Origin of the sequence: Burkholderia sp. IT-111MI5 (assembly GCF_949752865.1) — a bacterium.
Taxonomy (GTDB): Bacteria; Pseudomonadota; Gammaproteobacteria; order Burkholderiales; family Burkholderiaceae; genus Burkholderia; species Burkholderia pyrrocinia_C.
Window position 1 is genome coordinate 54,215 of the sequence record NZ_CATKIF010000007.1, and the last position, 101,808, is coordinate 156,022.

Sequence of the window (101,808 nt, forward strand, 5' to 3'; positions counted from 1 at the left end):
GCGGCCACCCCGGCCGTTCCCGATTTCCCCCGCAAGGGCATTCGTCTCGCGCAGCCGCGCGCCCCGCCTGAAAACGCCCCGATCTGATTGATGTCGTTCGCGCGCCCCGGTGGCGCGCGTGCTGCCCGCGGCCGGGCCCGCGCGCCGCGCCGTTCGTGCGCGGCGTGTCCGCTCGTGTCCGGCGGCGTCCGATCACGTTTTCAGGAATTCACTCATGTCGTCTACCTTCGCCGCGCGGTCGTCGCTCGGCCGGCTCGCGCTCGCGTGCGCGGCCGCTTTCGCGTGGCCAGCCGCCCACGCGGCCTCGCCCGATGATGCACGCAACGATCCGGCCCGCAGCGGTATCGATCGTTCAGCCGGTGCCGCGCCGGCCTCTGCAGTCGCAGCCGCGTCGGCTGCACCGGCCGGCGATACGCTGACCGCCGTTAGCGTGACCGCGCAGCGGCAACCCGTCGATCCGGATACGCCGGCCGTCGTCGAGTCGATCACGCGCGAGCAGATCGATACGCATACCAACGTCACCACCGAGGACGCGCTGAAGTACGCGCCGAGCCTGATGGTTCGCAAGCGCTATATCGGCGACCGCAACAGCGTGTTCGCGGGCCGCGACTTCAACGAACTGCAGAGCGCACGCGGGCTTGTCTATGCCGATGGCGTGCTGCTGTCGAACCTGCTCGGCTCGAGCTACGCGTACCCGCCGCGCTGGTCGCTGATTTCGCCTGACGACATCGCGCGCGTCGACGTGCTTTATGGCCCCTTTTCCGCGCTGTATCCCGGCAACTCGATCGGCTCGACCGTGCTGCTCACGACGCGCCGCCCGGAAAAACTCGAGGCGTCGCTGTCGACGCAGTTCTTTACGCAGCGCTACCACGACGGCTACGGGTTCGCGGACAGCTTCGGCGGCAATCACCAGACCGCGCGGGTCGCGAACCGCATCGGCCGGTTCTGGTTCGCGCTGTCGCTCGACCGGCTGGAGAACAACGGGCAGCCGATGCAGTACGCGAGCCCCAATCCGGCCTACAACCCGAAGCTGGGCGGTGCCGTGCCCGTGGCCGGCGCCGCGACCGACATCGGGCCCAACGGCAAGCCGCGGACGATCGTCGGCGCGCAGACGATCGAGCGGACCGAGCAGCTCAACGAGACGGTCCGGATGGGCTATGCGTTCACCGACCACGTCGACGCGACGCTCACGCTCGGCCATTGGGAGAACCATTACCGGCAGCACGGCGAGACCTTCCTGCGCGATGCGGCCGGAAATCCGGTCTACGGCGGCAACGTGTCGATCGGCGGCCGGAACATGACCATCGCGCCGAATGCGTTCGCGCCGCAGCGCGGCGACCAGGAGAACTGGCTGTATGCGCTCGGCCTGAACGGCCGGCTCGATTCCGGCTGGCGGCTGTCGGGCGTCGTGTCCGCGTACGACGTGTCGCGCGACGTGCTGCGCGCGGCGTCGACCGTGCAGGGCGGCGCGGGCACGCTGTTCCAGGGCGACGGCACGGGCTGGCGCACGCTCGACCTGAAGGCCGAGGCGCCGGAAGTGAAGGGTCACACGTTCACGTTCGGCTACCACTACGACAATTACTTCCTGCGCAACGTCACGTACAACACGGCCGACTGGCTGGCCGGGCCGACCACGTCGTTGTCGAGCGTCTATCGCGGCGATACGCGTACGCAGGCGCTGTTCGGGCAGGATGCGTGGCGCTTCGCGCCGGGCTGGCTCGCGACGCTTGGGCTGCGCTACGAGCGCTGGGATGCGTACGGCGGCGCGCTCGGCAACGCGACCGGCACGCTCGGCTATGCGGACCGCGGCGCGAACGCGCTGTCACCGAAAGTCGCGCTGCAGTGGGACGCGACGGACGTCTGGCGTTTCCGGCTGTCGTTCGCGACCGGCACGCGATTCCCGACGGTCGGCGAGCTGTTCCAGGGCACGATCTCGAACAACGCGATCGTCAACAACAACCCGAACCTGCGGCCGGAAAGGGCGATCGACTGGGACTTTACGGCCGAACACGACGTGGGCGTCGGCGTCGTGCGCGCCAGCGTGTTCCAGAGCGACCTGCGCGATTCGATCTACAGCCAGACCACCGTGTCGGGCGCGTCGACCGTCACCAACATCTCGAACGTCGACCGCGTGCGCGTGCGCGGCGTCGAGCTCGCGTTCAGCGGCGAGAACGTCGGGCTGATGGGGCTCGCGATCGATGCGAACGTGTCGGCGAGCAACGCGCAGATCCTCGCCGATGCCGCGAATCCCGCGTATGTCGGCTCGCGCTTTCCACGTATTCCGCGCATGCGCGCGAACCTGCTCGCGTCGTATCGCTTCGACGAGCACTGGCTTGCGAGCGTCGGCGTGCGCTATTCGGGCCGCCAGTTCAACACGCTCGACAACAGCGACGTGAATCCGGACGTCTACGGCGGCACGAGCTCGTTCACGGTCGTCGACCTGAAGGCGCGCTACCGCTTCGACCGTCACTGGACCGCGTCGGTCGGCATCGACAACCTGACGGACCGCCGCTACTACGTGTTCCATCCGTATCCGGGCCGAACGTTCTATGGAGAACTGAAGTGGTCGCTGTGAAATCGTTCGCTGCCGGCGTTGCGCAGTGGTTCGCGGCGTTCGATGCGGGATGGAGAGGGGAAATGCCGCGCACCGTGTGGGTCGGGCGCGATGGCGCACGCGCAGCGCGCAGCGGATTGCTGGCGGCCGACGTGCCCGGCGGCTGGTCGCGGCGCGTGAAGCGCTGAACGAGCCGGTGGCGCGCGGCGAACGGACCGCGCGCCGGCCTGATGCGAAAACGCGCCCGAAGGCGCGTGGAGAGAAGCGTCAGGCCGCTCGCTTGAATAGCCGGATCACGAACAGCAGGATCACCGCGCCGATGACCGCGACGATCACCGAGCCGATGAAGCCGCTGCCGATGCTGATGCCGAGGAGCCCGGCGAGCCAGCCGCCGATCACCGCGCCGACGATCCCGACGATGATGTCGACGATCAGCCCGAAGCCGCCGCCCTTGACGAGCACGCCGGCAAGCCAGCCGGCGATCGCGCCGATGATGAGCCACATAATCAAGCCATGAGTCATGGTGGTCCTCTCCTTGTGTTGAGTCGAAATGACCGGACTTCGGCTGTCGCGCCGCAAGCTGGGTGAAGGCGGCATTGCGACCCGCCGCGCCGCCCACGCAATGTAACGCGATAGACGGGTCAGAATCGTTAAGTAATGTTATGCACCCTTATGCGGATTTTCCAGGGAATTCGTCTGCGTACGGTGCGGCTCGTGCGCGGACGATGCGTGGCGCAATGAATCCGTAAGAAATGGTCGTCGATAAAGTCCGTCAGTCAGGAACCATGCCCTTCGCGCGTCGACGCTTGCATGCCCGCATCGGGCAGTCCGTTGCCTGCGTCGACGATCAGCCGCGCGACGGTCGCGGTATCGCTGATCGCCTCGATCGACAGCAGTGCGAAACGGGCGAGAAAGAGCGATGCGTCGGCTTCGCCGAGATGGGGCATCGTGCGGAACAGGTCGGTATAGGGCGTGTCGCGTTCGGCGTCGGGCATCATGCGGTCTCCTAAGGATCGGTCGATGCGTGCGGACCCAGCGCGCGTTCGAGCGTGGCGGCCGTGTCGTCGGTGCGAGCGTCTTGCCAGCGGCCGAGTACATGTTCGTCAGTGCGCCCCAGGTTGACGGTGCCATCGCGCGCGTACATGTCGAACAGCCGGCTGTCGTCGTCATGGCCGACACAGGCCGGTTGCCGCAGCGCCGCGTGCCGTGCGAGCGTGACGAGTGCGAACGGTATCCGCGCATCGTGCAGGCGTCGTTCGAGATCGGCCAGCGCCCGGATCGGACACGCCATCGAGCGTGAAGCAGAACGCGGTGAAGCGCGGTGCGACGAGATCGGTCAGGTTGGTGCGCGGAGTGTGGTTGCCGTGTTGCGGGAGAGGGCAGAGTGGTCCGGCGATTTCAATCGCCGGAGCGCGACGCGGGAGATGCCGCGCAAGCGGACGTGGCGCGGGAGAGGGCGGGCGTACGATTTCGGCGCCGGAAAAGAGAAAAGGTCTGACAAGCGATGCTTGTCAGACCTTTATGTCTTGGTGCCGGAGATAGGAGTCGAACCTACGACCTTCGCATTACGAATGCGCTGCTCTACCAACTGAGCTACACCGGCAGCAGAGAAATGAAATTATATGGTCAAATCCGAGATCTTGGCAATAGGTTTTGCGAACTTTTTTTCAGCTTGCTACTGCTGTTGCTTCGCGAAACCGTCGATCCGGCGGACTTCCCGCTTTCACTTCACTGCGATGCGGCCGGTCAGGGCCACATCGCGAGGCGCGATTGTACTTGCGTCGCGCATCTCCGTCCAGTGCTGCAGTGCAAATTATTCGGCTTCGTCGTGATAGCCGGTGACGCGCTCGACTTCGTTCTTCGAACCGAGGAACACGGGCACGCGCTGGTGCAGGCCCGTCGGCTGCACTTCCATGATGCGCTGCGTGCCGGTCGTCGCGGCGCCGCCCGCCTGTTCGACGATGAACGACATCGGATTCGCTTCGTACATCAGGCGCAGCTTGCCCGGGCGATCGGGCGTGCGCTTGTCGGCCGGGTACATGAAGATGCCGCCGCGGTTCAGGATCCGGTGCACGTCGGCGACCATCGATGCGATCCAGCGCATGTTGAAGTTGTCGCCGCGCGGGCCGTCCTTGCCGGCGTTCAGCTCGTCGACATAGCGCTTGACCGGGTCGTACCAGTGGCGCGCGTTCGATGCGTTGATCGCGTATTCGCGCGTGTCGGCCGGGATCTGCATGTTGCTCTGCGTGAGCACCCACGAGCCGACTTCGCGGTCGAGCGTGAAGCAGTTCACGCCGTTGCCGGTCGTCAGCACGAATACCGTTTGCGGGCCGTAGACGGCGTAGCCGGCCGCGACCTGCTCGGTGCCGGGCTGCAGGAACGATTCCTCGGTGGCCTGCTTGCCGTCCGGGCAGCGCAGCACCGAGAAGATCGTGCCGATCGACACGTTCACGTCGATGTTCGACGAGCCGTCGAGCGGATCGAACACGAGCAGGTATTCGCCGCGCGGGTAGTTCGCGGGGATCGGGAAGAACGTTTCCATTTCTTCCGACGCCATCGCGGCGAGGTTGCCGCCCCATTCGTTCGCGTCGAGCAGGATCTCGTTCGACAGGATGTCGAGCTTCTTCTGCACTTCGCCCTGGACGTTCTCGCTGCCGGCGGTACCGAGCGCTTCGCCGAGCGCGCCCTTCGACACGTTGTAGCTGATCGCCTTGCACGCGCGGGCGACGACTTCGATCAGCAGGCGCAGGTCGGCGGGGAGGTTGTTGGTCTCACGTTGCTGTTCGATCAGGAACTTCGACAGCGTGGTGCGGCGGGCAATGGACATGACAGACTCCGAAAGGCCAAAGAATCCTTGAATTGCCGCAATTTTACCCGTCGCGCCTCGCGTGCCGCCGGCTTTTTTCGTCCGGTTACAAGGCCGGGCGGCCGGATCGGCCCGGTTTCCGGCGTTGGCGACGGGCGAGGTGCGCATCGCAGCGGCGGCAAATTGCGCGATCGGACCCCGCGATTCCGCCCGGTTCCAATCGCACTCGCGCAAAATAAAAAAGCCGGCGCCGCGTCACGCGGCACCGGCTTTATCGCGCAGGCGCGATGCGGTCGCTTTCGTCAGGCGAGTGCCTTCTCGACGATCTCGCGCACGTCGCGCGATTTCGCGCCGGCGGCAACCTGCTCGAGCGCTGCGCGCATCCGGTCGCGCAGTGCGGGCGTGAAGCGACGCCACAGTTCGAGCGAGCGTGCGAGGCGCGCCGCGACCTGCGGGTTGATCGCGTCGAGCGCGAGCACCTGTTCGGCCCAGAACGCGTAACCCGAGCCGTCCGCCGCATGGAACTGCGCGGGGTTGGCCGCGCAGAAGCTGAAGATCAGCGAGCGCGCGCGGTTCGGGTTCTTCAGGTTGAACGCGGGGTGCGCGAGCAGCTTGCGAACCTTCGCGAGCGTCGGCTGCGCGGGCGTGCCGCGCTGCGCCGCCTGCATCGCGAACCATTTGTCGATCACGAGCGCTTCCTTCTCGAAGCGACGGTAGAAATCGTCGAGCGCATGCTCGGCCGGTTCGTCCGCACCCGCGGCCGCGGCGGACAGCAGCGCGCCGAGCGCGGCCGCGCGATCGGTCATGTTGTTCGCCGCGTCGTACTGTGCGGTCGCAAGGCGCACGGCGTCGGCCGGGTCGTCGAGTTCGGCCAGATACGCGAGCGCGAGGTTCTTCAGCGCGCGGCGGCCGGAGGCCTCCGGCGTCGGTTCGTATGCGCCGGGCGTCTGGTGCTGCTGGTACGCGGCGAGCCAGTCGGCGCGCAACGCGGTCGCGAGCTGGCGGCGCACGAACAGCCGCGCGCGATGCACGGCGGCCGGATCGGCCTCGGCCATCTGGTCGGCGAGATAGGTTTCCGACGGCAGCGTCAGCGCGAGTTCGCGGAACGCCGGCGACAGCGTCGCATCGGTCAGCACGCGGCGGAACGCGGCGACGAAGTTCTCGCCCAGCGTGAGCGGCTCGTTCGCGGCGGCACGTGCTGCAAGCGTCAGCAGCGCGCGCGTCGCGAGGCGCTGGCCGGCTTCCCAGCGGTTGAACGGATCGCTGTCGTGCGCGAGCAGGAAGGCGAGATCGTCGTCGCTGTAGTCGTACTCGACGATCACCGGCGACGAGAAATTGCGCAGCAGCGACGGCAGCGGTGCTTCGGGCACGTCGACGAACGTGAAGGTCTGCTCGGTGCCGGTGAAGTCGAGCACGCGCGTCGTGCCCGATGCGGCGGCTTCGCCGTCGAGGCGCAGCGGCAGGTCGCGCCCGTCGCGGCCGATCAGGCCGATCGCGAACGGAATCAGCAGCGGCCCCTGCTGCGTTTCGCGCGCGGCCGGCGACGCGTCGCCGTAGCCCTGCGCGAGCGTGACCGTATAGCGGCGCGCGGCTGCATCGTACGCGGTGCGCACCGACACGCGCGGCGTGCCGGCCTGGCTGTACCAGCGCTCGAACTGCGCGAGGTCGCGCCCGTTCGCGTCGGCCATCGCGTGACGGAAGTCGTCGCAGGTCACCGCATGGCCGTCGTGGCGCTTGAAGTACAGGTCCATCCCCTTGCGGAAGCCGTCGCGGCCGAACAGCGTCTGATACATCCGCACGACTTCCGAGCCTTTCTCGTAGACGGTCATCGTGTAGAAGTTGTTGATCTCGACGTAGCTCTCCGGGCGCACCGGGTGCGCCATCGGGCCCGCATCCTCGGCGAACTGCAGCTGGCGCAGCACGCGCACGTCCTCGATGCGCTTGACCGCGCGCGCCGCCGATTCGACTTCGTCGCCCGCGGCCATGTCGGCCGAGAATTCCTGGTCACGGAACACCGTCAGGCCTTCCTTCAGGCTCAGCTGGAACCAGTCGCGGCAGGTCACGCGGTTGCCCGTCCAGTTGTGGAAGTACTCGTGGCCGACCACCGATTCGATGTTCGCGAAGTCGGTGTCGGTCGCGGTCTCGGGGTTCGCCAGCACGTACTTCGTGTTGAAGATGTTGAGCCCCTTGTTTTCCATCGCGCCCATGTTGAAGTCGCCGACCGCGACGATCATGAAGCGGTCGAGATCGAGCTCGAGGCCGAAGCGCTTTTCGTCCCAGCGGATCGAGTGGATCAGCGAATCCATCGCGTGACGCGTCTTGTCGAGATCGGCCGGCTCGACCCACACCTGCAGCAGTTTCTCCTTGCCCGAGCCGGTCGTGATCTTTTCCTCGATCGCGACGAGCTTGCCCGCGACGAGCGCGAACAGGTAGCTGGGCTTGCGGAACGGGTCTTCCCATTTCGCGAAGTGGCGGCCGTCGGGCAGATCGCCCGAATCGACGAGGTTGCCGTTCGACAGCAGCACCGGGTACGCGGCCTTGTCGGCGCGCAGCGTGACCGTGTACGAGGCCATCACATCGGGGCGGTCGAGGAAGTAGGTGATGCGGCGGAAGCCTTCGGCTTCGCATTGCGTGAAGAAGTTGCCGCTCGACACGTACAGGCCCGACAACGTCGTATTCTGGTCGGGCGCGCATGCGCTTTCGAGCGTCAGCTCGAATGCGTCGGGGACGTTCTCGACGGTCAGCCCGTGCTCGTGCGCACGCACGGCGCCAAACGGCGCACCATCCAGCCGTGCGTCGAGGAATTCGAGCGCTTCGCCCATCAACTCCAGGTGCGGCGCGGGCGCGGCGTCCGGATTGCGGCGCACGCGCATCGTATTCCTGACGATCGTGCGGGCCGGCGCGAGATCGAATTCGAGCGCGACGGAATCGATGAGGAAGGCCGGCGGCGTGTAGTCGGCGCGGCGGATCACGGTGGAGGAGGCGTTGTCGGACATGGTCGTCGAGATCGGTGGAGTGGGGGACGGGCCCGCGGCACGGGCCGGGCGAACCGGGCCATTGTACAAAGGCTTGCGGCTGCGTGCCGCGCGAACTTTTTACCGCTTTCGGCGGTCCGCGTATTATCGGCATCCCGTCCGGTTCGCGCGGTGCGACGAACGGGTGACGGATCGACGAGGATCAACATGAAACCCGAATGGATTTTTCGCGGTGCGGGCCGGGCGGCGGCGCTGTGCGTGGCGCTGCTGACAGGCTGTACCAGCTATGTGACGACCCAGGTCACGGCCTTCTCCGACTGGAGCGGCAGCGACGCGACACGCACCTATGCGTTTACGCGCACCGAGGCGCAGAAGAACAGCATCGAGCAGTCGACCTACGAGCCGATCGTCGCGAGCGAGCTGTCCGCGTATGCGTTCCGGCAGGTGCCGCAGGGGCAGGCGCGGTATCTCGTCGGGCTGACCTATGCGGTCGGCAGCGATCTCGTGACGGTGCCGCAACCCGTCTACTACGACCCCTGGTTCGTCGGGCCGGGGCCGTACTGGCGGCACGGGCCGTGGGGCCCGTGGGGGCCCTGGGGGCCGATGCCGGCCGGCTACGTCGCGCAGACGTACCAGGTGTTCGACTACGCGCTCGGCATCCGCATTACCGAGCGCGCGACGGGCAAGGAGGTCTACAACGTGTCCGCGCGCACGACCGGCGACAACGGCACGCTGCTGTACGCGATGCCGTTCCTTGCGCGCAGCGCGCTCGCCGATTTCCCGCTGTCGAACGGCGCGGTCCGCTCGGTCCGGTTGCCGGTCGACAAGCGCGGCGGGCCGGCGGCGCCGGCCGCCAACGAGCGTGCGGTGCCGGCTGCGCCGGCTTCGGGCGCGGCGCTCGCGAAGTAACGCTGCGTCAGCAACGGCGCGGCCGCCCGGCCGCGCCGGCCACCTTCTGCCGTCAGGCCCCGATGCCCAGCAGCGCCAGCGCGCCGAGCACGACGAACAGCACGGCCGCGATGCCGTGCACGAGCTTCGTCGGCAGACGGTGCGCGAAGCGGTCGCCTAGCAGGATCGCCGGCACGTTCGCGAGCATCATCCCGAACGTCGTGCCGGCCACGACACCGATGTAGTCCTGGAAGCGCGCGGCCAGCGCGACGGTCGCGATCTGCGTCTTGTCGCCCATTTCCGCGAGGAAGAACGCGACGAGGGTCGCGCCGAACACGCCGAGCCGCGAACGGTTGGCATTGGCTTCGTCGGCATCGAGCTTGTCCGGCACGAGGATCCACAACCCCATCGCGATGAACGAGAACGCAAGCGCCCAGCGCATGATCGACGGTGTGACGAGCGCGCCGAGCCATTCGCCGAGCGCGCCGGCGAAACCGTGGTTCACGAGCGTCGCGACGAGCACGCCGAGGATGATCGGCACCGGCTTGCGATAGCGCGCGGCCAGTACGAGGGAAAGCAGCTGGGTTTTGTCGCCGATTTCAGCGAGGGCGACGGCGCCGGTGGAAATCAGGAAGGCTTGAGACACGTATGGGGTTCCGCGGGCCGATGTTGTGCGTGCGAGCGACGATCCACAGCGCGCCGGGCCCTGATGCGGCGCACTGTGAACCATCGGTCTCGCCAGGCCTAGGTGGCTGCGCCCGCCATGGCCGAACGGCCAAGTCTGTTGACGGACGCCTCCGTCACGATGCGCGCCGGGGGCGCGGGACATCGAGCGGAGCGGCTACTCCCCAATGAGCGGCGAATTCTAGCACGGTGTGTCGCGCGGGGGAATGCGGCCGGGTAGGGTTGCGAGGCGCACGGGACACGATCGGCGCGTGGCGCCTTCGGCTACCCGGCATGCGCGGTGGTGGATGCGTCGCCGCGCATGCCGGGACGGAAGCCCGGTAAGCCGTTACGCTGCGGCCGCGCGGCGGGCCGCGCCGCGTTCGTGGACGAGCTTGCCGGCCGCATAGGTGCGGTACACCGCGCGGTCGTCGCCGAGCAGCGCGAACGCGAACAGCAGCTCCTCGAGCGAATCCGCGCGCTTCGTGCGGCGCGCGAGCAGCGGCGTGGCCTGCGGATCGAGCACGACGAAATCGGCCTCGGTGCGCGGCGCGAGCGTGCCGACCGTGTCGGCGAGGTCGAGCGCCTGCGCGGCGCCGGCCGTCGCGAGCCAGAACATCCGCGTCGCGGTCAGGTGGTGGCCCGACAGCCGCGCGACCTTGTGCGCCTCGTTCATCGTCTGCAGCATCGAGAACGACGTGCCGCCGCCGACGTCGGTGGCGAGCGTGACGGGCACGTCGTATTCGCCGGCCTTGTCGAAATCGAACAGCCCGCTGCCGAGGAAGAAGTTCGACGTCGGGCAGTGCGCGACGACGGTGCGTGTCTCGGCCATCCGGCGGCGGTCCTCGTCGTCGAGGTGGATGCAGTGGCCGTACACCGCGCGCGGTCGCAGCAGCCCGTAGCGGTCGTAGATGTCGAGATAGCTGCGATGGCCGGGGAACAGCTCGGCCACCCATTTCACTTCATCGACGTTTTCCGCGACGTGGCTCTGCACGAACACGTCCGGATGGCGGCGCGCGAGTTCGCCGCACGCTTCGAGCTGCGCCTCGGTCGACGTCGGCGCGAAGCGCGGCGTGAGCGCATACATCTGGCGGCCCTTGCCGTGCCAGCGGCCGATCAGCTCGGCGCTGTCGTCATAACCCGATTGCGCGGTGTCGCGCAGGAATTCGGGGCAGTTGCGGTCCATCAGCACCTTGCCCGCGATCATCCGCAGGTCGCGCGCATCGCTCGCCGCAAACAGCGCGTCGGCCGACTGCTTGTGCACCGTGCAGTAGACGAGCGCGCTCGTCGTGCCGCAGGCGAGCAGTTCGTCGACGAAGAAGTCGGCGACTTCGCGCGCATGCTCGGGATCGCCGAACTGGCGCTCGGTCGGGAACGTGTACTTGTCGAGCCACGGCAGCAGGCCCGGCGCCGGCGACGCGATCATGTCCGTCTGCGGATAGTGGATGTGCGTGTCGATGAAGCCGGGCACGATCAGCTTGTCGCGCAGGTCATGGACGATCGCGTCGCGCGCGAGCGTCGCGGCGAGCTGCGCATACGGACCGGCCGCGACGACCTTGCCGTCGTCGACGATCAGGAGGCCGTCGGTCTCGTAGTTCGCGGCCTGGCTCGATTTGGCCGGGTCGCCGTTGAAGGTCAGCAGTTGGGAACGAAAAGCGGTTTGCGTCATGACGAATGGTCCTGCATCAAGGTAAGGCGAACAGAAGAAAGCGATCGACGCCGCGCGGGCGACGGCATGGACGGCACCGCCCGCGCGACTGCTGGGCGGCGCTTCGCGAGTCGCCGCGACACACTGCGTGCGGCGTGTCCGGATGCGATTGCGCAGGCGTTCGTGGCGGCCGCGGCCGCCAGCGCGTGATTGCCCGCGAATCTCGCAGCGTTGGCGATCGCGACCGATGCGGCGGCGAACGGGACGGCAAGCCGCGACCGCACGCGCCGGCGGGCGGCGACGGACTGCGTCGCCGCCACGCGGGCAGCGAACGCGTTGAACGCGTTCGCGCCGGGCGCATGCATGCGTTCGGCTCGACGCAGGGCCGGACCGGGAGTCGCGAAGCGGATGCCGTTACCGTGTTTCATCTGTCTGGCGCACCTCGATGCGGGCCGTCACGCGGCCTGCCAGTACGCGTCGAGGCGCGCGATCAGTGCGTCGCGCTGCGCCGGGTCGATGAACGACGCCTCGAAGCCGTTGCGGATCACCGCATGGACTTCGGCATCGGTGAGGCGCAGCCCTTCGGCCGTCGCGAAGTAGTTTTCATTGACGTAGCCGCCGAAATAGGCCGGATCGTCGGAGTTGATCGTCACCGCGACGCCGCGGTCGAGCAGCGCCTTCAGCGTGTGCTTCGCCATGTCGTCGAACACGCACAGCTTCAGGTTCGACAGCGGGCAGACGGTGAGCGCCGTGCGCGTGCGCGCGAGGCGTTCGACGAGCGCCGCGTCCTCGATGCTGCGCACGCCGTGGTCGATCCGGTCGACCTTCAGCACGTCGAGCGCTTCGTAGATATAGGCCGGCGGGCCTTCCTCGCCCGCGTGCGCGACGAGCTTCAGCCCCAGCGCGCGTGCCTTGTCGAACACGCGTGCAAACTTCGTCGGCGGATGGCCGAGCTCGGACGAGTCGAGGCCCACGCCGATCAGGCGATGGCGATAGCGCTCGAACAGCGGCAATGCGGATTCGAACGTCGCGAGCGCGTCCTCTTCGGACAGGTGGCGCAGGAAGCACAGAATCAGCTTGCTCGACAGCCCGCGCTGTTCGGCATCGGCGAGTGCGCGCTCGATGCCCGCGACGACCGTCTCGATCGGCACGCCGCGTTCGGTGTGCGTCTGCGGGTCGAAGAACAGTTCGGTATGGACGACGTTGTCGGCGAGCGCGCGTTCGCAATACGCGGCCGTCATGTCGTAGAAATCCTGCTCGGTCAGCAGCACGCTCGCGCCTGCGTAATAGATATCGAGGAACGACTGCAGGTCGGTGAACGCGTACGCGGCGCGCAGCGCGTCGATCGAGTCGTACGCGAGCTTCACGCCGTTGCGCTGCGCGAGCGCGAAAATCAGTTCGGGCTCGAGCGAGCCTTCGATATGGATGTGCAGCTCCGCTTTCGGCGCACGGGCAATCTTGTCCTTGAATGTCGGGGTCATGGCGTCGTTCTTGGTCGGTCAGTAGGTAGGGGAAGCCTGCGCGTTCGCGTTCGCCTCGACGGCCTGCAGCAACTGCGCGGCCACCGAGATCGCGATCACTTCGGGGGCCTTGTCGATGATGCCTTCGACACCGATCGGGCAGCGCATCCGTGCGACCTGGGACGGGTCGATGCCGATGGCCGCAAGGCGATGATCGAACTGCACGCGTTTCGCGTGCGAGCCGGTCATCCCGAAGTACGCATAGTCGCCGCGTCGCAGGATGCGCTCGGCCAGCACGAAATCGAGTGCGTGGTCGTGCGTCATCACGACGAAGTAGGACTGCGGCGGTGCCGTGTCGACGGCGTCCGCCGGCGCGGCGGCCGCCTCGATCGCGAGATTGCCGATGCCGGCGAGCACGTCGGCCGGCGGGAACATCGCATCGGGCCCGTCGATCCAGCGCACCTGGCACGGCAGCGTCGCCAGCACCTTCACGAGCGCGGTGCCGATGTGCCCGGCGCCGAACAGCATGACGGGGAACGCATACGGCGCGATCGTTTCGGTCATCAGCGACACGCCGCCGGTTTCCCACAGCAGGCAGTCGGCACGCGCGGCCTCCGATTCGGGCTCGCTCAACAGCGGCGCGCCCGGCGAGGGGCCGAATGATACGCTACGCACGGTCGCGGCGCCGGCCGCGACGCGCTTCGATAGCGACATGATCCAGCCGAGATCGCCGACGTCGAGCCGCTCGAACGCGAGCACGACCGCACCGCCGCAGCACTGGCCGAGGCTCGGGCCGAGCGCGAGCCGTTCGAGCCTGCGCGCGTGGGGCACGTGCGCGCCATCCTTCAGCAGATGCCGCGCGATCTCGATTGCCTTCCATTCCAGATGACCGCCGCCGATCGTATGGCGGGCCGTGTCGCGCGTGACGAGCATCTTGGTGCCGGCTTCGCGCGGCGCGGAGCCGTCGGTGTGCGCGACCGTCACGAGCACGGCCGCTTCGCCGTGCGCGAGCAGTTGCTGCAGATCGCCGAGCCAGGCTTCCATCAGCACGCTCCGTTCGGGACGACGCGGCACGACACGCGGCGCGGGCTGGCGGACGCGGCGGCAGCGAGGACGGACGGGAGCGGAGCAGGCCGGCCGCACCGCCGATGCAGTGCGGCGGCAGCGCGCTGAACGCGCGTGCGAACGGCGGCGCCGCCGGACACGCGGACGCCATGAGGGTGACGGATGCGGATGGTTTGCGTTGTCATGATGAATCCAGTCGACATTGCGGATCGGGCGCGCGTTACGCAGGGGGCGGTGAGACCGCCTGGCCTCGCGCACGTAGATCGCCATCCAGTCAGGAAGATAGCACCGCAAGGCGACGGGAACATTGCCGGGCGGTGATCCGGGCTATCAGGCGGCGATCATGTCGATCATAGGCCCGCCGCGCGGTATCGGGGCACCGGTGCGTGCACATCGGGCCGAAACGCAGGCGTGACGGGGCGCGGATGCGGCAGTCGCGCGACGCGCGTTCGCCCGGAAATCCGGGCAGCGGCGGGATAGGGGTTTACGTGTGGCTGGCCGGATGCGGCTTGCGAAGGCGTCCGGCACGGCCGGGCGACGACGGACCGGCGGCGGCGCGGCCCGACTGAGCGGCCCGACTGAGCGGCCCGACTGAGCGGGCCGCGCGCGCAGGGAGTCGCTAAAGCGGCCGGCCGGTCAGGCCGCGAGCTTGCGGCGATGGCGCCAGAGGCTCGCGACGACCGCAATCAGGATCGCGGCGAAGCCGATCAGCGCCCAGCCGGGCAGCAGGATGCCGAGGATCGGCGGGTAGACGGTCTCGCACAGCCCGGCGACCTTGAACATGCCGGGGAACCACTGCGCGGGCGGCAGGCTGTCGACGATCGGCTGCAGCGTGTCGAAGCCGCAGCTGAAGCCCGGATTCATCTGGATCGACAGGTGCCGCGCGGCGGTGCCGACGCCGCCGGCCGCGGCGATCGCGATCAGCAGCTCGAGCACCCAGACGCCGCGCCAGTTGCGGATCCCGGCGGCCAGGAACGCGAAGATCCCGATCGCGGCGAAGAAGTAGCGCTGGATGATGCACAGCGGGCACGGATCTTCGTTCTTCACGTACTGCAGGTACAGCGCACCGGCCAGCAGGGCGATGCACACCCATCCGAGCAGCATCAGCAGGCGGCGTTCGCGGCGTAGCGCAAGCGTGTAGTCGTTCATGTCGGCGGGGTTCCTCGTGGGTCGGTCCGGAAAAACAATCGCGCGATTTTAGCGCGAACGGTCTGGCACGAAACTGACAGCGCGCGTGCGGCACCCTGCCGCACCGCGCGCATCGCCGCCGTCGATCGGCTGGCGCGGTCAGCGGATCGTGTTCAGCACGGCTTCGACCGACTGGCCGATCGCGAGCAGCGCGTCGTCGCGATGCGGTGCCGCCGCGAGCATCAGGCCGACCGGCGCCGCGTCGCGCGGATGGCACGGCAGCGACAACGCGCACGCGTCGAGGAAGTTGAACGCGCTCGGGTTGCGCAGGATCAGCGCATTGGTGCGCGTGAACGCGGCGTCGTCCGCTTCGAGTTCGGCGATGCGAGGCGGCACGACCGGCACCGTCGGCGCGACGAGCGCGTCGAAGCGCGACCAGACCGTGTGCGCGGCTTCGTCGAGCATCGCGGCGCGCGCGGCGAGCAGGTCGAGATAGTCGGCCGCGCTCGCGGGTTCGCCCTTCAGGATCCGCGTCAGCACGCGCGGGTCGTACCGGTCGCGGTGCTGAGCGAGCAGGGGGCGATGCCACGCGTACGCCTCGATCGGAGAGAAGCCGAAGCGGTTGATGTCCGGCAGCCGGTCGAGTGCGGAGAAGCGCACTTCCGTGACGATCGCGCCGGCGGCTTCGAGATGCTTGAGCGCGGCGTCGAGCGCGGCCGCGACGTCGGCATCGACGCCGTCCGTTACATAGTTCGTCAGCACGCCGAGCCGCACGCCTTCGAGCGGCCGCGCGGCCGGCACGTGCGGTTCGAGGCCCGCGAGCATCCGGTCGACGAGCGCGCAGCAGGCGACCGTCAGGCCGATCGGGCCGAACGAGTCGAGCGTCGTCGACAGCGGCACGCCGCCTTGCGTCGGGATCCGGCTCGCGGTCGGCTTGAAGCCCGTCAGCCCGCACAGGGCGGCCGGAATGCGGATCGAGCCGCCCGTGTCGGTGCCGAGCGCGACGGCGGCCATCCCGTCGGCGACGGACGCGGCCGCGCCCGACGACGAGCCGCCGGAAATCCGCGCATCGCCCGGCACGTCGCGATGGTACGGCGAGCGCGGATTGCCGAAGTGCGGATTCAGCCCGAGCCCGGAGAACGCGAATTCGCTCATGTTGGTGCGGCCGACCAGCACGGCGCCCGCGCGCTTGAGCCGCGCGACGGCGACCGCATCGGTGCGCGCAGCCGGAGCGCCATCGAGCACGCGCGAGCCCGCGCGCGTCACCTGGCCCGCAACGTCGAACAGGTCCTTCACCGACACGGGAATGCCCGCGAGCGGCGACAGCACGGTGCCCGCGGCGCGCAGCCGGTCGTGCGCGTCGGCAGCCGCGCGCGCGTTGTCGGCATCGACTTCGGTGAAGACGACGACGCCCTGGCCCGACGGATCGGCGATCCGGTCGAGCGCGGCGTCGACGAGCGCGCGGCTCGTGGTCCGGCCGGCGGCGAGGTCGGCGGCGAGCTGGGCGAGCGGGGGGAAGGGCGTGAACGTGGTCATGGGCGGCTCAGGGGCGAAGATGTTGAAGAAGCGTGGAGCGGAACGAATCGATATGGCGTTCGACGGCCGCGCGCGCTCCGGCGGCGTCGCGCGCGGACAGCCGTTCGAACAGTTCGCGATGCTCGTGCTGGACGTCGGCGAGATGGTGAGGTTCGGACAGCGTGACGAACCAGAAGCGCAGCGAGCGCTCGTGCAGCGCGCGCAGGATCTCGGCGAGGACCGCATTGCGCGCGGCCGCCGCGATCGCCTGATGAAACGCGCGGTCGAGTTCCATCATGCCCTCGACGTCGTGCGTGCCGACGCAGGCCTGCCCGTCGTCGAGCAGCGCGGCCATGCGCGCGAGATCGTCGGGCGTCGCATGGCGCGCGGCGAGTTCGGCGCAGTGCGCTTCGTTGATGCGCCGCACGTCGATTACCGCGACGATGTCGTCGAGCGACAGCGGCTGCACCATCAGCCCCTTGCGCGGCATCACGGACAGCAGCCCTTCGAGCACGAGCCGGTGCACGGCCTGGTGCACGGGCGTGCGGCCGATCCCCGTGCGCGCGACGAGGTCGGCCTCGTTGAGCGCGGCGCCCGGCTTAAGGCGCATCGTGATGATGTCGCGCTGGATCAGCGCGTAGGCGCGGTCGGCGAGACTGATCGCCGACGCGGCGGGTCGGTCGCGGATGACGTCGGTCAGGGCATTCATGCGGGTTGCGGCGCGGCGGCCGGACGGGGCGCGATCATGGCGCGGGCGATCGGGAAGCATGGATAATCCGTGGATATTATTGTGATATATCACTGGTGTCCAGTGCACGCGGCGACGGGGTGGCGTCGCCGGCACGCGAACGCGGGCGCTCCCCGGCGCGGCGTGCCACCGACTTGCAACAATGTCGACAGGATGTTGCAGGTTTACCGCGCGATCGTGCACTGAAGCATAATGAATCCTCGTTTATCCATACGCGTGAGCGACGTACCAGACCATCGTCATGAGCGAAAACACGCTTTCCCCGGCCGGTCTGCCCGGCACCTCTTCCGCTTCTTCCGATTCTCCCCGTCCCGATCCGGCGAAAACGCCCGATGCGCCGGCAGCGCAGGCTGCCGCGCAAAACGTCGCCGTGGACGGCGCGTCGCCCGTCACGGCCGCATCCGAGCCGGGTGCGGCGGGCACCGCGGGCGATGGCGCCGCCGCGCCGCCGAAACCCGGCTCGCCGCCGCCCGGGTTCGGCGCGCCGCCCGATTTCGATACGCCGCGGCCGCCGCCCGCGAGCGCGCAGAATGCGCCGCCGGCCTACCTGAAGCAGAGCGACACGCCGTGGTCGGTGTTCGGCCGGATCATCGCGGCGCGCGCGCGCCGGCTGTTCGACCGCGCCGGCCAGCGCATCACGCAGCGCACGCTGCGTATCGGCGTGTCGGCGCGGATCTTCCATCCGGAACCGGGCGCGAAGGGGCTGCGGGGCAAGACGCTGCAGTATCTCGAGGAATCGATCGCACACTGGGTGATGTCGCGCGACGTGCTCGTGTTCATGATTCCGACCGTCGGCCACCAGGGCATGATTCACCCGAGCAATATCCGCCTGCGCGACTACGCGAAGCATCTCGACGGCCTGCTGCTGCAAGGCGGCGCCGACGTGTCGCCGCAAACCTATGCGGCGTCGGACGCCCGCCCCGAATGGCCGGGCGACCGCGTGCGCGACATGTACGAACTCGAGCTGCTGCACGAGTTCGTCGAATCCGGCAAACCCGTGCTCGGCGTCTGTCGCGGCTGCCAGTTGATCAACGTCGCGTTCGGAGGCTCGCTGTACCAGGACATCGCCACCGATGTACCGACCGCGAATGCGCACGTGAGCGAGCATTACGACCAGCATCGCCACGCCATCCGCTTTCCCGACTCGTCGACGCTCGCGAGCATGTTCCCCGGGCGCAGCGAAGCGATCGTCAACTCGATCCACCACCAGGCGATCCGTGATCTCGGCCGCGATCTGAACATCGAGGCGGTGTCGGCCGGCGACGGGATCATCGAGGGCATTCGCCATCGCCGTTCGCCGTTCGTCGTCGGCGTGCAATGGCATCCCGAGTTCCATCGCGCGGGCGGCTCGGAGCTGCTCGACTGCACGCCGCTGCTCGATGCGTTCCTGCGCGCGGCGCGCGAAACCCGTCTGTAGCAAGCCGCATTCTTCGTGTCGCACGCAGGCCGGCCGCATCCCGATAAATTCGAGATGCGGTCGTTTCGTTTTGAACGATAATCGCGAGTTCCGATTCGTTCGCCGGAGTCTGACGTTGGCTTTCCGAAACTTTTCCCCTGCACGATGCGCAACGTGGATCGTTGCACTGGCCGCCTGCGCGCAAGCGGGCGCGGCCTGGTCCGCCGACGCGACCGCGCCGGTCGCCGGTACGCGTCCGGCGGTCACGAGCCTGAGCGGCGATGCGGTGCCGGCGGCATCCGCGTCGGACGCAAGCGCGCAAGGCAACGTCGCCGAATTGACGCAGATGCTGCACGACGGCCGGATCGTCGAGATGCGCACGACGTACAACGGCAGCTACGGCGCGAGCCTGATGTTCGATCCGCGCGAGATGACGTACTACGTCGCGCTTTTCCAGGACAAGCATCTGTGGCGCGTGATCCGGTCGCAGGAGAAAAGTCGCGCGGAGATGGTGTATGCGAACTTCGTCCAGCAGACCGTGCAGCTCGCGGATATCGAGATCCGCCGTACCGAGCTGCAGGCGCAGAAGACGTTTCTCGAACGCGTGATCGCGCTGCAGGCGAATCGTGCGCAGCAGTTGCAGGCCGATCTGAGCGTCGCGCGCAGCCAGCAGGCCGAAGTCGCGCAGCGGCAGAAGTCGGCCCAGGAGCAGACGCACGCACTGCAGGTCGAGAAGCGGGCCGCGCAGATGCAGTTGCGTGATCTGCAGGAGCAGGTGCGGCAACTCGAGAAGCAGACCGAGACGGGGCTGCCCTCGCACAAGTAACGAGTCGTCCGACGGACGGAGAGAGACAAGCAAAACCCGGCGAAGCGATCTTCGCCGGGTTTTTTATTGCAGGGTGTCAGTGTGCGAACGCGTCCGGTGCGTCGGTCACTCGGCGGTGGGACAGTTGCGACGTCCAGTCGAAGCCGGCGGCCGGTGCAGGCGCCGAACGGGCAGGCTGCGCGCCGCGCAGCGCGTTTGCCATTGCGATCAGCGTGAGCGGATCGTCGAGCGTGTCGCGCGCATCGCGTGTGTCCGGTGCGTGCGGCGGCGAGGCGAGCCGATCGCGTGTGCGGGCGTCGGCTGTATCGCTCAGGACTGGCGGCCGTGCAGCCAGATGCGGCACGGTCGGTGACCGGGTCGGTGCTGCCGTCGTGCGCGTGATGCTTGTTCGACGTGGCGATGCAGTGGCGGTGCGCTGCACGTCGGACGTTGCCTTCGGGCGAAGCGACGCCGGACGAGGCGCGGCGTGGTACGTGGCCGGTGGAGATTCTGCAGTTTTCGCGACAGGTGTCGCCACCGTGCGCTGCGATGCAGGGTATGTCGGCGTATCGGGCTGAACCGCGGCAACCCGTATGGTAGCGGTCGATGACGTGGCGTGATCCGGCGCAATGCCGCCCATCTGGATCGTGTGCGCAGGCTCGAAGCCCGTGAACGGTTCGTGCGCGGCGATCAGCCAGCCGATGATGCCGAACGCGCCGACGCTCCAGCAGATTGCGTACATCGCGCGTCGGTCGCGAGCGCCTCGGACGGTACGTCGGGAGCGCGTGTCGGCAACGGCAGCCGGCGTGACCGGCAGCCCTGCCGATTGCGGCGCTGACGCCGCCGTGGGCCACGGCTGCCAGCGGCACGCGCGGTGCGGCCGGTCGACGTCGATGCAGGATGTCGTCAGTGTGGCGAGGCAATGCTTGCCGGGCCGTGCACCGGGCGCGCCGCGAAAGGTCCATTCGCGGCCGAACGGCGGTACGTGATCGAGCGGAGCGATGCGAGGGCGGGCGAGCGCGCCTTCGACGGGGACGAGGGGCGATGGAGTCATGAGGGCGGTGCGCCGTGCGACACAGGCAACCGTGCCGGCAGCGGCGCGGAAATCTCGTCGCAAATCGTGACATTGTGGTCGGCCGGCGAGAGCCGGTCGATCAGATCAATCTGATTTTCGCGCCCGTTTCGGGGCGACTCGTACGAGTCGAATGCCGCGACGGCGGCAGCAGGGGCGACAAAAGGCAAATGTCGGCTTGGCGTGGCATCATTCGCGGACCATGCCGGTGCGCGCGTCGTCGTGCGGCGCGCCGCCGGCGGGCAGCGATGCCCGTGCGCGCCGGACGGCGCCGCGGGCGTCGTCTGATCCATGCGGCGCGGATTCGCGCCATCCGAGCTGAGCGAGAAAAACATGTCCACAGCGTCACACGCCATCGTGCAGGAATCGAAATTCCGCACCGTATTCCGGGTCGTCAGCGGCAACTTCCTGGAAATGTACGACTTCATGGTCTACGGGTATTACGCATCGGCCATCGCGAAAACCTACTTCCCGAGCGGCAACGCATTCGCGTCGCTGATGCTGTCGCTGTCGGTATTCGGCGCGGGCTTCCTGATGCGGCCGGTCGGTGCGATCGTGCTCGGCGCGTACATCGACCATCACGGCCGCCGCAAGGGGCTGATCCTGACGCTCGGGCTGATGGCGCTCGGCACGCTCACGGTGGCCTCGATACCCGGCTACGCGACGATCGGCGTGCTCGCGCCGGTGCTCGTGCTGCTCGGCCGGCTGCTGCAGGGTTTCTCGGCGGGCGTCGAACTCGGCGGCGTGTCGGTCTACCTGTCGGAGATCGCGACGAAGGGCCACAAGGGGTTCTATACGTCGTGGCAGTCGGGCAGCCAGCAGGTGGCCGTCGTGTTCGCCGCGTTCGTCGGCGTGCTGCTGAACCGCGCGCTGCCGGTCGAGGAAATGACCGCATGGGGCTGGCGCATTCCGTTCCTGATCGGCTGCCTGATCGTGCCGTTCCTGTTCCTGATCCGTCGTTCGCTGAAGGAAACGGACGAGTTTCTCGCGAAGCGCCACCGCCCGTCGATGGGCGAGATCATGCGCTCGATGCTCGACAACTGGGGCATCGTGGTTGCCGGCATGGGGATGGTGATCATGACGACGGTGTCGTTCTACATGATCACCGCGTACACGCCGACCTTCGGCAAGGAAGTGCTGCACCTGTCGTCGCTCGACGCGCTCGTCGTAACCGTCTGCGTCGGCATTTCCAACCTCGTATGGCTGCCGCTGTCCGGCGCGCTGTCCGATCGCATCGGCCGCCGCCCGGTGCTGATCGCGTTCACGGTGCTGACGCTGCTGTCGGCTTACCCGGCCGTGCTGTGGCTCGTCGGCGATCCGTCGTTCCTGCGGCTGCTCGCGGTCGAGTTGTGGCTGTCGTTCCTGTACGCGTCGTACAACGGCGCGATGGTCGTCGCGCTGACCGAAGTGATGCCGGCCGACGTGCGCACGGCCGGCTTCTCGCTTGCGTACAGCCTGGCGACGACGATCGGCGGCTTCACGCCGGCGATCTCGACGCTGCTGATCCACCAGACGGGCAACAAGGCGGCGCCGGGGCTGTGGCTGAGCGTGGCGGCAATTTGCGGGCTGATTGCGACGCTCGTGCTGTACCGCACGCCCGACGCGCGCAATCAGTACAAGGCGGCCTGACAGGCGCCCGCACATCGTGCGGCGCCGGCCGCATGCATCGCATTGAAAAAGGGAGCGCGCTGCGCTCCCTTTTTCGTCTGCGTTCAGGCTTCACGCAGCTTGTCGGCGACCATGGCCGCCACGTCGAGCCACGCGCCCGGCGCGGGCTGGCGAGCGATCCTGGCCTGCGGATACCACGGGCAGTCGTCGCCGGTGAACCAGCGCCAGTCGGGTGCGAACGGCAGCATGACCCACAGCGGCTTGCCGAGCGCGCCCGCGAGGTGCGCGACAGCCGTATCGATCGTGACGACGCCGTCGAGCCGCTCGATCAGCGCGGCCGTATCGGCGAAGTCGTTCAGCCGGCCGTCGAGGCGATGCACGCGCGGATGGGCGTCAACGCGCGCGCGTTCGTCGTCGTCGAGTGCGGGCTGCAGCACGATCCAGTCGATGTCCGGCAGCGCGAGCAGCGGCGCGAGCGCGTCGAACGGCATCGAACGGTTTTCCTGTGCCTGGCGGCGCCCCGACCACGCGAGGCCGAACTTGCGTTTCGACTGCCCGCCGAGCGAGCCGCGAAAGCGCCGGCGAGCGCCTTCGGGCGCGTCGAGGTAGCGCGAGCCGCCGCCGATGTCCGCCGGCTGAAGCCCGAGCAGGAACGGCAGGCTCATCAGCGTGCAGGCGACGTCCGCCGCAGGCGGTTTTGCGGCGCCTTGCGCGACGAGCGTCACGCGCCAGCGCGATGCGGCGGGCGCCAGCAGCGGCACGAGCTCCGGTTGGACTTCGAGCACGACGCGCGCGCAGCGTGCGCGGGCAAGCGGCACGAAGCGGACGAACTGCAGCGTGTCGCCGAACCCCTGTTCCGCGCGGATCAGCAGCGTGCGCGACGCAATCGGCTCGCCTTGCCAGCGCGGCAGCGTGCCGAGCGGTATCGCGCCCGGCGTCTCGTGGCGCGCTTCGTACGCAGGCAGGCCGCGCGTGAAGTCGCCGAGCGTCAGCAGCGTGACCGCGCGGTGCAGCCGCGCGAGCGTGAGATCGGGTTCGACGCGCAATGCCTGGTCGAATGCGCGCAGCGCCATCTCGTGCGCGCAGAGCGCGTGATGTGCGTTGCCGAGGTTCAGCCACGCCAGGCTGAACGACGGATCGAGACCGACGGCGCGCTCGTAGTAGGGCAGCGCGTCGCGGTGACGCGCCTGCGCGCACAGTGCGTTCGCGAGCCCGAACAGCGCAAGCGGGAACGGCGGATGCAGCGCGAGCGCGGCTTCGAACGAGGCGGCCGCCTCGGCATGCCGGCCGACCGCATCGAACGTATTGCCGAGATTGAAATGCGCGGCGACGAAGCGCGGCTGCGCGGCGATCGCGGCCTGGAAGTGTGCGATCGCGTCGTCGGCGCGGCCCATCGCGTTCAGCGCCATCGCGAGGTTGTTGTGCGCGCCCGCATGCCCGGGCCGCAGTTCGAGCGCGCGTCGGAACGCTGCGAGCGCGTCGTCGTGGCGGCCGAGCGCGTTCAGCGCGTTGCCGAGATTGTTGTGGATCGATGCGTCGTCGGGCGTGAGCCGGAGCGCGCGGCCGAACGCGTCGATCGCATCCTCATGGCGCTGCAGCGCCGCATACGCGTTGCCGAGGTTGTAGTGCGCGAGCGGAAATTCGGGCGCGAGCGTCAGCGCGTTGCGAAAGCGGTCGATCGCGTCGTCGAGCCGGCCGAGCGCTTTCAGCGCGTTGCCGAGATTGAGCTGCAGCGCGGCATCGTCCGGACGCAGCGCGACGGCGCGGCCGACGAGATCGGCCGCCTCGGCATGCTGGCCCTGCTGGTGCCGCAGCACGCCGAACAGATGCAGCGCATCTGCGTCGGCGGGGTTGGTGGCGAGCGCGGCGCGATAGCCGTGCTCAGCCTCGGCGAGGCGGCCCGCGCGGTGTGCTGCATACGCTCGGTCGAATGCGGAATCCATGACGCGAAAACTGGCGGAAAGCGCGTATTTTCCCACACCGCGCATGGGTGCCGCGCATCGGCCGGTCGGCATATGGCCCCGTCACGCGGAGCGGCGTAGACTTGCAGGGTCGCGTGTCATCGAGGTTCTCATGGCTGACACACTGCCCGATATCCCGCCCGTGCTGATCGTCGGCGCGGGGCCGACCGGCCTTGCCGCGGCGATGAGCCTCGCGCGGGCCCGCGTGCCGGTGCGCATCATCGACCGCCTCGCCGCGCCCGCGCCGTATTCGCGCGCGATCGGCATCCAGGCGCGCACGCTCGAACTGCTGGAGCAGCATCGCGCCGTCGAGCCGTTTCTCGCGCTCGGCCATCGCGCGCATGCGGCCGCGCTGCATGCCGACGGCCGCGTGATCGCGCGGCTCGATTTCGATCCGCTGCAAACGCGCTACCCGTATCTGCTGTTTCTCGACCAGAGCATTACCGAGCGGCTGCTCGCCGAGCACCTGGCCGGGTTCGGCGTGACGGTCGAGCGCGGCGCGACGCTGACCGCGTGCGATGCAGGCGGCACGTCGCTCGACGTGACGATCCGCTGCGCCGACGGCCGCGACGAATCGTTCGCGCCGTCGTACCTGATCGCTGCCGACGGTGCGCACAGCACGGTCAGGCATCTGCTCGGCCTGGGTTTCGCCGGGCAGGCGTTCGAACAGACTTTCCTGCTCGCCGATTTCGCGGCGATACCCGACTGGCCGGACGAAGAGATCCACCTGTTCACGACGCCCGAAGGCATGGCGGGCCTGTTTCCGATGGGCGGCGGCCGTTACCGGCTCGTTGCCGACCGGCCGCCCGGCAGCGATGCGTCGCCCGATGCGCCGCCCCCGTCGCTCGCGGAATGCGAGGCGATTCTGCGCGCACGCGTTGGCGCGTCGATCTCGCCGAGCGATCTCGCGTGGTCGTCCTATTTCCACCTGCATAGCCGGATGATCGACCGACTGCGTCACGGCCGCGTATTCTTCGCGGGCGACGCCGCGCACGTCCACAGCCCGGCCGGTGCGCAGGGCATGAACACCGGCATCCAGGAAGCGTTCAATCTCGGCTGGAAGCTTGCGCGCGTGCTCGGCGCGGGCACGCCCGAACGACTGCTCGACACGTATCACGCCGAGCGTCATCCGATCGAGCGCGACGTGTTGCGGCAGACCGGTTTCATTACGCAGATCGTCGAGGCGGATCGCGGTGCGATGAAGCTGCTGCGCGATCATGTCGTGCCGCTGCTGGTGTCGTTCGGGCCGATGCGCGACGCGGTGCGGCGCACGGTCAGCGAGCTCGGCGTGCAGTACCGGAAGAGTCCGCTCACGCTGGAGCGTGTGCTCGACGGCGGTCCGCGTGCGGGCGAGCGGGCGCCCGACGCATTCGTGCACGTGCTCGACGGCCCGCTCGGTCAGGCGCCCGGAACGGCGCGGCTATACGATCTGCACGATCCGGCGAGCTTCACGCTGCTGCTGCTCGAAGAGCCGGTGAATGCAGACACCGGCGCTGCGCCGCCGATGGCGGCCGATGCGCAGGCGCTCGTGCAGGGGCTCGAACGGATCATGCCGGGCGCCGTGCGCGTGTGGCGGGTCACCGATATCGAAGGCGACGGTGCCGCCGGGCTGGCACAGGAGTACGGCCGCTCGCGGCCGTCGTTCTACCTGCTGCGGCCCGACGGGTATGTCGCCGCGCGCGGGCGCACGGCGACCGATGCGAACGGGTTGCTGCGCCATTGCGAAAACTGGTTCGCGGGCATGTCGGTGCCCGGGTAGCGGTGCGTTCAGGCGGTCGCGGGAGCAGGAACGAGCGACGCGCGGTGCGCGGCGATCGCATCGCGCACGATCGGTGCCGCGCGTTGCGCGCCTTCGCCCGACGGATCGTCGAGCGCGGCGAGCAATGCGCGGCGCATCCGCGGCTCCCAGAAGCGCCGGATATGCTCGGCGATACCGGTCAGCGCTTCGTCGCGATCGGGCATCGATTCGAAGAATGCGCCGATCTGGTTGGCCATGTCGATCAGGTGGTCGTTGTCCATCGCAGCCTCACTTGCCTGTCGTCACGGTGTCGGGCGTGCTCGCGCGGCGCTCGAGCAGGTCGATCTGCTCCGCGTTGAAGCGCGCGTATGCGCGCTGCCATTCGGACGGCTGCGCAACCGGCAGCACCTGCACGGCCGTCACCTTGTATTCAGGGCAGTTCGTCGCCCAGTCGGAGCTTTCCGTCGTGATCACGTTCGCGCCCGATTCGGGGAAGTGGAAGGTCGTGTACACGACGCCCGGCTGCATGCGCTCCGTCACGAGCGCGCGCAGCACCGTCTGCCCGGCACGCGATTCGATGCCGACCCAGTCGCCGGTCCGGATGCCGCGATCCTGCGCGTCGTGCGGATGGATCTCGAGGCGATCCTCTTCATGCCACCGGACGTTTTCGGTCCGGCGCGTTTGCGCGCCGACGTTGTATTGCGACAGGATGCGGCCCGTCGTCAGGATCAGCGGATAGCGCTGCGTGACCTTTTCCGGTGTCGGAATGAACTTGGTGATCACGAACCGGCCCTTGCCGCGCACGAACTCGTCGATGTGCATCGTCGGCGTGCCTTCCGGCGCGTGCTCGTTGCACGGCCACTGGATGCTGCCGAGCGCGTCGAGCTTCGCGTACGACACGCCCGAGAAGGTCGGCGTGAGCCGCGCGATCTCGTCCATGATCTCCGACGGATGCGTGTAGTGCATGTCGTAGCCGAGCGCCTGCGACAGCAGCAGCGTCACCTCCCAGTCAGCGTAGCCCGCGAGCGGCGGCATCACCTTGCGCACGCGCGAGATGCGGCGCTCCGCGTTCGTGAACGTGCCGTCCTTCTCGAGGAACGTCGAGCCCGGCAGCAGCACGTGCGCATATTTCGCGGTCTCGTTCAGGAAGATGTCCTGTACGACGATGCACTCCATCGCCGACAGCGCGGCCGACACGTGCTGCGTGTTCGGGTCCGACTGGACGATGTCCTCGCCCTGGCAGTAGAGCCCCTTGAAACTGCCGTCGAGCGCCGCGTCGAACATGTTCGGGATGCGCAGCCCCGGTTCCGGCTGCAGCTTGGCCGACCACGCCTGTTCGAACTGCGCACGCACGATCTCGTCGCTGATGTGCCGGTAGCCGGGCAGTTCGTGCGGGAACGAGCCCATGTCGCACGAACCCTGCACGTTGTTCTGGCCGCGCAGCGGATTGACGCCGACGCCTTCGCGGCCGATGTTGCCGGTTGCCATCGCGAGGTTCGCGATGCCCATCACCGTCGTCGAGCCCTGCGCGTGTTCGGTCACGCCCAGCCCGTAATAGATCGCGGCATTGCCGCCCGTTGCGTACAGGCGCGCGGCGGCGCGTACCAGCTCGGCCGGCACGCCCGTCACGTCGGCGGTGGCCTCGGGCGAATTGTCGGCGCGCGACACGAAGTCGCGCCATTGCTCGAACGCGCGCGTCTCGCAGCGCTCGGCGACGAACGTGTCGGCAACGAGCCCTTCGGTGACGATCACGTGCGCGAGCGCGTTGACGATCGCGACGTTGGTGCCGGGGCGCAGTTGCAGATGATGCGTGGCCTTCACGTGCGGGCCGTCGACGACATCGATGCGGCGCGGGTCGATCACGATCAGCTTCGCGCCTTCGCGAACGCGCCGCTTCAGCCGTGAGCCGAACACCGGGTGCCCGTCGGTCGGGTTCGCACCCATCACGACGATCACGTCGGCCTGGTCGACCGATGCGAACGTCTGCGTGCCGGCCGATTCGCCGAGCGTCGTCTTGAGGCCATAGCCGGTCGGCGAATGGCACACGCGCGCGCAGGTGTCGACGTTGTTGTTGCCGAACGCGGCACGCACGAGCTTCTGCACGAGGTAGGTTTCCTCGTTCGTGCAGCGCGACGACGTGATGCCGCCGATCGAATCGCGGCCGTACTTCTGCTGCAGCTTGCGGAATTGCGTCGCCGCGTAGGTGAGCGCTTCGTCCCAGCTCACTTCGCGCCACGGGTCGGTGATCTTCTCGCGGATCATCGGCTTCGCGATGCGGTCCTTGTGCGTCGCGTAGCCCCACGCGAAGCGTCCCTTCACGCACGCGTGGCCCTCGTTCGCGAGGCCGTTCTTGTTCGGCGTCATGCGCACGACCTGCGTGCCCTTCATCTCGGCCTTGAACGAGCAGCCGACGCCGCAGTACGCGCAGGTCGTGACGACCGAGTGTTCGGCCTGCCCGAGCTGCACGACGGATTTTTCCTGCAGCGTGGCCGTCGGGCATGCGGCGACGCAGGCGCCGCACGACACGCATTCCGACGCCATGAACGATTCGCTTTCGCCTGCGGCGACGCGCGATTCGAAGCCGCGCGCGGCGATCGTCAGCGCGAACGTGCCCTGGGTTTCCTCGCACGCGCGCACGCAGCGGTTGCAGACGATGCACTTCGACGGGTCGTACGTGAAGTACGGGTTCGATTCGTCCTTGCGGTCGTTGAGGTGATTCGCGCCATCGAAGCCGTAGCGCACTTCGCGCAGCCCGACGACACCTGCCATGTCCTGCAGCTCGCAGTCGCCGTTGGCGGGGCAGGTGAGGCAGTCGAGCGGATGGTCGGAGATGTACAGCTCCATCACGTTGCGGCGCAGCGACTGCAGCCGGTCCGACTGCGTGCGCACCTTCATGCCCGCTTCGGCCGGCGTCGTGCACGACGCCGGATAACCGCGCCGGCCTTCGATCTCGACGAGGCACAGCCGGCACGAGCCGAACGGCTCGAGCGAATCGGTCGCGCAGAGCTTCGGGACGTTGACGCCGGCTTCGATCGCCGCGCGCATCACCGACGTGCCGGCAGGTACCGTCACCGGCTGGCCGTCGATTTCGAGCGTGACGTCGGTATCGGCATGCCGTTGCGGCGTGCCGTAGTCGGTATCGTCGAACGGGTCGCGGGCGCGTGCCTGTGCGGCGCTCTTGCACGCGCATTGGCCCGAGCCGCAGCCGCCTTGGCGGACGTTGTTCGTGTCGAGGGACATGCAGGGCTCCTTCTGGGTCAGGCCGCAGCCTTGACCGGGCCCGACGCGGCATCCTTGCCGCCAGCGAGCCCGAAATCTTCGGGGAAATGGTCGAGCGCGGACAGCACCGGGTAGGGCGTCATCCCGCCCATCGCGCACAGCGAACCGGCCAGCATCGTGTCGCACAGGTCGCGCAGCAGCGTGACCTGCCGCTCCGACGTGTCGCCGTGTCGGATGCGCGCGATTGTCTCGACGCCGCGCGTCGAACCGATCCGGCACGGCGTGCACTTGCCGCACGATTCGATCGCACAGAACTTCATCGCATATTCGGCAAGCTCGGCGAGGTTCGACGTGTCGTCGTGCAGCACGATGCCGCCGTGGCCGACCACCGCACCGATCGCCGTGTACGCCTCGTAGTCGAGCGGCACATCCCACTGATGGTCGGGCAGGTAGGTGCCGAGCGGGCCGCCGACCTGTGCGGCGCGTGCGGGCCGGCCGCTTGCCGTGCCATCGCCGAAGTCGAACAGCAGCTCGCGCAGCGTGACCCCGAACGCGAGTTCGACGAGGCCGCCGTGACGGATGTTGCCGGCCAGCTGGAACGGCAGCGTGCCGCGCGAGCGGCCCATCCCGTAGTCGCGATAGAACGCGGCGCCGCGCGCGAAGATCACGGGTGCCGTCGCGAGCGTGATCACGTTGTTGATCACGGTCGGCTGGCCGAACAGGCCGGCGAGCGCGGGCAGCGGCGGCTTCGCGCGCACGACGCCGCGCTTGCCCTCGAGCGATTCGAGCAGCGCCGTTTCCTCGCCGCACACGTACGAGCCCGCGCCTTTCGCGACGTGCAGCTCGAATGCATGCGCGGAGCCGAGCACGTGTTCGCCGAGCCAGCCGGCCTCGCGCGCGCGGACGATCGCGGCTTCGAGCGTCGCGATCGCGTGCGGGTATTCGCTGCGCACGTAGATGTAGCCGACCGTCGCGCCCGTTGCGATGCCCGCGATGATCATCCCTTCGATCAGGCAGTACGGATCGCATTCCATCATCAGGCGGTCGGAGAACGTGCCCGAATCGCCTTCGTCCGCATTGCAGACGATGTACTTCTGCGTGGCGCTCGCGTGCCGGACCGTGCGCCACTTGATGCCGGCCGGGAACGCCGCGCCGCCGCGGCCGCGCAGCCCCGATTCGATCAGCATTTCGCACGCGGCATCGCCGTCGAGCGCGAGTGCGTTCTTCAGGCCGGCGAGGCCTTCATGCTGCAGGTAGTCGTCGATCGACAGCGGATCGGTCAGGCCGATGCGCGCGAACGTGAGGCGCTGCTGGCGCGCGAGATAGGGGTGCGCGTCGACGACGCCGACGCCGCTCGGATGCGCACCGCCTTCGAGCCAGTTGGCATCGAACAGGGCCGGCACGTCGGCGGCCGACAGGTTCGCATAGCCGACGCGTCCGGCGGCCGTGCCGACCTCGACGAGCGGCTCGAGCCACAGCAGCCCGCGCGAGCCGTTGCGGACCAGTTCGATCGCGACGCCGCGCCGTTCGGCTTCCGCGACGATCGCGGCGGCGAGCGCGTCGGCGCCGAGGGCCAGCGCGGACGAATCGCGGGGGACGTAGATGCGGGTCGTCATGCGGCCTCCGGCGTGTGGGCGAGAGCATCGGCCAGCAGCGCGTCGAATTTCTCCGGCGTGACCTTCGCATGCAGCACGCCGTTGACCGTCAGCGACGGCGACTGCGCGCACAGTCCGAGGCAGTAGACCGATTCGAGCGCGACGGCGTCCGGCGCGTGCGCATCCGCGGCATCGCCGTGCGCTGCGTCGAACCGGCAGCCCGTGCAGGCTTCAGCGTGCGCGGCGAGCGTTTCGCAGCCCATGCTACGGCACGCTTCGGCGCGGCACATCTGGATCGTCACGCGCGCGGGCGGCGCGGTGCGGAAGTGGTGATAGTAGGTCAGTACGCCGTGCACTTCCGCGCGCGACAGGTTCAGCGCCCTGGCGAGCGGCGCGACACAGCCCGGCGGCACGTAGCCCGCGTCGTCCTGGATCGCATGAAGGATCGCGACCAGCGACCGGCCGGCGCGCGCATGGCGCTCGACGAGCGCGTCGGGCGCATGGGAATTCGGGGACATCGGTTATGCTCCTCCAAAGTCTCATATGCGCTCACTATTCATATAGTGTGCATCGCGACTTCGTTCAGATTGATTTTCATCAACGATAAGCGGAAGATTTCGCAGTCGCAATAGGAAATCGGAGTGCATAATTGGTTCGAATCGAATGCGACGCATATCTGACCGTACGCGACACGGAAGGTCGCACGGCCAGCCTGTCGGACGTCGCGCCGTTGCTGGAACTCGTGGCCGACACGGGTAGCATCGCGCAGGCTGCCCAGGCAAAAGGGCTGTCGTACCGGCACGCGTGGGGCATGCTGCGCGCGCTGGAAGCGTGCATCGGCGCAGAGTTGGTCGAAACCGCGCGGGGCAAGGGATCGACGTTGTCGGAGCTCGGGCAGGCGGTCGTCGACGCGCAGCGCCTCGCGCGCAGCCGGCTCGACGGGAACCTGCGCACGCTGGCGGCCGAGGTGGCCAGCGACCTGAACCGGCGGCTTGCGCAGCGCGACGGCGCCGTGCGTATCCACGCGTCGCACGGTTACGCGGTCGCGACGCTCGTGTCCGCGCTCGTCGATGCGCAGGCAGCCGTCGACATCAAGTATCGCGAGAGCGTCGAGGCCGTACAGGCGCTCGCGCGCGGCGAATGCGACCTGGCCGGCTTCCATCTGCCGCGCGGCGCGTTTCGCGCGCAGTGCGCGCAGATCTACCGGCCGTGGCTCGACGACGCGCGCCACGTGCTGATTCACCTGACGCGCCGCCAGCAGGGGCTGTTCGTGCCGCGCGGCAACCCGAAGCAGGTCCGCGGGCTCTCGGACCTCGCGCGCAACGACATCCGCTTCGTCAACCGGCAGCCGGGGTCGGGTACGCGCATGCTGCTGGATCTCGCGCTGCGCGCGATCGGCATCGATCCCGAGCGCATCGACGGTTATGCGTCGGCCGAACTCACGCATTCGGCGATCGCCGCGTTCGTCGCGAGCGGGATGGCCGATCTCGGCTTCGGCGTCGAGCCGGCCGCCCGTCATTTCGGGCTCGATTTCATCCCGGTCGTCGACGAGGACTATTACTTCGCGTGCGAACGCGCGCGGCTCGGCGCGCGGCCGCTCGACGGCGTGCTGGCGCTGCTGCGCGACGCGCGCTTCGTCGAGCGCGTCGCCCATCTCGACGGCTACGATCCGGCCGCATGCGGGACGCTGACGAGCATTGCGACGGGGCTGGCCGGCAGTGACGGCACGAGCGCGCCGGACGGCCATTCCCGGTGACGGGCACGCGGTCGGACTGCGCTGCAGGAGCGGGAGATTTGCGCTACGCTTGGCGCTTGATCAACGTTCCAACAAGCACGCCGTTCAGGCGTCATCCCGCCATGAAATTTTCCGTTTCCCTCGCCGCGGCAGCGTTGACCGCGGGGCTTCTGGTCGCTGCTTCGCCGTTCGCGCTTGCGCAGAATTCTCCGGGCGTGCCCGGCGGCATCCTGAGCGAACAGTTTCGCTTGAACGAGCATCCGCAGATGCCGTTCGCGGCGTCGGCGCCGTCGCAGAAATACCAGGGCAGCAAGAAATCGGCCTTGCGTCGCAAGGGCGACCTGGGCGACCCGAACGGCTGCAATCTGAAGTGCCCGATGGATACTCAGTAACACCTGGACAGGCGTGTTTGCGCCGTCGTCGTGCGGTGTCGATTCGGCAGGCGGGTGATGGGCACACGCATATCGGCTTGACCGTCTGACCGGCGCGACTGCACGAATCCCGTGCAATACCATTCGAGCCCCGCGAAGCGTTGTCGCTTCGCGGGGCTCGTGCTTTCAGGCGAGTCGTCATGCGACGCGATGTCGGGCGAAGCAGCGTTCGCGAATCGCCGGCCCGGCGAGTGATCTAGGGTTAACCCGGAAACCAGGAAGGATGTCTTCCTGAAACCTGCCTTATTCTTAAGCATCCGCCTACATAAACTTCAGTTTGTCGGCGCTGAACAAGGTGTTCACCGCGAAAACAGACAAATCTGGAGGTAGGTCATCATGAAGTCGCTCGTTCAAGCTGTTGTCGTTGCTGCCGCTCTCGTTGCCCCGGTCGTGTCGTTTGCCCAGTCGGGTTCGACGATCACCCGCGCGCAGGTCCGGGCCGAGCTGGTCCAGCTCCAGCAAGCCGGTTACAACTCCGCCCGCGGCGAAGATCCGCACTATCCGGAAGCGGTCCAGGCCGCAACGGCCCGTGTTGCGGAACAGCAGCGCAGCGCACTGGCGCAAGCGCAAGGCGCCGACGCCAGCGGGTACGGCGCGCAGGCACAGGGCGCATCGGCATCGGGTTCGCATGCCATGGGCGTGCGCCCGGCCAGCGCTGAAGAAATGAAGTCGCTGTATCGCGGCAGCTGAGTCTTGTATTGCCCGGTGTGCTCGAGCGCAGGGTGCGGCGGACACGTCGCACCCTGCGCAGCGGCAACCGGGCTGGCCGCAGCCCGTTGCGACCGACGCTTGCGCGGGCGCGGCGGAATATCCGTCACCTCCTGTCGCCGGAATACCGGCGGCATTCCGCCCGGCCCGTCCGTGGCTGGGCGCTTTTTCGAAGGAGAGGGGACGCATGCGTTTCGCCGGCAACAAAAAACCCCGCAGACTTGCGTCATGCGGGGTTCGTGCGGCGAGCGCGGAATTTGGTGGAGGCGGCGGGAATCGAACCCGCGTCCAGAAGCGCTCCACGACTAGTTCTACATGTTTAGTTCAGTCATTTGATTTAACCGCAGCGACGCGGACGAACACGCTGCACTACGGCGATTCGCTAGGTTTTCGACCCTGGCGTCGCGACGCCGACAGGGCTTAACTGACGTAAATGACCTCTGGCGGTATTGCTACCGGTCTTGCGACACTAGCCCGTCAGTGAACTAGGCAGAGGACGGCGGCCGTTAGGCTGCCAGTGCGAACGTATCGTCGTTTGCAGTTACGATTTTCCCATTGATTAACGAGGTGACGGGTCCTCGACATGCCCTAGCCGCTTCACAACCCCTGTCGAAACCAGGTCGCCCCCGCGGATCAGATCAATCATTATAGCCCAACATCGCGCAGCAGTTCGCGCAGTTCCTGCGTCGTGTCGACGAGATGCTGGGCCTGCCAGTCGGCCGGCGCGGCGCCGTCGCCGCAGTAACCGTATGCGGCCGCGACCGTCGCCATGCCGGCAGCGCTGCCGGCCTGAATGTCGCGCAGATCGTCGCCGACATAGACGATGCGCGCCGGCGCGAGCGTCAGCTGGTCGGCCGCGTGCAGCAGCGGAGCAGGGTGCGGCTTCGAGTGCGGCGTTGTGTCGCCCCCGACGACGCAGGCCGCGCGCGGTGCAAGACCGAGCAGGTCGACGAGCGGCGCCGTGAGCCGCATCGCCTTGTTCGTGACGATGCCCCAGCGCACGCTGCGCGCATCGAGTTCGTCGAGCACGTCGCCGATGCCGGGGAACAGCGTCGTTTGCACGCAGATATCCGTCGCGTAGTTGGCCAGGAACTCGTCGCGCATCGCTTCGTAGCCGGGCGTGTGCGGATCGATGCCGAACGCGCCGCCGAGCAGGCCGCGCGCGCCGGCCGAGGCCAGCGGCCGCAGCACGTCGAGCGGCGTTTCGGCCAGGCCGCGCGCGCGCTGCATCTTGTTGACGGCGGCGGCGAGATCGGGCGCCGTGTCGGCAAGCGTGCCGTCGAGGTCGAACAGCACGGCAGCGCAGTGCAGCAGGCGCGGTTCGTCGAGTGCGGCCCGCGCGGTCGAAAGGGGAGTCGTCATGCCGGTCGGAGGGTCACGCGCCGCGGCGGCACGCGACGAGGTAGTTGATGTCGGTGTCGTTCGACAGCGCGAAGCGCTTGCCGATCGGGTGATACGTGATGCCCTTGATCTCCACGATGTGCAGATCCGTCGCGCGCACGAAGCCGGCCAGTTCCGACGGGCGGATGAAGCGCGCGTAGTCGTGCGTGCCCTTCGGCAGCATTTGCGCGATGTACTCTGCGCCGATCACCGCGAACAGGTAGGACTTCAGATTCCGGTTCAGCGTCGAGAAGAACACCCAGCCGCCCGGCTTCACGAGCGTCGCGCACGCGGCGACGATGTCGCCGGGCGACGGCACGTGCTCGAGCATCTCCATGCACGTGACGACGTCGTAGCTGCCCGGCTCGCGCGCGGCGATCGCTTCGGCGGCGATCGCCTCGTAGTCGACCGCGATGCCGCTTTCGAGGCTGTGCAGGTCGGCGACGCCAAGCGCTTCGGTCGACAGGTCGATGCCTTTCACCTGGGCGCCGAGCCCGGCCATCGATTCGGACAGGATGCCGCCGCCGCAGCCGATGTCGAGTGCGCGCTTGCCGGCCAGGTGCGCATGTGCGTCGATCCAGCCGAGCCGGACCGGGTTCAGGTCGTGCAGCGGCTTGAATTCGGCATTCGGATCCCACCACCGATGGGCGAGGTCGCTGAATTTCTGGAGTTCGTGCGGATCGGCGTTGGTCATGGCGGCAAACGGGCTACGGAAGGAGGGCGGTGCTGCGGTTCGTCAGCCCCGAGTATATAAGCGGGCGGACGACGAGGCCAGCGAGCGCCCGGACGGGCGTCAATGAAAAAGCCCCGCCGGAGCGGGGCTTTGAAGCAGTCGAAAACCGCGGCTTACTGCGCCGGAACGGTCGTCTTCTGGACTTCTTGCGTACCAACCACTTCGACTTCCACGCGGCGGTCCGGTGCGAGGCAGGCGATCAGCTGCTTGCGGTTCTTCTGGTTGCAGCCAGTCGTAACCGGGTTGCGCTTGCCCTTGCCTTCCGTGTAGATCTTGTTGGCCGGCACACCCTTGCTGACCAGGTACGACTTCACGGCCTGCGCACGGCGCAGCGACAGACGGTCGTTGTACTTGTCCGAACCGATGCGGTCCGTGTAGCCCGTTGCGACGACCACTTCCGTGTTCATGCCCTGGATCTTCGAAGCCAGTTCGTCCAGCTTCTGCTTGCCCAGCGGCTTGAGCGTTGCCTTGTCGAAGTCGAACAGGGCGTCAGCTTGATACGTGATCTTCTGGCTCGTGATGGCCGGAGCGACCGGAGCGACCGGCGGCTGCGGTGCCTGGGCGACCAGTGCGCCATCGCACTTCGCGTTGGCGGTGGCCGGCGTCCAGAACGCATCGCGCCAGCAGAGCTCGTTCGTGCCGTTCATCCACACCCATTCGCCCGTGCCGTTCACCCAGTTGTCATTGACGGCTTGACGCGACGCCGGCACCGACTGTGCCGAAGCGGATGCAGCCATAACTGCGGTAGCTGCAATGAACGCGAGCTTTGAAAGTTTATTCATATTTCTCCTCTCGAAATTGAGATTACCGCAGGTTTACTGCGAGCCTGTTGACGGTGACAAGTCATACATTGCTCGAAGTATAACATTGGTGCGGCACAAAAAACGCGGCACCGCTCTGTGTAGACTTCGAGCAGCGTCTAACTTTCAGTGCGTTGGCATTTTGCCATATCGTTCCCTTCCTACGAAAAAAAATCCTCCCCACCCTAAGATCCCCTCAACTTTGTGGTGCATGCGCAACACCGGCCTGCCGCAACTTTTAGAGATTGTCAAGAGTGCGCCGGCGAAATTGCGCGGGTGCGGGCAACTGTTTACTCGTGCGCGTGAAACAAACCGGGTGGGATCGCCGGTAAACCGGGCGCGATCAACGGTGGCGTCGAGTCGCGTGCGGTTCCGGCCGGTCCGCCGCCGCCGCGATTTTCGCTATTTATATATAGAGGGGGGAGGCGAATTTGCGGCTGATGGGCGCATGTTAGAATCTCGCGTTGCGTTGCGCATGCAGCGCCCACGCGAAAGGCGTTCGCCGTCTTCGCTCCGAAACGATACGGATACATGGATCAATTCGCCAAAGAGACCCTGCCCACCTCCCTAGAGGAGGAAATGCGCCGTTCGTATCTCGATTACGCGATGAGCGTGATCGTCGGACGTGCCCTCCCGGATGTCCGCGATGGCCTGAAGCCCGTGCACCGGCGCGTGTTGTTCGCGATGCACGAACTGAACAACGACTGGAACCGCGCGTACAAGAAGTCGGCGCGTATCGTCGGTGACGTGATCGGTAAGTACCACCCTCACGGCGACACCGCGGTCTACGACACGATCGTGCGGATGGCGCAGGACTTCTCGCTGCGCTACATGCTGATCGACGGGCAGGGCAACTTCGGCTCGATCGACGGCGACAATGCCGCGGCGATGCGTTACACCGAAATTCGCATGGCGAAGATCGGTCACGAGCTGCTCGCCGACATCGACAAGGAAACGGTCGATTTCGAGCCGAACTACGACGGCAACGAAATGCAGCCGTCGGTCCTGCCGTCGCGCATCCCGAACCTGCTGATCAATGGCTCGTCGGGCATCGCGGTCGGCATGGCGACCAACATCCCGCCGCACAACCTGAACGAAGTCGTCGACGCGTGCCAGCACCTGCTGAACACCCCGGAAGCGACGATCGACGAGCTGATCGAGATCATCCCGGCGCCGGACTTCCCGACCGCCGGCATCATCTACGGCGTCGCCGGCGTGCGCGACGGCTACCGCACGGGGCGCGGCCGCGTCGTGATGCGCGCGGCCACGCACTTCGAGGAGATCGACCGCGGCCAGCGGATGGCGATCATCGTCGACGAGCTGCCGTACCAGGTGAACAAGCGCTCGCTGCTCGAGCGGATCGCCGAGCTCGTCAACGAGAAGAAGCTCGAAGGCATCTCCGACATCCGCGACGAGTCCGACAAGAGCGGCATGCGTGTCGTGATCGAGCTCAAGCGCGGCGAAGTGCCCGAAGTGGTGCTGAACAACCTGTATAAGGCGACGCAGCTCCAGGACACGTTCGGCATGAACATGGTCGCGCTCGTCGACGGCCAGCCGAAGCTGCTGAACCTGAAGGAAATCCTGCAGTGCTTCCTGTCGCATCGACGCGAAGTGCTGACGCGCCGCACGATCTATGAACTGCGCAAGGCCCGTGAACGCGGCCACGTGCTCGAAGGTCTCGCGGTCGCGCTCGCGAACATCGACGAGTTCATCGCGATCATCAAGGCCGCGCCGACGCCGCCGATCGCGAAGCAGGAACTGATGGCGAAGCCGTGGGATTCGTCGCTCGTGCGCGAGATGCTGACGCGCGCCGAGAGCGAGAACGCGGCGGCCGGCGGCCGCTCCGCGTACCGCCCGGAAGGCCTGAACCCGGCGTTCGGCATGCAGGTCGACGGGCTGTACCGTCTGTCCGACACGCAGGCCCAGGAAATCCTGCAGATGCGCCTGCAGCGCCTGACCGGCCTCGAGCAGGACAAGATCATCGGCGAGTACCGCGAAGTGATGGCGCAGATCGCCGACCTGCTGGACATCCTCGCGCGCCCCGAGCGGATCACGACGATGATCGGCGAGGAACTCACGTCGGTGAAGGCCGAATTCGGCGATGCGCGCCGCTCGAAGATCGAGCTGAACGCGACCGAGCTGAACACCGAGGATCTGATCACGCCGCAGGACATGGTCGTCACGATGTCGCACGCGGGCTACGTGAAGTCGCAGCCGCTGTCCGAGTACCGCGCGCAGAAGCGCGGCGGTCGCGGCAAGCAGGCGACGCAGATGAAGGAAGACGACTGGATCGAGACGCTGTTCATCGCGAACACGCACGATTACATCCTGTGCTTCTCGAACCGCGGCCGCGTGTACTGGGTCAAGGTCTATGAGGTGCCGCAGGGCTCGCGCAACTCGCGCGGCCGCCCGATCGTCAACATGTTCCCGCTGCAGGAAGGCGAGAAGATCAACGTCGTGCTGCCGGTCAAGGAATTCTCGGCCGACAAGTTCATCTTCATGGCGACGTCGCTCGGCACCGTGAAGAAGACGCCGCTCGAAGCGTTCAGCCGCCCGATGAAGAAGGGCATCATCGCGGTCGGCCTCGACGACGGCGACTTCCTGATCGGTGCGTCGATCACCGACGGCGCGCACGACGTGATGCTGTTCTCCGACGCCGGCAAGGCCGTGCGCTTCGACGAGAACGACGTGCGTCCGATGGGGCGCGAGGCGCGTGGCGTGCGCGGCATGCAGCTCGAGGACGGGCAGCAGGTCATCGCGATGCTGGTTGCGGGCAGCGAGGAGCAGACCGTGCTCACCGCGACCGAGAACGGCTACGGCAAGCGCACGCCGATCACCGAGTACACGCGTCACGGTCGCGGTACGAAGGGTATGATCGCGATCCAGACGTCCGAGCGCAACGGCAAGGTCGTGGCCGCGACGCTCGTCGACGCCGAGGATCAGATCATGCTGATCACGACGGCCGGCGTGTTGATTCGCACCCGTGTTTCCGAGATTCGCGAGATGGGGCGCGCCACGCAAGGTGTTACACTCATCAGTCTCGATGAGGGTACCAAGCTCTCCGGCCTGCAGCAGATTGCGGAGGCCGAGGAGGGCGATGGCGAGGCCGACGAGGCGTCGGACGGCGAAGCCTGAAGAACGGATGAGACTCTGGCCGCCGCGGGCGTGAAGCGCCGCGGCCGGCGAGCAACCATTCATATTTCCAAAAGGGAGTGATGATGCAAAAGCAATTCAAGCAACTGGTCCTGCTGGCTGCACTGGTGCCGACGTTCGCGATGGCGCAAGCGCTGTCGAATTCCGCACCGGCGCCCGCCGCGGCAGCTGCGCCGATCGACGCCGACAAGAAGGCAGCGATCAAGGATCTGCTCGACGCGATCGACGCGCCGAAGCTCGTGTCGGCAATCGGCAACAGCGCCGAAATGCAGGCCAAGCAGCTCGTGCCGGCGATCCTGTCGGACGCGCTGTCGGAAAACAAGACGCTGAACGACAAGCAGAAGCAGGCTGCCGTTCCGACGCTGCAGAAGAACGCGGTGCCGAAGCTGGTCGACGGCGCGGGCAAGGTGTTCGGCACGCAGCAGTTCCAGAACGACGCAATGTCGGCTCAGTACGACGCATACGCGAAGTACTACAGCACGTCGGAGATCAAGGATCTGACGACGTTCTACAAGAGCCCGACGGGCCGCAAGTTCATCCAGGTTCAGGATCAGGTCGGTCGCGACGTGGTCAACGGCCTGATGCAGAAGTACATGCCGCAAGCGATCCAGGCAACGCGCACGCAGGCTGACAAGGAAGTCGCAGCAGTCAAGCCGGGCAAGTAAGCCGTCCAGGCACGCCCCCCCGGCCGTTCGGCCGGGTTTGGCGGGAGCCTTCCGACAGTGCGATAATGGCCGTTTGCGCGCGAGCGCAAGCGGCCATTCTTTTTCTGGCGCGGCTCATTTGCAACTGACATGCGGCGGCAAGCCGCCGGTCGCGTCCCTCCCGAGGTTTTCACGATGCGCGTCTTTAATTTCTCCGCCGGTCCTGCGGCGATGCCCGAGGAAGTGCTGCGGCAGGCCGCCGACGAAATGCTCGACTGGCACGGCAGCGGCATGAGCGTGATGGAGATGAGCCATCGCGGCAAGGAATTCATGTCGATTCACGAGGCCGCGCTGACCGACCTGCGCGACCTGCTCGGCGTGCCGGCAAGCCACCGGATCCTGTTCCTGCAGGGCGGCGGCATCGCGGAAAACGCGATCGTGCCGATGAACCTGCTCGGGTCGCGCAACACCGCCGACTTCGTCGTGACGGGCTCGTGGTCGCAGAAATCGTTCGGCGAGGCGAAGAAGTTCTGCACGCCGCATCTCGCCGCAACCGGCAAGACGGAAGACGGCTTCACGCGCGCGCCGGCGCGCGCCGAATGGCAACTGTCGGACGATCCGGCCTACGTGCATCTGTGCACCAACGAGACGATCGACGGCGTCGAGACGTTCGAGATTCCCGATCTCGGCGACGTGCCGCTGGTCGCGGATGTCTCGTCGCACATCCTGTCGCGCCCGATGGACGTCGCGAAATACGGCGTGCTGTTCGGCGGCGCGCAGAAGAATATCGGCATGGCCGGCGTGACGGTCGTGATCGTGCGCGAGGACCTGCTCGATCGCGCGCTGTCGATCTGCCCGTCCGCGTTCGAGTGGAAGACTGTCGCCGAGAACAACTCGCTGTACAACACGCCGCCCACCTATGCGATCTACATCGCGGGTCTCGTGTTCCAGTGGCTGAAGCGGCAGGGTGGCCTCGAAGCGATCGAGGCCCGCAATATCGAAAAATCGAAGCTGCTCTACGACACGATCGATGCGAGCGGCTTCTATCTGAACAAGGTCGAGCCGGCAGCGCGTTCGCGGATGAACGTGCCGTTTTTCCTGGCCGACGAAACGCGCAACGAAGACTTCCTTGCCGGCGCAAAGGCGCGCGGGCTGCTGCAGCTGAAGGGCCACAAGTCCGTCGGCGGCATGCGGGCGTCGATCTACAACGCGGTGCCGCTCGAGGGCGTGAAGGCGCTCGTCGAGTACATGAAGGACTTCGAGCAGCGCGGCGCCTGACGGCGGCGCTGCTCAAACAGCACGGCAAAACGCATGGACGACGAACTGAATTCCCGCCTGAAACCGCTGCGTGATCGCATCGACGCGATCGACGCGCAGCTGATTGCGCTCCTGAACCAGCGCGCCGCGGTGGCGCTGGAGGTGGGCGAGGTCAAGAAGCATTTCAACGCGCCGGTGTTCCGGCCGGAGCGCGAGCTGCAGGTGATCGCGCGGCTGCAGGACATGAGCGCGGGGCCGCTCGAGAGCGAGCACATCAGCGCAATCTGGCGCGAGATCATGGCGGCGAGCCGCGCGCTCGAGCAGACGATCCACGTCGCGTTCCTCGGGCCGGTCGGCACGTATAGCGAACAGGCGATGTTCGAGTATTTCGGCCAGTCGATCGAAGGGCTGCCGTGCCCGTCGATCGACGAGGTGTTCCGTTCGGTCGAGGCCGGTGCGTCCGCGTTCGGCGTCGCGCCGGTCGAGAATTCGACCGAAGGGGCCGTGTCGCGCACGCTCGACCTGCTGCTGCAGACGCAACTGCTGATCAGCGGCGAGCTCGCGCTGCCCATCCACCACAACCTGCTCACGCAGAGCGGCACGCTCGACGGCGTGAAGCGCGTCTGCGCGCATGCGCAGGCGCTCGCGCAATGCCAGCAGTGGCTCGCCGCGAATGCGCCGCAGCTCGAGCGGCAGGCCGTGGCGAGCAACGCGGAGGCCGCGCGCCTCGCGGCGGCCGATCCGACCGTCGCGGCGATCGCGGGCGACCGCGCGGCCGCGCATTACGGCTTGCAGATCGCGTTCTCGCAGATCCAGGACGATCCGCACAACCGTACGCGCTTCGTGATCGTCGGCAAGCAGCCGGCCGGGCAAAGCGGTCATGACCAGACGTCGCTGATCGTGTCGGTGAAGAACGAGCCGGGCGCCGTGTTCAAGCTGCTCGAACCGCTCGCGCGGCACGGTGTGTCGATGACGCGCTTTGAGTCGCGTCCGGCACGCGTCGGCACGTGGGAGTACTACTTCTACATCGACATCGAAGGGCACCGCGACGATGCGTCGGTCGCGGCCGCGCTTGCGGAACTTGGCCAGAAGGCTGCGTTCCTGAAGATACTCGGTTCGTATCCGCGCGCACGCTGACGCGCGGCGGTCCGGCGCCTGCTCGCGCAGGCGCGGCGGCCAGGCGGGCGGGGCAGGCCGATCGGCGCTGCCGAAGGCGGGTTCGGGCGGCATCCGGTGCAGGTCGCGCCGGGTGCGGGCCCGTTGCCCGGAATCTGGAATTCCGTGTGCGGGGCGTCGTTCCGCACGCGTAACTTGGCTCTTGTCGTGTCAGGCTTTGCATTCAACAAACTGGTCATTTTCGGTGTCGGCCTGATCGGCGGATCGCTGGCCCGCGCGCTGCGCGAGCGCGCGCCGGGCGGCGCGGGCGAGATCGTCGGCGTGGGCCGTTCGCGCGTATCGGTCGAGCGTGCGCTGTCGCTCGGCGTGATCGACCGCGCGGCGGCGCTCGACGACGACGCGCAGTTGCGCGACGCGCTGGCGGGCGCCGATCTCGTGCTGCTGGCCGCACCCGTCGCGCAGACGGGCCCGTTGCTCGCGCGCATCGCGCCGTGGCTCGCCGATGCGACGATCGTCACCGATGCGGGCAGCACCAAATCCGACGTCGTCGCCGCCGCGCGCGAAGCGCTCGGCGCGCGGATCGCGCAGTTCGTGCCGGGGCATCCGATTGCCGGCCGCGAGTCGAGCGGCGTCGAGGCCGCGTTGCCGGACCTGTACGTCGGCCGCAACGTCGTGCTGTGCCCGCTGCCGGAGAACGCGCCCGAATCGGTCGCGCGGATCGACGCGATGTGGCGCGCGACCGGCGCCGACGTGCGCACGATGAGCACCGGGCAGCACGACCGCGTGTTTGCGTCGATCAGCCATCTGCCGCACGTGCTGTCGTTTGCGCTCGTCGAACAGATCCTCGGCGAGACGGACGCGGAACTCAAATTCTCGTACGCGGCGGGCGGCTTCCGCGATTTCACGCGCATCGCGGCGTCGAGCCCGGAGATGTGGCGCGACGTGTGCGTCGCGAACCGCGCGGCGCTGCTCGACGAACTCGACGGCTACACGCGCGTGCTCGCGCGGCTGCGCGAGGCAATCGACGCCGGCGACGGCGCGGCGCTCGAAGCCGTGTTCACGCGCTCGCGCGCCGCACGCAAGGCATGGCAGGAGCGTGGCGGCACGCCCGCTGCCGAACCGGTCAAGAAATAACAGGACGATTCCCATGGACTATCTCGATCTCGGCCCGTACTCCAGCGCATCGGGCACCGTGCGCCTGCCCGGCTCGAAGAGCATCTCGAACCGCGTGCTGCTGCTCGCGGCGCTTGCCGAAGGCGAAACGACGATCACCAACCTGCTCGACTCCGACGACACGCGCGTGATGCTCGATGCACTCGGCAAGCTCGGCGTGAAGCTCGTGCGCGACGGCGACACCTGCGTCGTCACGGGCACGCGCGGCGCGTTCACCGCGAAGACGGCCGACCTGTTCCTCGGCAACGCGGGCACGGCCGTGCGGCCGCTGACCGCGGCGCTCGCGGTGAACGGCGGCGACTATCGCGTGCACGGCGTGCCGCGCATGCACGAGCGGCCGATCGGCGATCTCGTCGACGGCCTGCGGCAGATCGGCGCGCGGATCGATTACGAACTGAACGAAGGCTACCCGCCGCTGCGGATCAGGCCCGCGACGATCTCGGTCGATGCGCCGATCCGCGTGCGCGGCGACGTGTCGAGCCAGTTCCTCACGGCGCTGCTGATGACGCTGCCGCTCGTGAAGGCGAAGGACGGCAAGATCGTCGTCGAGGTCGACGGCGAACTGATCTCGAAGCCGTACATCGACATCACGATCCGGCTGATGGAGCGTTTCGGCGTGGTCGTCGAGCGTGACGGCTGGCAGCGCTTCGTCGTGCCGGCCGGCGTCCGCTACCGCTCGCCGGGGCGGATCATGGTCGAGGGCGATGCGTCGTCCGCATCGTACTTCCTCGCGGCCGGCGCGCTTGGCGGCGGCCCGCTGCGCGTCGAGGGCGTGGGGCGGGCGAGTATCCAGGGCGACGTCGGCTTCGCGAACGCGCTGATGCAGATGGGCGCGAACGTGACGATGGGCGACGACTGGATCGATGTGCGAGGCATCGGCCACGACCACGGCAAGCTCGAGCCGATCGACATGGATTTCAACCTGATCCCCGATGCGGCGATGACCATCGCGGTTGCGGCGCTGTTCGCGAGCGGCACGAGCACGCTGCGCAACATCGCGAGCTGGCGCGTGAAGGAGACCGACCGCATCGCCGCGATGGCGACCGAACTGCGCAAGGTCGGCGCGATCGTCGAGGAAGGGCCCGACTATCTCGTTGTCACGCCGCCGGAAAAGCTCACGCCGAACGCGGCGATCGACACGTACGACGATCACCGGATGGCGATGTGCTTCTCGCTCGTCAGCCTGGGCGGCGTGCCCGTGCGGATCAACGATCCGAAGTGCGTCGGCAAGACGTTCCCCGACTATTTCGACCGCTTCGCCGCGCTCGCCAAAGCCTGACCCGACTGTTCCGATGAAATCGACCCGACCCTTTCACCCGACTCCCGTCATCACGATCGACGGCCCGACCGCTTCCGGCAAGGGCACCGTCGCGGCGCTCGTCGCCGCGCACCTTGGCTTCCACCTGCTCGACAGCGGTGCGCTGTACCGTCTCGCGGCGCTCGCAAGCGTACGCTACGGCATTGAGGCGGAGGACATCGACGCGCTGGTGAAACTGATCGACGATCTCCACATCACGTTCCGCGAAGGCTGCGCGCAGCTCGACGGCGTCGACGTGTCGAACGACATCCGCGCCGAAGCGGTCGGCAACCGCGCGTCGGCCATTGCCGTGCACGGGCCCGTGCGCACCGCGCTGGTCGCGCGCCAGCGCGCGTTCCGCAAGACGCCGGGCCTGGTTGCCGACGGCCGCGACATGGGTACGGTGATCTTCCCGGACGCCGTGCTGAAGGTGTTCCTGACGGCCAGCGCCGAGGCGCGCGCGGCCAGGCGGCATAAGCAATTGATGCAAAAAGGTTTTTCTGCTAATATAGATGACTTGCTCCGGGATCTTCGTGAACGTGACGCGCGCGACAGCAATCGCGCGGCCGCACCGCTGAAGCCCGCGGCAGATGCCGAGCTGCTGGATACGTCGGCACTTTCGGTCGATGAAGCAGTCGACCAGGTGCTGCAGTGGTACCGGGCGCTCGGCCAGCCCGCCTGAGAAGGCGGGCAGCGGTAGGTGCTCCGCGTCGCAAGCGCGGAGCGTGTTTCGAACCCTTAACCCCGTGTGGTCTTCGATCTGGCCCTTTCAGCCTGCCATTCCGGCCGGCGTGGCACAGCGAGCCATGCACAATCAGATTTTTATGTCCGACCTGCAAACCTCCACCCCGAATACCGAATCCTTTGCGGCTCTGTTCGAAGAGTCGCTGACCCGCCAAGACATGCGCGCCGGCGAAGTGATTTCCGCCGAAGTCGTGCGCGTCGACCACAACTTCGTGGTCGTCAATGCAGGCCTGAAGTCCGAGGCTTACATTCCGATCGAGGAATTCCTGAACGATCAGGGCGAGGTTGAGGTGCAGTCGGGCGATTTCGTGTCCGTCGCGATCGACGCACTCGAAAACGGCTACGGCGACACGATCCTGTCGCGCGACAAGGCGAAGCGCCTTGCATCGTGGCTGTCGCTGGAAAAGGCCCTCGACAACAACGAACTCGTCACCGGCACGATCACCGGCAAGGTGAAGGGCGGCATGACCGTGATGGTCAACGGCATCCGCGCGTTCCTGCCGGGTTCGCTGGTCGACACGCGTCCGGTCAAGGACACGACCCCGTACGAAGGCAAGACGCTCGAGTTCCGCGTGATCAAGCTCGATCGCAAGCGTAACAACGTCGTGCTGTCGCGTCGTGCAGTGATCGAAGCGACGCAAGGCGAAGAGCGCGCGAAGCTGCTCGAGACGCTGAAGGAAGGCGCGATCGTCAACGGCGTGGTCAAGAACATCACCGACTACGGTGCGTTCGTCGACCTCGGCGGCATCGACGGCCTGCTGCACATCACCGACATCGCATGGCGTCGTGTGCGTCACCCGAGCGAAGTCCTGTCGGTTGGCCAGGAAGTCACCGCGAAGATCCTCAAGTTCGACCAGGAGAAGAACCGCGTCTCGCTGGGCATCAAGCAACTGGGCGACGATCCGTGGGAAGGCATCTCGCGCCGTTACCCGTCGGGCACGCGCCTGTTCGGCAAGGTCACGAACATCACCGACTACGGCGCATTCGTCGAAGTGGAATCGGGCATCGAAGGCCTCGTCCACGTGTCGGAAATGGACTGGACCAACAAGAACGTTGCTCCGTCGAAGGTTGTCCAGCTCGGCGACGAAGTCGAAGTCATGGTTCTCGAGATCGACGAAGACCGTCGTCGTATCAGCCTCGGCATGAAGCAGTGCAAGCCGAATCCGTGGGATGACTTCAGCCGCAACTTCAAGAAGGGCGACAAGATCACGGGCGCAATCAAGTCGATCACCGACTTCGGCGTGTTCATCGGTCTGCCGGGCGGCATCGACGGCCTGGTCCACCTGTCGGACCTGTCGTGGAGCGAAGCTGGCGAAGAAGCCGTTCGCAAGTACAAGAAGGGCGACGAAGTCGAAGCAATCGTGCTCGGTATCGACGTCGAGAAGGAGCGTATTTCGCTCGGCATCAAGCAACTCGAAGGCGACCCGTTCAGCAACTACGTTGCAATGAACGACAAGGGCTCGATCGTCGACGGCGTCGTGAAGACGGTCGATGCGAAGGGTGCGGTCATCACGCTGACGGGCGACATCGAAGGCTACCTGCGCGCATCGGAAATCTCGCAGGATCGCGTCGAAGATGCACGCAACGTGCTGAAGGAAGGCGACAAGGTCAACGCGATGGTGATCAACATCGATCGCAAGTCGCGTGGCATCAACCTGTCGATCAAGGCGAAGGATTCGGCCGAGCAACAGGAAGCGATCCGCGGCCTGCAATCGGACTCGAGCGCTGCTGCGACCGGTACGACCAACCTCGGCGCGCTGCTGAAGGCGAAGCTCGACGGCCAGAACCAGTAAGCCTCACGAGGTCTGCTGAAGTATGACCAAATCCGAGTTGGTCGCGCAGCTGGCATCGCGATTTCCGCAACTTGTCCTCAAGGATGCGGATTTCGCGGTGAAAACGATGCTCGATGCGATGTCCGATGCCCTGGCGAAAGGGCATCGCATCGAAATTCGGGGTTTCGGCAGCTTCGGCCTCAACCGTCGCCCGGCGCGCGTCGGACGCAACCCGAAGTCGGGGGAGAAAGTGCAGGTGCCCGAGAAGTTCGTGCCGCACTTCAAGCCTGGCAAGGAATTGCGTGAACGCGTCGACGGCCGCGCCGGTGAGCCGCTGAAGGCTGATGATCCGGACGACGAGCGTTGAGCGTCGTTCGGTTTGCCCGGAACCTGTCCGGCGAAGGCTGAAGAAAAAAGCGCCCCTTGCGGGCGCTTTTTTCGTTTCCGGCAACCGCAGCGCAATGGGGCGAGCAGGATCTGCGCAGCCGCGGAAACGCTTCCTTTACAATACGGGTCGATTCGGTGCGACGAAGGGGAGTCGCGCGCCGCGGCAAACCTCAACAAAGAGAGGGCTTCATGAAGTTTATCGTCTGGCTGATCCGGGTATTGGTGTTCGTGCTGCTGCTGGTGCTCGCGCTGGCCAATACGCAAACCGCGACGCTGAATTTTGTTGCCGGCTATGCATGGCAAGCGCCGCTGATCCTGATCGGCCTCGCGTTCTTCGTCGTGGGGCTGCTGGCCGGCCTGCTGTCCGCGCTGCCTTCGATCTTCCGTCTGCGTCTCGAGAACGGGCGCCTGAAGCGCGATCTGCGCGCGGCGCGCGAAACGCCTGCCGTCATCGACCAGCCGCCGATGCCGCCCGTCATTTAACACGGACGCCGCGCGATAATCGCGCGGTTTTCGTCTCTGCTTCGATATTTCGCATGGATCTGGATTTCTGGTGGTTGCTCGCGATTCCGGTTGCGTTCGCGCTCGGTTGGGCGGCGTCACGCTATGACCTGAAGAATCTCCTGTCGGAGAGTGCCAACCTGCCGCGATCGTATTTTCGCGGCCTGAATTTTCTGTTGAACGAACAACCGGACCAGGCGATCGACGCGTTCATCGAGGTCGCCAAGCTCGACCCCGAGACGGTCGAGCTGCACTTCGCGCTCGGCAACCTGTTCCGCCGTCGCGGTGAAACCGACCGTGCAATCCGCGTGCACCAGAACCTGCTGAGCCGTACGGACCTGCCGGTCAACGAGCGCGACCATGCGCTGTACGAGCTCGGCCAGGATTTCCTCAAGGCCGGCCTGCTCGATCGCGCCGAGGAGGCGTTCCACAAGCTCGCCGACGGCGACTACGCGCTTGGCGCACAGCGGGCGCTGCTGACGATCTACGAGATCGAGAAGGACTGGAACAAGTCGATCGATACCGCGAAGCGCATCGAGTCGATGAGCGACAAACCGCTCGGCACCGAAATCGCGCAGTTTCACTGCGAACTCGCGCAGGACGCGTTGCAGCGCAAGAACGCGGCTGCGGCCGCAGAGCAACTGCGGCTCGCGCTGACCGTGAACCCGCAGAACGTTCGCGCGACGATCCTGTCCGGCGATGCCGCGGAGGCGGAGGGCAATCACGCGGCTGCGATCGAGCACTGGAAGCGTGTCGAAGCGCAGAACCCGGCGTATCTGCCGCTCGTCGCCGACAAGCTGATGAAGGCCTATGTCGCGCTCGGCAAGAACGTCGACGGCGCGGAGCTGCTGATGGGGTATGTCGACCGCTATCCGTCGAACGACCTGCTCGACATCGCCTATCAGCATATCGCGGGGTTGCGCGGCCAGGATGCAGCGCACACGCTCGCGCGCGCGCAGATGGAGAAGTCGCCGAACCTGTCGGGGATGCTGCACCTGCTCGATGCGCAGATCGCGGCGGCCGACGAACCGCGTCGTAAGGAACTTGAAATGATGCGTGCGCTGATCAAGCAGCGCACGAAAAATCTGCCACGGTATACGTGCCAGAATTGCGGTTTCCGGGCGCGGCTCTTCTACTGGCAGTGCCCCGGATGCAGCGGCTGGGAAACCTATGCGCCGCGCCGCGTCGAACCTGCGATGTCGAGCTGATCCCGGCACGCGGAACCAACGCGCAGCGGTTGTCGCCGGGCTCGGCCCGGCGGCCAAGTTAGTCAATTACCGGGAAGTACCGGAACATCTATGAAAATCACCATCATCGGCACCGGCTATGTCGGCCTCGTCACGGGCTCATGTCTCGCGGAGATCGGTCACGACGTCTTCTGTCTCGACGTCGATCCGCGCAAGATCGACATCCTGAATAACGGCGGGATGCCGATTCACGAACCGGGGCTGCTGGACATCATCGCGCGCAACCGCGCGGCGGGGCGCCTGCGCTTTTCGACCGACCTCGAGGCGAGCGTCGCGCACGGCGAGATCCAGTTCATTGCGGTCGGCACGCCGCCCGACGAGGACGGCTCGGCCGACCTGCAATACGTGCTCGAGGCCGCGCGCAACATCGGCCGCCACATGACGGGCTTCAAGGTGATCGTCGACAAGTCGACGGTGCCGGTCGGTACCGCGCAGCGCGTGCGCGGCGTGGTCGACGAGGCGCTTGCCGCACGCGGGCTCGGCGGCAGCGTCGCGCATCGCTTCTCGGTCGTGTCGAACCCGGAATTCCTGAAGGAAGGCGCCGCGGTCGAGGACTTCATGCGCCCTGACCGGATCATCATCGGCGTCGACGGCGACGAGACGGGCACGATCGCGCGCGAGAAGATGAAGAAGCTTTACGCGCCGTTCAACCGCAACCACGAGCGGACGATCTACATGGACGTGCGTTCGGCCGAATTCGCGAAATATGCGGCGAATGCGATGCTCGCGACGCGTATCTCGTTCATGAACGAGATGTCGAATCTCGCCGACAAGGTCGGTGCCGACATCGAGGCCGTGCGCCGCGGGATCGGCTCCGATCCGCGTATCGGCTATCACTTCCTGTACGCGGGCGTCGGCTACGGCGGCTCGTGCTTCCCGAAGGACGTCCAGGCGCTGATTCGCACCGCGGGCGAGAACGGCCAGCCGCTGCGCATCCTGGAAGCCGTCGAGGCGGCCAACCATGCGCAGAAGGACGTGCTGATCGGCAAGATCGAGCAGCGCTTCGGCGCCGACCTGACCGGCCGCGAGTTCGCGGTCTGGGGCCTGGCGTTCAAGCCGAACACCGACGACATGCGCGAGGCGCCGAGCCGCCGCCTGATCGCCGCGCTACTCGAGCGCGGCGCGATCGTGCGCGCGTACGATCCGGTCGCGGTCGACGAGGCGCGGCGCGTGTTCGCGCTGGATTTCGGCGACGATGCGGATGCGCTTGCACGGCTGCAGCTCGTCGATACGCAGGACGTCGCCGTGACGGGGGCGGACGCGCTCGTGATCGTGACCGAATGGAAGGAATTCCGGAGCCCCGATTTCACGCGCCTGAAGGCCGAACTGAAGGCGCCGGTGATTTTCGACGGGCGCAACCTGTACGAGCCGGACGCGATGGCCGAACTGGGCATCGACTACTATGCGATCGGCCGGCCGTATGTCGATCCCCAGTCGTTCTCCCGTGGCTGATCACACGATGAATACTCTCCGCGAAGTCGTTCCGGTGCCGCGCGCGCAGCTCGCGCGCTCGCGTGTGCTTGTCGTCGGCGACGTGATGCTCGACCGTTACTGGTTCGGCAACGTCGATCGAATTTCGCCGGAAGCGCCGGTGCCGGTCGTGCACGTGCAGCGTCAGGAAGAGCGGCTCGGCGGTGCGGCCAACGTCGCGCGCAATGCCGTGACGCTCGGCGGCCAGGCCGGATTGCTGTGCGTCGTCGGTTGCGACGAACCCGGCGAGCGGATCGTCGAGCTGCTCGGGAGCAGCGGCGTGACGCCGTATCTCGAGCGCGACCCGACGCTGCCGACCACGATCAAGCTGCGCGTGCTCGCACGCCAGCAGCAACTGCTGCGCGTCGACTTCGAGGCGATGCCTACGCACGAGGTGCTGCTCGCGGGGCTCGCGCGCTTCGACGCGCTGCTGCCGCAGCACGACGTCGTGCTGATGTCGGATTACGCGAAGGGCGGCCTGACGCACGTCACGACGATGATCGAGAAAGCGCGGGCGGCCGGCAAGGCCGTCCTCGTCGACCCGAAGGGCGACGACTGGGCGCGCTACCGCGGCGCCTCGCTGATCACGCCGAATCGCGCGGAGTTGCGCGAAGTGATCGGGCAGTGGAAATCGGAAGACGATCTGCGCGCGCGTGTCGCGAATCTGCGTGCGGAACTCGGCATCGACGCGCTGCTGCTCACGCGTTCCGAAGAGGGCATGACGCTCTTTTCCGCCACCGGCGAACTGCACGCACCGGCGCTTGCGCGCGAGGTGTACGACGTGTCGGGCGCGGGCGATACCGTGATCGCGACGGTCGCGACGATGCTCGGCGCAGGCGTGCCGCTCGTCGACGCGGTCGTGCTCGCGAATCGCGCGGCAGGCATCGTGGTCGGCAAGCTCGGCACGGCCACGGTGGACTACGACGAACTGTTTCACTGAGCGCATTCGGCGGCGCGACGAGCGCGTCGCACGAGTGGCTCGCACTTTTCAGGCAGGACGATCATGACCCTCATCGTCACCGGCGCAGCCGGTTTTATCGGCGCGAACATCGTCAAGGCGCTCAACGAGCGCGGCGAGACGCGCATCATCGCGGTCGACAACCTGACGCGCGCGGACAAGTTCCGCAATCTCGTCGATTGCGAGATCGACGACTATCTCGACAAGACGGAATTTGTCGAACGCTTCGCGCGCGGCGACTTCGGCAAGGTGCGCGCGGTGTTCCACGAAGGCGCCTGTTCGGACACGATGGAAACCGACGGCCGCTACATGATGGACAACAACTTCCGCTACAGCCGCGCGGTGCTCGACGCGTGCCTCGCACAAGGCGCGCAGTTCCTGTACGCGTCGTCGGCCGCGATCTACGGAGGCTCGACGCGTTTCGTCGAGGAGCGCGACGTCGAGGCGCCGCTGAACGTGTACGGCTATTCGAAGTTCCTGTTCGACCAGGTGATCCGTCGCGTGCTGCCGACCGCGAAGAGCCAGATCGCCGGCTTCCGCTATTTCAACGTGTACGGCGCGCGCGAAACGCACAAGGGCCGCATGGCGTCGGTTGCGTTCCACAACTTCAACCAGTTCCGCGCGGAAGGCAAGGTGAAGCTGTTCGGCGAGTACAACGGCTATGCACCGGGCGAGCAGACGCGCGATTTCGTGTCGGTCGAGGACGTCGCGAAGGTGAACCTGTTCTTCTTCGATCATCCGGAGAAGTCGGGCATCTTCAACCTCGGCACGGGCCGTGCGCAGCCGTTCAACGATATCGCGTCGACGGTCGTGAACACGCTGCGCGCGCTCGACAACCTGCCGCCGCTGACACTCGCGCAGCAGGTCGAGCAGGGGCTGATCGAATACGTGCCGTTCCCCGATGCATTGCGCGGCAAGTACCAGTGCTTCACGCAGGCCGACCAGACGAAACTGCGCGCGGCCGGCTACGACGCACCGTTCCTGACCGTGCAGGAAGGCGTCGACCGCTACGTTCGTTGGCTGTCCGGCCAGGTTTAAACGGAAGCGTTGCATCGATAGACTGGGTCTCACGGTCGGCAGCCGCCGGCCGTTTTCAACGGAGATCCAGCACATGATCAGAAAATGGTTTGCCGCAGCGGTCATGCTCGGCGCAGTCGCGTCGGCCTGGGCGGCCGTCGACGTCAACACCGCGAACGAGGATGCGCTCGTCGGCATCAAGGGCATCGGCCCGGCGCGGGCGAAGGCGATTCTGGACGAACGCGGCGCGCGCGGTCCGTTCAGGAGTGCGGAAGATCTCGCGTCACGCGTGAAAGGCATGGGCGGCCATACCGTCGAGCGACTTCAGCAGGAAGGGCTGACGGTAGGCGCGGCCGGCGCGGGCGCGACCGGCTCGGGCACTGCAGCCGCGCCGGTCGCGGGCAAGGCGGCAGCAGCAAAGCCCGCCGCGGCACCTGCCCGCACCGCGCAGAAGTAACGCGTCGCGCGCGACCGACAAAGAGCTCCTTCAGTCGCCGTCATTGCGACGGCTTCCCGCGGCATGCCGCGGGTTTTTTGCGTGCGCACTGCGTGCGCGGCGATCGCGAATCGCGCGGCATGCGTATTCCATCGTCGCAAAGGGGTTGCCGGCGCGAGCGGCGGCGCTGGTTTACAATCGACCGATTGATCGGCCTCGTACTCACGGCATACCCATGGCTTACAAAACTATCGAAGACACGATCGGCAATACGCCGCTCGTGCAACTGGTCCGCTTGCCGGACGACGAGATTCGCGCGCGCAACAACGTGGTGCTCGCGAAGCTCGAAGGCAACAATCCGGCCGGTTCCGTGAAGGATCGCCCGGCGCTGTCGATGATCAGCAAGGCCGAGGCGCGCGGGCGCATCAAGCCGGGCGATACGCTGATCGAGGCGACGAGCGGCAACACGGGCATCGCGCTCGCGATGGCAGCGGCGATCCGCGGCTACAAGATGGTGCTGATCATGCCGGAGGACCTGTCGGTCGAGCGCCGCCAGAGCATGGCGGCCTATGGCGCCGAGATCATCCTGACGCCGGTGAAGGGCGGGATGGAGCTGGCGCGTGACCTGGCGGACCAGATGCAGCGCGAAGGCAAGGGCGTGATCCTCGATCAGTTCGCCAACCCCGACAACCCGGTCGCGCACTACGAAGCGACCGGCCCGGAGATCTGGCGCGACACCGACGGGCGCGTGACGCACTTCGTGTCGGCGATGGGCACGACCGGCACGATCATGGGCGTGTCGCAGTATCTGAAGGAACGGAATCCCGCGATCGAGATCGTCGGTGCGCAGCCGGAAGAAGGTTCGCGCATTCCCGGCATCCGCAAATGGCCGGAAGCCTATCTGCCGACGATCTTCGATCGCAGCCGCGTCGACCGCGTCGAGAACGTGAGCCAGGCCGCCTCCGAAACGATGGCGCGCCGGCTGGCGGCTGTCGAAGGCATCTTCGCGGGCATTTCGTCGGGCGGCGCGTGCGAAGTCGCGATGCGCATCGCGCGTCAGGTCGAGAACGCGACGATCGTGTTCATCGTTTGCGATCGCGGCGACCGCTATTTGTCCACGGGCGTGTTCCCGGCCTGAGCCCGTCCCGCACGCGATAAAAAAACGCCGCAGTTGCGGCGTTTTTTTGTTTGGGCGGGTGCGTTGCCTACTGCGCTTGCTCGTCCGCGTTGCCCGGCGTCAGCGCGCCGCTCGCTTCCATCTGCGCCTTCACGGCCTCGCCGAGCTGATACACGGTGAGTGCGTAGAAGAAGCTGCGGTTGTAGCGCGTCAGCACGTAGAAATTCTTCAGCCCGAGCATGTATTCGGTCGCGCGCCCCGGCGACGGCAGATCGACCACGGTCACCGGCGTGGCGGCTTCGGTGGTGATGTTGACCGCCGGTTCGTTCAGCGTCATGCCCGCGCGCATCAGTTGCGACAGCGCCCAGTGCGGTTCGGGCTGGCCGTCGGCGGCGGCCTGTGCGATCCCCAGGCTGCCCGTATCGGGCGTGATCTGCCAGACCACCGGGCGGTCGGTTTCCCAGCCGTGCTGCTTCAGGTAGTTAGCGACGCTGCCGATCGCGTCGACAGGACTGCTGCGCAGATCGACATGGCCCGTGCCGTCGAAGTCGACTGCATATTCGCGGATGCTGCTCGGCAGAAACTGCGGAATCCCGATCGCACCCGTATACGAGCCGAGCACGGTGGTCGGGTCGAGCTGGTTGTCACGGGTCCAGACCAGGAAATCCTCGAGGTTCTTGCGGAACGTTGCCTGGCGGCTGTCGCGATTCGGCGTGTCCGGATAGTCGAACGTGAGCGTCGTCAGCGCGTCGAGCACGCGGAAATTGCCCATGTAGCGGCCATAGATCGTCTCGACGCCGATGATGCCGACGATCACCTCGGGCGGCACGCCGAACTCCCGGGATGCGCGCTGCAGCGTTGCCTGGTTGGCCTTCCAGAACTTCACGCCCGCGTTGATGCGGATCGGCTCGATGAAGCGCGAGCGATAGACGCGCCAGTTCTTGACCGTCGGCGACGCGGCGGGCTTCACGAGCTTGACTGCCGTCGCCGAATAGCTGATGCGCGAGAACAGCGCATGCAGGCTCGCGGAGTCGAAGCCGTTGCGGCTCACCATCTCGTCGATGAACGCGTCGACCTTCGCGTTGCTCGCGTAACGCTGCGGAACGATTTCCTCTTCGAAGGTCTGGCCTTGCGGCGCCGGCTGCTGGGGCTGGGCCTGTGCGACGCGCGTACCGGCAGGCTTCGCAGGCTGCGTCTGCGCGCCGGCAGGCGCGGCGCCGAGGGCTGCGGCGACGGCGGCAACGACGAGCGGAGCGCGAACACGGCGCAGCGCGGAGAGAAGGGCGGCAGGCTTGCTGGAATTCATGTCGAAGCGGGCGGACGGGGGCGATTGGGTTCGGCGCAGTATACCCGACGCATCCGGCGCGCCGGGGCGAAACCGGGCCCCGTTGTGGTAAGTTAGCGGCGAATTCGCGGCAGACGATGGACATCATTGATGGAGACCTGCGGCGCACCGCGCGCTGCGGATGACAGCTTATGGCAACCGCTTTCTATACGCACCCCGACTGCATGTTGCACGAGATGGGGGAATGGCATCCGGAATGCCCGGCCCGATTGTCGGCGATCCAGGATCAACTGATCGCGAGCCGCATCGACGACCTGATCGTGCACGAAACCGCGCCGTTCGCGAGCGAGGTGGCGTTGGGCCGTGTGCATACGCAGGCGCACATCGACTACATCCGGAGCATGACGCCGGTCGACGGCTACGTCGAGATCGATCCCGATACGCTGATGAACCGCGACACGTGGCGCGCGGCGCTGCGCGCAGCCGGTGCCGCGATCGCGGCGACCGACGCGGTGATCGAAGGCCGCTACGCGAATGCGTTCTGCGGCGTCCGGCCGCCCGGCCACCATGCGGAGCCCGCGCGCGCGATGGGTTTCTGCTTCTTCAACAACGTCGCGATCGCCGCGCGGCATGCGCTCGACGTGCACGGTCTCGAGCGTGTCGCGATCATCGATTTCGACGTGCACCACGGCAACGGCACCGAGGCTGCATTCGCCAACGACGAGCGCGTGCTGATGTGCAGTTTCTTCCAGCATCCGCTGTACCCGTTCTCGGGCGTCGATCACCAGGCGCCGAACATGGTCAACCTGCCGATGCCCGCGCGCAGCAACGGGATGGCGATCCGCGAAGCCGTCGACATGTTCTGGCTGCCGCGTCTCGACGCGTTCAAGCCGCAGATGCTGTTCGTGTCGGCGGGCTTCGATGCGCATCGCGAGGACGACATCGGCAACCTCGGCCTCGTCGAGACCGACTTCGAATGGCTGACCGCGCAGATCGTCGACGTCGCGCGTCGTCATGCGCAGGGCCGCATCGTGAGCTGTCTCGAAGGCGGCTACAACCTGTCCGCACTCGGGCGCAGCGTCGTCGCGCACCTGCGCGTGCTGGCCGGTATCTGACCGTCCGTCCGCCGCCAGCATGTGCGCTTGATCAGCGCGCCGGCACGCGCGCGTGAATCCACGCGATCAGCGCGTCGATCACGCGGTCGCGTTCGAGATCGTTCATCGTTTCGTGGAAACCACCTTCGTATAGCGTCAGCGTGCGATCGGGCGAGCCGACGCGCGCGCCGAACGCACGGCTGCCGTCGGGTTCGGTCAGCTTGTCCTCGGTGCCGTGATAGACGAGCACCGGGATGCGCAGCGCGCCGCGGCCGCGTTCGATGCGCGCCATCGCGTCGAGAATCTCCGCGCCGGTGCGCGCGGGCACCGCGCCGTGATGCACGAGCGGATCGGCGCGATTGGCCGCGACGATGGCCGGATCGCGCGACAGCAGCGCCGCGTCGATCCGGATCGCGGGAAAGGTCGGCCACGCGCGGCTGATGACGCGGCTTACCGCGAGCATCCAGCGCGGCACGTCGCGCCCCGGTGCGAGCGCCGGGCTCGACAGCACGAGGCCCGTGAGCGCATGGCCGCTGGCCGGCGCGCGTTCTATCGCGTACAGCGCGGCGACCGCGCCGCCCATGCTGTGTCCCATCAGGAACAGCGGCGTATTGCCGCGCGCGGCTTCGGCGACCAGCGCATCCGCATCGTTCAGGTAATCGTCGAAACGCTCGACCCAGGCTCGCTTGCCGGGCGACTGGCCGTGCCCGCGCAGATCGATCGCGAGCACGTCGATGCCGGCCGCGTTCAGCCGGCCGGCGAGCGCGGCATAACGGCCCGCGTGTTCGGCGAGGCCATGCACGAGCGCGATCGTCGCGCGCGGCGGCGCGGTGCCGCTGCCGGCCGGCCAGCGGTACGATGCCAGTTCGAGCCCGTCCGCAGCGCGCAGCCGGCCCATTTTCGGCGCGGGCGGCGACGAAGGCGCCGATCCGGCAGTGGCGGGCGCGGCGGCCGGCGTGGTGGTGGCGGTCATCTGGCGTGTCCCTGTTCGTTGGTCGGTGTTCCGGATCATAGTCGCGGCATTGTCGCGACGGGCCAGCGGCGCTCCTCTAATTTCGTGAGGTTATGAAAAGATCGAAATCGATTATTAAGGGGAATGAGGGGTTTGCGGTAAAATCGCCGACTATTCCAGATGCATCGGTGGCCGACTGGCGGGCCTGCTCGCCGGCCGGCCACCGTTTTGTTTACATGATCGAATTACGCAATCTTTCGCAGCGTTTCCCCGGGCCGAGCGGCTGGGTCGAGGCGCTGCACAACGTCAACCTGACGATTCCGCAGGGCGAAGTGTTCGGCATCATCGGCCGAAGCGGCGCCGGCAAGAGCACGCTCGTGCGCACCATCAACCTGCTCACGCGGCCGACCGAAGGCAATGTCGTCGTCGGCGGGCGCGATCTCACGCTGCTGCCGGCCGGCGCGCTGCGCGAGGCGCGCCGCGAGATCGGCATGATCTTCCAGCACTTCAACCTGCTGTCGTCGCGCACGGTGTTCGACAACGTCGCACTGCCGCTGGAGCTGGCCGGCGCAAGCCGTGTCGACATCGAGGCCGCCGTGCTGCCGCTGCTCGACCTCGTCGGGCTGTCCGCGCAGAAGGATCGTTACCCGGCGCAGATCAGCGGCGGACAGAAGCAGCGCGTCGGCATCGCACGCGCGCTCGCGAGCCAGCCGAAGGTGCTGTTGTCGGACGAAGCGACGTCCGCGCTCGATCCCGAGACCACACGTTCGATCCTCGACCTGCTGAAGCGCATCAACCGCGAACTCGGCCTGACGATCGTGCTGATCACGCACCAGATGGAAGTGATCAAGCAGGTGTGCGATCGCGTCGCGGTGCTCGATGCGGGGCGTGTGGTCGAGGAAGGCCGCGTGATCGACGTGTTCCTGCAGCCGCATCACGAAGTGACGCGCGCGCTGATCGGCGACGTGATCGCGCAGGAACTGCCGCCCGCGCTGAAGGTGCGCGTGGCCGAGCGGCTGAAGACAGGTAGCGGGCATCTGCTGCGGCTCGCGTTCACGGGCTCGGGTGTCGACCAGCCGATCCTGTCGGAGACGATCCGCCGATACGAACTCGATTTCAACATCCTGCACGGCCAGATCGACGAGATCCAGGGGCAGGCATTCGGTTCGCTCGCGGTGCTCGCGGGCGGCGAGCCGGGCAAGGTCGGGCAGGCGCTCGCGTTCCTGCGCGAGCAAGGTGTGGTGGTAGAGGAGCTTTCGTATGTTGAGTGAGATGTTCGATATGTTCGTGCAGTCGTTCTGGGAGACGCTGATCATGGTCGGCATCTCCGGGGCGGTCGGCGCGCTCGTCGGTCTGCCGCTCGGCGTGCTGCTCTACCTGACCGATCGCCAGGGCGTGCTGCAGAACCTCGCGGTGAATCGCGTGCTCGGCGGCATCGTGAACGCCGTCCGCTCGACGCCGTTCATCATCCTGCTGGTCGCGGTGATTCCGTTTACGCGGCTCGTCACGGGGTCGTCGATCGGCACGGCCGCGGCGGTCGTGCCGCTGACGCTGGCGGCCGCGCCGTTCATCGCGCGTCTCGTCGAGACGGCGCTGCGCGAAGTCGACCGCGGGCTGATCGAAGCCGCGCAATCGATGGGCGCGACCACGTCGCAGATCGTATTCAAGGTGTTGCTGCCCGAATCGCTGCCGGGCGTGGTGGCGGGCCTGACGATCACGTTCGTGTCGTTGGTCGGCTATTCGGCGATGGCCGGTGCGATCGGCGGCGGCGGGCTCGGCGATCTCGGGATTCGCTACGGCTACCAGCGCTATCTGCCGGAAGTGATGTGGACGGTCGTCGCGATCCTGATCGTGTTCGTGCAGATCGTGCAGTCGTTCGGCGACTGGCTCGTCCGCCGGCTGAGCCACAAATAAGACGAAATTGATCCGTTAGTTAGGGGGAAGAGACGATGCAACGACGCTTCATGCTGAAGTTCGCGGCGGCACTCGGCGCAGCCGCGCTGTTCGCGGGTGCGCACGCACAGGCCGAAACCATCAAGGTGGGCGTGACGGGCGGGCCGCACGCGCAGATCATGGAAGCGGTGAAGAAGGTCGCGGTGAAGAGCGGCCTCGAGATCCGCATCGTCGAATTCTCCGATTACGTGCAGCCGAACGCGGCGCTCGCGTCGGGCGACCTCGACGCGAACAGCTACCAGCACGATCCGTATCTGCAGGCGCAGGTGAAGGATCGCGGCTACAAGCTGATCAAGGTCGCGGAGACCGTCACGTTCCCGATGGGCATCTATTCGAAGCGCGTGAAGTCGCTGGCCGAACTGAAGCCCGGCGCGCGCATCGCGGTCCCGAACGACCCGACCAACGGCGGCCGTGCGCTGCTGCTGCTGCAAAAGCAGGGCCTCCTGAAATTGCGCGCGGATGCGGGGCTGAAGGCGACGCCGCTCGATATCGTCGACAATCCGCGCAAGCTGAAGATCGTCGAACTCGATGCGGCGCAGATTCCGCGCTCGCTCGGCGACGTCGACGCGGCCGCGATCAATACCAACTACGCGATGGAAGCAGGGTTGAAACCGAAACAGGACGCGATCGCGATCGAGGGTCCGAACGGCCCGTACGCGAACATCCTCGCGATTCGCGACGCGGACCGGAACAAGCCGTGGGTCGCGAAACTGATCGCGGCCTATCATTCGGCCGACGTGAAGCAGTTCATCGAAGGCAAGTTCGGCGGCGCGGTCATCGCCGCCTGGTAACGGGCAGAGCACGGGACGCCCGGCGGGATTAGAGTCGATGATCGAAAACCCGGGCTTTGCGTCCGGGTTTTTTCTCTTTTAAAATAGAACGACCGTTCGCTATCATTGGCGCGTCGCCAAGAAGCGGTATCCTCGACAGCCACGATGGATGGGTCCGCTTGGCCGCGCAGTCATGAGGCCTCGCTATAGAATGGCCTCTGGTCGTATTCGTAACTTTGGAGCGTGTGCATGAAAATCCTGGTGCCAGTGAAAAGAGTGGTCGATTACAACGTGAAGGTCCGCGTGAAGTCGGACAACACGGGTGTCGACATCGCGAACGTGAAGATGTCGATGAACCCGTTCGACGAAATCGCCGTTGAAGAAGCGGTGCGCCTGAAGGAAGCGGGCGTCGCGACCGAAGTGATCGCGGTGTCGGTGGGCGTCACGCAGGCGCAGGAAACGCTGCGCACGGCGCTGGCGATCGGTGCGGATCGCGCGATCCTGGTCGAGTCGAACGACAGCGTCGAGCCGCTGGCCGTCGCGAAGATCCTGAAGGCGCTGGTCGACAAGGAGCAGCCGCAGCTGGTGATCCTCGGCAAGCAGGCAATCGACGACGATTCGAACCAGACGGGCCAGATGCTGGCTGCGCTGGCCGGCCTGCCGCAAGCGACGTTCGCGTCGAAGGTGACGGTTGCCGACGGCAAGGCAACAGTCGCGCGCGAAGTCGACGGCGGCGCGGAAACGCTGTCGCTGACGCTGCCGGCGGTCGTGACGACCGACCTGCGCCTGAACGAGCCGCGCTACGTGACGCTGCCGAACATCATGAAGGCGAAGAAGAAGCCGCTGGAAATCGTGAAGCCGGAAGACCTGGGCGTGGATGTCGCGCCGCGTCTGAAGACGCTGAAGGTGGTCGAGCCGCCGAAGCGTGCGGCCGGCGTGAAGGTGCCGGACGTGAAGACGCTGGTCGAGAAGCTGAAGACCGAAGCCAAGGTGCTGTAAGAGGGAGCGGAAAGAAATGACGATTCTGGTGATTGCAGAACACGACAACGCGTCGATCAAGGCCGCGACGCTGAACACGGTGACAGCGGCGGCGAAGATCGGCGGTGACATTCACGTGCTGGTCGCGGGCCACAACGCGCAAGCGGCTGCAGACGCGGCAGCGAAGATCGCGGGTGTTTCGAAGGTGCTGCTGGCCGACGCGCCGCAGCTCGAAGCGGGCCTCGCGGAAAACGTCGAAGCGACCGCGCTGAACATCGCGAAGGACTACTCGCACATCCTCGCGCCGGCCACGGCGTACGGCAAGAACATCGCGCCGCGCATCGCCGCGAAGCTGGACGTCGCGCAGATTTCGGATATCACGGCGGTCGATTCGGCCGATACGTTCGAGCGCCCGATCTACGCAGGCAACGCAATCGCGACGGTGCAGTCGAGCGACCCGATCAAGGTCATCACGGTGCGTGCGACGGGTTTCGATCCGGTGGCGGCCGAAGGCGGCAGCGCTTCGGTCGAGAAGATCGAAGCGGCAGCCGACGCAGGCAAGTCGCAGTTCGTGAGCCGTGAAGTGACGAAGCTGGACCGTCCGGAACTGACGTCGGCAAGCATCATCGTGTCGGGCGGCCGCGGTCTGGGCAGCGGCGAGAACTACACGAAGGTGCTCGAGCCGCTGGCGGACAAGCTGTCGGCCGCACTCGGCGCATCGCGCGCGGCAGTCGACGCGGGCTACGTACCGAACGACTACCAGGTCGGCCAGACCGGCAAGATCGTTGCACCGCAGCTGTACATCGCGGTCGGCATCTCGGGTGCGATCCAGCATCTGGCCGGCATGAAGGATTCGAAGGTGATCGTCGCGATCAACAAGGATCCGGAGGCGCCGATCTTCAGCGTGGCCGACTACGGCCTCGTCGGCGATCTGTTCACGCTCGTGCCGGAACTCGTGGCCGAGCTCGGCTGACGCGGCGTGCCGCTTCAGCGGTAAGCACACGGAAAAAGGGGCGCTACGAGCGCCCCTTTTTTTGATGCCGGTCGACCCGCATTGCTGCGGGCCGCTGCGGCTTATGCGTATGCCGGGCGCGTCTGGCCGGTCACTTCCTTCAGGTAGCGGTGCACCGACAGATCGTCGGCCTGGATCGCCGGCTTCTTGCCCGAGATCAGGTCTGCGAGCAGTTGGCCCGAACCGCACGACATCGTCCAGCCGAGCGTGCCGTGGCCGGTGTTCAGGAACAGGTTCGACACCGGCGTGCGGCCGACGATCGGCGTGCCGTCCGGCGTCATCGGGCGCAGGCCCGTCCAGAACGTCGCCTTCGACGTGTCGCCGCCGCCCGGGAACAGGTCGTTCACGCACATCTCGAGCGTTTCGCGGCGCGCGGCGCGCAGGTTCTTGTCGAAGCCGACGATTTCCGCCATGCCGCCGACGCGGATGCGCTGGTCGAAACGCGTGATCGCGATCTTGTAGGTCTCGTCGAGCACGGTCGACACGGGCGCGGCCGCTTCGTTGACGATCGGCGCGGTGATCGAATAGCCCTTCAGCGGATAGACCGGGATCTTCATCAGGTTCGAGATGAAGCTGGTCGAGTACGAACCGAGCGCGACGACGTACGCGTCCGCGCGCACCATCTCGCTGCCGCATTGCACGCCGGCGATCTTGCCGCCGGCAATCGCGAGCGCGTCGATCGGCGTGTTGTAGCGGAACTTGACGCCGAGCGATTCGGCGAGCGCCGCGAGGCGCGTCGTGAACAGCTGGCAATCGCCCGTTTCGTCGCCCGGCAGGCGCAGGCCGCCCGTCAGCTTGTGCGATACCGCGGCGAGTGCCGGTTCGGCATTCTTCAGGTCGTCCGGCGACAGCAGTTCGAACGGCACGTTCGCTTCCTGCAGCACGGCGATGTCCTTCGCCGCGCCGTCGAGTTGCTGCTGCGTGCGGAACAGCTGCAGCGTGCCGCCCGTGCGCCCTTCGTACTGGATGCCGGTGTCGGCGCGTAGCGCCTGCAGGCAGTCGCGGCTGTATTCGGCGAGGCGGACCATGCGGCCCTTGTTGACTGCATAGCGCTCGGTCGTGCAGTTGCGCAGCATCTGCCACATCCACTGGAGCTGGAAGCGCGTGCCGTCGAGACGGATCGCGAGCGGCGCATGCTTTTCGAACATCCACTTGACGGCCTTCAGCGGCACGCCGGGCGCGGCCCACGGCGCCGCATAGCCGGGGGAGATCTGGCCTGCGTTCGCGAAGCTCGTCTCGAGCGCCGGGCCGGCTTCCCGGTCGATCACCGTGACTTCATGACCGGCGCGCGCGAGGTAATACGCGCTTGCCACGCCCACCACACCGCTGCCCAGAATGACGACTCGCATAGCTGCTCCAGATCGAAGGGACCAGATCGAGGCCGGACGCACCCGCGGCTCCGTGTAACCTCTAGCTGATCTAGTTTTTTGAGCTATGGTATTGTCGAATGTGCAGGTTTTGTTATCGTATTTTTCAGGTTTTCAGCATAAACAAATGAGAACGCAACGTCAGCCCGTACGCTCGCTCGACAAGCTCGACCGGCGCATCCTCAAACTGCTCCAGGACGACGGCCGGATGGCGATGAAGGACCTCGCGGAACAGGTCGGATTGACCGTCACGCCGTGCATCGAGCGCGTGCGGCGCATGGAGCGGGACGGCGTGATCACCGGCTATCACGCGCGGGTCGACCCGGGCCAGCTGGGTGCCGCGCTGCTGGTGTTCGTCGAGATCACGCTCGGCCACAAGGGCGGCAACATGTTCGAGCAATTCCGTCGGGAAGTGATGAAGATCGACGAGGTGCTCGAATGCCACCTCGTATCCGGCGATTTCGACTATCTGATCAAGGCGCGGATCGGCGAGATGGCCGACTACCGTAAGCTGCTCGGCGACATCCTGCTGCAGTTGCCCGGCGCCGTGCAGTCGAAGAGCTATGTCGTGATGGAGGAAATCAAGGAAACGCTGACGATCGCGGTCGGCGAGTGACGACGCGCCGGCGGCCCGTTAACGGGCCCCTTATCCCGCCCTTGGCATGCTGCGCCCAACACTGTATAAATGTACAGTATTGGGCGCAGGCGAATGGGTGGGCACATGGATGATCGGTCCGACAACGAATTTCCGGTAGCGCCGCCCGTGCCCCGCAAGGGGCGCGGTGCGGTCGACAACTTGCAGGGGCGGTACGAGCTCGCGCAGCGCGAAGCGGTCGACGACGGCTGGACGCACGAGTCGGACGACGCCGACTTCCCCGCGCCGCTGCGCACGCAGGTGTTCGAGGAGCGTGCGAAGAGCATCCTGACGCATAACCAGTCGCCAGATATTCCGTTCAGCGTATCGCTCAATCCGTATCGCGGTTGCGAGCACGGCTGCATCTACTGCTTCGCGCGGCCGACGCACAGCTATCTCGGCCTGTCGCCGGGGCTCGATTTCGAAAGCCGCATCTACGCGAAGGTCAATGCGGCCGAACTGCTCGAGCGCGAGATTTCGCGCAAGCGCTACGTGCCTGAGCCGATCGCGCTCGGCGTCAACACCGACGCCTACCAGCCGGTCGAGCGCGACCTGCGCATCACGCGCAGCGTGATCCAGGTGATGCACGATCGCGGGTTGCCGTTCGCCGCGATCACGAAATCGTCGCTGATCGAGCGCGATCTCGACCTGCTTGCACCGATGGCGGAGCGCAGGCAGGTGATGGCGGCAGTCACGATCACGACGCTCGATGCCGATCTCTCGCGCACGCTCGAGCCGCGGGCGGCGACGCCGGCGCGCCGGTTGCGCACGATCCGCGCGCTGCGCGATGCGGGCGTGCCGGTCGGCGTGAGCATTGCACCGGTGATTCCGTTCGTCACCGAGCCCGATATGGAGCGCGTGCTCGAAGCGTGCGCGGAAGCGGGCGCGACGCACGCGAGCTACATCATCCTGCGGTTGCCGTGGGAGGTCGCGCCGCTGTTCAAGAACTGGCTCGCCGCGCATTTTCCCGATCGCGCGGAACGCGTGATGAACCGCGTGCGCGACATGCGCGGCGGGAAAGACTACGACTCGGATTTCTCGAAACGGATGAAGGGCGAGGGGATCTGGGCCGACCTGTTGCGGCAGCGTTTCCGCCAGGCCGTCAAGCGGCTCGGGCTGAACGAGCGCACGAACGGCATCCTCGATCTGTCGCAGTTTCGCGGCGCGCCGGCCGCCGCAGTGCCGGCGCCGCGCGTAGCAGTGCGCACCGCCGGCGCGAAGTTGCGCGACGACATGCAGTTGAACCTGTTCTGACTGGCGCGCAATACCGGTGCTCGTCGGCGCCGGTGCGTCGCGCTCGTTGCGCTTACTGCGAAATCTGCTTCGCTGCTTCGACCTGCGATTCGAAATACGTCTGGAACGACAGCGCGAGCGCGGTCATCAGCAGGAACGCACCGATCAGCAGCGAGAAGATCACGACAAAGATCACGGTCCAGCCCGACCGGCTGTGCTTGCCCGTCTCCGCATTGAATTGCGCGTCCCACTTTTCGTCGGGGCGCAGCCCGTAGACGAGTGCGGCGAGGAACGCCGCCAGCAGCGAGATTGCGCCGGGTACCGCGAGCCACCAGCCGAGGCCGGCGCTGCGCTGGGTCGCCGCGAGCAGCAGGAAGCCAGGGATGCCGACGATCGTCGCGAGCAGGTGTGCCCAGCCGTACACGTCGCGAAAGCCGTACAGATAGAAGCGGTGCGCGCCGAGCGATCCGAACAGGAATGCGAGGGCGGCGGTGAGCGTCTTGGAACGGAAGCGGCGGGACGGTGCGGTGCTGCTGGACATGGATGGCGGCGTATTGTCGTTGGCATGGGCGGCCGGCGGGCCGGCGCGGGCGCGCGGCCCGGCACGCATTCTACGATGCCCGGTCGGGCCCGGTCACCCCCGGCCTGCGTCAAGGTGCCGCATAGGTCACGCGATAGATTGCACCTGCGTAGTCGTCGCTGACGAGCAGCGAACCGTCCGGCAGTGGCAGCACGTCGGCCGGGCGTCCCCACACTGTGCCGTCGGGCCGCAGCCAGCCCGTGACGAACGGGGTCTGGCGCGCCTGGCTGCCGTCTGCCGATACGACGACGCGCATTACGCGGTAGCCGACCTTCGTGCTGCGGTTCCACGAACCGTGTTCGGCAATGAACACGTTATTGCGATACGACGCGGGAAACATCGGCCCGGTATAGAAGCGCATGCCGAGCGCCGCGACGTGTGCGCCGAGTTTCAATACGGGCGGCACATAACGGCGGCATACGTCGGCGCTGCCGAATTCGGGGTCGGGCGTATCGCCGCCATGGCAGTACGGAAAACCGAAGTCGAGGCCGGCGCGCGGCGCGCGGTTCAGCTTGTCATCGGGCACGTCGTCGCCCATCATGTCGCGCCCGTTGTCGGTAAACCAGAGCTCGCCCGAATCGGGGTGCCATGCGAAGCCGGCCGTATTGCGCACGCCGCGGGCGACGACCTCGCTTCCGCTGCCGTCGGCCTTCATGCGTGCGATGATCGCGTAGCGGCTGCGATCGGCGAGGCAGACGTTGCACGGTGCGCCGGTCGGCACGTAAAGCTTGCCGTCGGGGCCGAACGCGATGAATTTCCAGCCGTGATGGTGGTCGGTCGGCAGCGCGTCGGTCACGACGACAGGGGGCGGTGGCTTGGCGAGCCGGTCGTCGATGCGATCGAGGCGCAGGATGCGCGACACGGCTGATATATAGAGCGCACCGTCGCGGTAGGCTACGCCGACGGGCATGTCGAGTCCGGACGCGATCACGTGGCGCGCGCTGATCCGGCCCTCGTGCATCTCGAACGCATGCACGCGGCCTTCCCGCGTGCCGACATACAGGATGCCGCGCGGCGACCACGCCATTTCGCGTGCGGTCGGTACTGCGTCGGTCAGCACTTGCACGTGGAAGCCGGGCGGCACGACCAGTTCATCGACCGGCAACGTTGCGGCGAACGCCGTAGCGGACGCGAGGCAGGCAAGGCCGGCGAGCAGCGTGATGAAACGGTGCTGAGCGCGGCGCGTCGGGGCGGCGCGAAGGAGCGGCATGACGGTCGGGAGCGTCCTGGACACGACGATTGTATGCCCGGCTGGCAGGCCGTCCGCGGATTTTTTGCGCGTAAGTGTTTGTTGTGCCTCTGGTTTCCGGCTATAATCGCGTGTTTCAGTAGTTTCGAACCCGGTTTTCCGAAGGACATCATATGGTTATCATCCGTCTGGCTCGTGGCGGCTCGAAGAAGCGCCCGTTCTACAACATCGTTGCTACCGATTCGCGTAACCGTCGTGACGGCCGCTTCATCGAGCGCGTCGGCTTCTACAACCCGGTCGCTACGAAGGGCGAATCGCTGCGTATCGCTCAGGACCGCCTGACGTACTGGCAAGGTGTTGGCGCGCAACTGTCGCCGACCGTCCAGCGTCTCGTGAAGGAAGCGCAAAAGGCGCAACCGGCTGCCTAACATGGCACGGTGTGCCGGTCGTGCCGGCTGTGAGGTGCATTGATGGCGGGTCACGATTCCGGTAATGCAAGGCGCGGGCGTGCGTCATTCGGCGCATTCGTCCGCAAGCCGGTCGAGCGCGACGTTGTCGCGAACGCCGGTCAGGCTGCCGAACAGGGTAGCCTCGAAGCGACGCAGGCCTGGCCCGACGATGCCGTCGAGGTCGGGGCGGTGGTCGACGCCTACGGCCTGAAGGGCTGGATCAAGGTGGCGACGCATGCCGATGCCGGTCGCGGCGGCGACGCGTTGCTCAACGCGCGCCGCTGGTGGCTGGAACGCGGTGCGGAGCGGCTTTCCGTCCGCATCATGCAGTCGAAGACGCACAGCGACACGGTCGTTGCGCAACCCGCGGGCGTCAGCGACCGCGATGCCGCGCTGGCCATGCGCGGCTTTCGCGTGTTCGTGCGCCGGGAAGATTTCCCGGCATTGGCCGCGGACGAATTCTATTGGGTCGACCTGATCGGTCTCGAAGTCGTCAACGAGCAATCGGTGGCGCTCGGGAAGGTGAGCGGGATGATCGACAACGGCGTGCATTCGATCATGCGTGTCGAGTATCCGGCGACCGGCAAAGACGGTCAGCCGACCACCGATGAACGGTTGATTCCGTTTGTCGGCGTATACGTCAAAACGGTGGACCAGGCGGCGCGTCGCATCGTCGTCGACTGGGAAGCCGATTACTGAAATGAACCAGGTTACCGAGAGCGCGGTGCAGTTCGACGTCGTCACGCTCTTTCCCGAGATGTTCCGCGCACTGACCGACTGGGGAATCACCAGCCGGGCCGTCAAGCAAGGGCGCTTCGGGCTGCGCACCTGGAACCCGCGTGATTTCACGACGGACAACTACCGCACGGTCGACGATCGTCCGTACGGCGGCGGTCCGGGCATGGTAATGCTGGCCAGGCCGCTCGAAGCTGCGATCGGCGCCGCGAAAGCAGCGCAGGCGGAGCAGGGCATCGCGAGCACGCGCGTCGTGATGATGTCGCCGCAGGGCGCGCCGCTCACGCACGAGCGAGCGGTGCGGATGGCACAGGAGCCGGGTGTCGTCGTGCTGTGCGGCCGCTATGAAGCGATCGACCAGCGCCTGCTCGACCGTTGCGTCGACGAGGAAATCAGCCTCGGCGATTTCGTGCTGTCCGGCGGGGAACTGCCGGCGATGGCGATGATGGATGCGGTCGTGCGGTTGCTGCCTGGTGTGCTGAACGATTCGCAGTCGGCCGTGCAGGACAGTTTCGTCGACGGCCTGCTCGATTGTCCGCACTACACGCGCCCCGAGGAATACGACGGCGTGCGCGTGCCGGACGTGCTGCTCGGCGGGCATCATGCCGAGATCGAGCGGTGGCGTCGCCAGGAAGCATTGCGGAATACGTTGCGGAAGCGGCCGGACCTGATCGTCCGGGCGCGTCGCGAAAAGTTGTTGAGCCGTGCCGACGAGGCATGGCTCGCGAACCTCGCACGCGAAGCGAAGGACGCCTCCTGAGGCGGCGTCGCGGGCGGGAATTGGCGGTGCCGTGCATGCGTGCGCGGTGCCTGATGTGAATCCATCCTCTATCGGGGCCGGCCTGGGAGCAGGCAGGTGCAAACGCCGACACGATGGCAATAGGAGTCAGTGATGAACCTCATCGCAAAACTTGAGCAGGAAGAAATCGAGCGCGCGCTCGCCGGCAAGACGATCCCCGAATTCGCCCCGGGCGACACGGTGATCGTGAACGTGAACGTGGTTGAAGGTAACCGCAAGCGCGTTCAGGCTTACGAAGGCGTCGTGATCGCAATTCGCAACCGTGGCCTGAACTCGAACTTCATCGTCCGCAAGATCTCGTCGGGCGAAGGCGTCGAGCGTACGTTCCAGACGTACTCGCCGCTGCTGGCAAGCATCGTCGTGAAGCGCCGCGGTGATGTGCGTCGCGCGAAGCTGTACTACCTGCGCGAGCGTTCGGGCAAGTCGGCTCGTATCAAGGAAAAGCTGGTGTCGAAGGATCGCACCGCAGCAGCTTCCCAAGAGTAAGAGCTGTAAGGAAAAAGCACCCGACCGGGTGCTTTTTTCATTCTGGCGCGACAATATGCTCGATACGACACGAACCAGAGAGCCCCATTGAACCGCCGCCCCATCATCGATCCCGAAGTATTGCCGGTCGAAGGCACCGGCGCCGGCCTGCCCGCCATCGATCCCCGCCTGATGACGCCGTCCGGCTTGCGCGATCGTTTCGCGCGCACGCTCGACTGGAACGTCGAGCCCGGAGAGGCGAGGTTGCAGGAAGGCGTCGATCCGCGCAGCGCGGCCGTTCTCGTGCCGCTCGTCACCCGCGAGTCGGGCCTCACCGTGCTGCTGACCCAGCGCGCCGATCACCTGAACGACCACGCCGGGCAGATCAGCTTTCCCGGCGGCCGTCGCGAACCGTTCGATCGCGACGCGACCGCCACCGCGTTGCGCGAAGCGAAGGAAGAGATCGGGCTGGCCGCCGAACGCGTCGAGATCCTCGGCGCGTTGCCCGACTACCTGACCGGCACCGGCTTCTGCGTGGCGCCGGTGGTCGGCCTCGTGCATCCGCCGTTCACCGTGCAGGCCGACACGTTCGAAGTCGCCGAGATCTTCGAGGTGCCGCTCGCGTTCCTGATGAATCCCGCGAACCATCAGGTCCGCGTGTTTCGCTGGGAAGGCGGTGAGCGTCGTTTTTTTGCGATGCCCTATCCGAACGGCGAACCGGGCGGGCATTACTTCATCTGGGGCGCAACTGCCGCCATGTTTCGCAATCTGTACCGCTTCTTGGCCGCTGCATAGACGCGCATACCGGCACATGCGCGCGGCCGGCCGCCGGGCGGCTGCGTCGGCAGCCATGCTCGGCTTACGCTGTGCTATCGTTATGCAAAAAATGACATAACTCCGAAGACGGCGCCACGCATGACTTTCTTTTCGGTTCTCCTTGCCCTCATCATCGAACAGGTCCGCGCGTTGTCGCCGAACAATCCGGTGTTCGCGCTGTTCCAGTTTCATGCGGAAACCGTCGCGCATGGCCTCGACGCCGGCAAGCAGAAGCACGGCATCCTCGCGTGGCTCGCGGTCGTGCTGCCCTGGGTGCTGGTCGTCGCACTGATCTATTTCCTGCTGTACAAGGTGAGCTTCGTGCTCGCGTTCCTGTGGAACGTGGTCGTCGTGTATTTCACGCTTGGCTTCCGACAGTTCAGCCATTACTTCACCGACATCCATCTCGCGCTCAACAACGACGACGTGCCGCGCGCGCGCGAAATCCTGCGCGAGTGGACGGGCATCGACACGGTCGACATGCCGGTCGGCGAAATCGTCCGCCATACGCTGATTCACGCGGTTGTCGCATCGCATCGCCACGTGTTCGGCGTGTTCTTCTGGTATGTGCTGCCGATCGGGCCGGCCGGCGCCGTGCTGTACCGGATTTCCGAATACCTCGCGCGCAGCTGGTCGACGCCGGGCGACGAGCGCACGGCCGCCTTTTCGACGTTCGCGCAACGCGCGTTCTTCGTGATCGACTGGATCCCCGCGCGACTGACCGCACTCGGCTTCGCGATCGTCGGCAATTTCGAGGATGCGATCTACGCGTGGCGCAACCACACGCGCCAGTGGCCCGACCCGAACGACGGCGTGCTGCTGGCAGCCGGCAGCGGGGCGCTCGGTGCGCGTCTCGCGGGGCCGCTCGCGGAACCGTCGAGCCTCGACGCGCTGGCAGTCGGCGACAGCGGTCCGCTGACGGTCGGTGACGATTGCACGCCGCGTACGCTGCAGTCGGCGGTCGGCCTCGTCTGGCGTGCGGTGATCCTGTGGATGATCCTGCTGCTGATGCTGACGCTCGCCGTCTGGGTGTCGTGACGGGGCCGCGCAGCGCCCGATGAAAGGCAAAGGCCGGCTTGATGCCGGCCTTTTTGCTGTGGGTCAGTCGTCGAGCGGATCGCGCACGGCACCGCATTGCCAGCACGCCGTGAACTGGGCCTCGAGCGCTTCGCCGCACTGTCGGCAGCGCCACGGCGCGGCGCCGGCCGACGGGCCGTGCGACGCGGCATCGAGCAGCCGGCGAGCGAGCGCGTCGTCGCGTTCGTCGTCGAGCCACAGCTCGGGCGTGCACGCGTCGGCGGGCAGGCCGCCGAGCGCGCCGGTCGCGTAGCAGTTATGCAGCTCGCAACCGACGCCGGCCACCTGGAGCACGTTGGCCCAATGCTGCGCCGTCGCAAGATCGGGTGCCTTGAAACGCATGGCGGCTCCTGTCGATGAAGGCCGGCCCGAACGGCATTGGCCGCCGCGCGCCTGTCGCGCGATCAGCGGACGATCTGGCTCGCCTCGTGCACGAGCTGCGCATACAGCGCGTGCCGCGACGGCGCGATGCGGCCGTCGTCGACCGCTTCGAGAATCGCGCAGCCGGGCTCGTGCAGATGATGACAATTATAGAAACGGCAGTCCGCGAGCAGCGGCCGGAACTCCGGAAACGCGCGCTCGAGACGGCCTTCCGTCAGATGGTAGAGGCCGAACTCCTGGAAGCCCGGCGAATCGATCAGCGCGCCGCCGCCCTCCAGCGGGTAGAGGCGCGTGAACGTCGTCGTGTGGCGGCCGCTGTTGAGCGCGGCCGAGATCTCGCGCGTCGCGGCTTCGGCGTCGGGAACCAGCAGGTTCACGAGCGTCGACTTGCCCATCCCGGACTGGCCGAGCAGGATCGTCGAATGGCCGGCGAGGTGCGGCATCAGTTGCGCGCGCGCGTCGTCGGGCGAGCCCTTTACCGACAGTTCGAGCACGTCGTAGCCGAGTGCGCAGTACGGCGCGAGGCGCTCGCGCGCGACCGGCAGCGCAGCTTCGACGTCGATCTTGTTCAGCACGACGAGCGGTTTCAGCTCGTTCGCCTCGGCGGCGATCAGCGCGCGGCCGAGCAGGTCTTCGCTGAAATAGGGTTCGGTCGCGAGCACGATCAGCAACTGGTCGAGGTTGGCCGCGAAGAGCTTCGACTTGAACTGGTCGGAACGGTACAGCAGGTTGCGCCGCTCGCCGATCTCGACGATCACGCCCTGGTCGGCCGACGCGTGTTCGTACACGACGCGGTCGCCGACCGCGATGTCGCTCTTCTTGCCGCGCGGGAAGCACTGCAGCATCGGGCCGCCGTCGTCGGGCGCGACGATGTAGTGGCGGCCGTGCGCCGCGATCACGCGGCCTTCGACACGTTGCGCGCCCGACGCGCGCGGGGCCGGCTTGCGGGAAGGCGGCCGGCTCATGCGAGCTGCAGCAGGCGGTCGATCCGCTGCGATGCGGGCGGATGCGAGTAGTAGAAGGCCGTGTAGACGGGGTCGGGCGTCAGCGTCGACGCGTTGTCCTCGTAGAGTTTCACGAGCGCGCTGACGAGATCCTGCGCGTCGGTCTGGCTGGCCGCGAACGCGTCGGCCTCGAATTCGTGCTTGCGCGACGTGAGGCTGCTGAACGGCGTCGCGAAGAACAGGAACACCGGAATGGCGAGGAAGAACAGCACGAGCGCGGCGCCTGCATTGCTCGTGTCGAGCGACGGCGTGACGCCGAGCCCCGTATAGAACCAGGTGCGCTGCGCCAGCCAGCCGAGCAGTGCGAGCAGCACGAGGCTCAGCACGAACGACACGAGCATCCGCTTCATCACGTGGCGGCGCTTGAAATGGCCGAGTTCGTGCGCGAGCACGGCTTCGATTTCCTGGCCGGACAGGCGCGCGAGCAGCGTGTCGAAGAACACGATCCGCTTCGATGCGCCAAAGCCCGTGAAGTACGCGTTGCCGTGCGCGGAGCGGCGGCTGCCGTCCATCACGAACAGCCCCTTCGCCGCGAAGCCGCAGCGCTTCATCAGCGACTCGATGCGCAAGCGCAGCGCGTCGTCCTTCAGCGGCTCGAACTTGTTGAAGAGCGGTGCGATGAAGGTCGGGTAGATCAGCAGCACGAGCATCTGGAACGCGACCCAGACGATCCAGGTCCACAGCCACCACAGGCTGCCGGCCTGGTTCATCAGCCACAGCACGGCGAACAGCAGCGGCAGGCCGAGCGCGGCGCCGAGCAGCGTGTTCTTCAGCATGTCGGTGAAGAACAGCCGCTTCGTCATCCGGTTGAAGCCGAAACGCTGCTCGATCCCGAACTGGCGGTAATACTCGAACGGGACGTCGATCACGCTCGTGATCACGAGCACCGCTGCGACGAGCGCGACCTGCTGCCCGTAACCGCGGCCGAGCCAGCCGGTCAGCAGCGTGTCGAGCGCGCCGACGCCGCCGAGCAGCGTGAGGCCGACCAGCACGGCCGCGCTGACGACGATCTCGAGCATCGTCAGCCGGGTGCGCTCGACCGTATAGTCGGCCGCGCGCTGGTGGGCGGTCAGCGGGATGGTTGCGCTGAACTGCGCCGGCACGCCGTTGCGGTGCGCGGCGACGAAGCGGATCTGCCGCGACGCGAGCCACAGCTTGGTGACGACCATCGCGAGCACGGCGAGCGCGAACAACAGGGTGAACGAAAAGGGTGACATCGAAGGCGCCAAAGGGTTCTATGCGAGAATTATATGTTCTTGCGGACCGGGCCCGCTGATGCGTTGCCGGCCGCCCGGGCGGCGCCGCGCGCCGTCCGCCATTTTCCAGGATGACTCATGACCGATACCGCCGCTTCCGCCAGCCAGCCCGCGCTCGTGCGCAACGAGTTGAACCTCGTCTGGCTCGACATGGAGATGACGGGCCTCGACCCGGATAACGACCGCATCATCGAGATCGCGGTCGTCGTGACCAATTCCACGCTCGACGTTGCCGTCGAAGGCCCCGTGTTCGCGATCCACCAGAGCGACGAAACGCTCGCGAAGATGGACGACTGGAACAAGTCGACGCACGGCCGCTCGGGCCTGATCGACCGCGTGCGCGCATCGACCGTGACCGAGGCGGAAGCCGCCGCGCAGCTGCAGGCGTTCCTCGCGCAGTACGTGTCGCCCGGCAAGTCGCCGATGTGCGGCAACTCGATCTGCCAGGACCGCCGTTTCATGGCGCGCTGGATGCCCGAATTCGAGAAATTCTTCCACTACCGCAATCTCGACGTCAGCACGCTCAAGGAGCTGTGCCGCCGCTGGCAGCCCGCGATCTACAAGGGCTTCCAGAAGCGCGCGATGCACACGGCGCTCGCGGACATCCACGAGTCGATCGACGAGCTGAAGTACTACCGCGAGCATTTCCTGATTCCGGCCGCGCCGGCGTCGGCAGGCGAGTCCGCGCCGGCCGCCTGAGCGGGCCGGCACGCGCTCAGCGCTCGGTACACGCTCAGCGCTGCGCGCTTTTCGGCCGGAACGCCGCGACCACCGCGGCGTCGGTCTCGATGTACGGGCCGCCGATCAGGTCGATGCAGTAGGGCACCGCGGCGAAGATGCCGGGCACGGTCGACTTGCCGTCGGCGTCGCGCAGCCCTTCGAGCGTTTCCCGGATCGACTTCGGCTGGCCGGGCAGGTTGATGATCAGCGCCGCATGGTCGGCCGTCTCGCGAATCACCGCGACCTGCCGCGACAGGATCGCGGTCGGCACGAAATTCAGGCTGATCTGCCGCATCTGTTCGCCGAATCCGGGCATTTCCTTCGTCGCCACGGCCAGCGTGGCCTCGGGCGTCACGTCGCGGCGCGCGGGGCCCGTGCCGCCCGTCGTCAGCACGAGGTCGCAGCCGGCGACGTCGACGAGCTCGGCGAGGGTCGCGGAGATCGTCGGCGCATCGTCCTGGATTAGCCGCGTTTCGGCACGCCACGGCGAGACCAGCGCGCCGGCGAGCCATTCCCGCAGCGCCGGAATGCCTTTATCTTCGTAGACGCCCGTGCTGGCACGGTCGCTGATCGACACGAGACCGATGACGAGCTCGTCCGGGTGCTTAGGCTTCGTCGTCGTCATGGTCGTCTCCGGCGTCGTCGGCCGCTTCGTCATCCCCGCCGGGCGTGCCGCTCGCGGTCTTGACCCACTGGAACAGCTCGCGGAAATAGCGCGGCGGCTTGCCTTGCTGCGCTTCCTTGCGCGCGTTGCGGATCAGCGTGCGGCCTTCCTGGATGTCGGCGTCGGGGTGCTGGCGCAGGAATTCGGTCAGTGCGTCGTCGCTGGCGAGCAACTGTTCGCGGGTGCGCTCGATCCAGTGCAGGCGGGCCGTCGCGGCCTTGTTCACGCCGCGCTGCGCGTCGAGCGCGGTGCGCAGCGCGGCCGTCTCGTCGTCGGCCAGCGAGCGCATCACGCGGCCGACGTACTGGAGCTGGCGGCGCTTGCCTTCGTGATCGGTGATCCGGCGCGCCTCGCGAACGGCGTCCGCGAGGGCTTCCGGCATCGGCATGCGCTTGAGCGCGTCCTTCGGCAGGTCGACGAGCGCCTGGCCGAGCTCCTGCAGCGCGTGCATCTCGCGCTTCAACTGGGATTTGCTGGGGCGATCGTAGCCGTTGTCGTCGTCTTCGACGGCATGCTCGATCGGCTGAATTCGGGTTTTGCGTGTCATGGGCGGCATTGTATCGCGGCGCGGACACCCCAAGCTTGTCTGTGTCCGTCCCCGGACCTTGCTATGATCGCGGGATACGCAACATTTTGAACATGCGGGCGCCCGCCCGCCACCGGATACCAAGACGATGGCAGCCAATCTCGACGTACAAGCGCGCTATTTCCCGCACACGCAGGACCAGCTCAAAGAAATCGCGTCGGACATCCTTCGCCATGCGAAGGCACTCGGCGCGACGGACGCCGCGACCGAAATCTCCGAGGGCGACGGCCTGTCGGTGTCGGTGCGCCGCGGCGAAGTCGAAACGATCGAGCACAACCGCGACAAGATGGTCGGCGTGACCGTGTTCATCGGCAAGAAGCGCGGCAACGCGAGCACGTCCGATTTTTCGCCGGCCGCGATCAAGGATACCGTCGCTGCCGCCTACAACATCGCACGTTTCACGGCCGAGGACGAAGCGGCCGGCCTGGCCGAGGCCGAGCTGCTCGAAACCGACCCGCGCGACCTCGATCTCTATCATCCGTGGGCGCTGACGGCCGACGAGGCCGTCGAGCTCGCCCGCCGCGCGGAAGATGCCGCATTCGCGGTCAGCGCGCAGATCCGCAATTCGGAAGGCGCAAGCGTGTCGGCGCAGCATTCGCAGTTCGTGCTCGCGACGTCGCGCGGCTTCCTGTCCGGCTATCCGTACTCGCGCCACTACATCGCATGCGCGCCGATCGCGGGCAGCGGCCGTCAAATGCAGCGCGACGACTGGTATTCGTCGAAGCGCAGCGCGGTCGATCTCGCGGCTCCCGAAGCGGTCGGCCGTTACGCGGCCGAGCGTGCGCTCGCGCGGATGGGCGCGCGCCGTCTCGACACCCGCAAGGTGCCCGTGCTGTTCGAGGCGCCGCTCGCGGCCGGCCTGCTCGGCGCATTCGTGCAGGCCGTGAGCGGCGGCGCGCTGTATCGCAAGACGTCGTTCCTCGTCGACAGCCTTGGCAAGCCGGTGTTTGCGCCGCATATCCAGGTCGTCGAGGATCCGCACGTGCCGCGCGCGATGGGCAGCGCGCCGTTCGACGAGGAAGGCGTGCGTACGCGCGCGCGCAGCGTCGTCAAGGACGGCGTCGTCGAAGGCTACTTCCTGTCGACCTATTCGGCACGCAAGCTCGGCACGCAGACCACCGGCAACGCGGGCGGCTCGCACAACCTCGCGCTGCGCAGCTCGAACACGCAGCCGGGCGACGATTTCGACGCGATGCTGAAGAAGCTCGGTACGGGCCTGCTGCTGACCGAGCTGATGGGGCAGGGCGTGAACTACGTGACGGGCGACTATTCGCGCGGCGCGGCAGGGTTCTGGGTTGAGAACGGCGTGATCCAGTACCCGGTCGAGGAAATCACCGTCGCGAGCACGCTGCAGGAGATGTTCCGCCATATCGTCGCGATCGGCGCGGATTCGATCGTGCGCGGCACGAAGGAAACGGGCTCGGTGCTGATCGAGCAGATGACGATCGCAGGGCAGTAAGCCGCGCGCGGCGCAGGCCGCCACGAAACGAAAAAGCCCGACCGGCGCGAGCCGGTCGGGCTTTGCTCATTGTGCGCGACGCGTCAGATGCGCTTGCGCTCGTAGACGACGAACGCATAACCGAACGTGTTCGGCGCGGCAGCCTGGTGTGCATCGCGCGAGACTTCCTGCCAGTGCGCGGCGTCGGGCGCAGGGAACGATGCATCGCCGTCGAAGTCGGCATCGATCTCGGTGACGATCAGTTTATCCGCGAGCACGAGGCCTTCCGCGTAGAGTTGTGCACCGCCGATCAGGAATGCTTCGGGCACGCCGTCACGTGCGGCGAGCGCCAGCGCGTCGGCGAGCGACGTGACCGTGTCGCAGCCATCGAAGCGGCGCGTTGCGTCGCGCGTGACGACGATGTTGCGGCGGCCCGGCAGCGGCCGGCCGATCGACTCGTGGGTCTTGCGGCCCATCACGATCGGCGCGCCCATCGTCGTGCGCTTGAAGAACGCGAGATCCTCGGGAAGTTTCCAGGGCAACTGGTTGTCGCGGCCAATGATGCCGTTGCGGGCACGCGCGACGATCAGGGTCAACGTCGTCATGAAGGTCGGAGAAGAGGAAAGCCGGAATGGCGCCGATTCTACCGGAACGGCGGTGCATGCCGGATTCCTCGCACGTGCATCGGCTTTCCGGTGTTGCGCGCCGCGATGCGCGATGCAGTGGCGGCGCGGCGACGGACTGAGTAAAAAGAGTGCCCGCCGGGGGACGGAGCACAAAAAAACGTTTCGTGTCGCGGGGGCGGTGAGGGTGGTCGCGATCGATGCTGTCGGCCGATTCGGATAACTACGGAATCCTCATCGAATGGATTGGTGCATGTTCACTGGTGCGTGGTGCCTTGGGTGTTTTTTTCCATCGCATGCTGCACGTCGCGTGGCTGCGGTACCGGGAGCGGTGTCGGCAACTGGGGCGGAGGCGGGATCTCGTCCCACAGCGTCACCGAAGCCTTGCCGGCCGGCAGCGGTTGCGGTGCCGACACGGTCACGATGCCGAACCCGTTGCCGGGCTGCATGCCTGGCGCGTTTTCCGCAAGCAGCATCGCGCGATCCAGCTTCACGTTTTCATCCGCGTGCGCCGGCGCGGGCGGGCCGGCGGCCGAGAGCGAAATCGCCATCGGCACGAAAGAAAGTAACAGATGTTTTCGCATGGTCGCTGTCTCCGATATATTCTTATTCAGCGAAATACATGCCATCGCGCCGGAACCCTTGCCACGACTGCGATTCACGCACACGCGTCGACACTTGCGGCGAAAAACGCCTGAAAATGTTTCAGGCCTGAAACGAGGGGGCTTGGGAATACTGCGGATTCAATCAATACGCGTCAAGGATGAAAATCGACGCGTGTGTCGATGAAAGCACACTTCGCTGCGCAAGTGTTATGTGCAGATGATTGACATACGTCGACCTCCCGAGCGATTCGACCGCATCGCTTGAGGCGCTGAAATCGATTTGTCGCATTCAGTGCCTATAACTAAGCTGTCTTGATCAAAAAACGGACGCGAGATAAGCGCCATCATGCGAGGCATTGTCGTTGCCGCGCATCGGCATGGCGAATCGAGCCACCTTGGGCTGACCCGATTCGATCCTTTCGCACGCGACCTGGCGTGCGCGGCAATCGTTAGATGGTTGATGAACGGGGTGGGCATATGGGAGCCGATCAGCGGCACGTGATCTATTACTCGCGCGAACCGAACGATGCGTTGCGCGGCCATTTCGACGAATGCGGTTGGCGCGTCGATCTCGCGGAGACCGTACGCGACGTACGACGCGTCGTGCAGCACGGTGTTGCAACGGCCGGCCTGCTCGATTTCTCGCCGGGCTTCAAGCCCTCGGACCTGCGCGAACTCGAATCCTGCCTGAGCATCCAGCACATCGGCTGGATCGCGGCGACGCGGCGCGGCCAGTTGCAGGACGCCACGCTGCGCCATCTCATTCGCGACTATTGCTTCGACTACGTGACGATGCCGTACGAGATGTCGCGGATCGTCGAGACCGTCGGTCATGCACATGGCATGGTCGCGCTGACCGAGCCCGTTGTGCCGCTCGCCGGTGCGGGTCGCAGCGAAGGCGAGATGGTCGGCACCTGCGATGCGATGCTCGGACTCTTCAGGACAATCCGTCGCGTCGCGTCGACCGATGCGCCGGTGTTCATCTCCGGCGAATCGGGCACGGGCAAGGAGCTGACGGCGGTCGCGATTCACGAGCGTTCGTCGCGTGCGCAGGCGCCGTTCATCGCGATCAATTGCGGTGCGATCCCGTCGACGCTGCTGCAGGCCGAGTTGTTCGGCTATGAGCGCGGCGCGTTCACCGGTGCGAACCAGCGCAAGATCGGCCGCGTCGAGGCCGCCAACAGCGGCACGCTGTTTCTCGACGAGATCGGCGACCTGCCGCTCGAAAGCCAGGCAAGCCTGTTGCGTTTCCTGCAGGAAGGCAAGATCGAGCGGCTCGGTGCGCACGTGTCGGTGCCGGTCGATGTGCGCGTGATCTGCGCGACGCACGTGGACATGGAAACGGCGTTGCGCGAAGGGCGGTTCCGCGAGGACCTGTTCCATCGCCTGTGCGTGCTGAAGATCGAGGAGCCGCCGCTGCGCGCGCGGGGCAAGGACATCGAGGTGCTCGCGCGCCACATGCTCGAGCGTTTCAAGGGCGACGCGCATCGGCGCCTGCGCGGCTTTTCCCCTGATGCGGTGGCCTCGCTGTACGGCTATTCGTGGCCGGGCAACGTGCGTGAGCTGATCAATCGCGTGCGCCGAGCGATCGTGATGTCGGAGGGCCGGATGATCACCGCGGCCGATCTCGAGCTGAACGACTACGCGACGCTTGCGCCCGTGTCGCTGCTGGAGGCGCGCGAGGCGGCCGAACGGCAGGCGATCGAGCAGGCGCTGCTGCGCCATCGCGGCCGTTTCGCGGACGCCGCGCGCGAACTCGGCGTGTCGCGCGTCACGCTCTACCGGCTGATGTGCGCGCACGGAATGCGCGATCGCGGCGACGCGCTGGCAGGGTTTCCGGCGTCGTTGCCGGAGCTTCCGCATCACGCTTGCTAAAATTGGCGGGTACGGCCGCCCTCGCGGCCGAAGGAACCCGCATGAAACAGTATCTCGACCTCGTTCGTACCATCCTCGATACCGGCACCTGGCAGGAGAACCGCACGGGGATCCGCACCATCAGCATGCCGGGCGCGATGCTGCGCTTCGACCTGCAGCAAGGCTTCCCGGCCGTCACGACCAAGAAGCTCGCGTTCAAGTCCGCGGTCGGCGAACTGGTCGGCTTCCTGCGTGCGTCGCGCAGCGCGGCCGATTTCCGCGCGCTCGGCTGCAAGGTGTGGGACGCGAACGCGAACGAGAACGCGCAGTGGCTCGCGAACCCGTATCGCCAGGGCGTCGACGATCTCGGCGACGTGTACGGCGTGCAATGGCGCCAGTGGCCGGGCTACAAGGTGCTCGATGCGGGCGCCGATGCGCAGATCGCCGACGCGACGCGCCGCGGCTTCCGGGTCGTCACGCGTTTCGACGAAGACGGCGCACCGAAGGTGCTGCTGTACAAGGCGATCGACCAGCTACGCCAGTGCCTGGACACGATCATGGAGAATCCGGCCGACCGTCGTATCCTGTTTCACGCGTGGAATCCGGCCGTGCTCGACCAGATCGCGCTGCCCGCATGCCATCTGCTGTACCAGTTCCTGCCGAATGCGACGAAGCGCGAGATCTCGCTGTGCCTGTACATCCGCAGCAACGACGTCGGGCTCGGCACGCCGTTCAACCTGACGGAAGGGGCCGCACTGCTGTCGCTCGTCGGCCGGCTGACGGGCTATACGCCGCGCTGGTTCACGTATTTCATCGGCGACGCGCACATCTACGAGAATCAGCTCGACATGCTTCAGCAGCAGCTCACACGCGAGCCGTACGAAAGCCCGCGGCTCGAGATCGCCGAGCGCGTGCCCGAATACGCGAAGACGGGTGTCTATGCGCCCGAGTGGCTCGAGCAGATCGAGCCGTCCGATTTCTCGCTCGTCGGCTATCGCCACCACGAGCCGCTGACCGCGCCGATGGCGGTCTGATCGCGCAGCCCCCCTCAGAATGAAGGCCTGACCGGCATCAGCCGGTCGGGCCTTTTTGCTGCACGTTTGCGGCACTTACTGGCGGTGCCGCTCTTCGTGACCGCCTTGCGGCGGCGGGTTGCTCGGGCGCGGCGCCTCGACGTGCGGCGCCGGTTGCGGCCGCGGTTCCATCCGGGGCGCGGGCATCGACGGGCGCGGCTCCGCGTGCGGCGCGGGCATCGACGGCCGTGGCTCCATGCGCGGCGCCTGCGGCTGTGGGCGCGGCATTTCATGTGCGGCGGGGGCCGGCGGACGGTACTCGTTCACGCGCGGCGGTGCGACTTCGCGGTGTGGCGCCGGTTGCGCGAATTCGGGGCGCGGTTGCGGCGCGGGGGCGGCCCGTTCCGGTTGCGGCTGCGGCTGCCCATGCTGGGCCGGCGTCGGGAATTCGGGGCGCGGACGTGGCTGCGGGATTTGCGCCGTACTGTCGAACCTCGGTTGCGGCAGCGCGCGCGGCGCTTCGTTCCGGCCGCCGGGCTGCGCGCCCTGCGGAGCCGGCGCGCCGTCCGGATGCGGCGCCGGCACCGCGCTGCGCACGGGCGGCAGCGCATTCTGTCCTGCCGCGTGCAGCGCGGCCGGCGGGGTGGGGCGTTGACGCTCCATCGGCGTGTGCGGCTGCATCCACGCAGGTGACGGCGCCTCGGCTGCGTGCGCGTTGCCGTTGCCCGACGGGAAATTGCCGGCCACCGGCGGATGCGGGACGCCGTTTCCGGGCACGAACGCCTGGCGCGGCGCCGGGTTGCCCGGTGCCTGCGGCATGCCGCCGTTGGCGAAGCGCGGCGCATTGGGGTTCTCGCCGTTCGCCGGCCGCGCGATAGTCGGCGCGCCCGGCACCGGTGCGCCCGGACGTCCGGCCTGCGCGGCTGGCGGCTGGCCTTCGCGCAGCGCGCGTGACGGCTGCACGACGGGGCCGTGCGGATTCACGAGCTGCACGTTGTGCATCGCCCATGCGCCGCCGTTCGGGTTGCCCGGAACGCGAACCGGGCGAGCCGTGTAGTCGGCCGGCACGTTCGTCTTCACGACGGGGGCGCCGGCGCCCGGTACGCGTCCGCCTTGCTGCGCAAGGTGGGCGGCGGCCTGGTCGCGATACGCGGCCGGCACGGCAGGATTGCGCGTCGCGACGTACGGGTGCTGCGCGATCGCCACCGGCGGACGGTAGCCGGCATTGCGCAGCCCGCCGGTAAAGCTCTGGCGCACGGGCGCGATACCGGGCGTACCCGGTGTCACGTGCGCATTGCGCCATTGCTGCGGATCGACATGCTGCGAGAAGTGCGCAACAGGCTGACCGTGCACGAACGCGGAGGCCGGCACGGCCGTGATCGCGTGCGGCGCGTGGAAGTTCACGTACGTCTTGTTGATGTTGGTGATATTGGTGATGTTCGTCACGTTCACCGTCTTGTTCACGTTCAAGTTGTTCACCACGATGTTGCGGTTCACGCGATCGTAGTAGTGCGGGCTCCAGCCGCCCCAGCCGGGGTGCCACGGCTCACCCGGGCCGAGCGCGAACCATGCGCAGCCGGCCGCGGCGACGCCGCCGACGGTGAGCGCGACGCTCCAGTCGGGACCGCCGCCGCCGCCGCCGCCACCGACGAACGCGACCAGCGCCGGCGCATAGACGGGCGGCTGGCTGACGACCATCGGGCCGGGCACCCATGCCCAGCTATCGTCCACGTACGCCCAGCGGCCGTAGTGATACGGCGCGAAGCCCCACGGTGCATCGTCGACCCACGTCCAGCCCCATGGTGCCTGCCAGATCCAGTGGCCGTCGTGATACGGCGCCCAGTCGGCCGGCGTGTCGTTCGGCACCCATACCGAGCCGTAATTCGGGGTTTCGCGCCACGTGCCGTTCGCGTCGAGATCCTGGTAGCCGGGAACATCGCGGGACACATAGCGGGCCGACACCGAGCGCTCCTCGGCCGCGTCGCGGCTGGCGGCCCACTGGTCGAGCGCATCGGGGCCCGGCGCGGGCGATTGCTGCGCAACCTGCAGGTCGGTGCCCGTGAACACGACCTGCTGTCCGGGCGACAGCGGATATTGTCCGTTGCTGCCATACACGGTCGCGCTGCCGCTGCGCACCGTGACCGTCGTGCTTGCGCCGTCCGGCGCGACATCGACGCGATAGTCGCCGGGGCCCGTGATGCCGAGCGCGAGGTTCGGCGTGTCGATTTCGTACGATCCGCCGGCCGGCAGCTGGCGCACGTGCGTCGATACGGTGCCGAGGCCGACCTTCAGTTGCGTCGTCGTGTCGTCGAGGTTCAGCACCGACAGGCTCGTCGAATTGCCGAGCCGCACCGCGGTCGAGCCGATGTGCAGTTCCGAGCGCGCGCCGGCATCGTTCCAGAGCTGGTCGCCGGTCGTCAGCGGCCGGTTCACGGCGGCGTACGACCACGTATCGGTGCCGGCCGGTTCGGTCGTCACGGCGCCCGACAGGTAATTGAGCCGCGCGACGCGCCCCGGCGGATCGCCGCCCGGTTGCCGGGCCGCGGCCGTATACGGCGGGGCATCGGCCGATTGTGCGAATGCGGGGGGCAGCGTCGCAAGCGCGACGAACGCGAGCAGCGTATAGCGGGCGGATCGCTTGAGCGTGAACAGGGGGGCCATGGTGAGCGTCTTCGTCGTTATCGCGGCGCGTCGATTCGTGCCGTTGAGTTCACGATATCCGCTCGGTCTGTTTCAGTGCTCGGTGTTTTGTAAGCCGGATGGCACGCGATGTAACAAAACCTGTCCATCGCGCGCCGTTGTCGTGCAGCTGCAATGCAGGCGTCAAGCGGACGTAAGCCACCCATCGAAAACCTGATGCCCGGGCACGGTGACGCGCAGCACGCGCGGTCGCGCGGAGCGCTCGATCCAGCCGTGCGCACAGAAGCTGTCGAGCAGTGCGGCGCCGAGCGCGCCGCCGAGATGCGAGCGCCGCTCGCTCCAGTCGAGACAGCCGCACGCGAAGCGGCGCCGGCGCGCGCGCTGCTGGGCGACGTCGATGCCCCATCGCGCGAGCGCCCGGGTGCCGAGTTCGGTGGTCTCGATCTCATCGCCGTTGGCGAGCAGCCAGCCGCGCGCGGTGAGCCCGTCGAAGATGCGCACTGCGAGTTCGCCGGCCATGTGGTCGTAGCAGGTGCGTGCGTAGCGCAGTTCGGCCGGCACCGTGCGCGACGGCGGCGGAACCGGGCGGTGCGGCGCGGCCGCGCGGGCAACGTTCGCGAGCGCCTCGAGCGATGCCGCGATGTCGGACGATGCGATCCGGTAATAGCGGTGCCGGCCGCGCACGTCGAGCGCGAGCAGGCCGCCTTCGGTCAGCCGCGCGAGATGCGCGCTTGCCGCGGACGGCGACAGCCCCGCGATCATCGTCAGTTCGCCGGCCGGTCGCGCGCTGCCGTCCATCAGCACCCACAGCATCGCGGCGCGCCCCGGGTCGGCGATCAGCGCGCCGATGCGGCTCAGGCCCGGAAAGTGGTGGTCGTCTTGATCGGTCATCGTCGTGTCTCGTCAGGCGGGATGACTTGCAGTGTAGTGGGTGCGGGCATTCGATGTTTCGGATCCGGCTGAAATGTCGAATGCAGCGATGCCGGCGCGGGCACCGACCCTGCGGAAGACCGGACTGCGGCCCCCGTGCGGGGCACGCGTAGAATGGCCGGACGCGGCGGCAGCGGGCCGCCGCACGTGACACGATGCAACGATGAAGACGATTTTCTGCCTGTTGGCGGCCGTGCTCGTCTGCGCGGCCTGTGCGCAGGGCGGCGCGGGCGCTGCCGGCGAGCGGGGCGGCAGCCTCGAGATGTACGGGACGATCGACCAGGGCATCACGATACGTCGCTGACGGGCGCCGATCCGCGTACGTTTCAGGCGCGTCGGCGCCGCCGCGCGACATGGGGCGCCCCGCGGCGCGTTGCCGCAGTGCAACGTATAATGGCCCGATTACAGCGCCCCTGCCGCCCGGAGCCAACAAGATGCCCCAACCGTCCCCCGTACCGGCCGCCCTCGACCGCACCGAAACCGTATTCCGCTTCCTCGCCGAGCCGTCGTCCGTGAACTTCGGCGGCAAGGTGCATGGCGGTGCGCTGATGAAGTGGATCGACGAGGTCGCGTATGCGTGCGCGGCTGTCTGGTCGAGCCGCTATTGCGTGACGGTCAGCGTCGGCAACATCCGTTTCCAGCGTCCGATCCTGGTCGGCAATCTCGTCGAGCTGAAGGCGCGCGTCGTCGCGACGGGGCGCACCAGCATGCACATCCATGTATCCGTGCACGCCGGCGATCCGAAGGGCGGCGTGTTGCGCCAGACCACCGATTGCCTGGTCGTGTTCGTCGCGGTCGACGAGAACGGCAACCCGGTGCCGGTGCCGCCGTTCGTGCCCGAGACCGACGAGCAGAAGGTGCTCGCGAAATATGCGGCCGACGTGCGGGCCGCGCTCGACAAGATCGTCGAGATGAAGCCGGAAGAGGTCGCGAAGGGCACGGTCTGACCGGCGCGGGCGCCGCGCCGTTTGCGCCGCGCCCGTCGTTCCGCCGTTACCGCGACCCGATCATCTGCTCGGGACGCACCCACGCATCGAATTCCGCCTCGGTCAGATAGCCGAGTGCGAGCGCGGCGGCCTTCAGCGTCGTGCCTTCCTTGTGCGCCTTCTTCGCGATCTGCGCGGACTTGTCGTAGCCGATATGCGGATTGAGCGCCGTCACGAGCATCAGCGATTCGTTCAGCAGCAGGTCGATGCGCGCGCGATTCGGCTCGATGCCCACCGCGCAGTGGTCGTTGAAGCTCCGCGCGCCGTCGGCGAGCAGCCGCACCGATTGCAGCACGTTGTGCGCGATCATCGGCCGGAACACGTTCAGCTCGAAATTGCCGCTCGCGCCGCCGACGTTGACCGCGACGTCGTTGCCGAACACCTGGCAGCACAGCATCGTCACGGCCTCCGACTGCGTCGGGTTCACCTTGCCCGGCATGATCGAGCTGCCCGGCTCGTTCTCCGGAATCGACAGCTCGCCGAGCCCGCAGCGCGGCCCGCTCGCGAGCCAGCGGACGTCGTTCGCGATCTTCATCAGGCCGGCCGCGACGGTCTTCAGCGCGCCGTGCGCGAACACCAGCGCGTCGGCCGCCGCCATCACCTCGAACTTGCTCGGCGCCGTCACGAACGGCAGCTTCGCCAGCCGGCCGATTTCGTCGGCGACGCGCACCGCGAACTCCGGATGCGCGTTCAGCCCGGTGCCGACCGCGGTGCCGCCGAGCGCGAGTTCGTACAGGTGCGGCAGCGCCGATTCGACGTGACGGATGCCCTGGTCGAGCTGCGCGACATAGCCGGAAAACTCCTGGCCGAGCGTGAGCGGTGTCGCGTCCTGCAGGTGCGTGCGGCCGATCTTCACGATGTCGGCAAACGCCTTCGATTTTGCGTCGAGCGTCGTGCGCAGCGTGCGCAGCGCCGGCAGCAGGTGATTGACGATCGCGTACGCGGCCGCGACGTGCATCGCGGTCGGGAACACGTCGTTCGACGACTGGCCGCGGTTCACGTCGTCGTTCGGATGAACCTTGCGCGCTTCGCCGCGCTCGCCGCCCATCAGCTCGCTCGCGCGATTCGCGATCACCTCGTTGAGGTTCATGTTGGTCTGCGTGCCGGAGCCCGTCTGCCAGACCGCGAGCGGGAATTCGCGCGGATGCTTGCCGGCGATGATCTCGTCGGCCGCGTCGATGATCGCGCGCGCCTTGTCGTCGGCCAGCACGCCGAGCGACTGGTTCACGGCCGCCGCGGCACGCTTGACGATCGCCAGCGCGTGGATCAGCTCGGGCGACTGCTTCTCGGTCGAGATCCGGAAATTCTGCAGCGAGCGCTCGGTCTGCGCGCCCCAGAGCCGGTCGGCCGGCACGGCGATCTCGCCGAACGTGTCGCGTTCCATCCGAACTGCTTCGTTCATGATGCACTCCTCTTGGAAAGGGGAAAGGCCGCGCAATGCGCGGCGTCGGGCGTATCGTGAGGCAGTCGCGCCGCTCGCGCGGCGTCTTCGGGACTTCGGGCCTTCAGCCGACAAGCATAGCGTCGGCCGCGATTTCGTGTCGTGTCGCGCTCAATGCCGCGCCGCGATGAGCGACGCGGTCTTCAGATGAAAGCGCCATGCCATCAGCGCCGCGACGCTCGCGAGGCCGGCCGCGAGCCCCCACCACAGGCCGCGCGCGCCGAGGCCCGCATGGAACGCGAACCAGTAGCCGGTCGGGAAGCCGATGCCCCAGTAGCCGAAGGTCGCGGCGAGCATCGGGATGCGCGTGTCCTTCAGGCCGCGCAGCGCGCCCGACGCGACGGTCTGCATTCCGTCGACGATCTGGAACACGGCGGCGATGCCGAGCAGCGACGCCGCGAGCGACACCGTGGCCGCATTGGCCGGGTCGTCGAGATGAAGATACAGGCCGACGATCGTGTGCGGCGCGACGATCATCACGATGCCCGACAGCGACATGAACGCGACGCCGAGCGCGAGCGCGACGAAGCCCGCATGCCGCGCGGCGACGGGCGAGCCCGCGCCGACCCAGTAGCCGACCCGGACGTTGGCGGCCTGGCCGATCGCGAGCGGCACCATGAACGACACCGACGCGACGTTCAGCGCGATCTGGTGCGCGGCCAGCGACGTCGCGCCGAGCACGCCGACCGTGAGGCCGGTGCCGAGGAACAGCGTCGATTCGACCCCGTACGTGATCGCGACGGGCCAGCCGATGCCGATCAGCTCGCCCATCACGGGCAGCTTCGGGCGTGCTGCGGTCACGAAATGGCGGAAGCGCTGCCGGCCGTGCAGCAGCCAGATCAGCGCGAGCGCGGAGAGCCAGATCGTGATCGTCGTCGCGACCGCGGAGCCGAGAAAGCCGAGGCGCGGCAGTCCGAATGCGCCGTGAATCAGCCCGTAGTTCAGCACGCCGTTGACGCCGACGCCGCCGATCGACACCCACAGCAGCCGCCGCGCGGCGCCGATCGCCGGCAGGAACGCGCGCATCAGCCCGACGCCGATCAGGCTGCCGAGCGCCGCGAAGCGCAGGATGCCCGTGTATTCGCCGACGTGATGCGCGAGCAGCGGTGGCTCGTGGAACATCAGCAGGATCGGTTCGGCCAGCGACAGCGCGACGATCGCCGGAATCGCGAGCAGCACGGACAGCGCGAACCCGGTCCAGTAGATGTGCGGCACGCGGTCCTCGGCCTGGGCGCCGCGCGCATGCGCGACGCTCACGCTGACCGACGACAGCACGCCTTGCAGAATGGTGACGATGACGAAGAAGAAGTTCGCGCCGAGACCGCCGGCCGCGAGCGAATCGGGGCCGAGCGAACCGAGCAGCACCGTGTCGGTGACGCTCATCGCCATCTGTGAAAGTTGCGCGATCGCGAGTGGTGCGGCGAGGCGCGCGGTATCGGCGGCGTGACTGGACAGGGACGGCGGCGCGGCGGCCGTCCGCGTGAGACCGGAATGCGACATGGAATGGGCGCTCGCGCGGGTGCGGGCCCGCGCTGTCTGTATTTATTTTGAGAGACGGCTAGCTTACGGCTTTATTCGTACGGTGTCGAACGCGCGCGCCGATGGCCATGTCGCGGACAGGGGGAACAGGCGCTAGGCTTCGCGCACCGCGATGCGCGTGTCGCCGAGCAGCACGACCTGGCCCGCGCGGATCTTGCAGGTCTTGCGAAGCTCGACCGCGCCGTCGACTTTCACCGCGCCGGACGCGACGATCAGCTTCGCGGTGCCGCCGCTGTCCGCGAGGCCGGTGATCTTCAGAAGGTTGTGCAGCTCGACGTATTCGCCGGTCAGCGTGAAATCCAGGTTGGGCATGACGAAGAAGGTGCGCAATGCGCGGAAGGAATCGCCTCGCATCATACGGCACCGCGGGCCGGCGTGCGAGCGCGGGTGGTCGCGGCACGCAGTTGTTAAGGACTGTGAGCGATTCGTCAGCAAATGAAACGGTGGGTAACAGTCTGAGAGATTCGAGAACCTGCCGTGCGGGCCGCGGGTCTTTTGTCGTACCTGCTGCGTGTTGCGGCGGGGGACGCGACGGACCGCATCGCTGCGGTTCGCGCCCACAACTTCTTGAGGAGGATTGTCATGTCCAAGATTCGTACGATGCTGATCGGTGCCGCGCTGACGGCGTTCGCCACTTCGGCCGCGTTTGCCCAGACGGGCACGGCGGCGCAGGGCGCGGCAGGTGCCGGCGTGCAGGCGCAGACCCCGGCGGCGGGTGTCGGCGCGGGCGTGCAGGGCAGCGCCGGCGCGAACGCGTCGGGCAATGCGGTCGGCGGCGCGACCGATGCGGTCGGCGCAGCAGCCGACGGCGCGAAGGATACGGCGTCGTCGGCCGTCCACTCGGCCAAGAAGCACACGAAGCACGCCGCGAAGTCGGCCAAGAGCCATGTCGGCTCGGCCAAGGCGAAGGCTGGCGAAGCGACCGAAGGCGGTGCATCGGTCGGCGCGGAGGGCGGTGCAGCGGCCCAGGGCGCCACGCAATAAGCGGTGCCTGGCGCCGCGCGACGCTCGCCCTGGACGGCGCGTCGCGACGGCGGCCGTCCGGCGGCCCGGTTCGCTTCGCGCGAACCGGGCCGTTTTCATGTGTTCATGCTTTCGGCAGCGCGGGCGCGCGGTTACGGCCGACGCTGTCCTTGGCCTTGTCCCTGCACGGGGCGCGCGGCAGCCGGCGTGAATACGCTGCGCAGCCACGCGGCGAGCCGCGCGAAGACGTCGTACGGCTCTTCGACGAAGATCTCCGGTTTCAGCAGCCGCAGGTATTCCATGATCTGCTGCGCTTCCTGTTTCTGGAACGAGCCATGTGCGAGCCCGAGCCGCAGCAACCCGCGCAGTTCGCCGAGCTTGTCGCGCGCGGTGCTGCCGACGCTCATCTCGCATGCGAGCTTGGCTTCGTAAACCCGTTGCCGCAGCGATTCCGCGAGCCGCCATGCGGGCGTCTGCATCAGTTCCTCGAGCGCCTGGATGTCCTGAGCCGCGCCCTTGATCTGCGACGCGAGCGGGTCGATTTGCGCCGGGTCGCCCTGCGCCTCGGCGACGATCGCCTTCGCCCAGTCGCGGCACGCCTTCGCGAGCTCGTCGGGCGTCCATTCGGAGCGTGACGCGAAGCCGAAGCCGAATTCGGCGGCCTGCCGCATCAGGATCGCGACGACGTCCGGAAATTCCTTGTCGAGCGTGCGCTTGGCCCACGCGTACTGGCCGCCCTGCAGCATCCGCTGCACCGCGTGCTCGGTCAGCGGAACCATGTTGTCGAGCAGCTTCGCGCGCAGGAAATCCTCGAACGACGGCGTCGCGAACTGCGGGTCGAGTTTCAGCGACACGCGGACGAACGCGTCGTAGTCCTTGCGCAGGGACTCGAGCGTGTCGTCCTTGAGGGAAAGGGTGATCTGGCCCATGAATCGTCTCGATGGCGGCCCGCGCAGGCCGGCGGTCGGCACGGCGCACCGGTGCGGGCGCAGCGTCGACTGACCGGTGCGCGCCGAGGCCGGTGGCGGGTTTTCACTTCCTATATCGGCGCGCCGCGCGGAAACTTGAGCGCGCGTGGTGGAGTGTCCGCTCAGGCGGGCAGCCAGTGCGGCAGCACGATCCCTTGCCAGAAAAAGAACACCGCGAGGCCCGCCGCGATCGTCACGAGCGGGCGACGGGTCGCCGCCGACACGAGCACGGCGGCGAGCGCGCCGACGAGCTGCGGATTGCGCCAGGTCAGTTCGGCCGTGCCGCCATGGGGCGAGACGGTCATCGGCACGATGATCGCGGTCAGCACGGTGACGGGCACGAAGCCGAGCGCGGTCCGCACGAGCGGCGGAAAGGTCAGCCGCTCGCCGAACAGGAACAGCGTCGTGCGGATTGCGTAGGTGATGACGGCCATCCCGAGGATCAGCAGCGCGTAGCTCACGATGCGGCCTCCGTGCGTGATCGTGCGCGCGAGCGCTCGTGCCGCAGTGTCAGCGCGACGCCGATCGCGACGCCGGCGGCAACCGCGCCGAGCAGCCCGAGCTTGTACGGCCAGCCCTGCCAGAAGTACGCGAGCGTGCCGGCCGTCGCGGCCGCCGCGAAATAGCGCAGCGTGCCGAGCTGCGGGACGACGATCGCGATGAAGGTCGCCGCCATCGCGAAATCGAGGCCGAGCGACTGCAGGCCCGGGAATGCCGCGCCGAAGCCGATGCCCGCGAGCGTCCAGACCTGCCAGTTCAGGTACATCGCGAGCCCGGAGCCGAAAAAGTAGTGGGGGCCGATCGTGCCGGGCGGGAAGTGTCGGTAGTGCCCATAGGCGACCGCGAACACTTCGTCGGTCATCAGCGCGCCGAGCGTGGCGCGCCAGCGCAGCGGCAGGTGCGCGACATAGGGCGCGAGCGTCGCGCTGTACAGCAGGTGGCGCAGGTTCACGATCAGCGTCGTCGCGAGTACGACGACGAAGCTCGCGCTGCCCGCGATCAGGCCGAGCGCGATGAACTGCGCGGAGCCTGCGAACACGGCGAGCGACATCAGCACGCCGTGCCACGCGGCGAGCGGGCCGCCGCCGACGAGCGTGCCGAAAATCACGCCGAACGGCGCCGCGCCGATCATCATCGGGATCGTGTCGCGCGCGCCGTCGAGCCATTCGTTGAGCGGGCGGCGTGGGGGTGATGCGGGTGTCGGGTTCAAAGCGCGCTCCTCCATGCGTTGGAGGATAGCGGGCCGGTGGTTTGCCGGCTTGTATGTTCTTGCGGTCGCGGGCGGGTTGGCTGCCCGGGCGTTTGCCGGCGCGGCGGCAAACGAGCGGCCGGATGCGGGAAGCCGCGTGTCAGCTCGCCTGCCAGCGCCCGGGCGGCACGCCGAACATCCGTTTGAAATGCCGCGTGAAGTGGCTCTGGTCGACGAAGCCGCTGGCCGCCGCGACGTCGGCGACGGGCACGCCTGCCCGCAGCGGTGCCAGCGCGCGCTGCAATCGCAGCTGGTTGCGCCAGGCATGCGGCGGCATGCCGGTCGTACGCGTGAACAGGCGCGCCGCGTGGAACGGCGACAGGCCGGCCGCCTGCGCGACTTCGTCCAGCGTCACCGTGCACGTGAGATCGGCGGCGAGCCGCTCGCGCATCGCGTCGACGCGCGGTTCGTCCGGTGCGAGCGGCGCCGGTCGCGGCTGCGCGTCGGCGTGGCGCACGATCAGCGTCGACAGCGCGTCGAGCATCGCCGTTTCGGCGGCGAGCGGATCATAGATGCGCGGTGCGCCGGAGGCCGGATCGCCGGCCGCCGGATCGTCGGCCGGCGGCCCGTGCGCATGGGACGACAGCGCGCGCTCGCTGCCGGCTTCCATCATCCGGTGCGCCAGCGCGAGCCGGGCCGCGAGGTCGGTGTCGCGAATCACGTCGGGGGCAAACCACGGTGCGTCCTGCGGGCGGCCGGCGATCGCGCTCGTGAGTTCGCGGATGAATTCGATCGGCATGTAGCTGACGCGATAGCACCAGCCTTCGTCCGCCGCGCGCGAGCCCGTATGCACCTCGCCGGGATTGATCACGGGCACGGTACCCGTTTCGGCGACATGGCCGCTGCCGCGATAGGTGAAGCGTTCCGCACCTTCGAGAATCACGGGGATCGTGTACGCGTCGTGCCAGTGGGGCGCGAACGTGTGGTCGCGATAGGTGGCCGTGACCAGATCCGTGTCCGGCAGCAGCGGCGTGCGCCAGTAGCGTGCGGAGTCTGGAAGGCGGGTGGCGGACATGATCGGGCGCGGGAGCGGTCGAACCGACAGTGTATCGCTCGCGCGCCCGCCAGGTGCGGGCCTTACTTGACCGGAATCGTCGTGCCGGCCGGCATCGGCACCGCGGTGACGGCGTTCTTCGGGCTGCCGCTGACGATGCGGTCACTGTAGGTCAGGTAGACGATCGTGTTGCGCTTCCTGTCGACCACGCGCACGACGTGCAGCGTCTTGAAAATGAACGACATGCGTTCGCTGAACACGTCGGTCTGCTGCTTGAGCGGTTCCTTGAAGCTGATCGGGCCGACCTGCCGGCACGCGATCGATGCCTCGCTCGGATCCTCGGCGACGCCGAGCGTGCCCTTGATGCCGCCCGTGCGGGCGCGCGACACGTAGCAGGTCACGCCGTTCACGACCGGATCGTCGTACGCCTCGACGACGACGCGGTCGGAGCCCGTTACGCGGAAATGGGTGTTGACGCTGCCGACTTCCTCCGCGTGCGCGAGCGGCGCGGCGGCGAATGCGGAGAGCAGGAGGGCGAAGGGTGCGGCGCGCAGGAGGCGGTGCTTCATCGACGGAACCGGATGCGAATGCGGGACAGAGACTCTAGCATGCGCGGGACCGGGCCACGAAAACGCGAAAGGGCGGCCGGAAAAACAAAAGGCCCGTCGAATGACGGGCCTTTCGCTGTCTGGCTCCCCGACCTGGGCTCGAACCAGGGACCTACGGATTAACAGTCCGGCGCTCTACCGACTGAGCTATCGGGGAATAAATCGGTACATCTGCGTTTGCGTCACCAACAAAAAACCCGTTCACCTTCAACGGGCCTTTGCGTTTTTGGCTCCCCGACCTGGGCTCGAACCAGGGACCTACGGATTAACAGTCCGGCGCTCTACCGACTGAGCTATCGGGGAACAAACAGCAGAGAAACGAGATTGTATGGAGTGTCGGCTAACCTGTCAATACTTTTGGGCCGCAGCGCACAAAAAATTTCTGCGGCCGCCGTGCGATCAGCGCTCGAGCAGGTGCAGCTTGTCCTGCACGTCCTTCCACTCGTCCGCGTCGGCCGGTGCCGGCTTGGTCTTCGTGATCGACGGCCAGCCCTTTGCCAGCTCGGCATTCAGCTCGGTGAACTGCTGCTGGTCGCCCGGAACGTCTTCTTCGGCATAGATCGCATTGGTCGGGCACTCGGCAACGCACACGGCGCAGTCGATGCACTCGTCCGGATCGATGGCGAGAAAGTTGGGACCTTCACGGAAGCAATCCACCGGGCACACATCCACGCAGTCCGTGTATTTGCACTTGATGCAGCCTTCGGTCACAACGTGAGTCATTAAAACGCTCCTGCTTGGCGGTATATATGGGGTGGCGTTGGCGCCAAAAGCGGCATTGTAACTGAAGCGCAAAACCCGCATGGCGTGGTCGGCTTTCCGGCTTATATCGTTTCGTGATTAGTTTATGGGGCCCGCCGAGGGGCGCGCAAAGAGGAACCCGGATACGGGCGTCGGCGCGACGGAGCGGGGCGGCAGGCGGTTTCGCGATGGTCGGGCCCGCATTCGGGTAACATGGCCGACAGACCGGGCGGCGCGCTGTGCGCCGGGGCCCTGTCACGATATTGGCGGTGCCGCAAATCATGATCATCACTTCGCTGCTCGACACGGATCTCTACAAGTTCACGATGATGCAGGTCGTCCTGCATCACTTCCCGGCGGCAAACGTCGAATACCGTTTCAAGTGCCGCACGCAAGGCGTCGATCTCGTGCCGTACATCGACGAGATCCGCGACGAGGTGCGCGGCCTGTGCTCGCTGCGTTTTTCCGACGTCGAACTCGACTACCTGCGGCGGATGCGATTCATCAAGAGCGATTTCGTCGACTTCCTCGCGCTGTTCCACCTGAACGAGAAGTACATCTCGATCACGCCTTCGCCGAAGGGCAACGGCGAGATCGACATCGAGATCAAGGGGCCGTGGCTGCATACGATCCTGTTCGAGATCCCGGTGCTCGCGATCGTCAACGAAGTCTATTTCCGCAACACGCAGCGCGAGCCCGACTATCGCGAAGGCCGCGAGCGGCTGCGCGAGAAGATCAAGCTGCTCGGCGCGAAGCCCGAGTTCGCCGACTGCAAGATCGCCGACTACGGCACGCGCCGGCGCTTCTCGAAGGTCTGGCACGAGGAAGTCGCGCTCACGCTGCGCGACGGCCTCGGCCCGCAGTTCGCGGGCACGAGCAACGTGCTGTACGCGATGAAGCACGACATTACGCCGCTCGGCACGATGGCTCACGAGTACCTGCAGGCGTGCCAGGCGCTCGGCCCGCGGCTGCGCGACTCGCAGATCTACGGCTTCGAGATGTGGGCGAAGGAATATCGAGGCGACCTCGGGATCGCGCTGTCGGACGTGTACGGGATGGATGCGTTCCTGAACGACTTCGACATGTATTTCTGCAAGCTGTTCGACGGCGCGCGCCACGATTCGGGCGATCCGTTCGACTGGGGCGAGCGGATGCTGCGCCATTACGAGGCGAACCGGTGCGACCCGCGCACGAAGGTGCTCGTGTTCTCGGACGCGCTCGACATCCCGAAGGTCATGCAGTTGTACGAACGGTTCCGCGGCCGCTGCAAGCTCGCGTTCGGCGTCGGCACGAACCTCACCAACGACCTCGGCTACGTGCCGCTGCAGATCGTGATCAAGATGGTGCGCTGCAATGGCCAGCCGGTCGCGAAGCTGTCGGATTCGCCGGGCAAGAGCATGTGCGACGACAAGGCCTATCTCGCGTACCTGCGCCAGGTGTTCGGCATCGCGCAGCCGGTCGAGGAAGACGCGTCGAAGTGAGCGTCGGCCGTTCGGTCGAAGGTGCGTGGCGGCAGGGGCGGCCGGTATAATCCGACGTATTGCACGCCAACGTCACGAGGACCGTTCATGGACACTTCTGCTGCCCGTCGCCAGATCCTCGCGCGCATTCGCGCGGCGCAGGGGCGCGCGGCCGAGCCCGATGCAGCGGAGCGCGACGGCGTCGCCGATTATCTCGCCCGCCATCCGCAGGGCCCGCGCCCGCCGATGCCGGCCGATCTCGTCGCCGCATTCGTCGACGAAGCGGCACGCCTGTCGACGACGGTCGACGAAGTCGCGACGCTCGCCGACGCACCGGCCGCCGCTGCCCGCTATCTTTCCGCTCACGGCCTGCCGACGCAGGCCGTCGCATGGCGCACGCTGGCCGATCTCGACTGGGCCGGCGCAGGCCTGTCGGTCGAGTGCCGCAAGCCGCGCGACGGCGATCTCGTCGGCCTTACGGGCTGCTTTTGCGCGACCGCCGAAACGGGTTCGCTGGTGCTGCTGTCCGGTCCCGATACCTATGCATCGGCCGGCCTGCTGCCGGAGACGCACATCGCGATCGTGCCCGCGTCGCGGATCGTCGCCGGCCATGAAGACGCGTTCGCGCTGATCCGTGCGGAGCGCGGCGAGTTGCCGCGCGCGGTCAATTTCGTATCGGGCCCGTCGCGCACGGGCGACATCGAGCAGACCATCGTACTGGGCGCGCACGGCCCGTATCGCGTGCATGCGATCGTCGTCCGGGGCGCATGACGCGCCCGCCGCATCCACAATCACTCGAACAAGGAAGTTCTGCATGAAACGACATGCCGCCTGGGCGGGCATGGCGTCGGGAGTCGCGCTTGGCGCCGTTCCCGCGCTTGCATCGGCCGCAACGCTCGACGGTGCCACGCTGTCCGCACCCTGGGGCATCCCGTTTGCCGGGATCCTGCTGTCCATCGCACTGTTCCCGCTCGTTGCCCCGGTGTTCTGGCATCACCACTTCGGCAAGATTGCGGCCGGGTGGGCGGTCGTATTCCTGATCCCGTTCGCGTTCGCGTTCGGCGCGGGCACCGCGTTCGGCACGCTCGTGCATGCGCTGCTCGAGGAATACATTCCGTTCATCGTGCTGCTCACCGCACTCTATACGGTGGCAGGCGGCATCTGCGTGAACGGCAACCTGCACGGATCGCCGAAGCTGAACACCGCGATCCTCGCGCTCGGCACGCTGCTCGCGAGCGTGATGGGCACGACCGGCGCCGCGATGCTGCTGATCCGGCCGCTGCTGCGCGCGAATGACAACCGCAAGCATGTCGTGCACGTCGTGATTTTCTTCATCTTCCTCGTCGCGAACGCGGGCGGCTCGCTGTCGCCGCTCGGCGATCCGCCGCTGTTCCTCGGTTTCCTGAACGGCGTGAGCTTCTTCTGGACGACGACCCATCTCGCGCTGCCGATGCTGTTCATCTGCGTCGTGCTGCTGGCGCTGTTCTTCGTGCTCGACACGTATTTCTACCGGAAGGGCGGCGAGGAGCGGCCGGCCGCGCTCGACCCGACGCCCGACGGCGCGGCGCTGTCGATCGACGGCAAGATCAACTTCGTGCTGCTCGCGGCCGTGGTCGCGCTCGTGCTGATGAGCGGCATCTGGAAGCCGGACATCGCGTTCGACGTGTGGGGCACGCACGTCGCGCTGCAGAACCTCGCGCGCGACGTCGCGCTGGTGGTCGTGACGCTCGCGTCGCTCGCGCTGACGCCGCGTTCCGCGCGTGAAGGCAACGCGTTCAACTGGGCGCCGATCGAGGAGGTCGCGAAGCTGTTCGCGGGAATCTTCGTGACGATCGCGCCGGTGATCGTGATCCTGCGCGCGGGCGCGGACGGCGCGTTCGCGCAGATCGTCCATCTCGTCACGGGGCCGGACGGCAAGCCGATCGACGCGATGTATTTCTGGGCGACGGGCCTGCTTTCGTCGTTCCTCGACAATGCGCCGACCTATCTGGTGTTCTTCAATCTCGCGGGCGGCGATGCGCAGACGTTGATGACGACGGGCGCGTCGACGCTCGCCGCGATCTCCGCGGGCGCGGTGTTCATGGGCGCGAACAGCTATATCGGCAACGCGCCGAACTTCATGGTGAAGGCGATCGCGGAGTCGCGCGGCGTGAAGATGCCGAGCTTCTTCGCGTACCTCGGCTGGGCGCTCGTGATCCTGGTGCCCGTGTTCCTGCTGACGTCGCTGATTTTCTTCCCGGCGTAACCTGACAACTTTCAACCAAGCGCGGGCAGTCCCGGCGGCGCGATGCGCGCCGCGATCGGCCCGCGGCATACGGAGATGGCGATGCAGAAGATTCTGGTCGCGCGTCCGATCTTTCCGGACGTGATCGAACGCCTCAAGCAGTATTTCGAAGTCGACTGGAACGACGGCGACGCGCTCGCACCCGATGCGCTCGCCGCGCGTCTGGCCGACAAGGACGGCGCGCTGACGGCCGGCGATCCGGTCGGCGCGGCGGCGCTCGCGGCGGCGCCGCGCCTGCGTGTCGTGTCGAACATGGCGGTCGGCTACAACAACTTCGACATGGCCGCGTTCAACGCGGCGAACGTGCTCGGCACCAACACGCCGGACGTGCTGAACGAGTCGACCGCCGATTTCGGCTGGGCGCTGATGATGGCCGCCGCGCGCCGGATCGCCGAATCCGAACACTGGCTGCGCGCCGGTCACTGGCAGAAGTGGGCGTACGACGGGTTCCTCGGCACCGACATTTACGGCTCGACGCTCGGCGTCATCGGGATGGGCCGCATCGGCCAGGCGCTCGCGCGCCGCGCGCGCGGTTTTGGGATGCAGGTGATCTATCACAACCGGTCGCGGGTCGCGCCCGAGATCGAGGCCGAGCTGAACGCCGAATACGTATCGAAGGATGCGCTGCTCGCGCGCGCCGATCACGTCGTGCTCGTGCTGCCGTACACGAAGGAAAACCATCACACGATCGGCGCGGCCGAACTCGCGAAGATGAAGCCCACCGCGACGCTGACCAACATCGCGCGCGGCGGGATCGTCGACGACGCGGCGCTGGCCGTCGCGCTGCGCGACGGGACGATCGCCGCGGCCGGCCTCGACGTATACGAAGGCGAACCGGCCGTGCATCCGGCGCTGCTCGAGGTGCCGAACGTCGTGTTGACGCCGCATATCGCGAGCGCGACCGAAAAGACGCGCCGTGCGATGGCGAACCTCGCCGCCGACAACCTGATCGCCGCACTGGGCGAGGGGCCGCGCGCGGGACAGCCGCCGAATCCGATCAACCCTGACGTGATCGGGAAGCCGCGCGCATGACGATGACGTTGTTGCTTGCGGCGGTCGTCGTGCTGGCCGTCGCGCTCGCGGTGGCGATCGTCGCGATCGTGCGCGGCGGCGGCCGCCACGACGATGCGGCGGTGCTCGGCGACCAGATCGAGGATGCCGCGCATGCGCAGGCGCGCGCGGTCGAGCGGCTCGAACGCGAATTGCGCGGCGAGATCGTCGAGAACGCGCGCGGTTCGCGCACCGAGCTGGCCGGCAGTTTCTCGCAGCTTCAGCAGACGCTCGCCGCGCAATTGACGAGCGTGGCGACCGTGCAGAACAACCAGATCGAGGGTTTCGCTCAGCAGCTCGGCAAGCTCGTCGCCGGCAATGCACAGCAGTTCGACGCGATGCGCGAGAGCGTGCAGCGTCAGGCGCAGCAGGCGCGCGAGGAGCAGACGGCCGCGCTCAGGTTGTTCGGCGATACGTTGAACCGGCAGCTCACGCAACTGACCGAAGCGAACGATCGCCGGATCGGCGAAGTGCGCGCGACGCTCGAACAGCGGCTGAAGGAAATCGAGACGAACAACGCGGCGAAGCTCGAGGAGATGCGCCGCACCGTCGACGAGAAACTGCACGCGACGCTCGAACAGCGGCTCGGCGAATCGTTCAAGCTCGTGTCGGACCGGCTCGAGCAGGTCCATCGCGGGCTCGGCGAGATGCAGACGCTCGCGGCCGGCGTCGGCGATCTGAAAAAGGTGCTGACCAACGTGAAGACGCGCGGCACCTGGGGCGAGGTGCAGCTCGAGGCGCTGCTCGAACAGATGCTGACGCCCGACCAGTACGCGAAGAACGTCGCGACGGTGCCGAAGAGCACCGAGCGCGTCGAGTTCGCGATCCGGCTGCCGGGCCGCGATGCGGGCACGCGCGACGCACCGCCCGTGTGGCTGCCGATCGACGCGAAATTCCCGCGCGAAGACTATGAGCGGCTGATCGACGCCCAGGAGCGCGCCGATGCGGCGGCGGTCGAGGAAGCGGCGCGTGCGCTTGAAGCGCGCGTGCGGCTGGAAGCGCGCACGATCGCCGAGAAGTATGTCGCGCCGCCGCACACGACCGATTTCGCGCTGCTGTTCCTGCCGACCGAAGGGCTTTATGCGGAAATTCTGCGCCGCCCGGGGCTGACCGACCTGCTGCAGCGCGACTACCGCGTGACGGTCGCGGGGCCGACGACGCTCACCGCGTTGCTGAACAGCCTGCAGATGGGGTTCCGTACGCTCGCGATCGAGCAGCGCTCGAGCGAAGTATGGCAAGTGCTCGGCGCGGTGAAGACGGAGTTCGGCAAGTTCGGCGACGTGCTCGCGCGCACGAAGGCGCAGCTCGAAACGGTCACGCGCTCGATCGAGTCCGCCGAGCAGCGTACGCGCGTGATGAGCCGCAAGCTGAAGCAGGTCGAGGCGTTGCCGGGCGATACGGCGGCCGGCTTGCTCGGTTCGGACGGCGCGGACGGCGCCGATGCCGACGACGCTTGATCGAGTGCGGATCGCAATGAAAACGGGCGCCGTCGGCGCCCGTTTC

Annotated in this window: 98 protein-coding genes, 3 tRNA genes, 1 other RNA gene, 1 pseudogene and 1 riboswitch (1 of these 104 running past the window's edge); of the genes and pseudogenes, 53 read left to right on the forward strand and 50 right to left on the reverse strand. The window is 67.1% G+C overall.

Going from position 1 to position 101,808, the window contains the following annotated elements:
• The 3 genes and pseudogenes from ACM6JT_RS05955 to ACM6JT_RS05965 all read left to right on the forward strand — a co-directional run.
• Window positions 1-87: the 3' end of a DUF2946 domain-containing protein gene (locus ACM6JT_RS05955; protein ID WP_034182992.1), read on the forward strand. The gene continues 303 nt to the left of window position 1, outside the view; only the last 87 of its 390 coding nucleotides appear in the window; its start codon lies off the left edge, out of view; it ends in the stop codon at window positions 85-87.
• Between the two features lie 127 nt (window positions 88-214).
• Window positions 215-2,575 (forward strand): TonB-dependent receptor, encoded by a 2,361-nt coding sequence (locus ACM6JT_RS05960; protein WP_414856100.1) that lies wholly within the window; start codon window positions 215-217, stop codon window positions 2,573-2,575.
• A gap of 32 nt (window positions 2,576-2,607) precedes the next feature.
• Window positions 2,608-2,742, forward strand: a pseudogene (locus ACM6JT_RS05965) (TlpA family protein disulfide reductase); the annotation flags it as partial.
• Between the two features lie 79 nt (window positions 2,743-2,821).
• Here the strand turns inward: ACM6JT_RS05965 and ACM6JT_RS05970 are convergent.
• The 6 genes from ACM6JT_RS05970 to pepN all read right to left on the reverse strand — a co-directional run bounded on the left by ACM6JT_RS05970 (window position 2,822) and on the right by pepN (window position 8,356).
• Window positions 2,822-3,076, reverse strand: coding sequence for a GlsB/YeaQ/YmgE family stress response membrane protein (locus tag ACM6JT_RS05970; protein WP_034182994.1), 255 nt, complete (start codon window positions 3,074-3,076; stop codon window positions 2,822-2,824).
• Window positions 3,077-3,330: 254 nt separating this feature from the next.
• The gene (locus ACM6JT_RS05975) at window positions 3,331-3,552 is read right to left on the reverse strand and encodes a hypothetical protein (protein ID WP_414856101.1); all 222 of its coding nucleotides are present in this window, start codon (window positions 3,550-3,552) and stop codon (window positions 3,331-3,333) included.
• 8 nt (window positions 3,553-3,560) lie between these two features.
• Window positions 3,561-3,845 carry a hypothetical protein gene (locus tag ACM6JT_RS05980; protein WP_414856102.1) on the reverse strand — a complete coding sequence of 95 codons (285 nt, stop codon included), beginning with the start codon at window positions 3,843-3,845 and terminating at the stop codon, window positions 3,561-3,563.
• 236 nt (window positions 3,846-4,081) lie between these two features.
• A tRNA-Thr gene (locus ACM6JT_RS05985) sits at window positions 4,082-4,157 on the reverse strand.
• A 210-nt stretch (window positions 4,158-4,367) separates the two neighbouring features.
• Complete coding sequence (locus ACM6JT_RS05990) at window positions 4,368-5,381, reverse strand: class 1 fructose-bisphosphatase (RefSeq protein WP_034182997.1); 1,014 nt, start codon at window positions 5,379-5,381, stop codon at window positions 4,368-4,370.
• Between the two features lie 281 nt (window positions 5,382-5,662).
• A complete protein-coding gene (gene pepN / locus ACM6JT_RS05995; RefSeq protein ID WP_414856103.1) occupies window positions 5,663-8,356 on the reverse strand; it encodes an aminopeptidase N in 2,694 nt (897 codons plus the stop codon).
• Between the two features lie 186 nt (window positions 8,357-8,542).
• Between pepN and ACM6JT_RS06000 the strand changes: the two genes are divergently transcribed.
• Complete coding sequence (locus ACM6JT_RS06000; protein WP_414856104.1) at window positions 8,543-9,244, forward strand: DUF4136 domain-containing protein; 702 nt, start codon at window positions 8,543-8,545, stop codon at window positions 9,242-9,244.
• Window positions 9,245-9,296: 52 nt separating this feature from the next.
• On the opposite strand, the gene ACM6JT_RS06005 is transcribed toward ACM6JT_RS06000, so the two are convergent.
• The 8 genes from ACM6JT_RS06005 to ACM6JT_RS06040 form a co-directional block, all read right to left on the reverse strand.
• On the reverse strand, window positions 9,297-9,869 hold the full coding sequence (locus ACM6JT_RS06005) for a TMEM165/GDT1 family protein (RefSeq protein WP_131948107.1): 573 nt from the start codon (window positions 9,867-9,869) through the stop codon (window positions 9,297-9,299).
• A gap of 78 nt (window positions 9,870-9,947) precedes the next feature.
• Window positions 9,948-10,085, reverse strand: a riboswitch (yybP-ykoY riboswitch).
• Window positions 10,086-10,235: 150 nt separating this feature from the next.
• Window positions 10,236-11,555: a guanine deaminase gene (gene guaD, locus ACM6JT_RS06010; RefSeq protein WP_034183001.1), complete on the reverse strand. Its 1,320-nt coding sequence runs from the start codon at window positions 11,553-11,555 to the stop codon at window positions 10,236-10,238.
• Window positions 11,552-11,962: a hypothetical protein gene (locus ACM6JT_RS06015; protein ID WP_414856105.1), complete on the reverse strand. Its 411-nt coding sequence runs from the start codon at window positions 11,960-11,962 to the stop codon at window positions 11,552-11,554. The genes guaD and ACM6JT_RS06015 overlap by 4 nt, the downstream gene beginning before the upstream one ends.
• 27 nt (window positions 11,963-11,989) lie before the next feature.
• Window positions 11,990-13,015 carry an adenosine deaminase gene (locus ACM6JT_RS06020; protein WP_034183002.1) on the reverse strand — a complete coding sequence of 342 codons (1,026 nt, stop codon included), beginning with the start codon at window positions 13,013-13,015 and terminating at the stop codon, window positions 11,990-11,992.
• Between the two features lie 18 nt (window positions 13,016-13,033).
• Window positions 13,034-14,038, reverse strand: coding sequence for a xanthine dehydrogenase accessory protein XdhC (gene xdhC / locus ACM6JT_RS06025; RefSeq protein WP_414856106.1), 1,005 nt, complete (start codon window positions 14,036-14,038; stop codon window positions 13,034-13,036).
• Window positions 14,039-14,695: 657 nt separating this feature from the next.
• Window positions 14,696-15,208 carry a disulfide bond formation protein B gene (locus ACM6JT_RS06030; protein WP_034183004.1) on the reverse strand — a complete coding sequence of 171 codons (513 nt, stop codon included), beginning with the start codon at window positions 15,206-15,208 and terminating at the stop codon, window positions 14,696-14,698.
• 138 nt (window positions 15,209-15,346) lie between these two features.
• Window positions 15,347-16,723, reverse strand: coding sequence for an amidase (locus tag ACM6JT_RS06035; protein ID WP_414856107.1), 1,377 nt, complete (start codon window positions 16,721-16,723; stop codon window positions 15,347-15,349).
• A 7-nt stretch (window positions 16,724-16,730) separates the two neighbouring features.
• Complete coding sequence (locus ACM6JT_RS06040; RefSeq protein ID WP_105391839.1) at window positions 16,731-17,411, reverse strand: GntR family transcriptional regulator; 681 nt, start codon at window positions 17,409-17,411, stop codon at window positions 16,731-16,733.
• Between the two features lie 280 nt (window positions 17,412-17,691).
• Here ACM6JT_RS06040 and ACM6JT_RS06045 point away from each other — a divergent pair, with 280 nt between their 5' ends.
• A complete protein-coding gene (locus ACM6JT_RS06045; protein WP_034183007.1) occupies window positions 17,692-18,867 on the forward strand; it encodes a gamma-glutamyl-gamma-aminobutyrate hydrolase family protein in 1,176 nt (391 codons plus the stop codon).
• Between the two features lie 115 nt (window positions 18,868-18,982).
• Complete coding sequence (locus ACM6JT_RS06050) at window positions 18,983-19,672, forward strand: DUF2968 domain-containing protein (protein WP_034183008.1); 690 nt, start codon at window positions 18,983-18,985, stop codon at window positions 19,670-19,672.
• A 76-nt stretch (window positions 19,673-19,748) separates the two neighbouring features.
• Here ACM6JT_RS06050 and ACM6JT_RS06055 read toward each other — a convergent pair whose 3' ends face one another.
• Both ACM6JT_RS06055 and ACM6JT_RS06060 read right to left on the reverse strand, forming a co-directional pair.
• Complete coding sequence (locus ACM6JT_RS06055; protein WP_414856108.1) at window positions 19,749-20,393, reverse strand: hypothetical protein; 645 nt, start codon at window positions 20,391-20,393, stop codon at window positions 19,749-19,751.
• Between the two features lie 308 nt (window positions 20,394-20,701).
• Complete coding sequence (locus ACM6JT_RS06060) at window positions 20,702-21,058, reverse strand: hypothetical protein (protein WP_414856109.1); 357 nt, start codon at window positions 21,056-21,058, stop codon at window positions 20,702-20,704.
• Between ACM6JT_RS06060 and ACM6JT_RS06065 the strand changes: the two genes are divergently transcribed.
• Window positions 21,057-22,352, forward strand: coding sequence for an MFS transporter (locus ACM6JT_RS06065; RefSeq protein WP_034183011.1), 1,296 nt, complete (start codon window positions 21,057-21,059; stop codon window positions 22,350-22,352). The two genes, ACM6JT_RS06060 and ACM6JT_RS06065, sit on opposite strands and share 2 nt — an antisense overlap.
• Before the next feature lie 83 nt (window positions 22,353-22,435).
• On the opposite strand, the gene ACM6JT_RS06070 is transcribed toward ACM6JT_RS06065, so the two are convergent.
• The gene (locus ACM6JT_RS06070; protein WP_414856110.1) at window positions 22,436-24,274 is read right to left on the reverse strand and encodes a tetratricopeptide repeat protein; all 1,839 of its coding nucleotides are present in this window, start codon (window positions 24,272-24,274) and stop codon (window positions 22,436-22,438) included.
• A 130-nt stretch (window positions 24,275-24,404) separates the two neighbouring features.
• On the opposite strand from ACM6JT_RS06070, the gene ACM6JT_RS06075 reads away from it, so the two are divergent.
• Window positions 24,405-26,051, forward strand: coding sequence for an FAD-dependent monooxygenase (locus ACM6JT_RS06075; RefSeq protein WP_243565301.1), 1,647 nt, complete (start codon window positions 24,405-24,407; stop codon window positions 26,049-26,051).
• Between the two features lie 8 nt (window positions 26,052-26,059).
• Here ACM6JT_RS06075 and ACM6JT_RS06080 read toward each other — a convergent pair whose 3' ends face one another.
• The 4 genes from ACM6JT_RS06080 to ACM6JT_RS06095 are packed head-to-tail and all read right to left on the reverse strand — an operon-like array spanning window position 26,060 to window position 31,362.
• Window positions 26,060-26,311 carry a formate dehydrogenase subunit delta gene (locus tag ACM6JT_RS06080; RefSeq protein ID WP_034183014.1) on the reverse strand — a complete coding sequence of 84 codons (252 nt, stop codon included), beginning with the start codon at window positions 26,309-26,311 and terminating at the stop codon, window positions 26,060-26,062.
• Window positions 26,312-26,318: 7 nt separating this feature from the next.
• Window positions 26,319-29,270: a formate dehydrogenase subunit alpha gene (gene fdhF, locus ACM6JT_RS06085; RefSeq protein WP_414856111.1), complete on the reverse strand. Its 2,952-nt coding sequence runs from the start codon at window positions 29,268-29,270 to the stop codon at window positions 26,319-26,321.
• 17 nt (window positions 29,271-29,287) lie between these two features.
• Window positions 29,288-30,865 (reverse strand): formate dehydrogenase beta subunit, encoded by a 1,578-nt coding sequence (locus tag ACM6JT_RS06090; RefSeq protein ID WP_414856112.1) that lies wholly within the window; start codon window positions 30,863-30,865, stop codon window positions 29,288-29,290.
• Window positions 30,862-31,362, reverse strand: coding sequence for an NAD(P)H-dependent oxidoreductase subunit E (locus tag ACM6JT_RS06095; protein ID WP_414856113.1), 501 nt, complete (start codon window positions 31,360-31,362; stop codon window positions 30,862-30,864). The genes ACM6JT_RS06090 and ACM6JT_RS06095 overlap by 4 nt, the downstream gene beginning before the upstream one ends.
• 131 nt (window positions 31,363-31,493) lie before the next feature.
• On the opposite strand from ACM6JT_RS06095, the gene ACM6JT_RS06100 reads away from it, so the two are divergent.
• From ACM6JT_RS06100 to ACM6JT_RS06110, 3 genes are all read left to right on the forward strand, one after another.
• Window positions 31,494-32,600, forward strand: a complete 1,107-nt coding sequence (locus ACM6JT_RS06100) for a substrate-binding domain-containing protein (protein ID WP_414856114.1) — start codon at window positions 31,494-31,496, stop codon at window positions 32,598-32,600.
• Window positions 32,601-32,701: 101 nt separating this feature from the next.
• Window positions 32,702-32,971 (forward strand): hypothetical protein, encoded by a 270-nt coding sequence (locus ACM6JT_RS06105; protein WP_034183019.1) that lies wholly within the window; start codon window positions 32,702-32,704, stop codon window positions 32,969-32,971.
• A 375-nt stretch (window positions 32,972-33,346) separates the two neighbouring features.
• The gene (locus ACM6JT_RS06110) at window positions 33,347-33,700 is read left to right on the forward strand and encodes a DUF4148 domain-containing protein (RefSeq protein WP_034183020.1); all 354 of its coding nucleotides are present in this window, start codon (window positions 33,347-33,349) and stop codon (window positions 33,698-33,700) included.
• Between the two features lie 276 nt (window positions 33,701-33,976).
• On the opposite strand, the gene ssrA is transcribed toward ACM6JT_RS06110, so the two are convergent.
• From ssrA to ompA, 4 genes are all read right to left on the reverse strand, one after another.
• Window positions 33,977-34,346, reverse strand: a transfer-messenger RNA (tmRNA) gene (gene ssrA / locus ACM6JT_RS06115).
• Between the two features lie 17 nt (window positions 34,347-34,363).
• Window positions 34,364-35,080, reverse strand: coding sequence for a phosphoglycolate phosphatase (gene gph / locus ACM6JT_RS06120; RefSeq protein ID WP_034183030.1), 717 nt, complete (start codon window positions 35,078-35,080; stop codon window positions 34,364-34,366).
• Between the two features lie 13 nt (window positions 35,081-35,093).
• Window positions 35,094-35,792 carry a bifunctional 2-polyprenyl-6-hydroxyphenol methylase/3-demethylubiquinol 3-O-methyltransferase UbiG gene (gene ubiG, locus ACM6JT_RS06125; protein WP_034183031.1) on the reverse strand — a complete coding sequence of 233 codons (699 nt, stop codon included), beginning with the start codon at window positions 35,790-35,792 and terminating at the stop codon, window positions 35,094-35,096.
• Between the two features lie 152 nt (window positions 35,793-35,944).
• Entirely contained in the window at window positions 35,945-36,613 is a 669-nt protein-coding gene (gene ompA, locus ACM6JT_RS06130; RefSeq protein WP_006400736.1) for an outer membrane protein OmpA, read from the reverse strand.
• A gap of 549 nt (window positions 36,614-37,162) precedes the next feature.
• Between ompA and gyrA the strand changes: the two genes are divergently transcribed.
• The 16 genes from gyrA to cysM all read left to right on the forward strand — a co-directional run bounded on the left by gyrA (window position 37,163) and on the right by cysM (window position 54,941).
• On the forward strand, window positions 37,163-39,766 hold the full coding sequence (gyrA, locus tag ACM6JT_RS06135; RefSeq protein ID WP_034183032.1) for a DNA gyrase subunit A: 2,604 nt from the start codon (window positions 37,163-37,165) through the stop codon (window positions 39,764-39,766).
• A gap of 83 nt (window positions 39,767-39,849) precedes the next feature.
• A complete protein-coding gene (locus ACM6JT_RS06140; RefSeq protein ID WP_021157463.1) occupies window positions 39,850-40,449 on the forward strand; it encodes a DUF2059 domain-containing protein in 600 nt (199 codons plus the stop codon).
• Between the two features lie 174 nt (window positions 40,450-40,623).
• Window positions 40,624-41,706: a 3-phosphoserine/phosphohydroxythreonine transaminase gene (serC, locus tag ACM6JT_RS06145; protein ID WP_034183033.1), complete on the forward strand. Its 1,083-nt coding sequence runs from the start codon at window positions 40,624-40,626 to the stop codon at window positions 41,704-41,706.
• A gap of 33 nt (window positions 41,707-41,739) precedes the next feature.
• The gene (gene pheA, locus ACM6JT_RS06150) at window positions 41,740-42,822 is read left to right on the forward strand and encodes a prephenate dehydratase (RefSeq protein ID WP_034183034.1); all 1,083 of its coding nucleotides are present in this window, start codon (window positions 41,740-41,742) and stop codon (window positions 42,820-42,822) included.
• A 186-nt stretch (window positions 42,823-43,008) separates the two neighbouring features.
• Window positions 43,009-43,935: a prephenate dehydrogenase gene (locus tag ACM6JT_RS06155; RefSeq protein ID WP_034183035.1), complete on the forward strand. Its 927-nt coding sequence runs from the start codon at window positions 43,009-43,011 to the stop codon at window positions 43,933-43,935.
• A 13-nt stretch (window positions 43,936-43,948) separates the two neighbouring features.
• On the forward strand, window positions 43,949-45,253 hold the full coding sequence (aroA, locus tag ACM6JT_RS06160; protein ID WP_414856115.1) for a 3-phosphoshikimate 1-carboxyvinyltransferase: 1,305 nt from the start codon (window positions 43,949-43,951) through the stop codon (window positions 45,251-45,253).
• A gap of 13 nt (window positions 45,254-45,266) precedes the next feature.
• Window positions 45,267-45,953 carry a (d)CMP kinase gene (gene cmk, locus ACM6JT_RS06165; protein WP_034183037.1) on the forward strand — a complete coding sequence of 229 codons (687 nt, stop codon included), beginning with the start codon at window positions 45,267-45,269 and terminating at the stop codon, window positions 45,951-45,953.
• Window positions 45,954-46,095: 142 nt separating this feature from the next.
• Window positions 46,096-47,808 carry a 30S ribosomal protein S1 gene (rpsA, locus tag ACM6JT_RS06170; RefSeq protein ID WP_034183438.1) on the forward strand — a complete coding sequence of 571 codons (1,713 nt, stop codon included), beginning with the start codon at window positions 46,096-46,098 and terminating at the stop codon, window positions 47,806-47,808.
• A gap of 22 nt (window positions 47,809-47,830) precedes the next feature.
• The gene (locus ACM6JT_RS06175; RefSeq protein WP_006486894.1) at window positions 47,831-48,154 is read left to right on the forward strand and encodes an integration host factor subunit beta; all 324 of its coding nucleotides are present in this window, start codon (window positions 47,831-47,833) and stop codon (window positions 48,152-48,154) included.
• Window positions 48,155-48,363: 209 nt separating this feature from the next.
• Window positions 48,364-48,657 carry a lipopolysaccharide assembly protein LapA domain-containing protein gene (locus ACM6JT_RS06180; protein ID WP_034183038.1) on the forward strand — a complete coding sequence of 98 codons (294 nt, stop codon included), beginning with the start codon at window positions 48,364-48,366 and terminating at the stop codon, window positions 48,655-48,657.
• A gap of 53 nt (window positions 48,658-48,710) precedes the next feature.
• Window positions 48,711-49,883, forward strand: coding sequence for a lipopolysaccharide assembly protein LapB (lapB, locus tag ACM6JT_RS06185; RefSeq protein ID WP_414856116.1), 1,173 nt, complete (start codon window positions 48,711-48,713; stop codon window positions 49,881-49,883).
• A gap of 90 nt (window positions 49,884-49,973) precedes the next feature.
• Complete coding sequence (locus ACM6JT_RS06190) at window positions 49,974-51,374, forward strand: UDP-glucose dehydrogenase family protein (RefSeq protein WP_034183040.1); 1,401 nt, start codon at window positions 49,974-49,976, stop codon at window positions 51,372-51,374.
• Window positions 51,375-51,381: 7 nt separating this feature from the next.
• Complete coding sequence (gene rfaE1 / locus ACM6JT_RS06195) at window positions 51,382-52,332, forward strand: D-glycero-beta-D-manno-heptose-7-phosphate kinase (RefSeq protein ID WP_217588100.1); 951 nt, start codon at window positions 51,382-51,384, stop codon at window positions 52,330-52,332.
• Window positions 52,333-52,395: 63 nt separating this feature from the next.
• A complete protein-coding gene (gene rfaD / locus ACM6JT_RS06200) occupies window positions 52,396-53,388 on the forward strand; it encodes an ADP-glyceromanno-heptose 6-epimerase (RefSeq protein WP_034183439.1) in 993 nt (330 codons plus the stop codon).
• A 73-nt stretch (window positions 53,389-53,461) separates the two neighbouring features.
• Entirely contained in the window at window positions 53,462-53,824 is a 363-nt protein-coding gene (locus ACM6JT_RS06205; protein ID WP_034183041.1) for a ComEA family DNA-binding protein, read from the forward strand.
• Window positions 53,825-54,038: 214 nt separating this feature from the next.
• A complete protein-coding gene (cysM, locus tag ACM6JT_RS06210; protein ID WP_034183042.1) occupies window positions 54,039-54,941 on the forward strand; it encodes a cysteine synthase CysM in 903 nt (300 codons plus the stop codon).
• 67 nt (window positions 54,942-55,008) lie between these two features.
• On the opposite strand, the gene mltB is transcribed toward cysM, so the two are convergent.
• Entirely contained in the window at window positions 55,009-56,226 is a 1,218-nt protein-coding gene (mltB, locus tag ACM6JT_RS06215; protein ID WP_175748817.1) for a lytic murein transglycosylase B, read from the reverse strand.
• A 170-nt stretch (window positions 56,227-56,396) separates the two neighbouring features.
• Here mltB and ACM6JT_RS06220 point away from each other — a divergent pair, with 170 nt between their 5' ends.
• Window positions 56,397-57,320 carry a histone deacetylase family protein gene (locus tag ACM6JT_RS06220; RefSeq protein ID WP_034183044.1) on the forward strand — a complete coding sequence of 308 codons (924 nt, stop codon included), beginning with the start codon at window positions 56,397-56,399 and terminating at the stop codon, window positions 57,318-57,320.
• 31 nt (window positions 57,321-57,351) lie between these two features.
• On the opposite strand, the gene ACM6JT_RS06225 is transcribed toward ACM6JT_RS06220, so the two are convergent.
• Window positions 57,352-58,272, reverse strand: coding sequence for a lysophospholipase (locus tag ACM6JT_RS06225; RefSeq protein ID WP_414856118.1), 921 nt, complete (start codon window positions 58,270-58,272; stop codon window positions 57,352-57,354).
• A 215-nt stretch (window positions 58,273-58,487) separates the two neighbouring features.
• Here ACM6JT_RS06225 and ACM6JT_RS06230 point away from each other — a divergent pair, with 215 nt between their 5' ends.
• From ACM6JT_RS06230 to ACM6JT_RS06250, 5 genes are all read left to right on the forward strand, one after another.
• Window positions 58,488-59,522, forward strand: a complete 1,035-nt coding sequence (locus ACM6JT_RS06230; RefSeq protein ID WP_105391820.1) for a methionine ABC transporter ATP-binding protein — start codon at window positions 58,488-58,490, stop codon at window positions 59,520-59,522.
• Window positions 59,512-60,165: a methionine ABC transporter permease gene (locus tag ACM6JT_RS06235; protein ID WP_006486982.1), complete on the forward strand. Its 654-nt coding sequence runs from the start codon at window positions 59,512-59,514 to the stop codon at window positions 60,163-60,165. The genes ACM6JT_RS06230 and ACM6JT_RS06235 overlap by 11 nt, the downstream gene beginning before the upstream one ends.
• Before the next feature lie 35 nt (window positions 60,166-60,200).
• Window positions 60,201-60,995 (forward strand): MetQ/NlpA family ABC transporter substrate-binding protein, encoded by a 795-nt coding sequence (locus tag ACM6JT_RS06240; protein WP_414856119.1) that lies wholly within the window; start codon window positions 60,201-60,203, stop codon window positions 60,993-60,995.
• A 228-nt stretch (window positions 60,996-61,223) separates the two neighbouring features.
• Window positions 61,224-61,973, forward strand: coding sequence for an electron transfer flavoprotein subunit beta/FixA family protein (locus ACM6JT_RS06245; protein WP_072436048.1), 750 nt, complete (start codon window positions 61,224-61,226; stop codon window positions 61,971-61,973).
• A 16-nt stretch (window positions 61,974-61,989) separates the two neighbouring features.
• Entirely contained in the window at window positions 61,990-62,925 is a 936-nt protein-coding gene (locus ACM6JT_RS06250) for an electron transfer flavoprotein subunit alpha/FixB family protein (protein ID WP_414856120.1), read from the forward strand.
• 101 nt (window positions 62,926-63,026) lie between these two features.
• On the opposite strand, the gene ACM6JT_RS06255 is transcribed toward ACM6JT_RS06250, so the two are convergent.
• Window positions 63,027-64,313, reverse strand: a complete 1,287-nt coding sequence (locus ACM6JT_RS06255; RefSeq protein WP_217588093.1) for a D-amino acid dehydrogenase — start codon at window positions 64,311-64,313, stop codon at window positions 63,027-63,029.
• 145 nt (window positions 64,314-64,458) lie between these two features.
• On the opposite strand from ACM6JT_RS06255, the gene ACM6JT_RS06260 reads away from it, so the two are divergent.
• Together ACM6JT_RS06260 and ACM6JT_RS06265 are read left to right on the forward strand one after the other, a co-directional pair.
• Complete coding sequence (locus ACM6JT_RS06260; RefSeq protein WP_012492860.1) at window positions 64,459-64,947, forward strand: Lrp/AsnC ligand binding domain-containing protein; 489 nt, start codon at window positions 64,459-64,461, stop codon at window positions 64,945-64,947.
• Between the two features lie 93 nt (window positions 64,948-65,040).
• Complete coding sequence (locus ACM6JT_RS06265) at window positions 65,041-66,219, forward strand: PA0069 family radical SAM protein (RefSeq protein WP_034183051.1); 1,179 nt, start codon at window positions 65,041-65,043, stop codon at window positions 66,217-66,219.
• A 52-nt stretch (window positions 66,220-66,271) separates the two neighbouring features.
• On the opposite strand, the gene ACM6JT_RS06270 is transcribed toward ACM6JT_RS06265, so the two are convergent.
• Together ACM6JT_RS06270 and ACM6JT_RS06275 are read right to left on the reverse strand one after the other, a co-directional pair.
• The gene (locus tag ACM6JT_RS06270; protein WP_034183440.1) at window positions 66,272-66,739 is read right to left on the reverse strand and encodes an NINE protein; all 468 of its coding nucleotides are present in this window, start codon (window positions 66,737-66,739) and stop codon (window positions 66,272-66,274) included.
• 109 nt (window positions 66,740-66,848) lie between these two features.
• Window positions 66,849-67,988 (reverse strand): PQQ-dependent sugar dehydrogenase, encoded by a 1,140-nt coding sequence (locus tag ACM6JT_RS06275; RefSeq protein WP_414856121.1) that lies wholly within the window; start codon window positions 67,986-67,988, stop codon window positions 66,849-66,851.
• 152 nt (window positions 67,989-68,140) lie between these two features.
• Here ACM6JT_RS06275 and rpsP point away from each other — a divergent pair, with 152 nt between their 5' ends.
• From rpsP to ACM6JT_RS06305, 6 genes are all read left to right on the forward strand, one after another.
• Complete coding sequence (rpsP, locus tag ACM6JT_RS06280; protein ID WP_006476550.1) at window positions 68,141-68,395, forward strand: 30S ribosomal protein S16; 255 nt, start codon at window positions 68,141-68,143, stop codon at window positions 68,393-68,395.
• Window positions 68,396-68,437: 42 nt separating this feature from the next.
• The gene (gene rimM, locus ACM6JT_RS06285; RefSeq protein ID WP_034183053.1) at window positions 68,438-69,115 is read left to right on the forward strand and encodes a ribosome maturation factor RimM; all 678 of its coding nucleotides are present in this window, start codon (window positions 68,438-68,440) and stop codon (window positions 69,113-69,115) included.
• Window position 69,116: 1 nt separating this feature from the next.
• Window positions 69,117-69,911, forward strand: coding sequence for a tRNA (guanosine(37)-N1)-methyltransferase TrmD (gene trmD / locus ACM6JT_RS06290; protein WP_034183054.1), 795 nt, complete (start codon window positions 69,117-69,119; stop codon window positions 69,909-69,911).
• 132 nt (window positions 69,912-70,043) lie between these two features.
• Window positions 70,044-70,436, forward strand: coding sequence for a 50S ribosomal protein L19 (gene rplS / locus ACM6JT_RS06295; RefSeq protein ID WP_011883860.1), 393 nt, complete (start codon window positions 70,044-70,046; stop codon window positions 70,434-70,436).
• 87 nt (window positions 70,437-70,523) lie between these two features.
• On the forward strand, window positions 70,524-71,210 hold the full coding sequence (locus tag ACM6JT_RS06300) for a CoA pyrophosphatase (RefSeq protein ID WP_034183055.1): 687 nt from the start codon (window positions 70,524-70,526) through the stop codon (window positions 71,208-71,210).
• A 120-nt stretch (window positions 71,211-71,330) separates the two neighbouring features.
• Window positions 71,331-72,269 carry a CobD/CbiB family protein gene (locus ACM6JT_RS06305; RefSeq protein WP_034183056.1) on the forward strand — a complete coding sequence of 313 codons (939 nt, stop codon included), beginning with the start codon at window positions 71,331-71,333 and terminating at the stop codon, window positions 72,267-72,269.
• Between the two features lie 63 nt (window positions 72,270-72,332).
• Here the strand turns inward: ACM6JT_RS06305 and ACM6JT_RS06310 are convergent, their stop codons facing one another.
• The 3 genes from ACM6JT_RS06310 to ACM6JT_RS06320 form a co-directional block, all read right to left on the reverse strand.
• Complete coding sequence (locus tag ACM6JT_RS06310) at window positions 72,333-72,650, reverse strand: hypothetical protein (protein ID WP_034183057.1); 318 nt, start codon at window positions 72,648-72,650, stop codon at window positions 72,333-72,335.
• Window positions 72,651-72,712: 62 nt separating this feature from the next.
• The gene (gene rsgA, locus ACM6JT_RS06315) at window positions 72,713-73,654 is read right to left on the reverse strand and encodes a ribosome small subunit-dependent GTPase A (RefSeq protein WP_414856122.1); all 942 of its coding nucleotides are present in this window, start codon (window positions 73,652-73,654) and stop codon (window positions 72,713-72,715) included.
• Window positions 73,651-74,910, reverse strand: coding sequence for a M48 family metallopeptidase (locus ACM6JT_RS06320; protein ID WP_034183059.1), 1,260 nt, complete (start codon window positions 74,908-74,910; stop codon window positions 73,651-73,653). Before ACM6JT_RS06320 ends, rsgA begins: the two co-directional genes overlap by 4 nt.
• A 117-nt stretch (window positions 74,911-75,027) precedes the next feature.
• On the opposite strand from ACM6JT_RS06320, the gene orn reads away from it, so the two are divergent.
• The gene (orn, locus tag ACM6JT_RS06325) at window positions 75,028-75,648 is read left to right on the forward strand and encodes an oligoribonuclease (RefSeq protein WP_034183060.1); all 621 of its coding nucleotides are present in this window, start codon (window positions 75,028-75,030) and stop codon (window positions 75,646-75,648) included.
• Between the two features lie 34 nt (window positions 75,649-75,682).
• Here the strand turns inward: orn and mog are convergent, their stop codons facing one another.
• Both mog and yjgA read right to left on the reverse strand, forming a co-directional pair.
• Complete coding sequence (gene mog, locus ACM6JT_RS06330) at window positions 75,683-76,294, reverse strand: molybdopterin adenylyltransferase (RefSeq protein WP_414856123.1); 612 nt, start codon at window positions 76,292-76,294, stop codon at window positions 75,683-75,685.
• Window positions 76,275-76,880 (reverse strand): ribosome biogenesis factor YjgA, encoded by a 606-nt coding sequence (gene yjgA / locus ACM6JT_RS06335; protein WP_414856124.1) that lies wholly within the window; start codon window positions 76,878-76,880, stop codon window positions 76,275-76,277. The genes mog and yjgA overlap by 20 nt, the downstream gene beginning before the upstream one ends.
• Before the next feature lie 127 nt (window positions 76,881-77,007).
• Here yjgA and pmbA point away from each other — a divergent pair, with 127 nt between their 5' ends.
• Window positions 77,008-78,378: a metalloprotease PmbA gene (gene pmbA / locus ACM6JT_RS06340; protein WP_105391813.1), complete on the forward strand. Its 1,371-nt coding sequence runs from the start codon at window positions 77,008-77,010 to the stop codon at window positions 78,376-78,378.
• A gap of 83 nt (window positions 78,379-78,461) precedes the next feature.
• Here pmbA and ACM6JT_RS06345 read toward each other — a convergent pair whose 3' ends face one another.
• Window positions 78,462-78,962 (reverse strand): dihydrofolate reductase, encoded by a 501-nt coding sequence (locus ACM6JT_RS06345; RefSeq protein ID WP_034183063.1) that lies wholly within the window; start codon window positions 78,960-78,962, stop codon window positions 78,462-78,464.
• Between the two features lie 275 nt (window positions 78,963-79,237).
• Window positions 79,238-79,642 (reverse strand): hypothetical protein, encoded by a 405-nt coding sequence (locus ACM6JT_RS06350; protein WP_407971278.1) that lies wholly within the window; start codon window positions 79,640-79,642, stop codon window positions 79,238-79,240.
• A 420-nt stretch (window positions 79,643-80,062) separates the two neighbouring features.
• On the opposite strand from ACM6JT_RS06350, the gene ACM6JT_RS06355 reads away from it, so the two are divergent.
• Together ACM6JT_RS06355 and ACM6JT_RS06360 are read left to right on the forward strand one after the other, a co-directional pair.
• Window positions 80,063-81,460: a sigma-54 dependent transcriptional regulator gene (locus tag ACM6JT_RS06355; protein WP_034183065.1), complete on the forward strand. Its 1,398-nt coding sequence runs from the start codon at window positions 80,063-80,065 to the stop codon at window positions 81,458-81,460.
• A 41-nt stretch (window positions 81,461-81,501) separates the two neighbouring features.
• Entirely contained in the window at window positions 81,502-82,473 is a 972-nt protein-coding gene (locus tag ACM6JT_RS06360; protein ID WP_034183442.1) for a thymidylate synthase, read from the forward strand.
• 75 nt (window positions 82,474-82,548) lie between these two features.
• On the opposite strand, the gene ACM6JT_RS06365 is transcribed toward ACM6JT_RS06360, so the two are convergent.
• Entirely contained in the window at window positions 82,549-85,113 is a 2,565-nt protein-coding gene (locus tag ACM6JT_RS06365; protein WP_414856125.1) for a DUF6600 domain-containing protein, read from the reverse strand.
• A gap of 162 nt (window positions 85,114-85,275) precedes the next feature.
• Window positions 85,276-85,983, reverse strand: a complete 708-nt coding sequence (locus tag ACM6JT_RS06370) for an ArsR/SmtB family transcription factor (protein ID WP_414856126.1) — start codon at window positions 85,981-85,983, stop codon at window positions 85,276-85,278.
• Window positions 85,984-86,185: 202 nt separating this feature from the next.
• Between ACM6JT_RS06370 and ACM6JT_RS06375 the strand changes: the two genes are divergently transcribed.
• Together ACM6JT_RS06375 and ACM6JT_RS06380 are read left to right on the forward strand one after the other, a co-directional pair.
• Window positions 86,186-86,326, forward strand: coding sequence for a hypothetical protein (locus tag ACM6JT_RS06375; RefSeq protein ID WP_165948127.1), 141 nt, complete (start codon window positions 86,186-86,188; stop codon window positions 86,324-86,326).
• Between the two features lie 130 nt (window positions 86,327-86,456).
• A complete protein-coding gene (locus ACM6JT_RS06380) occupies window positions 86,457-86,969 on the forward strand; it encodes an acyl-CoA thioesterase (protein ID WP_027811985.1) in 513 nt (170 codons plus the stop codon).
• 46 nt (window positions 86,970-87,015) lie between these two features.
• On the opposite strand, the gene fumC is transcribed toward ACM6JT_RS06380, so the two are convergent.
• From fumC to ACM6JT_RS06395, 3 genes are all read right to left on the reverse strand, one after another.
• Window positions 87,016-88,410: a class II fumarate hydratase gene (fumC, locus tag ACM6JT_RS06385; RefSeq protein WP_131948078.1), complete on the reverse strand. Its 1,395-nt coding sequence runs from the start codon at window positions 88,408-88,410 to the stop codon at window positions 87,016-87,018.
• Window positions 88,411-88,560: 150 nt separating this feature from the next.
• Window positions 88,561-89,949 (reverse strand): multidrug efflux MATE transporter NorM, encoded by a 1,389-nt coding sequence (norM, locus tag ACM6JT_RS06390; RefSeq protein WP_131948077.1) that lies wholly within the window; start codon window positions 89,947-89,949, stop codon window positions 88,561-88,563.
• Between the two features lie 132 nt (window positions 89,950-90,081).
• The gene (locus ACM6JT_RS06395) at window positions 90,082-90,300 is read right to left on the reverse strand and encodes an RNA-binding S4 domain-containing protein (RefSeq protein ID WP_006486208.1); all 219 of its coding nucleotides are present in this window, start codon (window positions 90,298-90,300) and stop codon (window positions 90,082-90,084) included.
• 270 nt (window positions 90,301-90,570) lie between these two features.
• Here ACM6JT_RS06395 and ACM6JT_RS06400 point away from each other — a divergent pair, with 270 nt between their 5' ends.
• A complete protein-coding gene (locus ACM6JT_RS06400; RefSeq protein ID WP_034183070.1) occupies window positions 90,571-90,972 on the forward strand; it encodes a hypothetical protein in 402 nt (133 codons plus the stop codon).
• 131 nt (window positions 90,973-91,103) lie between these two features.
• Here the strand turns inward: ACM6JT_RS06400 and ACM6JT_RS06405 are convergent, their stop codons facing one another.
• The 8 genes from ACM6JT_RS06405 to fdxA all read right to left on the reverse strand — a co-directional run bounded on the left by ACM6JT_RS06405 (window position 91,104) and on the right by fdxA (window position 95,493).
• A complete protein-coding gene (locus ACM6JT_RS06405) occupies window positions 91,104-91,880 on the reverse strand; it encodes a DUF4088 family protein (protein ID WP_034183071.1) in 777 nt (258 codons plus the stop codon).
• 161 nt (window positions 91,881-92,041) lie between these two features.
• Window positions 92,042-92,380 carry an AzlD domain-containing protein gene (locus ACM6JT_RS06410; protein ID WP_034183072.1) on the reverse strand — a complete coding sequence of 113 codons (339 nt, stop codon included), beginning with the start codon at window positions 92,378-92,380 and terminating at the stop codon, window positions 92,042-92,044.
• Window positions 92,377-93,144 carry an AzlC family ABC transporter permease gene (locus tag ACM6JT_RS06415; RefSeq protein WP_243565314.1) on the reverse strand — a complete coding sequence of 256 codons (768 nt, stop codon included), beginning with the start codon at window positions 93,142-93,144 and terminating at the stop codon, window positions 92,377-92,379. Before ACM6JT_RS06415 ends, ACM6JT_RS06410 begins: the two co-directional genes overlap by 4 nt.
• A 124-nt stretch (window positions 93,145-93,268) precedes the next feature.
• Window positions 93,269-94,183 (reverse strand): AraC family transcriptional regulator, encoded by a 915-nt coding sequence (locus ACM6JT_RS06420; RefSeq protein ID WP_414856127.1) that lies wholly within the window; start codon window positions 94,181-94,183, stop codon window positions 93,269-93,271.
• A 62-nt stretch (window positions 94,184-94,245) separates the two neighbouring features.
• The gene (locus tag ACM6JT_RS06425; RefSeq protein ID WP_105393601.1) at window positions 94,246-94,731 is read right to left on the reverse strand and encodes a CreA family protein; all 486 of its coding nucleotides are present in this window, start codon (window positions 94,729-94,731) and stop codon (window positions 94,246-94,248) included.
• Window positions 94,732-94,851: 120 nt separating this feature from the next.
• Window positions 94,852-94,927: transfer RNA gene (locus ACM6JT_RS06430), tRNA-Asn, on the reverse strand.
• A gap of 70 nt (window positions 94,928-94,997) precedes the next feature.
• Window positions 94,998-95,073 (reverse strand) — tRNA-Asn (locus tag ACM6JT_RS06435).
• A 96-nt stretch (window positions 95,074-95,169) separates the two neighbouring features.
• Window positions 95,170-95,493, reverse strand: a complete 324-nt coding sequence (gene fdxA, locus ACM6JT_RS06440) for a ferredoxin FdxA (protein ID WP_034183076.1) — start codon at window positions 95,491-95,493, stop codon at window positions 95,170-95,172.
• A gap of 299 nt (window positions 95,494-95,792) precedes the next feature.
• Here fdxA and pncB point away from each other — a divergent pair, with 299 nt between their 5' ends.
• The 5 genes from pncB (at window position 95,793) to rmuC (ending at window position 101,762) form a co-directional block, all read left to right on the forward strand.
• Window positions 95,793-96,992: a nicotinate phosphoribosyltransferase gene (gene pncB / locus ACM6JT_RS06445; protein ID WP_034183077.1), complete on the forward strand. Its 1,200-nt coding sequence runs from the start codon at window positions 95,793-95,795 to the stop codon at window positions 96,990-96,992.
• Window positions 96,993-97,079: 87 nt separating this feature from the next.
• Window positions 97,080-97,742: a LutC/YkgG family protein gene (locus ACM6JT_RS06450; RefSeq protein WP_105393600.1), complete on the forward strand. Its 663-nt coding sequence runs from the start codon at window positions 97,080-97,082 to the stop codon at window positions 97,740-97,742.
• Between the two features lie 43 nt (window positions 97,743-97,785).
• Window positions 97,786-99,216, forward strand: coding sequence for a sodium:proton antiporter (locus ACM6JT_RS06455; protein ID WP_414856128.1), 1,431 nt, complete (start codon window positions 97,786-97,788; stop codon window positions 99,214-99,216).
• Window positions 99,217-99,297: 81 nt separating this feature from the next.
• The gene (locus ACM6JT_RS06460; RefSeq protein WP_414856129.1) at window positions 99,298-100,287 is read left to right on the forward strand and encodes a 2-hydroxyacid dehydrogenase; all 990 of its coding nucleotides are present in this window, start codon (window positions 99,298-99,300) and stop codon (window positions 100,285-100,287) included.
• Complete coding sequence (gene rmuC / locus ACM6JT_RS06465; RefSeq protein ID WP_034183080.1) at window positions 100,284-101,762, forward strand: DNA recombination protein RmuC; 1,479 nt, start codon at window positions 100,284-100,286, stop codon at window positions 101,760-101,762. The genes ACM6JT_RS06460 and rmuC overlap by 4 nt, the downstream gene beginning before the upstream one ends.
• Window positions 101,763-101,808 lie beyond the last annotated feature (46 nt).

Coding starts and splice junctions, on each gene's coding strand:
- gph (WP_034183030.1), bottom strand. CDS start 35,080: ATGACGACTCCCCTTTCGACCGCGCGGGCCGCACTCGACGAACCGCGC.
- ACM6JT_RS06320 (WP_034183059.1), bottom strand. CDS start 74,910: ATGTCACCCTTTTCGTTCACCCTGTTGTTCGCGCTCGCCGTGCTCGCG.
- mltB (WP_175748817.1), bottom strand. CDS start 56,226: ATGAATTCCAGCAAGCCTGCCGCCCTTCTCTCCGCGCTGCGCCGTGTT.
- yjgA (WP_414856124.1), bottom strand. CDS start 76,880: ATGACACGCAAAACCCGAATTCAGCCGATCGAGCATGCCGTCGAAGAC.
- ACM6JT_RS06365 (WP_414856125.1), bottom strand. CDS start 85,113: ATGGCCCCCCTGTTCACGCTCAAGCGATCCGCCCGCTATACGCTGCTC.
- ACM6JT_RS06075 (WP_243565301.1), top strand. CDS start 24,405: ATGGCTGACACACTGCCCGATATCCCGCCCGTGCTGATCGTCGGCGCG.
- ACM6JT_RS06060 (WP_414856109.1), bottom strand. CDS start 21,058: ATGTTTTTCTCGCTCAGCTCGGATGGCGCGAATCCGCGCCGCATGGAT.
- ACM6JT_RS06110 (WP_034183020.1), top strand. CDS start 33,347: ATGAAGTCGCTCGTTCAAGCTGTTGTCGTTGCTGCCGCTCTCGTTGCC.
- pmbA (WP_105391813.1), top strand. CDS start 77,008: ATGGCAGCCAATCTCGACGTACAAGCGCGCTATTTCCCGCACACGCAG.
- rmuC (WP_034183080.1), top strand. CDS start 100,284: ATGACGATGACGTTGTTGCTTGCGGCGGTCGTCGTGCTGGCCGTCGCG.
- ACM6JT_RS06400 (WP_034183070.1), top strand. CDS start 90,571: ATGTCCAAGATTCGTACGATGCTGATCGGTGCCGCGCTGACGGCGTTC.
- pepN (WP_414856103.1), bottom strand. CDS start 8,356: ATGTCCGACAACGCCTCCTCCACCGTGATCCGCCGCGCCGACTACACG.
- aroA (WP_414856115.1), top strand. CDS start 43,949: ATGGACTATCTCGATCTCGGCCCGTACTCCAGCGCATCGGGCACCGTG.
- ACM6JT_RS06405 (WP_034183071.1), bottom strand. CDS start 91,880: ATGGGCCAGATCACCCTTTCCCTCAAGGACGACACGCTCGAGTCCCTG.
- ACM6JT_RS06360 (WP_034183442.1), top strand. CDS start 81,502: ATGAAACAGTATCTCGACCTCGTTCGTACCATCCTCGATACCGGCACC.
- ACM6JT_RS06140 (WP_021157463.1), top strand. CDS start 39,850: ATGCAAAAGCAATTCAAGCAACTGGTCCTGCTGGCTGCACTGGTGCCG.
- ACM6JT_RS05990 (WP_034182997.1), bottom strand. CDS start 5,381: ATGTCCATTGCCCGCCGCACCACGCTGTCGAAGTTCCTGATCGAACAG.
- ACM6JT_RS06180 (WP_034183038.1), top strand. CDS start 48,364: ATGAAGTTTATCGTCTGGCTGATCCGGGTATTGGTGTTCGTGCTGCTG.
- rsgA (WP_414856122.1), bottom strand. CDS start 73,654: ATGAGCCGGCCGCCTTCCCGCAAGCCGGCCCCGCGCGCGTCGGGCGCG.
- norM (WP_131948077.1), bottom strand. CDS start 89,949: ATGTCGCATTCCGGTCTCACGCGGACGGCCGCCGCGCCGCCGTCCCTG.
- rfaD (WP_034183439.1), top strand. CDS start 52,396: ATGACCCTCATCGTCACCGGCGCAGCCGGTTTTATCGGCGCGAACATC.
- gyrA (WP_034183032.1), top strand. CDS start 37,163: ATGGATCAATTCGCCAAAGAGACCCTGCCCACCTCCCTAGAGGAGGAA.
- ACM6JT_RS06270 (WP_034183440.1), bottom strand. CDS start 66,739: ATGTCCAGCAGCACCGCACCGTCCCGCCGCTTCCGTTCCAAGACGCTC.
- rfaE1 (WP_217588100.1), top strand. CDS start 51,382: ATGAATACTCTCCGCGAAGTCGTTCCGGTGCCGCGCGCGCAGCTCGCG.
- ACM6JT_RS06070 (WP_414856110.1), bottom strand. CDS start 24,274: ATGGATTCCGCATTCGACCGAGCGTATGCAGCACACCGCGCGGGCCGC.
- ACM6JT_RS05970 (WP_034182994.1), bottom strand. CDS start 3,076: ATGACTCATGGCTTGATTATGTGGCTCATCATCGGCGCGATCGCCGGC.
- ACM6JT_RS06370 (WP_414856126.1), bottom strand. CDS start 85,983: ATGACCGATCAAGACGACCACCACTTTCCGGGCCTGAGCCGCATCGGC.
- ACM6JT_RS06415 (WP_243565314.1), bottom strand. CDS start 93,144: ATGGAGGAGCGCGCTTTGAACCCGACACCCGCATCACCCCCACGCCGC.
- rplS (WP_011883860.1), top strand. CDS start 70,044: ATGAACCTCATCGCAAAACTTGAGCAGGAAGAAATCGAGCGCGCGCTC.
- ACM6JT_RS06020 (WP_034183002.1), bottom strand. CDS start 13,015: ATGACCCCGACATTCAAGGACAAGATTGCCCGTGCGCCGAAAGCGGAG.
- fdhF (WP_414856111.1), bottom strand. CDS start 29,270: ATGTCCCTCGACACGAACAACGTCCGCCAAGGCGGCTGCGGCTCGGGC.
- ompA (WP_006400736.1), bottom strand. CDS start 36,613: ATGAATAAACTTTCAAAGCTCGCGTTCATTGCAGCTACCGCAGTTATG.
- ACM6JT_RS06245 (WP_072436048.1), top strand. CDS start 61,224: ATGAAAATCCTGGTGCCAGTGAAAAGAGTGGTCGATTACAACGTGAAG.
- ACM6JT_RS06425 (WP_105393601.1), bottom strand. CDS start 94,731: ATGAAGCACCGCCTCCTGCGCGCCGCACCCTTCGCCCTCCTGCTCTCC.
- rpsA (WP_034183438.1), top strand. CDS start 46,096: ATGTCCGACCTGCAAACCTCCACCCCGAATACCGAATCCTTTGCGGCT.
- ACM6JT_RS06095 (WP_414856113.1), bottom strand. CDS start 31,362: ATGTCCCCGAATTCCCATGCGCCCGACGCGCTCGTCGAGCGCCATGCG.
- ACM6JT_RS06345 (WP_034183063.1), bottom strand. CDS start 78,962: ATGACGACGTTGACCCTGATCGTCGCGCGTGCCCGCAACGGCATCATT.
- ACM6JT_RS06455 (WP_414856128.1), top strand. CDS start 97,786: ATGAAACGACATGCCGCCTGGGCGGGCATGGCGTCGGGAGTCGCGCTT.
- pncB (WP_034183077.1), top strand. CDS start 95,793: ATGATCATCACTTCGCTGCTCGACACGGATCTCTACAAGTTCACGATG.
- guaD (WP_034183001.1), bottom strand. CDS start 11,555: ATGACGCAAACCGCTTTTCGTTCCCAACTGCTGACCTTCAACGGCGAC.
- ACM6JT_RS06080 (WP_034183014.1), bottom strand. CDS start 26,311: ATGGACAACGACCACCTGATCGACATGGCCAACCAGATCGGCGCATTC.
- ACM6JT_RS06040 (WP_105391839.1), bottom strand. CDS start 17,411: ATGAATGCCCTGACCGACGTCATCCGCGACCGACCCGCCGCGTCGGCG.
- ACM6JT_RS06015 (WP_414856105.1), bottom strand. CDS start 11,962: ATGAAACACGGTAACGGCATCCGCTTCGCGACTCCCGGTCCGGCCCTG.
- orn (WP_034183060.1), top strand. CDS start 75,028: ATGACCGATACCGCCGCTTCCGCCAGCCAGCCCGCGCTCGTGCGCAAC.
- ACM6JT_RS06220 (WP_034183044.1), top strand. CDS start 56,397: ATGGCAACCGCTTTCTATACGCACCCCGACTGCATGTTGCACGAGATG.
- ACM6JT_RS06310 (WP_034183057.1), bottom strand. CDS start 72,650: ATGCGTTTCAAGGCACCCGATCTTGCGACGGCGCAGCATTGGGCCAAC.
- ACM6JT_RS06055 (WP_414856108.1), bottom strand. CDS start 20,393: ATGTACGCAATCTGCTGGAGCGTCGGCGCGTTCGGCATCATCGGCTGG.
- ACM6JT_RS06000 (WP_414856104.1), top strand. CDS start 8,543: ATGAAACCCGAATGGATTTTTCGCGGTGCGGGCCGGGCGGCGGCGCTG.
- ACM6JT_RS06260 (WP_012492860.1), top strand. CDS start 64,459: ATGAGAACGCAACGTCAGCCCGTACGCTCGCTCGACAAGCTCGACCGG.
- ACM6JT_RS06250 (WP_414856120.1), top strand. CDS start 61,990: ATGACGATTCTGGTGATTGCAGAACACGACAACGCGTCGATCAAGGCC.
- ACM6JT_RS06090 (WP_414856112.1), bottom strand. CDS start 30,865: ATGACGACCCGCATCTACGTCCCCCGCGATTCGTCCGCGCTGGCCCTC.
- rimM (WP_034183053.1), top strand. CDS start 68,438: ATGGCGGGTCACGATTCCGGTAATGCAAGGCGCGGGCGTGCGTCATTC.
- ACM6JT_RS06355 (WP_034183065.1), top strand. CDS start 80,063: ATGGGAGCCGATCAGCGGCACGTGATCTATTACTCGCGCGAACCGAAC.
- ACM6JT_RS06265 (WP_034183051.1), top strand. CDS start 65,041: ATGGGTGGGCACATGGATGATCGGTCCGACAACGAATTTCCGGTAGCG.
- ACM6JT_RS06460 (WP_414856129.1), top strand. CDS start 99,298: ATGCAGAAGATTCTGGTCGCGCGTCCGATCTTTCCGGACGTGATCGAA.
- ACM6JT_RS06205 (WP_034183041.1), top strand. CDS start 53,462: ATGATCAGAAAATGGTTTGCCGCAGCGGTCATGCTCGGCGCAGTCGCG.
- ACM6JT_RS06380 (WP_027811985.1), top strand. CDS start 86,457: ATGCCCCAACCGTCCCCCGTACCGGCCGCCCTCGACCGCACCGAAACC.
- cysM (WP_034183042.1), top strand. CDS start 54,039: ATGGCTTACAAAACTATCGAAGACACGATCGGCAATACGCCGCTCGTG.
- trmD (WP_034183054.1), top strand. CDS start 69,117: ATGAACCAGGTTACCGAGAGCGCGGTGCAGTTCGACGTCGTCACGCTC.
- ACM6JT_RS06420 (WP_414856127.1), bottom strand. CDS start 94,183: ATGTCCGCCACCCGCCTTCCAGACTCCGCACGCTACTGGCGCACGCCG.
- lapB (WP_414856116.1), top strand. CDS start 48,711: ATGGATCTGGATTTCTGGTGGTTGCTCGCGATTCCGGTTGCGTTCGCG.
- rpsP (WP_006476550.1), top strand. CDS start 68,141: ATGGTTATCATCCGTCTGGCTCGTGGCGGCTCGAAGAAGCGCCCGTTC.
- ACM6JT_RS06065 (WP_034183011.1), top strand. CDS start 21,057: ATGTCCACAGCGTCACACGCCATCGTGCAGGAATCGAAATTCCGCACC.
- serC (WP_034183033.1), top strand. CDS start 40,624: ATGCGCGTCTTTAATTTCTCCGCCGGTCCTGCGGCGATGCCCGAGGAA.
- ACM6JT_RS06225 (WP_414856118.1), bottom strand. CDS start 58,272: ATGACCGCCACCACCACGCCGGCCGCCGCGCCCGCCACTGCCGGATCG.
- ACM6JT_RS06030 (WP_034183004.1), bottom strand. CDS start 15,208: ATGAACGACTACACGCTTGCGCTACGCCGCGAACGCCGCCTGCTGATG.
- ACM6JT_RS05980 (WP_414856102.1), bottom strand. CDS start 3,845: ATGGCGTGTCCGATCCGGGCGCTGGCCGATCTCGAACGACGCCTGCAC.
- ACM6JT_RS06275 (WP_414856121.1), bottom strand. CDS start 67,988: ATGCCGCTCCTTCGCGCCGCCCCGACGCGCCGCGCTCAGCACCGTTTC.
- ACM6JT_RS06105 (WP_034183019.1), top strand. CDS start 32,702: ATGAAATTTTCCGTTTCCCTCGCCGCGGCAGCGTTGACCGCGGGGCTT.
- ACM6JT_RS06255 (WP_217588093.1), bottom strand. CDS start 64,313: ATGCGAGTCGTCATTCTGGGCAGCGGTGTGGTGGGCGTGGCAAGCGCG.
- ACM6JT_RS06240 (WP_414856119.1), top strand. CDS start 60,201: ATGCAACGACGCTTCATGCTGAAGTTCGCGGCGGCACTCGGCGCAGCC.
- ACM6JT_RS06035 (WP_414856107.1), bottom strand. CDS start 16,723: ATGACCACGTTCACGCCCTTCCCCCCGCTCGCCCAGCTCGCCGCCGAC.
- cmk (WP_034183037.1), top strand. CDS start 45,267: ATGAAATCGACCCGACCCTTTCACCCGACTCCCGTCATCACGATCGAC.
- pheA (WP_034183034.1), top strand. CDS start 41,740: ATGGACGACGAACTGAATTCCCGCCTGAAACCGCTGCGTGATCGCATC.
- ACM6JT_RS06450 (WP_105393600.1), top strand. CDS start 97,080: ATGGACACTTCTGCTGCCCGTCGCCAGATCCTCGCGCGCATTCGCGCG.
- ACM6JT_RS05975 (WP_414856101.1), bottom strand. CDS start 3,552: ATGATGCCCGACGCCGAACGCGACACGCCCTATACCGACCTGTTCCGC.
- ACM6JT_RS06230 (WP_105391820.1), top strand. CDS start 58,488: ATGATCGAATTACGCAATCTTTCGCAGCGTTTCCCCGGGCCGAGCGGC.
- ACM6JT_RS06395 (WP_006486208.1), bottom strand. CDS start 90,300: ATGCCCAACCTGGATTTCACGCTGACCGGCGAATACGTCGAGCTGCAC.
- ACM6JT_RS06045 (WP_034183007.1), top strand. CDS start 17,692: ATGAGCGAAAACACGCTTTCCCCGGCCGGTCTGCCCGGCACCTCTTCC.
- ACM6JT_RS06190 (WP_034183040.1), top strand. CDS start 49,974: ATGAAAATCACCATCATCGGCACCGGCTATGTCGGCCTCGTCACGGGC.
- fdxA (WP_034183076.1), bottom strand. CDS start 95,493: ATGACTCACGTTGTGACCGAAGGCTGCATCAAGTGCAAATACACGGAC.
- ubiG (WP_034183031.1), bottom strand. CDS start 35,792: ATGACCAACGCCGATCCGCACGAACTCCAGAAATTCAGCGACCTCGCC.
- ACM6JT_RS05960 (WP_414856100.1), top strand. CDS start 215: ATGTCGTCTACCTTCGCCGCGCGGTCGTCGCTCGGCCGGCTCGCGCTC.
- ACM6JT_RS06175 (WP_006486894.1), top strand. CDS start 47,831: ATGACCAAATCCGAGTTGGTCGCGCAGCTGGCATCGCGATTTCCGCAA.
- fumC (WP_131948078.1), bottom strand. CDS start 88,410: ATGAACGAAGCAGTTCGGATGGAACGCGACACGTTCGGCGAGATCGCC.
- xdhC (WP_414856106.1), bottom strand. CDS start 14,038: ATGGAAGCCTGGCTCGGCGATCTGCAGCAACTGCTCGCGCACGGCGAA.
- ACM6JT_RS06235 (WP_006486982.1), top strand. CDS start 59,512: ATGTTGAGTGAGATGTTCGATATGTTCGTGCAGTCGTTCTGGGAGACG.
- ACM6JT_RS06375 (WP_165948127.1), top strand. CDS start 86,186: ATGAAGACGATTTTCTGCCTGTTGGCGGCCGTGCTCGTCTGCGCGGCC.
- mog (WP_414856123.1), bottom strand. CDS start 76,294: ATGACGACGACGAAGCCTAAGCACCCGGACGAGCTCGTCATCGGTCTC.
- ACM6JT_RS06305 (WP_034183056.1), top strand. CDS start 71,331: ATGACTTTCTTTTCGGTTCTCCTTGCCCTCATCATCGAACAGGTCCGC.